The 111609-nt window shown below is 65.1% G+C and carries 107 protein-coding genes and 2 riboswitches (2 of these 109 running past the window's edge); of the genes, 52 read left to right on the top strand and 55 right to left on the bottom strand.

What is annotated here, in order from left to right; translation table 11 throughout:
• The 5 genes from F3K02_RS16395 to F3K02_RS16375 form a co-directional block, all read left to right on the top strand.
• Window positions 1-949 carry the 3' portion of a restriction endonuclease subunit S gene (locus F3K02_RS16395; protein ID WP_177136698.1) on the top strand. The gene continues 167 nt to the left of window position 1, outside the view, so 949 of the gene's 1116 nt are visible here — the last part of the coding sequence; its start codon lies off the left edge, out of view; it ends in the stop codon at window positions 947-949.
• Window positions 950-951: 2 nt separating this feature from the next.
• On the top strand, window positions 952-2703 hold the full coding sequence (locus F3K02_RS16390) for a DUF262 domain-containing protein (protein ID WP_177136697.1): 1752 nt from the start codon (window positions 952-954) through the stop codon (window positions 2701-2703).
• Complete coding sequence (locus F3K02_RS16385) at window positions 2700-6104, top strand: DEAD/DEAH box helicase family protein (protein WP_177136696.1); 3405 nt, start codon at window positions 2700-2702, stop codon at window positions 6102-6104. The genes F3K02_RS16390 and F3K02_RS16385 overlap by 4 nt, the downstream gene beginning before the upstream one ends.
• A gap of 83 nt (window positions 6105-6187) precedes the next feature.
• Window positions 6188-7372: a hypothetical protein gene (locus tag F3K02_RS16380; RefSeq protein ID WP_177136695.1), complete on the top strand. Its 1185-nt coding sequence runs from the start codon at window positions 6188-6190 to the stop codon at window positions 7370-7372.
• A gap of 64 nt (window positions 7373-7436) precedes the next feature.
• Complete coding sequence (locus F3K02_RS16375; protein ID WP_177136694.1) at window positions 7437-9623, top strand: hypothetical protein; 2187 nt, start codon at window positions 7437-7439, stop codon at window positions 9621-9623.
• Window positions 9624-9923: 300 nt separating this feature from the next.
• Here the strand turns inward: F3K02_RS16375 and F3K02_RS16370 are convergent, their stop codons facing one another.
• The 3 genes from F3K02_RS16370 to F3K02_RS16360 all read right to left on the bottom strand — a co-directional run bounded on the left by F3K02_RS16370 (window position 9924) and on the right by F3K02_RS16360 (window position 11966).
• A complete protein-coding gene (locus tag F3K02_RS16370; RefSeq protein WP_177136693.1) occupies window positions 9924-10310 on the bottom strand; it encodes a hypothetical protein in 387 nt (128 codons plus the stop codon).
• Between the two features lie 190 nt (window positions 10311-10500).
• Complete coding sequence (locus F3K02_RS16365; protein ID WP_177136692.1) at window positions 10501-11649, bottom strand: HigA family addiction module antitoxin; 1149 nt, start codon at window positions 11647-11649, stop codon at window positions 10501-10503.
• The gene (locus tag F3K02_RS16360; protein WP_177136691.1) at window positions 11646-11966 is read right to left on the bottom strand and encodes a hypothetical protein; all 321 of its coding nucleotides are present in this window, start codon (window positions 11964-11966) and stop codon (window positions 11646-11648) included. Before F3K02_RS16360 ends, F3K02_RS16365 begins: the two co-directional genes overlap by 4 nt.
• Window positions 11967-12071: 105 nt before the next feature.
• On the opposite strand from F3K02_RS16360, the gene F3K02_RS16355 reads away from it, so the two are divergent.
• The 12 genes from F3K02_RS16355 to F3K02_RS16305 all read left to right on the top strand — a co-directional run bounded on the left by F3K02_RS16355 (window position 12072) and on the right by F3K02_RS16305 (window position 23785).
• On the top strand, window positions 12072-12350 hold the full coding sequence (locus tag F3K02_RS16355; protein WP_177136690.1) for a hypothetical protein: 279 nt from the start codon (window positions 12072-12074) through the stop codon (window positions 12348-12350).
• Between the two features lie 77 nt (window positions 12351-12427).
• Window positions 12428-12748 (top strand): E2/UBC family protein, encoded by a 321-nt coding sequence (locus tag F3K02_RS16350; RefSeq protein WP_177136689.1) that lies wholly within the window; start codon window positions 12428-12430, stop codon window positions 12746-12748.
• Window positions 12749-12751: 3 nt separating this feature from the next.
• A complete protein-coding gene (locus tag F3K02_RS16345) occupies window positions 12752-14080 on the top strand; it encodes a HesA/MoeB/ThiF family protein (RefSeq protein WP_177136688.1) in 1329 nt (442 codons plus the stop codon).
• Window positions 14077-15576 (top strand): phosphotransferase, encoded by a 1500-nt coding sequence (locus tag F3K02_RS16340; protein WP_177136687.1) that lies wholly within the window; start codon window positions 14077-14079, stop codon window positions 15574-15576. Before F3K02_RS16345 ends, F3K02_RS16340 begins: the two co-directional genes overlap by 4 nt.
• Window positions 15573-16094 carry a ubiquitination-like system serine protease family protein gene (locus F3K02_RS16335; RefSeq protein WP_177136686.1) on the top strand — a complete coding sequence of 174 codons (522 nt, stop codon included), beginning with the start codon at window positions 15573-15575 and terminating at the stop codon, window positions 16092-16094. Before F3K02_RS16340 ends, F3K02_RS16335 begins: the two co-directional genes overlap by 4 nt.
• Window positions 16095-16149: 55 nt before the next feature.
• Window positions 16150-16329 (top strand): DUF6988 family protein, encoded by a 180-nt coding sequence (locus tag F3K02_RS28000; RefSeq protein ID WP_425485615.1) that lies wholly within the window; start codon window positions 16150-16152, stop codon window positions 16327-16329.
• A 500-nt stretch (window positions 16330-16829) separates the two neighbouring features.
• The gene (locus tag F3K02_RS16330; RefSeq protein ID WP_177136685.1) at window positions 16830-17594 is read left to right on the top strand and encodes a hypothetical protein; all 765 of its coding nucleotides are present in this window, start codon (window positions 16830-16832) and stop codon (window positions 17592-17594) included.
• On the top strand, window positions 17591-19576 hold the full coding sequence (locus F3K02_RS16325; RefSeq protein WP_177136684.1) for a hypothetical protein: 1986 nt from the start codon (window positions 17591-17593) through the stop codon (window positions 19574-19576). Before F3K02_RS16330 ends, F3K02_RS16325 begins: the two co-directional genes overlap by 4 nt.
• A complete protein-coding gene (locus F3K02_RS16320) occupies window positions 19573-20535 on the top strand; it encodes a TniB family NTP-binding protein (RefSeq protein WP_177136683.1) in 963 nt (320 codons plus the stop codon). The genes F3K02_RS16325 and F3K02_RS16320 overlap by 4 nt, the downstream gene beginning before the upstream one ends.
• Before the next feature lie 12 nt (window positions 20536-20547).
• Complete coding sequence (locus F3K02_RS16315; RefSeq protein ID WP_177136682.1) at window positions 20548-22368, top strand: TniQ family protein; 1821 nt, start codon at window positions 20548-20550, stop codon at window positions 22366-22368.
• A gap of 38 nt (window positions 22369-22406) precedes the next feature.
• The gene (locus F3K02_RS16310) at window positions 22407-23210 is read left to right on the top strand and encodes a metallophosphoesterase (protein ID WP_177136681.1); all 804 of its coding nucleotides are present in this window, start codon (window positions 22407-22409) and stop codon (window positions 23208-23210) included.
• A 50-nt stretch (window positions 23211-23260) separates the two neighbouring features.
• A complete protein-coding gene (locus F3K02_RS16305; RefSeq protein ID WP_177136795.1) occupies window positions 23261-23785 on the top strand; it encodes an HAD domain-containing protein in 525 nt (174 codons plus the stop codon).
• 22 nt (window positions 23786-23807) lie between these two features.
• Here the strand turns inward: F3K02_RS16305 and F3K02_RS16300 are convergent, their stop codons facing one another.
• From F3K02_RS16300 to F3K02_RS16285, 4 genes are all read right to left on the bottom strand, one after another.
• Window positions 23808-24767 carry an SOS response-associated peptidase family protein gene (locus F3K02_RS16300; RefSeq protein ID WP_177136680.1) on the bottom strand — a complete coding sequence of 320 codons (960 nt, stop codon included), beginning with the start codon at window positions 24765-24767 and terminating at the stop codon, window positions 23808-23810.
• 298 nt (window positions 24768-25065) lie between these two features.
• A complete protein-coding gene (locus tag F3K02_RS16295) occupies window positions 25066-26637 on the bottom strand; it encodes a HipA domain-containing protein (protein WP_246309530.1) in 1572 nt (523 codons plus the stop codon).
• A complete protein-coding gene (locus F3K02_RS27315; protein ID WP_218179479.1) occupies window positions 26630-27037 on the bottom strand; it encodes a helix-turn-helix domain-containing protein in 408 nt (135 codons plus the stop codon). The genes F3K02_RS16295 and F3K02_RS27315 overlap by 8 nt, the downstream gene beginning before the upstream one ends.
• Before the next feature lie 337 nt (window positions 27038-27374).
• Window positions 27375-28223 (bottom strand): hypothetical protein, encoded by an 849-nt coding sequence (locus F3K02_RS16285; protein ID WP_177136679.1) that lies wholly within the window; start codon window positions 28221-28223, stop codon window positions 27375-27377.
• Between the two features lie 1034 nt (window positions 28224-29257).
• On the opposite strand from F3K02_RS16285, the gene F3K02_RS16280 reads away from it, so the two are divergent.
• A complete protein-coding gene (locus F3K02_RS16280; protein WP_246309528.1) occupies window positions 29258-30091 on the top strand; it encodes a protein NO VEIN domain-containing protein in 834 nt (277 codons plus the stop codon).
• A 72-nt stretch (window positions 30092-30163) separates the two neighbouring features.
• Here the strand turns inward: F3K02_RS16280 and F3K02_RS16275 are convergent, their stop codons facing one another.
• The 3 genes from F3K02_RS16275 to F3K02_RS16265 form a co-directional block, all read right to left on the bottom strand.
• Window positions 30164-30574 (bottom strand): hypothetical protein, encoded by a 411-nt coding sequence (locus F3K02_RS16275; protein WP_177136678.1) that lies wholly within the window; start codon window positions 30572-30574, stop codon window positions 30164-30166.
• A 127-nt stretch (window positions 30575-30701) separates the two neighbouring features.
• Entirely contained in the window at window positions 30702-30995 is a 294-nt protein-coding gene (locus tag F3K02_RS16270; protein WP_177136677.1) for an acylphosphatase, read from the bottom strand.
• Window positions 30992-31768: a bestrophin-like domain gene (locus tag F3K02_RS16265; RefSeq protein WP_177136676.1), complete on the bottom strand. Its 777-nt coding sequence runs from the start codon at window positions 31766-31768 to the stop codon at window positions 30992-30994. The genes F3K02_RS16270 and F3K02_RS16265 overlap by 4 nt, the downstream gene beginning before the upstream one ends.
• Before the next feature lie 146 nt (window positions 31769-31914).
• Between F3K02_RS16265 and F3K02_RS16260 the strand changes: the two genes are divergently transcribed.
• Window positions 31915-32274 (top strand): thioredoxin domain-containing protein, encoded by a 360-nt coding sequence (locus F3K02_RS16260; RefSeq protein ID WP_177136675.1) that lies wholly within the window; start codon window positions 31915-31917, stop codon window positions 32272-32274.
• On the opposite strand, the gene F3K02_RS16255 is transcribed toward F3K02_RS16260, so the two are convergent.
• Entirely contained in the window at window positions 32271-32480 is a 210-nt protein-coding gene (locus tag F3K02_RS16255) for a heavy-metal-associated domain-containing protein (RefSeq protein ID WP_177136674.1), read from the bottom strand. The two genes, F3K02_RS16260 and F3K02_RS16255, sit on opposite strands and share 4 nt — an antisense overlap.
• Before the next feature lie 330 nt (window positions 32481-32810).
• Between F3K02_RS16255 and F3K02_RS16250 the strand changes: the two genes are divergently transcribed.
• On the top strand, window positions 32811-33113 hold the full coding sequence (locus tag F3K02_RS16250; protein ID WP_177136673.1) for an RNA recognition motif domain-containing protein: 303 nt from the start codon (window positions 32811-32813) through the stop codon (window positions 33111-33113).
• A 72-nt stretch (window positions 33114-33185) separates the two neighbouring features.
• On the opposite strand, the gene F3K02_RS16245 is transcribed toward F3K02_RS16250, so the two are convergent.
• From F3K02_RS16245 to F3K02_RS16230, 4 genes are read right to left on the bottom strand one after another with little or no spacing between them, the layout of a single operon-like run.
• On the bottom strand, window positions 33186-34244 hold the full coding sequence (locus F3K02_RS16245; RefSeq protein ID WP_177136672.1) for a bifunctional nicotinamide-nucleotide adenylyltransferase/Nudix hydroxylase: 1059 nt from the start codon (window positions 34242-34244) through the stop codon (window positions 33186-33188).
• Between the two features lie 5 nt (window positions 34245-34249).
• Window positions 34250-35950 carry an NAD+ synthase gene (locus tag F3K02_RS16240; protein WP_177136671.1) on the bottom strand — a complete coding sequence of 567 codons (1701 nt, stop codon included), beginning with the start codon at window positions 35948-35950 and terminating at the stop codon, window positions 34250-34252.
• Window positions 35947-37149, bottom strand: a complete 1203-nt coding sequence (gene pncB / locus F3K02_RS16235; RefSeq protein WP_177136670.1) for a nicotinate phosphoribosyltransferase — start codon at window positions 37147-37149, stop codon at window positions 35947-35949. The genes F3K02_RS16240 and pncB overlap by 4 nt, the downstream gene beginning before the upstream one ends.
• Before the next feature lie 13 nt (window positions 37150-37162).
• Complete coding sequence (locus tag F3K02_RS16230) at window positions 37163-38026, bottom strand: cysteine hydrolase family protein (RefSeq protein WP_177136669.1); 864 nt, start codon at window positions 38024-38026, stop codon at window positions 37163-37165.
• A gap of 112 nt (window positions 38027-38138) precedes the next feature.
• On the opposite strand from F3K02_RS16230, the gene F3K02_RS16225 reads away from it, so the two are divergent.
• Together F3K02_RS16225 and F3K02_RS16220 are read left to right on the top strand one after the other, a co-directional pair.
• Window positions 38139-38858 carry an NUDIX hydrolase gene (locus F3K02_RS16225; RefSeq protein ID WP_177136668.1) on the top strand — a complete coding sequence of 240 codons (720 nt, stop codon included), beginning with the start codon at window positions 38139-38141 and terminating at the stop codon, window positions 38856-38858.
• 129 nt (window positions 38859-38987) lie between these two features.
• Window positions 38988-42005, top strand: a complete 3018-nt coding sequence (locus F3K02_RS16220) for a calcium-binding protein (protein ID WP_177136667.1) — start codon at window positions 38988-38990, stop codon at window positions 42003-42005.
• A gap of 2 nt (window positions 42006-42007) precedes the next feature.
• On the opposite strand, the gene F3K02_RS16215 is transcribed toward F3K02_RS16220, so the two are convergent.
• Complete coding sequence (locus tag F3K02_RS16215) at window positions 42008-43306, bottom strand: O-acetylhomoserine aminocarboxypropyltransferase/cysteine synthase family protein (protein ID WP_177136666.1); 1299 nt, start codon at window positions 43304-43306, stop codon at window positions 42008-42010.
• A gap of 4 nt (window positions 43307-43310) precedes the next feature.
• Window positions 43311-43778: a CoA-binding protein gene (locus F3K02_RS16210; RefSeq protein WP_177136665.1), complete on the bottom strand. Its 468-nt coding sequence runs from the start codon at window positions 43776-43778 to the stop codon at window positions 43311-43313.
• A 20-nt stretch (window positions 43779-43798) separates the two neighbouring features.
• Here F3K02_RS16210 and F3K02_RS16205 point away from each other — a divergent pair, with 20 nt between their 5' ends.
• Together F3K02_RS16205 and F3K02_RS16200 are read left to right on the top strand one after the other, a co-directional pair.
• Window positions 43799-44035: an ATP-binding protein gene (locus F3K02_RS16205; RefSeq protein WP_177136664.1), complete on the top strand. Its 237-nt coding sequence runs from the start codon at window positions 43799-43801 to the stop codon at window positions 44033-44035.
• Window positions 44036-44159: 124 nt separating this feature from the next.
• Window positions 44160-44825 carry a nitroreductase family protein gene (locus tag F3K02_RS16200; RefSeq protein ID WP_177136663.1) on the top strand — a complete coding sequence of 222 codons (666 nt, stop codon included), beginning with the start codon at window positions 44160-44162 and terminating at the stop codon, window positions 44823-44825.
• 52 nt (window positions 44826-44877) lie between these two features.
• Here the strand turns inward: F3K02_RS16200 and F3K02_RS16195 are convergent, their stop codons facing one another.
• Window positions 44878-45297 carry a MarR family winged helix-turn-helix transcriptional regulator gene (locus F3K02_RS16195; RefSeq protein ID WP_177136662.1) on the bottom strand — a complete coding sequence of 140 codons (420 nt, stop codon included), beginning with the start codon at window positions 45295-45297 and terminating at the stop codon, window positions 44878-44880.
• Between the two features lie 156 nt (window positions 45298-45453).
• On the opposite strand from F3K02_RS16195, the gene F3K02_RS16190 reads away from it, so the two are divergent.
• From F3K02_RS16190 to F3K02_RS16175, 4 genes are all read left to right on the top strand, one after another.
• Complete coding sequence (locus tag F3K02_RS16190) at window positions 45454-47364, top strand: FAD-dependent monooxygenase (RefSeq protein WP_177136661.1); 1911 nt, start codon at window positions 45454-45456, stop codon at window positions 47362-47364.
• Window positions 47365-47478: 114 nt separating this feature from the next.
• Window positions 47479-47826: an NIPSNAP family protein gene (locus F3K02_RS16185; RefSeq protein ID WP_177136792.1), complete on the top strand. Its 348-nt coding sequence runs from the start codon at window positions 47479-47481 to the stop codon at window positions 47824-47826.
• Entirely contained in the window at window positions 47823-48167 is a 345-nt protein-coding gene (locus F3K02_RS16180; protein WP_177136660.1) for an antibiotic biosynthesis monooxygenase, read from the top strand. Before F3K02_RS16185 ends, F3K02_RS16180 begins: the two co-directional genes overlap by 4 nt.
• 5 nt (window positions 48168-48172) lie before the next feature.
• The gene (locus F3K02_RS16175) at window positions 48173-48865 is read left to right on the top strand and encodes an ArsR/SmtB family transcription factor (RefSeq protein WP_177136659.1); all 693 of its coding nucleotides are present in this window, start codon (window positions 48173-48175) and stop codon (window positions 48863-48865) included.
• A 21-nt stretch (window positions 48866-48886) separates the two neighbouring features.
• On the opposite strand, the gene F3K02_RS16170 is transcribed toward F3K02_RS16175, so the two are convergent.
• The gene (locus F3K02_RS16170; RefSeq protein WP_177136658.1) at window positions 48887-49819 is read right to left on the bottom strand and encodes a LysR family transcriptional regulator; all 933 of its coding nucleotides are present in this window, start codon (window positions 49817-49819) and stop codon (window positions 48887-48889) included.
• A gap of 99 nt (window positions 49820-49918) precedes the next feature.
• On the opposite strand from F3K02_RS16170, the gene F3K02_RS16165 reads away from it, so the two are divergent.
• Window positions 49919-50248 (top strand): nuclear transport factor 2 family protein, encoded by a 330-nt coding sequence (locus tag F3K02_RS16165; protein ID WP_177136657.1) that lies wholly within the window; start codon window positions 49919-49921, stop codon window positions 50246-50248.
• On the top strand, window positions 50245-51027 hold the full coding sequence (locus F3K02_RS16160) for an SDR family oxidoreductase (protein ID WP_177136656.1): 783 nt from the start codon (window positions 50245-50247) through the stop codon (window positions 51025-51027). The genes F3K02_RS16165 and F3K02_RS16160 overlap by 4 nt, the downstream gene beginning before the upstream one ends.
• A 44-nt stretch (window positions 51028-51071) precedes the next feature.
• On the opposite strand, the gene F3K02_RS16155 is transcribed toward F3K02_RS16160, so the two are convergent.
• Together F3K02_RS16155 and F3K02_RS16150 are read right to left on the bottom strand one after the other, a co-directional pair.
• Window positions 51072-51947 (bottom strand): alpha/beta fold hydrolase, encoded by an 876-nt coding sequence (locus F3K02_RS16155; RefSeq protein WP_177136655.1) that lies wholly within the window; start codon window positions 51945-51947, stop codon window positions 51072-51074.
• A 94-nt stretch (window positions 51948-52041) separates the two neighbouring features.
• Window positions 52042-52647: a glutathione S-transferase family protein gene (locus tag F3K02_RS16150; protein ID WP_177136654.1), complete on the bottom strand. Its 606-nt coding sequence runs from the start codon at window positions 52645-52647 to the stop codon at window positions 52042-52044.
• Window positions 52648-52760: 113 nt separating this feature from the next.
• On the opposite strand from F3K02_RS16150, the gene F3K02_RS16145 reads away from it, so the two are divergent.
• The 3 genes from F3K02_RS16145 (at window position 52761) to F3K02_RS16135 (ending at window position 55698) form a co-directional block, all read left to right on the top strand.
• Window positions 52761-53729: a helix-turn-helix transcriptional regulator gene (locus F3K02_RS16145; RefSeq protein ID WP_177136653.1), complete on the top strand. Its 969-nt coding sequence runs from the start codon at window positions 52761-52763 to the stop codon at window positions 53727-53729.
• Window positions 53730-53943: 214 nt separating this feature from the next.
• Window positions 53944-54777 (top strand): hypothetical protein, encoded by an 834-nt coding sequence (locus F3K02_RS16140; protein ID WP_177136652.1) that lies wholly within the window; start codon window positions 53944-53946, stop codon window positions 54775-54777.
• 543 nt (window positions 54778-55320) lie between these two features.
• Window positions 55321-55698 (top strand): DUF2513 domain-containing protein, encoded by a 378-nt coding sequence (locus F3K02_RS16135; RefSeq protein WP_177136651.1) that lies wholly within the window; start codon window positions 55321-55323, stop codon window positions 55696-55698.
• Window positions 55699-55797: 99 nt separating this feature from the next.
• Here F3K02_RS16135 and atzF read toward each other — a convergent pair whose 3' ends face one another.
• From atzF to F3K02_RS16090, 9 genes are all read right to left on the bottom strand, one after another.
• Entirely contained in the window at window positions 55798-57621 is a 1824-nt protein-coding gene (gene atzF / locus F3K02_RS16130) for an allophanate hydrolase (RefSeq protein WP_177136650.1), read from the bottom strand.
• A gap of 32 nt (window positions 57622-57653) precedes the next feature.
• Window positions 57654-61274, bottom strand: coding sequence for an urea carboxylase (gene uca / locus F3K02_RS16125; RefSeq protein ID WP_177136649.1), 3621 nt, complete (start codon window positions 61272-61274; stop codon window positions 57654-57656).
• A gap of 80 nt (window positions 61275-61354) precedes the next feature.
• Window positions 61355-62017 (bottom strand): urea amidolyase associated protein UAAP2, encoded by a 663-nt coding sequence (locus tag F3K02_RS16120; RefSeq protein WP_177136648.1) that lies wholly within the window; start codon window positions 62015-62017, stop codon window positions 61355-61357.
• 11 nt (window positions 62018-62028) lie between these two features.
• On the bottom strand, window positions 62029-62727 hold the full coding sequence (locus F3K02_RS16115; RefSeq protein WP_425485614.1) for an urea amidolyase associated protein UAAP1: 699 nt from the start codon (window positions 62725-62727) through the stop codon (window positions 62029-62031).
• Window positions 62728-62877: 150 nt separating this feature from the next.
• Window positions 62878-63732 carry an ABC transporter ATP-binding protein gene (locus F3K02_RS16110; protein WP_177136646.1) on the bottom strand — a complete coding sequence of 285 codons (855 nt, stop codon included), beginning with the start codon at window positions 63730-63732 and terminating at the stop codon, window positions 62878-62880.
• A gap of 4 nt (window positions 63733-63736) precedes the next feature.
• On the bottom strand, window positions 63737-64615 hold the full coding sequence (locus F3K02_RS16105) for an ABC transporter permease (protein ID WP_177136645.1): 879 nt from the start codon (window positions 64613-64615) through the stop codon (window positions 63737-63739).
• A 57-nt stretch (window positions 64616-64672) separates the two neighbouring features.
• Window positions 64673-64794, bottom strand: a riboswitch (guanidine-I (ykkC/yxkD leader).
• A gap of 91 nt (window positions 64795-64885) precedes the next feature.
• A complete protein-coding gene (locus tag F3K02_RS16100) occupies window positions 64886-65212 on the bottom strand; it encodes a hypothetical protein (protein ID WP_177136644.1) in 327 nt (108 codons plus the stop codon).
• A gap of 78 nt (window positions 65213-65290) precedes the next feature.
• Window positions 65291-65914 (bottom strand): DUF6198 family protein, encoded by a 624-nt coding sequence (locus tag F3K02_RS16095; protein ID WP_177136643.1) that lies wholly within the window; start codon window positions 65912-65914, stop codon window positions 65291-65293.
• A gap of 70 nt (window positions 65915-65984) precedes the next feature.
• Window positions 65985-66950: a helix-turn-helix domain-containing protein gene (locus tag F3K02_RS16090; RefSeq protein ID WP_177136642.1), complete on the bottom strand. Its 966-nt coding sequence runs from the start codon at window positions 66948-66950 to the stop codon at window positions 65985-65987.
• Between the two features lie 131 nt (window positions 66951-67081).
• On the opposite strand from F3K02_RS16090, the gene tynA reads away from it, so the two are divergent.
• Window positions 67082-69355 (top strand): primary-amine oxidase, encoded by a 2274-nt coding sequence (gene tynA / locus F3K02_RS16085; RefSeq protein WP_177136641.1) that lies wholly within the window; start codon window positions 67082-67084, stop codon window positions 69353-69355.
• Between the two features lie 140 nt (window positions 69356-69495).
• A complete protein-coding gene (locus F3K02_RS16080; protein ID WP_177136640.1) occupies window positions 69496-70047 on the top strand; it encodes a glycine zipper 2TM domain-containing protein in 552 nt (183 codons plus the stop codon).
• A 35-nt stretch (window positions 70048-70082) separates the two neighbouring features.
• Here the strand turns inward: F3K02_RS16080 and F3K02_RS16075 are convergent, their stop codons facing one another.
• The 9 genes from F3K02_RS16075 to F3K02_RS16035 all read right to left on the bottom strand — a co-directional run bounded on the left by F3K02_RS16075 (window position 70083) and on the right by F3K02_RS16035 (window position 77809).
• On the bottom strand, window positions 70083-70877 hold the full coding sequence (locus F3K02_RS16075; protein ID WP_177136639.1) for an MBL fold metallo-hydrolase: 795 nt from the start codon (window positions 70875-70877) through the stop codon (window positions 70083-70085).
• Window positions 70874-71674: a hypothetical protein gene (locus F3K02_RS16070; protein WP_177136638.1), complete on the bottom strand. Its 801-nt coding sequence runs from the start codon at window positions 71672-71674 to the stop codon at window positions 70874-70876. Before F3K02_RS16070 ends, F3K02_RS16075 begins: the two co-directional genes overlap by 4 nt.
• The gene (locus F3K02_RS16065; protein ID WP_177136637.1) at window positions 71671-72342 is read right to left on the bottom strand and encodes a cysteine hydrolase family protein; all 672 of its coding nucleotides are present in this window, start codon (window positions 72340-72342) and stop codon (window positions 71671-71673) included. The genes F3K02_RS16070 and F3K02_RS16065 overlap by 4 nt, the downstream gene beginning before the upstream one ends.
• A complete protein-coding gene (locus F3K02_RS16060) occupies window positions 72339-73133 on the bottom strand; it encodes a creatininase (protein WP_177136636.1) in 795 nt (264 codons plus the stop codon). Before F3K02_RS16060 ends, F3K02_RS16065 begins: the two co-directional genes overlap by 4 nt.
• 13 nt (window positions 73134-73146) lie before the next feature.
• On the bottom strand, window positions 73147-74064 hold the full coding sequence (locus tag F3K02_RS16055; protein WP_177136635.1) for a DMT family transporter: 918 nt from the start codon (window positions 74062-74064) through the stop codon (window positions 73147-73149).
• Window positions 74061-74822: an SDR family NAD(P)-dependent oxidoreductase gene (locus tag F3K02_RS16050; protein ID WP_177136634.1), complete on the bottom strand. Its 762-nt coding sequence runs from the start codon at window positions 74820-74822 to the stop codon at window positions 74061-74063. The genes F3K02_RS16055 and F3K02_RS16050 overlap by 4 nt, the downstream gene beginning before the upstream one ends.
• Window positions 74823-74883: 61 nt before the next feature.
• Window positions 74884-75663 carry an SDR family NAD(P)-dependent oxidoreductase gene (locus tag F3K02_RS16045; protein WP_343067097.1) on the bottom strand — a complete coding sequence of 260 codons (780 nt, stop codon included), beginning with the start codon at window positions 75661-75663 and terminating at the stop codon, window positions 74884-74886.
• Between the two features lie 2 nt (window positions 75664-75665).
• The gene (locus F3K02_RS16040) at window positions 75666-76679 is read right to left on the bottom strand and encodes a fatty acid desaturase (protein WP_177136632.1); all 1014 of its coding nucleotides are present in this window, start codon (window positions 76677-76679) and stop codon (window positions 75666-75668) included.
• An 89-nt stretch (window positions 76680-76768) separates the two neighbouring features.
• Entirely contained in the window at window positions 76769-77809 is a 1041-nt protein-coding gene (locus F3K02_RS16035) for an ABC transporter substrate-binding protein (protein ID WP_177136631.1), read from the bottom strand.
• Window positions 77810-77861: 52 nt separating this feature from the next.
• Window positions 77862-77962, bottom strand: a riboswitch (guanidine-I (ykkC/yxkD leader).
• A 192-nt stretch (window positions 77963-78154) separates the two neighbouring features.
• Here F3K02_RS16035 and F3K02_RS16030 point away from each other — a divergent pair.
• From F3K02_RS16030 to F3K02_RS16005, 6 genes are all read left to right on the top strand, one after another.
• Window positions 78155-78508 carry a zinc ribbon domain-containing protein YjdM gene (locus F3K02_RS16030; protein WP_177136630.1) on the top strand — a complete coding sequence of 118 codons (354 nt, stop codon included), beginning with the start codon at window positions 78155-78157 and terminating at the stop codon, window positions 78506-78508.
• A gap of 61 nt (window positions 78509-78569) precedes the next feature.
• Window positions 78570-79202, top strand: coding sequence for an exonuclease domain-containing protein (locus F3K02_RS16025; RefSeq protein ID WP_177136629.1), 633 nt, complete (start codon window positions 78570-78572; stop codon window positions 79200-79202).
• 308 nt (window positions 79203-79510) lie between these two features.
• Window positions 79511-81214, top strand: coding sequence for a 2-isopropylmalate synthase (gene leuA, locus F3K02_RS16020; protein ID WP_177136628.1), 1704 nt, complete (start codon window positions 79511-79513; stop codon window positions 81212-81214).
• Between the two features lie 55 nt (window positions 81215-81269).
• The gene (locus tag F3K02_RS16015) at window positions 81270-81740 is read left to right on the top strand and encodes a C40 family peptidase (protein WP_177136627.1); all 471 of its coding nucleotides are present in this window, start codon (window positions 81270-81272) and stop codon (window positions 81738-81740) included.
• Between the two features lie 37 nt (window positions 81741-81777).
• On the top strand, window positions 81778-82884 hold the full coding sequence (locus F3K02_RS16010) for a 3-deoxy-7-phosphoheptulonate synthase (protein ID WP_177136626.1): 1107 nt from the start codon (window positions 81778-81780) through the stop codon (window positions 82882-82884).
• A gap of 165 nt (window positions 82885-83049) precedes the next feature.
• The gene (locus tag F3K02_RS16005; protein WP_177136625.1) at window positions 83050-83853 is read left to right on the top strand and encodes an SDR family NAD(P)-dependent oxidoreductase; all 804 of its coding nucleotides are present in this window, start codon (window positions 83050-83052) and stop codon (window positions 83851-83853) included.
• Window positions 83854-83894: 41 nt separating this feature from the next.
• On the opposite strand, the gene infA is transcribed toward F3K02_RS16005, so the two are convergent.
• Complete coding sequence (gene infA, locus F3K02_RS16000; protein ID WP_056265133.1) at window positions 83895-84149, bottom strand: translation initiation factor IF-1; 255 nt, start codon at window positions 84147-84149, stop codon at window positions 83895-83897.
• Between the two features lie 16 nt (window positions 84150-84165).
• Complete coding sequence (locus F3K02_RS15995) at window positions 84166-84477, bottom strand: hypothetical protein (RefSeq protein ID WP_246309526.1); 312 nt, start codon at window positions 84475-84477, stop codon at window positions 84166-84168.
• A gap of 472 nt (window positions 84478-84949) precedes the next feature.
• Between F3K02_RS15995 and F3K02_RS15990 the strand changes: the two genes are divergently transcribed.
• Together F3K02_RS15990 and F3K02_RS15985 are read left to right on the top strand one after the other, a co-directional pair.
• Window positions 84950-85384, top strand: a complete 435-nt coding sequence (locus tag F3K02_RS15990) for an antitoxin PaaA2 family protein (RefSeq protein WP_177136624.1) — start codon at window positions 84950-84952, stop codon at window positions 85382-85384.
• On the top strand, window positions 85381-85689 hold the full coding sequence (locus F3K02_RS15985; RefSeq protein ID WP_177136623.1) for a type II toxin-antitoxin system RelE/ParE family toxin: 309 nt from the start codon (window positions 85381-85383) through the stop codon (window positions 85687-85689). The genes F3K02_RS15990 and F3K02_RS15985 overlap by 4 nt, the downstream gene beginning before the upstream one ends.
• Before the next feature lie 21 nt (window positions 85690-85710).
• Here F3K02_RS15985 and F3K02_RS15980 read toward each other — a convergent pair whose 3' ends face one another.
• From F3K02_RS15980 to minC, 4 genes are all read right to left on the bottom strand, one after another.
• Window positions 85711-87411: an ABC1 kinase family protein gene (locus F3K02_RS15980; protein ID WP_177136622.1), complete on the bottom strand. Its 1701-nt coding sequence runs from the start codon at window positions 87409-87411 to the stop codon at window positions 85711-85713.
• A gap of 110 nt (window positions 87412-87521) precedes the next feature.
• On the bottom strand, window positions 87522-87782 hold the full coding sequence (gene minE, locus F3K02_RS15975; protein WP_177136621.1) for a cell division topological specificity factor MinE: 261 nt from the start codon (window positions 87780-87782) through the stop codon (window positions 87522-87524).
• A 2-nt stretch (window positions 87783-87784) separates the two neighbouring features.
• Complete coding sequence (gene minD, locus F3K02_RS15970; RefSeq protein ID WP_177136620.1) at window positions 87785-88600, bottom strand: septum site-determining protein MinD; 816 nt, start codon at window positions 88598-88600, stop codon at window positions 87785-87787.
• A gap of 51 nt (window positions 88601-88651) precedes the next feature.
• Entirely contained in the window at window positions 88652-89446 is a 795-nt protein-coding gene (gene minC / locus F3K02_RS15965; protein WP_177136619.1) for a septum site-determining protein MinC, read from the bottom strand.
• A gap of 235 nt (window positions 89447-89681) precedes the next feature.
• Here minC and F3K02_RS15960 point away from each other — a divergent pair, with 235 nt between their 5' ends.
• Window positions 89682-90653 (top strand): prenyltransferase, encoded by a 972-nt coding sequence (locus tag F3K02_RS15960; protein ID WP_218179478.1) that lies wholly within the window; start codon window positions 89682-89684, stop codon window positions 90651-90653.
• A 712-nt stretch (window positions 90654-91365) separates the two neighbouring features.
• Here the strand turns inward: F3K02_RS15960 and F3K02_RS15955 are convergent.
• The 6 genes from F3K02_RS15955 to F3K02_RS15930 all read right to left on the bottom strand — a co-directional run bounded on the left by F3K02_RS15955 (window position 91366) and on the right by F3K02_RS15930 (window position 98117).
• Window positions 91366-94044 (bottom strand): bifunctional acetate--CoA ligase family protein/GNAT family N-acetyltransferase, encoded by a 2679-nt coding sequence (locus F3K02_RS15955; RefSeq protein ID WP_177136618.1) that lies wholly within the window; start codon window positions 94042-94044, stop codon window positions 91366-91368.
• 38 nt (window positions 94045-94082) lie between these two features.
• Window positions 94083-95009, bottom strand: coding sequence for a histone deacetylase family protein (locus F3K02_RS15950; RefSeq protein WP_177136617.1), 927 nt, complete (start codon window positions 95007-95009; stop codon window positions 94083-94085).
• A 279-nt stretch (window positions 95010-95288) separates the two neighbouring features.
• Window positions 95289-96503, bottom strand: a complete 1215-nt coding sequence (ubiM, locus tag F3K02_RS15945) for a 5-demethoxyubiquinol-8 5-hydroxylase UbiM (RefSeq protein ID WP_177136616.1) — start codon at window positions 96501-96503, stop codon at window positions 95289-95291.
• Window positions 96504-96605: 102 nt separating this feature from the next.
• Window positions 96606-97238, bottom strand: a complete 633-nt coding sequence (locus F3K02_RS15940; RefSeq protein ID WP_177136615.1) for a Spy/CpxP family protein refolding chaperone — start codon at window positions 97236-97238, stop codon at window positions 96606-96608.
• A gap of 161 nt (window positions 97239-97399) precedes the next feature.
• On the bottom strand, window positions 97400-97834 hold the full coding sequence (gene cueR, locus F3K02_RS15935) for a Cu(I)-responsive transcriptional regulator (protein ID WP_177136614.1): 435 nt from the start codon (window positions 97832-97834) through the stop codon (window positions 97400-97402).
• A gap of 85 nt (window positions 97835-97919) precedes the next feature.
• Window positions 97920-98117, bottom strand: coding sequence for a heavy-metal-associated domain-containing protein (locus F3K02_RS15930; RefSeq protein ID WP_177136613.1), 198 nt, complete (start codon window positions 98115-98117; stop codon window positions 97920-97922).
• Window positions 98118-98254: 137 nt separating this feature from the next.
• Here F3K02_RS15930 and F3K02_RS15925 point away from each other — a divergent pair, with 137 nt between their 5' ends.
• From F3K02_RS15925 to F3K02_RS15910, 4 genes are all read left to right on the top strand, one after another.
• A complete protein-coding gene (locus tag F3K02_RS15925; RefSeq protein WP_218179477.1) occupies window positions 98255-100642 on the top strand; it encodes a heavy metal translocating P-type ATPase in 2388 nt (795 codons plus the stop codon).
• A 168-nt stretch (window positions 100643-100810) separates the two neighbouring features.
• The gene (locus tag F3K02_RS15920) at window positions 100811-101407 is read left to right on the top strand and encodes a hemerythrin domain-containing protein (RefSeq protein WP_177136612.1); all 597 of its coding nucleotides are present in this window, start codon (window positions 100811-100813) and stop codon (window positions 101405-101407) included.
• A gap of 179 nt (window positions 101408-101586) precedes the next feature.
• Window positions 101587-102174, top strand: a complete 588-nt coding sequence (locus F3K02_RS15915) for a hypothetical protein (RefSeq protein WP_177136611.1) — start codon at window positions 101587-101589, stop codon at window positions 102172-102174.
• A gap of 56 nt (window positions 102175-102230) precedes the next feature.
• A complete protein-coding gene (locus F3K02_RS15910; RefSeq protein ID WP_177136610.1) occupies window positions 102231-103475 on the top strand; it encodes a YbfB/YjiJ family MFS transporter in 1245 nt (414 codons plus the stop codon).
• Between the two features lie 49 nt (window positions 103476-103524).
• On the opposite strand, the gene F3K02_RS15905 is transcribed toward F3K02_RS15910, so the two are convergent.
• Together F3K02_RS15905 and gstA are read right to left on the bottom strand one after the other, a co-directional pair.
• Entirely contained in the window at window positions 103525-103983 is a 459-nt protein-coding gene (locus F3K02_RS15905; protein WP_177136609.1) for a GNAT family N-acetyltransferase, read from the bottom strand.
• A 90-nt stretch (window positions 103984-104073) separates the two neighbouring features.
• On the bottom strand, window positions 104074-104685 hold the full coding sequence (gene gstA / locus F3K02_RS15900) for a glutathione transferase GstA (protein ID WP_177136608.1): 612 nt from the start codon (window positions 104683-104685) through the stop codon (window positions 104074-104076).
• Between the two features lie 226 nt (window positions 104686-104911).
• On the opposite strand from gstA, the gene speB reads away from it, so the two are divergent.
• Both speB and F3K02_RS15890 read left to right on the top strand, forming a co-directional pair.
• Window positions 104912-105835: an agmatinase gene (gene speB / locus F3K02_RS15895; RefSeq protein ID WP_177136607.1), complete on the top strand. Its 924-nt coding sequence runs from the start codon at window positions 104912-104914 to the stop codon at window positions 105833-105835.
• Window positions 105836-105979: 144 nt separating this feature from the next.
• The gene (locus tag F3K02_RS15890; protein WP_425485607.1) at window positions 105980-107293 is read left to right on the top strand and encodes an NAD(P)/FAD-dependent oxidoreductase; all 1314 of its coding nucleotides are present in this window, start codon (window positions 105980-105982) and stop codon (window positions 107291-107293) included.
• A gap of 21 nt (window positions 107294-107314) precedes the next feature.
• Here the strand turns inward: F3K02_RS15890 and F3K02_RS15885 are convergent, their stop codons facing one another.
• The gene (locus F3K02_RS15885; protein ID WP_177136606.1) at window positions 107315-108739 is read right to left on the bottom strand and encodes a beta/gamma crystallin-related protein; all 1425 of its coding nucleotides are present in this window, start codon (window positions 108737-108739) and stop codon (window positions 107315-107317) included.
• An 89-nt stretch (window positions 108740-108828) separates the two neighbouring features.
• A complete protein-coding gene (locus F3K02_RS15880; RefSeq protein ID WP_177136605.1) occupies window positions 108829-109056 on the bottom strand; it encodes a hypothetical protein in 228 nt (75 codons plus the stop codon).
• 301 nt (window positions 109057-109357) lie between these two features.
• On the opposite strand from F3K02_RS15880, the gene F3K02_RS15875 reads away from it, so the two are divergent.
• Window positions 109358-110788 carry a sensor histidine kinase gene (locus F3K02_RS15875; protein ID WP_177136604.1) on the top strand — a complete coding sequence of 477 codons (1431 nt, stop codon included), beginning with the start codon at window positions 109358-109360 and terminating at the stop codon, window positions 110786-110788.
• Window positions 110785-111609 carry the 5' portion of a sigma-54-dependent transcriptional regulator gene (locus F3K02_RS15870; RefSeq protein ID WP_177136603.1) on the top strand. It continues 588 nt past the right edge of the window, so 825 of the gene's 1413 nt are visible here — the first part of the coding sequence; the start codon lies at window positions 110785-110787; the stop codon falls past the right edge of the window. Before F3K02_RS15875 ends, F3K02_RS15870 begins: the two co-directional genes overlap by 4 nt.

Here is a 111609-nt window from a genome sequence, read left to right as displayed (position 1 = left end):
TTCATCCATTGGCGCTCGCTGCGGCAAGTGTTTCTATGTCGATGGGAAATGGTCCAGCCTTGCCAACACGCAGGTAATTCGCCCTGACCCAGAAAAGGCAGATTGCAGGTTCCTTTGGCACCAGCTTAACGATGAGTCGCGCTGGCCAAGGTCCGGCACTGGTCAACCATTTATCAAGCCAAGTGATGTAAAGAGGCACTTGGTCCATCTTCCATCACTCGACGAACAACGCCGTATCGCCGATATCCTTGACAAAGCCGACACCCTGCGAACAAAGCGCCGCGAGTCCTTAGTCCAACTCGACCGGCTCACCCAGTCGATTTTTGTGGAAATGTTTGGAGACCCAGTTGCGAATCCAAAGCAATACCCAACATTTCCGCTGTCGGCATTAGTCGAACCTGAACGCGGGATTACGTACGGCATTGTTCAGCGAGGTGAAGACTGCGAAGAAGGCATCCCCGTACTTCGAATCCGGGACCTAGCCGACGAAGAGATTGACATTGCCAAACTGAAGAGGACTTCGCCGGAAGTGTCCGCCCAGTACCGACGCACCATTCTTCGAGGGGGGGAGATTGCCATCTCAATTCGTGGCACCGTTGGCCGGTGTTGCATAGTTACAAGTGCACTTGCGGGGGGCAACGTTTCACGAGAAATCGCCTTGGTGCCGCTGCAGTCTAGAGTCTCTCCAGTTTTCGTGCAGCAGGTAATTCGCTCTACGTCGGTCCAAAGACTAATCGCCGACGACGTAAAGGGGGTAGCACAGAGTGGTATTAATTTAGAGGATTTGCGGCAGTTGCGTGTAGTTCAACCGCCTGCCGAAGAGATAGAAGCTTTTGAAGCCCGCGCTGCTGTTGTCGCCAGACTCTTGCGCGATGTCAGAAGTGGAATAGCCAAGTTGACCCAACTGACGACCACACTCCAACACCGAGCCTTTCAGGGAGCGCTCTGACGATGCAGCAACAGAACATCCCCATCGGCACACTGGTCGACATGTACAAGCGAGGCGAGCTGCGCTTGCCGGAAATCCAGCGCCACTACGTCTGGCGAGCCACCAGGGTGCGTGACCTGCTGGATTCGTTGTACCGCGGCTACCCCAGTGGCTCCATCCTGATGTGGGAGACCGATGAGCCGGTGCCCACGCGCGACTTCGCCATTGCGCAGGACACCAATGCCTTCGCCGGCCGCAAGTTGCTGCTGGACGGCCAACAGCGCCTCACTTCATTGACGGCGGTGCTGAGCGGCACGCCGGTGCAGGTGCGCGGGCGCAAGCGTCCCATCGACATCCTGTTCAACCTGGACCACCCTGAGGGTCCGCCAACCTATGACACTGAGGTGACTGGCGACGAGGACTCGCCAACCGCCGCTGATGACGAGCTGACCGACGATGCGGAAGATGGTGACGAGGGCGCTGGAACCGAAGACGGTGAAGTTGGCGACAACGCCCTGCAAGCCAAGCTGAACCGCCGTACCTTCGTGGTGGCCAGCAAGAACCTGGCGGCTTTGCCCAACTGGGTGTCCGTGACCGAGGTGTTCGGCACCGCAAACGATGCGCAGATGCTCAAGAAGGCTGGCATCACTTCCTTCGACGACCCGCGCTTCCAGCAGTACTCCGACCGGCTGAAGAAGCTGCGAGCCATCAAGGACTACCCCTACGCGGTGCACGTGCTGGAACGCAGCATGAGCTACGAGGAGGTGACCGAAATCTTCGTGCGGGTGAACTCACTGGGCGCGAAGCTGAAGTCGTCTGACCTGGCGCTGGCGCAGATGACCTCGCGTTGGCCCAACATGCTGAAGGAACTGGAGGCGTTCCAGGAGGAGTGTGAGAAGAGCTACTTCACCATCGACCTGGGCCACTTGGTGCGCGCCATCGTGGTGTTCGCCACCCAGCAGTGCCTGTTCCGCAGCGTGGCCAGCACGCCGGTGAACAAGCTCAAGGCCGGCTGGGTCGAGGCCCAGGAGGGGCTGCGCTTTGCAATCAACTTTTTGCGCAGCAACGCCGGCATAGAGGATGAGTCACTGCTGTCCTCCCCGATGTTCTTCCACGCCATTGCGGCCGTGAGCCGCAAAAAGGACAACAAGCTCAGTGCTGACGAGCAACGACGGCTGCTCCACTGGTTACTGGTGGCCAATGCGAGGGGGCGCTATTCGCGCGGCTCTACCGAGACCCTGCTCAACGAAGACCTTGCCATCATCTTCCGCAGCGGTAACGTGGCGGCACTGATGGAGCCAGTGAAGCGGCAGTTTGGGCGATTGCATGTGGAAGCCGGTGACCTGGCCGGCCGCGGCGTGAGCAGCCCGCTGTTCTCACTGGCCTACCTAGCGCTGAAGGCGGCGGGCGCCAAGGACTGGTATAGCGGTCTGGGCCTGTCGCTGACGCACCAGGGCAAGCTTCATTTCATTCAGTGGCACCACGTGATTCCAAAGTCTCTGCTCAAAGAAAAGTATGAGACTGGCGAAATCAATGAAATTGCCAACATGGCTTTCATCACAGGCCAGACCAACCGGCGCATCAGCAACAAGGAAGCTTCTCAGTATCTAAAGGATGTCATTGCCAAGCAGGGGGTGGAAGCATTGGAAAGCCAGTGTGTACCGACCAACCCGGCGCTGTGGTCAACCGAGGCCTACCGTGACTTCCTCAAAATGCGGCGAGAGGCGCTGGCGCAAAGAATGAACGCGTTCATCAGGGAGAAATCAGCTACATGAGCAACTTTGCCTTCCTTCAGTCCGAATGGTCCCAGCTTTTTGAAGCCGCCACCAAGGCTGAAGGACTGGCGAACGCCGATGCCCGCGCTGCCTGCTTCTACACCCGCCGAACCCTTGAGTTGACGGTCGCGTGGATGTACGCACACGACACCTCACTGCGCCACCCGTACCAAGACAACCTGAGCGCCTTCATCCACGAACCGAGCTTCAAGGCCACGGTCGGAGACGCGTTGTTCACCAAGGCCAGACTCATCAAGGACCTGGGCAACTTGGCGGTCCACAGCACGCGCAAGGTAGCCACGACCGACGCGGTCAACGCCATCCGGGAACTGTTCCATTTCTGCTACTGGCTCGCTCGCACCTACGGTCGCACCCAGCGTCCAGCGCCTGGATTGGGCTTCTCCGTCACGTTGCTGCCAGCGGCCACTGGTGTCGCCCTCCAATCTGCAGAGCAGCTCCAGAAGCTGGAAAGTAGCTTGAAGGAGCGCGACGACAAACTGGCCGCTGCCCTAAAAGACAAGGCGGCCCTGTCGGAAGAACTAAAGAAGCTCCAGGAAGAGGTGGCGGCCGCCAAAAAGGCGAGTGCGGCGGTACCCGACACACACGACTACTCCGAAGCGGCCACGCGCAAGGCATTCATCGACGTACTGCTCAAGGAGGCCGGCTGGAACCTCAACCCAGCTGTGAACTTCGAGGTGGAAGTCATCGGCATGCCCAACAACGAGGGCAAGGGCTTTGTGGACTACGTACTCTGGGGCGACGACGGTAAGCCCCTAGCCCTGATTGAAGCCAAGCGAACCACCAAGAGCCCCAGTGTGGGCCAACAGCAGGCCAAGCTCTATGCCGACTGCCTGGAAAACATGTTTGGCCAGCGCCCGCTCATCTTCTACTCCAACGGCTATGAGCACTGGTTCTGGAACGACCACGCGTACCCGCCCCGGTCAGTGCAGGGCTTCTACAAGAAGGACGAACTAGAACTCGCCATTCAACGGCGAAGCAGCCGCAAGGCCCTGGCAGAAGCTGTCATCGACCAGACCATCGTTGAGCGCTACTACCAGACGCGCGCCGTCCGACGGGTGGGGCACACGTTTGAGGTGGACCATCAGCGGCGGTCTCTGCTGGTCATGGCCACGGGTTCCGGCAAGACCCGCACCGTGATTTCTCTGGTGGATGTGTTGATGCGTTGCAACTGGGCAAAGCGGGTGCTGTTTCTGGCCGACCGGGTGGCCCTCGTCAACCAGGCGGTCAATGCGTTCAAGAAGCACCTGCCGGACGCATCACCCGTCAATCTGGTCACCGACAAAAACACCGAGGGCCGGGTATTCGTCTCCACCTACCCGACCATGATGGGGTTGATTGACGATGTCGGAAATGGCCAGCGACGCTTTGGCGTGGGCCATTTCGACCTCATCATCATCGACGAAGCGCACCGCTCGGTCTATCAGAAGTACGGCACCATCTTTCAGTACTTCGACTCATTGCTGGTCGGACTGACCGCCACTCCCAAGGACGAGATTGACCACAACACTTACGGTCTATTTGGTTTGGAGGATGGGGTACCCACGGATGCGTACAGCCTAGACGAAGCAGTGGCCGACGGGCATCTGGTGCCCCCGGTGGCCATCTCCGTGCCACTCAAGATTCAGCGAGACGGACTCCGCTACGACGAGCTCAGTGAAGAGGAGAAAGAGCGCTGGGATGAGCTCGATTGGGATGAGGAAGGCAACACCCCCACCGAAGTGAACGCAGAAGCCGTCAACAAGTGGTTCTTCAACGAAGATACCGTTGACAAGGTGCTGGCCACGCTTATGACCCACGGCCAGAAGGTGGCCGGGGGCGACCGCTTGGGCAAGACCATCGTCTTTGCCAAGAACAATGACCACGCTGACTTCATCGCCAAACGGTTTGATGCCAACTATCCCCACCACAACGGGCACTTCGCTCGCGTAGTGACCTACAAGACCGAATACGCGCAAAGTCTCATCGACGATTTCTCCCAAAAGGAGCGGGCGCCGCACATCGCCATATCGGTGGACATGCTGGACACGGGAATTGATGTGCCAGAGGTGGTCAATCTCGTGTTCTTCAAAGTCGTGCGCTCCAAAACCAAGTTCTGGCAGATGGTTGGCCGGGGAACGCGTTTGTGCACGGACCTGTTTGGCCCGGGCCAGGACAAGAAAAATTTCTTCATCTTCGACTTCTGCCAAAACCTGGAATTCTTCAGTCAGAACCCAGACCTCCGAGAGGGGGCCGCCCAGCCCCCGCTGAGCGCGCGCTTGTTCAGGGCGCGGTTGACCTTGATTGGTGAGCTGGATGGGCAGTTGGCCGCGCAACTCCTCGCCGGAGAACCGCAGCCTGCCCCCTATGGAGGACACCTGACCTTGGCAGAGCTGCGGTCAGAGACGGCGTCGCTGCTGCATCAGGCCGTTGCAGCCATGCGGTTGGACAACTTCGTGGTGAGGCCTGAACGGCAACTGGTTGAACGCTTCGCACAAAACAGCACCTGGGCAACACTGACCCCGGAAGACGTCATTGCGTTGAGTAGCCGTGTGGCCTTATTGCCCTCCGAGCTGGTTGACGATGATGAAGAAGCCAAACGATTTGACATGCTTGTGCTGCGTACCCAGCTATCAATATTGAAGGCGGAAACCGAGTTCGTAGGGCTAAAAAGCAAGCTGCAAGCTATCGCCAGCGCGTTGGAAGAGCAAACAGCCATCCCCGCCATCAAAGCCGAGTACGTGCTCATCCAGTCAGTGGTGAGTGATGAATGGTGGGAAGGCGTCACCGTACCCATGCTCGAGACCGTACGGAGGCGTTTGCGGGCCCTTGTGAAGCTGCTGCCTAAAAGTCAGAAGAAGGTGGTCTATACCGACTTCGAGGACGAGCTGGGAGAGCTGTCGCCAGTGGACCTGCCGCATGTGACCGTCGGACTGAACATGGCGAGGTTCAAGGAAAAGGCTCGGCATTTCCTCAAAGCCCATGAATCCCACCTCTCGCTGCAGCGCCTGCGCCGCAACCAGCCGCTGACCCCCTCTGACCTGGTCGAGTTCGAGAAGATGCTGCTCGACGCTGGGGGCTCGAAGGCCCTCATCGATGAGGCATGCGTGCAGAGCCAAGGCCTGGGCCTGTTCGTACGCTCCCTGGTGGGCCTTGACCGCGAAGCGGCGATGCAAGCTTTCAGCGAACTGCTGCAAGGCGGCACCGCAACCCCCTCCCAGATTGAGTTCATCGAACTCATCGTGCAAGAGCTGACCCAGAACGGCGTGATGCATGCAGAGCGGCTCTTTCAGTCGCCCTTTACGGATGTGAACGCGCAGGGCCCGCTGGGGATTTTTCCGCCGGCGAAGGTGACCACGATGGTCCAAGTGCTTGAGGATATACGCGGGCGGGCGGTGGCTTGACCAATCCCATTTCTAAAAATATCAAAAAGCAAATCCCCGCATCTGTGTTGCATGTTGCAAGGTCATTAGAGTCTCAACATTAAATGCTTACCTTCCCAGCCATCGCATTCCCCAGACCGCTCGAAGAGTTTCTTCAAGAAGTACGGCAATCTCCCGGTCAAGCAATGAAGATGCCTATCCAACTCCGCTGGGGGGGAGGACTCGGTGCAAACGTTCAAGCGATGCAAGTTATCGCGACATGGGCTCGCGGTGAAGCGGCTGGCAGAGACCTCCGACTCCCGGCCGCTTTTGCAACTCAGGAAAACACTCGCGAACGATTTGCAACGACTCTCCCAGGAATGGCTGCTCTGTACTTCGCGCAATCCATTCATTGTGACGGCGAGCCGTTCAGTCGATTCAAGGCGTTGGCGGGTATCAAGCCAAAAATTGATGCTATGCAATCTGGTGCCTACCGTGACACTTTGCGAGGTCAAGGTGCAGCATTGTGCTGTTTCATAGGTGCCAAAAATGAATTTCTCACCCCTCTCTATGCCCGCCCCAGCGCTGGAGAAGTTCGTGAAGTTACTGATTTTCGGATATTGCTACCGAGGATTCTGACTCAATTGGGGGTCCGAGAAGATGCAATGAACGAGGGACAGCTCGATTACCTGAGCGGGCTTCTCTATCAGCTATTCCTAAACTCGGATGAACATGGGTCATTCGACATCTCTGGCGAGCGCTACGAGCTCGGAATTCGAGGAATTGCTGTACGACTCTTGTCCGTTTCAGACGTCGCGGCTCTGACCACACTAGCTGGGGACGACTCCGCCCTTAAGACCTACCTCCTGAAGCAGGCCTTCCGCGGCAAAGGAAAAGAGCGCGAGATAATTGCGGGAGAACACTTGCCTTTTGAGCCAATGCAACTATTGGAAATTTCAGTTTTCGACACTGGGCCGGGACTCGCATTGCGTTGGCTATCAAAGAGCATTGGACGCAGAAGTTACACGGAGATACCTCATGAGGAAGAGCTTGAAGCAGTGAAGACGTGCTTTCAAAAACACGCAACTTCGAAGGCGAGCCAATTCAAGGGGCAAGGACTGTCCATGGCGCTTATGGCACTAAAGCGCTTGAATGCTTTTATGACGCTCCGTACTGGACGCCTAAGCCTATATCAAGACCTGTCGCGTACTGATACTGCAGAGTTCGCACCAAGGAATCGATTCTCAAATCTGAGGCGCCCTGCAGAGATTGCCGGCACCAGTTACTCCATCTGCTTAAGGGTGAAGTGAAATGCTAGGCCCTACTGGATTATTTTGTTTTCGCCATTGTGTTCGCGCTGGGCAACCTGACGAATTGCACTACGCTTTCGCCTATAAACCACCTGGCCCCATGACCCGCGGGTCGCTTGATGAGTTGATGCTTGCAATGTGCAAGGGGCCCCACCTTCCCGATGCCGTTGTCGTGGTGGGACTCGCTGAGGACACTATTGTTAACTTGCTCCTTGAGCTAAGAGCGGACACTTCACTTGTGGCTCAACAACGTCTTCAAGGTCGAATTCCTTTACTTTTTGCAAAATTCAACTTAACGACGGGAGTGGTCCGTGCCACGCTCCTCGACAAGACCTTCAAAACTCGGATGACTGAATTCAAGTCGGTCGTCGAGGATGGGGTCAGAGACTGGATTCATTCAGGCCTCCAAGCTGTTTTCGACCCGAAGGAAGTAGTGCTGCGAGCCCCGCCGGGATATGCCTATCAAAAGCCCTCTGGCGGGCGGTCCGAGCTGTTTCTCAAGCCGGACCTAGCGCTGAAATCGTCAGCAATAGTCGGGTTCGTCGGGTTGGCGCTGTTTCACAAGTTGTTCTCAGGCCGAATAAGACGGTTTGCTGCGTTACAGACGGTATTTGTGGACACCATGGCTATCTCCCCGATAGCTTATGGATTGCGCGAACTCTTGGAACTCTGTGGCTACAAACAACCTTTCCACATCGAAAGCTTTCACTCATACGGTGGGTTTGATGAGGTGCGTCGTCCTTTTAAGGGAACGTCACTTTGTTTGATATCGGCATCTACTTCGATGTCGCTTCACGAGCAATGGATAACCAAAAAGGAAGTTGCAGTTGATGACGTAGTCACACTCCTAACACTCAGCTCCGCGAAAATCTTCAAGGATGGTGCCCTTTTGGCTATTGATGCCCCTGGCTATAGGTCTTCAGCGGGGCCTGCACAGCTAAGTATCCGTATCAAAGGTGAAACATTCCTACCAGAACAGGAATCTTCAAAAAAAGTCTTGCTTACGGATGCCCACCATCGAAGTGATGATGAAGTTGCGCATTTTTGTACGTTTGCGGGAAAACAAGTATTTGACGTTTTCCGGCGGCCCCCGCGCGGAAATTCGAAACCCCGAGCCTTGTATGTAGATGGCGCAATGCTCACTCTTCAGCCTGAGTTCTTGAGTTGGCTCGATGCTCGCCTAGTTCAATCGGTCAAGGCTGCGACTCGAGTTATTGTGTACCAAGACGATTCACCGTCCATGGATATGGCAACCTATGTCCTCGAATTTTGTAGAACAAAGCTGAGGTTGGAAGACCTAAAATTGATATCAACGAGTGCCCTGCCCACCGCAGACTTGGACAAAGATTCAGGTGTTGTAGTTTGCGCTGCCGTGGTTGGAAAGGGGTCACAACTACTTGAGATAAGCCGGGGTTTGCGTGACAAACATGAAGGGCCACGTCTCTACATCGTGGGGTATCAAGTATCTGAAACGCGCAGCGAACTTTTGGCATTGGATGCCAACCTTAAGCACTCCAAATCCGTTCCTTATGAAGTGGCAAAGTTTGGCCAGGCCGCTATTGGTACCCAGCTAGGCGCATCCTTTGCCTCTGAGGTGGGGACGTACTATCCGCCTTCTGTGGACCTTTCCAGCATGCCCAAGCTGCTCGCGATGAGAGCCAAGATTCTTGGTACTACATTGGCAGCCAACAAAATGGTCTTTCTCCCGCACGGTGAAAGAGTCGATAGCGAAATGCGGTTGCGCGCTGGTTTTGCATACTGGCCAAACAGCTATGCGCCACAACCCTGTCATCCGGAGGTGATTGCCACTGTCGCCGTCTTACTACAACGAGCCCGCGAACACGAAAAGCTCTCAGAAGAGCGTCGACTATCCTCTGCGAGTTTTCGGCATGTGGTCCTCGCACCTGAGAACTTCACAAGATTCAATGACGGCGTTTTGCAGGCCGCATTGCTTCGATGTGCCTATCCCTCGGAACTGGACTACCGCGGAGACCATGCGGCGAGCGACTTCATGAAGTCGGTCATCCTCAGGGCGCTCAGTAGGGCGACACAGGAATCGGGGGAGGCCACCTTGGAGTTCCTACTCGCACTTGCTCAGCATCGCTTGCTACTCTCAGAACCTCACCTCAAGGAAGTACATGCGGTTATCGCGGAGCAGGGAGGTCGCCCAGCCGCCCTTCAGCGCGCCATCGACTTTATCTCTCGTTTGAAAGCCTCAACTCTCACCCCAAAAAGCAAGATGCCTTTTTAGGCCTTTTCCCGCTACAACGCAGACCACAACGAGTTGACAAAGGGAGGGTTTCTACGGGTGGAAGGCCCTCTTGCACCTTCAAAAACTATTGAGGAGGACCGCATGCTTCAAAACCGCGTTGACCCATGGGGGAAGCTGTGTGCTGTATCCGAGCGAGGGACACTGATGGGCAACCGAGGTGTCCTGCACAATGCCGACCAAAAAGTAGTCAAACAATGGGCCCACGAGCGTTGGTTGACGTGCCTTTTGCAGTTTGAGGGAATACGGCGCGCGAAGCCCTTTTCGACGTTGAACAACTACTCAGAGCTGTTTTTTCTGGATGAAGCCACTGCGTTTTCTGCGGGTCATCGTCCCTGCCATTTCTGTCAAAGAAAACGAAGCGCCGCCTTCAAAGCCGCATGGACCGCCGCCAACGTACCCGCAGAAACTTTTGTCCCAATGCCAACTATCGATGCCGCGCTTCACGAGGAACGCGCCCATCAAAATGGGACCAAAGTGAGCTTCAACGCCCCGGTTCGCGAACTCCCAATCGGTTCCATGTTTGCGGTAGACGGTGCGGCTTTTTTGGTTGCTGACCGCGGCCACCTTCAGTGGTCGTTTAAGGGCTACGGAGCGCCAACGGTGTTTGCCCCCGAGCTCATCGCTGAAGTGCTCACCCCCCGGTCTATCGTCAACGCTTTCAGGCATGGCTTTACTCCACTCGTGCACGCCTCCGTGGAATAGTGGTCCGTCCGCTGGGGGGGACGCACAGCCCCAATGTTGAAAGACCAAACCGTCAGCCTCGCCGCTCCTTTGCTTGCACTTGCACATCCTTGAGCAAGTCGAACAACCTTAGCCCCTTGGACAGGGCTTCGCGAGATTCCTCTGGTCCATGCCCTTAAGTATCGCTATGTGCTACAGCCTGAATGCCCCAGCCATCAGTCACACCAGTACTCAAAACACATTGCCGAATCTTGACTTGGTGCTTGCGCAAGAAGTCGTGACGATTCAGTTTGCGTTGAAGTTGTCCGACCACCAATCCCGGATGGACCCGTACGCTTCGGGAGAACGCCAAGACTCGCTCTTCTGAAAAATACGGAGAGAACTTGGCAATAAAGTGACTGAGTTCATCTTGCGGTGTGCAGAAGTCTGCAGCAGCTGCATTTGCGACGATTTCAATCCCGGGGAGAGTTCCGTTGTCCTCACCAACGCTCAGGTCAAGAATGTATTCTTTCTTCCCGTCGCCGTTGAGGACATGTTCGAGCTCATGACGTAGCACAAACCAGAAGTTGTCGATACGGTCATATCTCAGCGTCATCCCGACAACGGGAGTGTCCTCAATCCACATGCAGGCGCCATCAATCTTCGAAGATGAAATCGGCTCGACGAACACCAAAACCACACCACATGATTCGAGCAGCGGAGCGACTTTGGATGCGTCCTCCGGCTCCATTCGGAGCGGCTTCATTGAGTCCAATGCTGCTTGAAGTTTCTTAGGAGAAAACGTCGTCACGGTCTTCGTCTTTGCCAGCGAGAGAACTCTGAACAACCAAGCTGTCTGCTCAATGGTGGGGGCTCGTGTCGAATGCGTCTTCTTTGCGGCGTGAGGCAGAACAGGCTCCTCGGACAAGCTTCTGATGCCGAAGAAGCGAAAGACTTGCTGTTCAAGTTCTGAATAGTCATCCGACCAATCCACCCAGCCCTTGCGAACCATCTCGCGCACGGGGAACCTTTCGTAAAGGCTCGCTTTGCGCTTGATGCTCTCGGGGGAGCTCCGAATTTTGGATAGCTGATACGAGGTCTCCAGCGCCATCCAATATTCCGGCGAGCTACCTAAAGCAGCACTCAGCCCGATAGCAGTTTCGGGTGTGATTGCTCGCTTGCCGCCAATGAGTTCGCTAATGAGTCGGGGCGGTCTTCCCAGGATGTCGGCCAGCTCTTGCTGGCTCCACTTGTGAGCGGCAAGTTCTTCCTTCAGGATGTCCCCCGGAGGGCATACCGCCGCAGGCGTTCGTGCTTGCTCGGTCGGCATGTAGTAGTTGCTCATTTGAGTCTCCTGACCGGTTGCTTAACCTGGATGATTTCGAGAATGGCGACCTCTCGCCTTGGCTTGGGTCCCAGAAGGTGGAGGACAAGCCTCATGCCATCGCACAGAAAGATGGACTGGAAGTCAGTGCCCCGGTCGGGTACGGGGCGCGTGTCGAGAGCGCGAGACTGGAGGATGTCCCGCTCGTTCAAGCTGGCGCGGAGTTGCTGAATGCGCCGGCGGTACATGGTCACGACCTCGGCAGGAAACCCTGCGTCGAAGCGCGGGTCGGTCTCGAGGCGGTCCAAGGTACTGCCGTGCTGGAAGTAGACCTTCATCGCCCGAAGTGTACCGGCCGCAGAGTTCAGATTACAACATTACACTTGGTGTAATGACACGAAATCTGAATCATGGTATGCTGCAGGCAAAGGAGGTGCCAAACCATGGCCCAAGACACGAACGCCGGCGATGCCGGCAAGCACGACAAGAAGTACTTCTTCTTCGTCAACGACGAGAAATTCGAAACCGACGAAGAGGTCGTGACCGGCGCGTACATCAAGTCGCGCATCGCGAACCTGCCTCCGGGGTCGGGACTGGAGATGGAGGGTCAGGGAAACGACCCCAACAAGGTCATCGGCGACGGCGACTCCGTGTCGCTCAAACTGGGTCATGGTCACGGGCCGCGGCGCTTCACCACGGTGCCGCCCGCCAACTTCGGGTGAACGAGATGGAGGCCGTTGTCATAGGTCCCCTCGAGGTTCACCTGCAGCGCCTGCGCGCCCGACACCCTGATGCGAGCATGCAGGACCTGCCGGGCAGCGGCTCTGTCATCACCGTTCCGAACATCAGCCTGCCGCCCGGGTGGAGCAAGTCATCCACTGCTGTCCACTTCTGGGCGCAGCCGGGCTACCCATACTCCAGGCTGGACTGCTTCTGGGTGGACCCGGACCTGCGCCTCGCGTCGGGGGTGACGCCGCACGCCAGTGGCTTCGGCAACGGGCCGGCGGTTCTCAACGGCAACGTTTGGTTTTCCTGGCACACGGACCACTGGAACGCTGGCCGCGACGACTTCAACACCTGGATGGCCTCCATCCGCGAGCGCCTGAACAAGGCCATGTAACTCATGCTCAAGCTCAAGCTGGACCAAGTCACCCCGCTGCAGCAAGCCGCAGCAAGTGCTGCGACAGAGACATGCTTCGCGGGCTTGGTGCTACCGGGCGGCACCCGGAACGGTGAGCGCGATTCCTTGGTTGCTGACCTGCGGCCCGTTCCCGACGACGCCTACCTCGTGCGAACCGCCACCGCGGCGACACTCAAGCCGGAGTTCTGCTCACACCTGGCCAATCAGGCAAAGCACCACAGCGCCGGGGTGCTGCTTGCGCACACCCACATCGGCAACCAGCCTCTGGACGGCTTTTCCATGGTCGACGACGGTGGAGAACCGCCTTTGGCCGCTTACTTCAACCGCCGGTTGCCCGGCCGCGCCAACCTCACCGCAGTCATCACTTCGCATCAGGTACATGCTCGCACAATGGGGCCAGGCTTGGTCCAACCCGTCACCCTTGTCGGGACAGAACTCGCAATGCCCGCCAGGCCAAGTTCACGCGCTGCCGGCACATTCGACCGACAGGTGCGCGCATTTGGTGAAAGCGGACAACTCGCCCTGAGCATGCTGACCGTTGCCATCGTGGGCCTCGGTGGCACTGGGTCTGTTGTGGCACAACAGCTTGCACACCTTGGTATCACCCGCTTTGTTCTCATGGACCCGGACCATGTGGAGTTAACGAATCTGAACCGCTTGGTGGGTGCTGCCGCTTCGGACATCGGCCGCCCGAAGGTTGATGTCGCCGCGGAGCACATCAAACGCATAAACGCCACAGCTCAATGCCAAACGCTGCAAGGTGACGTAACCCATCCCGATGTTGCCGCCACGCTGACCGCTGTAGATTTCATCTTCGGCTGCACGGATTCGATGGCCAGCCGGGCGGTTATGAATCAGCTGGCCTACCAGTACTTCATCCCATGCATCGACATGGGCGTCGCTATCGGCGCCGAGGGCGGCATCGTCACGTACATCGGCGGTCGCGTGCAGATGCTCAGCCCTGGCCTGGCGTGCCTTGTCTGCACCGACAAGCTGGATTCCGAGCAAGTGCGCCGGGAGATGATGACGCCCGAGGAGCGCAGCAAGGACCGGTACATCGTCGGCGAGCAAGTGCCACAGCCTGCCGTCATCTCGCTGAACTCACAGGTCTCCTCGGCCGCAGTCACGATGTTCCTATCTGCCGTGACCGGCATGCCAGCCAGAGCGCGGATGCTCACCTTTGATGCGATGCGGGGCACGGTGCGACCGGTTGCGGCAGACCCACGCCCGCACTGCATCGTCTGCTCGCATGAAGGTGCTCTGGGCCAAGGCGCGCGTTGGTCGTTGCCCACACGCGGAGATGCGCGATGAAGCCGTTGCAGCGCCCCAATCTGCTTTGGTTCGGTCGTGCGCCCCGTAAGGAGCACGAGACGGAGATTGCCGGGCGGGAGATGAAACTCCAGTTGGTGACCTTGCAGCCGCCGCAAATGCGCTATGCCCGTGCCGCGGTTTTCTGGGCTGCGGACACCGAGTTCGACGCGACCCTGGATGTGCTCGAGCGCCACCTTGTTGCCTGCATTGACGAGGGCCTGCTCGTCTATGTAGTTGTTTCCGACGACGTGGCCCAAGTCACCCATGTGACCCAGGCCATCGATGCCTTGGTGCCCAAGCATGCGAGTGCGCGCAATGTCATCGTCCGCAATGACGAGGTGTCCTCCCACGAACTGGCTAACGAGGCCTTGATGCACGACCCCGGACCGGTTGCAAACCAAAGCCTGACTTTCCAGGGCGACATCAACAATTTGACTCCGCAACCCAAGCTGCTGCTACAGCGTGCGTTCAACGACAGCTCCATCCTCAAGCTAACGCCCATCAAAGCCGGCTACTCTGGGGCAAGCACGTTCATCGGTCACGCCACCATCAACGCGTCACCGCCGCTTCCCGAGCCGATGCCGTTCTTTATCAAGCTTGGCGACTCCGCCAAGCTGCTGGACGAGCTAACGCGCTTTCGCAAGCACGCGGAGCACTACATCACATGGAACCTCAGGCCGAATTTCGTCATGGAGAGGTCCATCTATGGCGTCTCTGAGGGCGTGCTGGTCGGCACGTTCGTGGAAGGCTCCAAGTCGCTGGCCGAGTGCGCCCAGGCCGGGGGTGGCGAGAAGTACATCGCTGCCTTGTTCGACGAGACCCTGACGGGGTGGCGCAAGCGCGCCGAACCGCACAAGGGCAGTAACTCGGTCGTCGCAGCCTTGGCGGCGTATGACCGGCACGCCAGCATTCCGAGCCATCGCGTTAAGCAGGCGCAGCTGCTCTTCGGCGGGGAGGTCCGGCCTCCAACGACCCTGTGGCGCCGCCTCATCAGCGCGCCGCGCCAGAGTTGGCTGGAGTGCGTCATGCACGGCGACATGCACGGGGACAACGTCCGTGTACGCAAAGACGACGCAATCGTCATCGACTTCGCTCAGGCGGACAAGGGGCCGGCTTGTGCAGACGCTGCCAGCCTTGAGGTTTGGTTTGCCTTCCAGGCTGATGGCCTTGATGTCAAGCAGTGGCAATCTTGGATAGAAAACCTCTACCATCCGTACACCATCGACTCAATGCTGGACGGCGCTGCCGCCGACCAGGGCTGTTGGATTCATGTGTGCTTGAGCAAGATTCGGCGTATCGGGCGCAGCTGCGTCCTTGGGCACGACGAGTACAAGCGCGTACTAGCAGTCTTCCTGCTGCGCCATGCGAGTTTCGAAGCGAACACAAGCGATACCGACGCGGATGAATTTCGCAGGTGCTTTGCGTACTGGTTGGCCAATCGGCTGGTCATGAGTTTCGCCACGGTGGCGAAGACCCCACAGGTAGAAACTGCATGAAAAAGAGGGCAAGCTGTCTTGCGTTCAAGGCGCAAGTTGAACAGCGACATGAGGCGAACCCACTGCTGAAGCTGCCAGGTGATGCTGCCCTGGTGAACCGGGGCGTGCTCCGCTCTCTGGTGATGGCGTGCCCTGACGGTTGCGGCGAGTTGCTCACTATCAACTTGGATGCACGTGCGGGGAAGGCCTGGCGCGTGTACGGCACTCAGGAAGAGCTCTCTCTATTCCCCTCTGTGTGGAGAGAGACGGGCTGCAAGAGTCATTTCATCCTATGGCGGTCAAAGATTTACTGGTGCGACTGGGGCGACGAGCTCGACACGCCGATGGAGGAGGTCGTGCAGCTGGTGCGCAACCACCTCTCGAGCGAGCTAGTGCCCTATGTGAGCATTGCAGACGCGCTGCAGCTTGTCCCTTGGGCGGTGCTGTCCGCATGCAACCGACTGGTGCGCCAAGGCGATGCGCAAGAAGGCAAGAGTAAGCAGCGAGGCTACTTCAGGCGCGCAGATTCAGCCAACTAGAAGTGGGGAAATCAGACGGCTTGGTACGTGGATGAAAAAGTGGTCGTGATGGGGACTGACACAACTCCCACTGAAGCAAGCTTCAAACGGCATCCTGATGATGGCAACCCAGATGTTGTGCATCTTGTCCGGCGTCCCTGGAAACCAGAACCAATGGCGAAAACTCATCGACGAGTTTTCAGATTGTTTTCATCCCATAAACTGGCCGATTGCCACATCAAATCAAAGACTTTAAATTTAGAGTTCACATTTCTTTATTTAAAGTCATTCCGCACTCCAATCTAAAATTACCCAAATCAATCAATTCAAGAAGTCAGATTGAATAAATTGGATTGACCTCATCCAATTGATTGAATTACCTTCCGCCTCCCTGATACATATATTGGATTGGAGAGCAGGATGTTGAGCAGATAACCACGATTGACAAGCTGAAGACTGCATTGTGTGACATAAATATTCGCGTAAGCATGCGCTCGCTTACACAGAATCAGTTCACTATGCGGTCAACGCAGCTGGTGCAATCGCCAGTCAACCACCAAAGTCGACCCCCGTCGATTTTCACGATGACGTCCTGAGCCTCAGGCACGTCTCTCCACCACGTCAAGTGCAATCCATGCAGCAGCCCGCGGGCTCCGCTGTGCATCTAAAGTCGCGCCACTTTAGACAGCCACCTCCGATTGCTAGACGTATTCACAGGCATTTTTAGGTCTGTGATTGCAATTGGAGGAAATCTTTATGAAGCGCACTTTCGCGCGGCGCCCCCTGCGGCGCCTGTTGGACACGGGGATTCGCGACGTTGCGTCGACCTACGGCAAGCGGTCGTTCGCATCGTATTCAGACAAAGCGGGGGGACTGGTGGCCCCAGAAAGCCACGCTGAGCTCATCGTCGCCCACTTGCTCAGCATCGACCCCTCGGTCTCGTCGTTCAAGACGCAGCCGTTCACGGTGGATATCGTGGACCGGCGCATCTTGCGAACCCGCGAAGAACTGTCAGAAGCGCGGTTGCGGCACCGTTTTCGTGATGGCGATGTGTTCTACACCCCCGACTTCGAAACCACGCTCGTGAACCGCAACTCGGAAGCCCTTGAGGTCAAGCTGGAGACCTTTGAAGGCGATGGCCACTACCGGGTGAAGCTGGAGGAGGCCGCCAGTGTGCTGCACGGATTCGGCTATCGGCTGCGCAAACTGGTGATGCCTGCCAACCGGACCCATCCTGTCTACGCGAACGCCCGGGTGCTCAGGCATGTTTTTCAACGAAGTGACCTGATGCTCGCCAAGGACACTGTTGAGGTGGTGGATGCGGCACACGAGGCAGGCGCTGTGGCGCTGGGGGACTACGGCATTGCACTCGGGGTACCAGCCAACGCCATGCCACTGCTCATCGTCCGTGGATATCTCGCGGCTGAACTTCTCGAGGCGCCCATCAACTGGGCCATGCCTGCCAGGCCCGCCTACGGTGACCTGGGACATCTGCGGTTGATTGGAGGGCTTGAGCGATGAAGCACCTGTTGCGAAACGACCGCCTGGTCATGCGCGGCGATGACATGCGCTATGTGGTCACCGACGCTGTTGCCGTGGCCGGCCGCATCCGATTGTTTGACGAGCTCTCGGAGAAGGAGGTGTTCCTCAAGCTGGACGACGTTCGAAAAGGCATCGCCAGCGGTGAGTGGGTTCACGAGCGCCCGGGTCACACGCTTCCAAAGACCAGTCCGCAGGTTCAGAAGGACCCTGAACTGGCGAAAAAAACCCAGTACGCGCTGAGCATAGTTCAGGAAATCAGACGCCTGGTCAAAACAGCTTCCATCACCATTCGTCAGGCCACCGAGCGCGTGCGCGCAAACCGAAAAAGTGGACAAGCCCCGGGCACGTTTCCCTCCGACGCCACCATCTACCGTTTGCTCGAACGCGAACGAAACGACCTTCCGCTCTACACCGGTGACAAGAACAAAGGCAATCGGCTCCCAAGGCGTTGCCAGAAGGTTCGGCAGTTGGTCGTCTCCATGGCCAAAGCGCACTTCCTGCAAGCCGACTCGCGGTGGACGCTGCGCGACCTGGTCTTGAACGTCAACGCCGTGGCCGTGGTCGAAAGCTTCATCCCCAGCGACGACAGCATCAGCAGAACGTACGTACGCGACGTCGTCGTTGAAGAGTTTGGTCCGGAACTTGACATCGAGCGGATGGACCCCAGGACCGCAAATTCCCTCAAGTCGGTGGTCAAGGCCCCCATCACAACCTCTCACCTTCTGGAGCGGGTGGAACAAGACGCCTTGCACCTGCCCTGGCGAATCGTCACCGCGGATGGCGTCAGCCACAGCATCTACTGGCTGCACGCCATCGACTGCTACAGCGGCATGCCCGTGGGCTGGAAGCTCGTGGTGGGCTCGCCGAATGTCACCAACACGCTGCAGTGCATCGAGTCCATCCTCTATTCCAAGGCTGACAAATTCAAGGCCCTGAGGCTCTCGACCGAGAAGGACTGTTTCGGCACGCCCATGCTCCTTGTGGTCGACAACGGCCCCGAGAACAAGGGAGAACGCATCTGCAAGCTCTCACATCTGTTCATTGACGTGATGCATTGCAAAGCCCACACGCCTCAAGAGAAGCCCTACATCGAGCGCCTGAATCGCTCGCTGAAGGAAGCGCTGCAGACCTTGCCGGGGTGTACACGGTTCGACGATGTCGACGGTGAGCGTGACCCGGAAAAATTGAACGACCTGCCCATGACGCTTGAAGAAATCGAGCGCTGGATAGTGCGCTGGTACCTGGAAGACTGGGCCAATCACAAGCTCAAACGATTGCTCATGACCACCTTCACCGACCCCGAGGCCCGTGGCAGGACGCCCTGGACGCGCTGGCACCACGCAACCCATGTACGGGGACAGTCGGTCGCTTTGCCCCCTTCACGCCAAGATTGGAAAAAAACCATGTATCAATATGAAAGTCGCACGCTCTCACGCAAGACCGGTATCACGTACCGAGGTTTTTCGTTCATCGGCAAGTCCATGCCACGACTGCTCAGCCTTGTGGGTGAAAACCCAGTGGACGTGCTCATCGACCCCGATGATTTCCGCCACCTGTTTGTTCTGGGCCCTGGAGAAGAGCTCTTAGAGCTGGTCAACGCCGCAGTCAGTGAGACCACGCCCGCGTACAGCTTTGACCAAGCCACGCAAGTTCTCAAGGACGCCTGTGAGAACGACAAGGTCGGCGAAGCCGAACGCTTGAAGTTCAGGCACGACGTGTTCACCCGCTCAGCCCACACGCCGCCCAAGCCGGTCAAGGGCGCCAGCAAGACCAACAAACCAGCGACATCCAAGGAAACATCGGCCAAGGCCAAGCATTCTGAGGCCGTCAACCGCGCCAAGAAAGCACCATTGACCACAAACGCTTCCACCAACGCTGCTGCCCAAGACACGGCGACCGCGGACTTCTCCGATGTCGAACTCTTGCCCGTCATTGACCGCCGTTCGGGGGATGCCGGATGACCCACGCTGCTCAACAACTTCGCCGCCGGGTCGAAGCCTCCGAACTGCAACACCTCGAGTTCGCGAGTCTGCATGCGGCGTTCAAAAAGCGCATTGACGACACGCTCGCGGGATTTTCTCCGCGCATCGTCTGGCTCGTGGGCCCGTCACGGGTGGGCAAGACGATGCTGGGCAAGTCGCTCACGCGGCTGTATCCCGAAACCCGAGAAAACGGGCGCCGCATCGTTCCAGTGGTTCGTGTCCCCCTGCTGCCCAACATCTCGCCCAAGCTGCTGCCGCTCAGTGTTCTGGATGCCCTGGGTGCGCCCCAGCCGCAGCGGGGCCTGGCATCAGGTGCCATGGTCAATCGCATGGCCGACCAACTCCGGCTGGCGGGCACTCGGGTTCTCATCTTTGAAGAGGCCAGTCACCTGGTCGAAGCAGGCTCCAAGGTCACACCCCGCGCTGCGGGGGATTGGTTCAAGTCGGTGCACGACGAAATGAACCTGACAGTTTTTCTGTTCGGGGTTCCCAAGCTCCAACGGATTTTTGAAGCCAACGAACAGTTGCGACTGCGGGCCTTGGCCTGCAAAGAGTTCCGCCCCTATCGCTGGCAAGTGGAGGACGAACGCCGGGCCTTTGCGACCTGCGTGCTCACCTACGCCAAGCTGTTCGAAGAGGCGGGCTGGCCCATCGACATGACGCGCGAACAGCTCATCGGCCATTGTTACCTGCTCAGCGGTGGCCTCATCGGCATCGTTGCGGTGTTCATGCAGGAGCTGGCGGCAAAGACCGAGGACATCCCCCCGGGACCGCTGAGCCTGGCCGACTGCCAGGAGGTGGCCATTTCCATCGAAGCAGCAGGTCACCCCAATCACCCAGCGTTCGTCAACGACCGCATCACGTCCATCGAGTTCGACCAGGCCCACGGGTATGTGCTCGAGTCGAACGCCATGGGCGCACGCCGCCTGCTCAACTGAAAAAGATTCTCCATGGAACTGACCATCACTTTCCCTCCCCATAACGATGAGGACCCATTCGGCTTCTACCGCCGCCTCGCTTGTGCAAACGCTCTCTGGAACTGGAAGGAGCTCGCACACGCGGCAGGTGTTTCCCCGTCACGCACCGGCCTGCTTTCTCAACCCGAGCACATGGCCGAGGCCCTCAAACTGGACCACGGGTGGACACAGCAGCTGGCTGCGCGCGAAGCGACGGCCAGAAGCTGGCGCAGCCTTCACCGTTTCGGCCACGACGCGGTATGTCCCGAATGCCTCCAAACCTCTGCCCATCTGCGTGCCATCTGGGAGCACAGCTACGTGATTGCATGCCCCCACCATGGCAAACAACTCGTCGACCGTTGCCCCGCCTGCGGCGACTATTTGTCACACAACCGGGAGCGAATCGAGCTGTGCCAATGTGGACATGATTTGTGCAGCGTTGAGGCAGAACGGGCCACGCCGGCACAGCTGTGGCTGGCCAGCTTGCTGAGCACAGCGGGGGCGACGTCCGGAGGCATTGAACCGGGCATTTCGGGTGCGGACGTAAGCGACCTCGTGCTGTTGGTTCGGACCCTGTGCCAGCAATACGATGCTTCGGTCTCTGGCCCAAGGCGTAACACCGCTGCTCCGCGCTCGGTTCAGGACGCGGTCAACTTCTTGCGCCCCTTAGATGTGCTGTTGTTGGACTGGCCTCACCGCTTTGAAGCCCACGTCGCAGAGCGCATTGCCGCGGGCAGCCCCGAGGCGAGAACGCTAAATGCGCTGCTCGGACGTTGGTACCAGCAACTCAAGGGTGCCACCGCAAACGGGCCGTTGCAGGTGTTCCTCAAAGTGGTCATCGAAGTGGCGGCGCGGGACTTCAACGGCATCGTCGACCATCTGGTCGCAGCTGAGCTGGGCGTGGATTCTCACTTGCCGGTGGCCGAGGCCGCCAAACGTTTGGGCGTTGGCCGTGACACCCTGGTGCAACACCTCAAAGCCGGCAAAGCCAACTACCGGACGCGGCGCCTGGGCACTCGCGGCCTTTGCTACGAGATGCCGCAGGAGGAAGTACAAAGGTTGAAGGAAGAACGCGACCGGTGGATGTCCATTGAATCCGCGGCCACACATCTGGGCATCGGTCCCTCCATTCTTGCGCGGATGGGGGAGGCAGGTCTCGTCGTGGTCGACGTCAACTGGCGCACGGACCTCATCAAAGGAGGGGCCGTGCTTGTCGAGTCGCTGGCGACCTTTGAGGCCAGTGCACGTGGGCACGTGAAGAAGGTGAAGACCTCGGAAAGCACCATCGCCATCAAAGAACTGACCAGTCGGCGTATCGGCGACAAGAAGGCCATCGAATCTGTGCTGCGCGCCATCTCCAATGGCGAGCTGTGCGCGGTAGCCGCTGGCGAAAAGCTCGGAAGCCTTCGATACAAGGTGTCCGAGGTCAAGCGGTACTTCGGTCGTCCGGTGCTCGACGCTGGCCTGTCTGTGAATCAGTTGGCCAAGCTCACGGGCTGGAAATGGGAGAGTGTTCGCCACTGGATTGACGAAGGCCTGTTGGGGTCTCACGAAATCATGCTGCGTGGGCAGGCGTGCAAGGTCGTGATGCCGGAACAATTGCTGGCCTTCAGTCAGTCCTATGTGCCGCTATCCACGCTGGCCCACTCGCTGGAAAGCAAGTCCTCGGCACTGTTGGAACGCCTGGGGGGCATTCAACTATTGGGAGGCAAGCGGCTGCCCAGCGGAGCTGTTCGCGGGGCGCTGGTTCGACTCTCGGACCTTGCGCAGGCCGCACTGCTGCCGGGACTTCGAGAGAAAGCAGTTGCGGCTTGACCATTCGATTCACTGGCGCTTTCGGAAGGAACTTCACCATGAAACTTCAGCTTGCTTCAGACCTGCATCTTGAACACCTGGCGCGCTCGTTCCCAGGCGAGACGTTGATTCGTCCGGCGCACCAGGCTGATGTGCTCGTCCTCGCGGGAGACGTTGCACAAGCGTCGAACGCCATCGCCCTGTTCGGAAACTGGCCGGTCCCGGTGCTTTATGTGCTGGGAAATCACGAGGCGTACGGAGGGTGCATCGAGTCTGTCATTGACGAACTTCGGGCAGCGTCGAGAGGCACCTCAGTGCGGTTTTTGGAGCGGGATGTCGTTGATTTTGGCGGTGTTCGATTTCTGGGCTGTACGCTCTGGACTGATTACCGGCTGCGTAGCAATCGGACTCAACGCCAACTGATGGAGCACGCCGGACTGCGCATTAACGACCACCGACTCATCCGGACAAGGAATGGCGAACTGTTTTCGCCGGAGCATGCGTTGAGAGACCACGAAATCTCTAGAGCGTGGTTGGAGCGAGAACTGTCACAAGACTACGACGGCAAAACAGTTGTCGTCACTCACCACGCGCCCCATCCTCTCTCTGTCCATCCTCGGTATGCAGGTGACCCGACAAACGCCGCCTTTGCGAGCGACCTGACCGAGCTTCTGCACAAGGCGGACGCCTGGTTGCACGGTCACGTCCACGACTCGTTCAACTACAAGGTTGCAGGATGCCGAGTCGTCGCGAACCCCCGGGGCTACGCCCGGAACATTTCAGCGGCACCGGACGTGGGTTCTCTGCAGTTTGAAAACATGGCGTTTGAGCATGCGTGTGTCGTCGACATCGATGCAACGTGAAAGATTCCGTATTCACGCCGGTCCATGAAAAGCATTCAAGTGAGGTGAACATGAAAACACTGCGTGGTCGGGGCGGTGTGGTGCTCTATCTGGATTTTGATGGCGTGCTCCATCATGAGGATGTCTGGTGGCATCCGCGCCGCGGCGCCTACGTCAACACGCCGGGGTATCAGCTGTTTGAGCACATGCCCTTGCTCGAGAACGTGCTCACATCGTTCCCTGATGTGCGTATTGTTTTGTCGACGTCATGGGTTCGAGTGCGGCGGTACAGCCGTGCGGTCAAGCGACTGAGCCCAGGCCTGCAAGTGCGGGTCATTGGGGCGACTTTTCACACGAGGATGAATCGAAATGACTTTGAAGCGCTCCCTCGGGGCGTGCAAATTCTTAGCGATGTGGCCCGCAGAAAGCCGATTCATTGGGTGGCCCTCGACGACGATGCAGAGGGCTGGGTACCTGAGTACCGGGACCACTTGATTCACTGCGACAGCGTTCTTGGACTCAGTGCGCCGGGTGTCCTCGATGCGCTGAAGGCCCGGCTATTGCATTTCCAGCTTGCGTCGACCAACCGTGCATGAGCCCACGTCGGACGGGCTGGCGTCAGCTCACGAGGGTGTGGCTGTACGTCACCGGTTGACGGTCGTCGAGCAGCCGGTACACACCCATCAGGTCTTTGGGGTCCGGGTTGAGCCAAGCGTCCAGGTTCTCAGGACGCAAGGGGATGACGCACCGGTCGTGCCCCGCCGCCAAGACCTCTGGTGGAGGTTCGTCGGTGATGAGCGCAAAGGACAGCAAGTCGGGTTGGCCTGGCGCACTCCACCTGGACCATAAACATGCCAGCAGCATGTCTTCCGGCGGGTTCGTGCGGAAGGCGACGACCGCGGACTTCGGCGACTCGCCGGGGTGCAGTGCTCGGCCTTCGGCCATGTGCCTCGGCACGTTCTCGAAGAACGCCGCGGCCACCACCACCCCGTGCGTGTGCCCAAACTGACCACGCCAGAACGCATCGAGGTTGTCCCGCCTGGCGTTGTAGGTGCCCGGGAATCGGGTGTCGTAGTCCGCAGGTTTTCCGGCAGGCCTGCAGCCATAACGCATCGGAAGAACCTGGCGACGGCCGTCGAGCCACACCATCACCGGTGCATAGGTCCCCGGAAAAATGCGTTCTTCAGCGGCGAGCAGGTCGCTGTTGTCGAGCTGGGCCAGGCGCTCTGTGATGCTTGCAATTTTGTTGGTGGCGACGCGCTTGTTCTCTGCCGCGGTTTTCGTCGGCTTGCGGCTGAGCGCCAGCTCAGCGGTCTCCAGCCGCTCTTGTTGCTTGGCCAGCTCTTCCTGGAGGCCGGCGCGCAGCCTGGCGTGGTGCTGCTCGACCAGTTGCCAGATGCGTTGTTCATCGGCTCCCGGTGCGTCCTTGAACGCCGCATCCATCCCTCCGAGGACGGATACCTTCTCCCCCTGAGCGCGCAGCCAGTACAGCTCGAAAAATTCTTTGACCGACACGTCGGCCCCATACAGACGGACGTACTTCTTGTAGTCCGCCCAGACCCTCGCGGAATAGCACACGGTGTCTCTCGTTCAGCTTGTGGCGACGGGGCTATTTTCGTGCGACTCGGGCCGTGCGTGGAGCCCCCGCTTGGCTACAGGCAGTGAAATCTTCCATCTGCCAATGTCTGATTTTTTCTAGAACGGTGCGCCGGGGACACTCGCATGTCTGAAATTCTTGGGCACCCGACCTTTCTTGTCTGATTTTTTGAGCTGCGCGGATGCCAGGGTGCTTGGATGCCTTGCCTGTTTGCACCGCCCCCAACTCCAGACGGTGTTTTTTTGCCGAGCTGCGCTCGCATCCATAGGTTGAGAATCGTCACCGCTTTGCGGGACGGCCTTGCCTGACCTGTCCCACCATGCCGGCGATGACGATGTGCCGGATGGCGCGCAACAGGCGCACCTCTCCAGCCTGAACGGCGGGTTGGGGGGCCAGAGGGTGACCGGCCCCCAGCCGCGCCACCGTATCTGCGTAATCCTTGGCAAGGGATTCAAGTACGTTGTCGGCTGCCGGCTCGATGCGGTCGAGCATTTCATCCAGAAGACGTCGAGCTGTTGCAGCCCCAAGGCCTAGCGCCGCGCCTGCATCGAGAAGGCCTGCGTAAGTAACTTGGTCGAACCTGTTTGCGCCCGGAATGGTTGTGGCCAAGCCAGTCCTGGGCCAGATAGCTTTTTGGTCCGCGAATGCCTGTGTGTCGTACACAGCCGTGCAGAGCATGTCGTAGCCAGGGGCGAGCTCGATGCCCGATGACGTGACAAGAAAGGACAGGTTCTTCAGGTGCGAGTCGCCGTTGCCCAGCAACGTGTTGAAGACAATCCACTGGTAGAGCTTGTGCCGGGCCTTTGCCTTCGAGCGGGTCATGTCGACTGCTTCAGTCAATGTGTCCAGTCGGGCCAGGTCGTATTTCAGGACTCGGGAGCGATTGAGCAACTGGCAAGTGTCGATGACGTGCAGTCGCGATACGCTGGGCGTGTGCTTGTTCTGTAGGCGGTCAAACCGTGTGATGAGGTAGACGGGCTCGGGCACATAGAGCCGGAACACCGCGGGCACGTCAAGCTTGAGCACCTGGGCGAGCCTCATCGAGAAGTACTCGTTGGCCACCGAGTGCGGGTACGCAGCCGCGACCGAGTCTGGCTTGAGTATGTGTGTGGACGGCGTGGCGGGCAAAGGCTCAAAGAGCGTTGGCTCAAGCTCGCCCTTTTCGTTGCAATGCGCGACCACGACCATCTTGTGCTGGGCACCGGCCAAGGACATGCGCTTCGGAGACCCTTGCGTGAGGGGAGCCGCGGGAAGGTTCTGGATGCGGGCGCTGAGTTCTTCGGGCGTGAGCTCTTGCAAGCCATCCTCTGCAGGCGGAAGCCCCAGCGGGTGCAGGATGAGCGAGCCGGCCGATTCCGCCCCGTAGTGGCGCAAGAGACCAAACACATCCTCAAACGCCAGCTTGGCTTCTTTTGCGAGCGACTTGCGCAGTTCCTCCTCGGGCAAAAGGTTGTCGAAGAACCATTGCACCGGGCGGGTTGACGACCCGTCGACATAGGCCTCTTCACGCAGTCCAAGGCTAGGAGACAGCGCAAAAGCCCCGCCCTTTGAGACCCAGCTCACGTTGTACTGGAAGACCCAGACATCGTTCACGTCGAAGAGCCACCCTACCAGGTCGGCATCGATGCGAAGCTCAAGGGCGCGAGGGCGCTCACCCCTGTTCAGACTCGCCTGCAAGCTGTCTACCAGCGCAGGGCTGTGTTTGGAGAGACTGGTCTGCCGCTTGAGAAAGTCGATGAGTTCGAGACAAGCGGTCTTCTCACGCTCGTACTCCACCGCCGTGTCGTCGACCGGCGCCCTGGGTTGCATCACTGCGGCCTTCGCCGCCGCGGCACGAGCCTCGTCAGCCATGGCTCTTGGCCTGCGCGGAAGTTTCAGAAGCCGCGGGCTCGTGCCCGTGTAGCGCGCGCCCAGCAATGGACTGCGCAACGGACTGTGCCCACGCTTCGGAGCCGTTGCGACCAAGGATGGCCATCAAGCTCTGCCAGACAGTGCGTTTTTTCGGGCCCTTAGGAAGTGCATCGAGGCTGAGGTTGTCAGGGATTTCGAGGTTCACCCTGATGCCCGCTTCCTGGAGTACCTGGAGCACCTTGCCGAGCTGGATGGTGGGCTTGCCCCTCTCAACATCGAGCACGAACACCGGCCCGACACCGGCGGAGCCGGCCAAGTCATCGGAGCGAACGCCTTGGGTCTTTCGGACAAGGCGCAAGACGGCGCCAATCTGAGCTGCGGAGTCGACCGGGATATGCATGGAGATTATCTATGTTAACGAATAGATAATGCACCAGCTTCAACACAGCGTCAATGCTTTCTATGTCTATGCATAGATTTTATGCCCATTTCGTTTGCCAGAGACAATATCTACTCGTTACCATAGATTATGTTCAAAAAGACCCTTGGAAAGAAAGAAATCTATGCGAATGCACGGTTAAATTGAATTGGCCTTCGCTTGAAAATCCGAGGAGGCTTTGAAGTGCCGTCGATTTTCTGAGCCAGTCTGACGTAGAAATTGGAGAACGCCACGACTGCGCTTGTCTCAAGATGCCACCCTTATGCACTCGCGCCCCCATCAAACGTTGGTGGCGAAATCACAATCTCTCGCTCGGCGACTTCCAGCGGAGCAAAGCTTCCAAGGCACTTGGACCACTGACCATGGCCCGGGCTTGAGTCACCCGGTCGAAAAGCGTGTCTCGCTCGCCAGCCTCCATGTGTTCCGCGGCACGCAAGACATCCTCGAAATAGGCCTCCACCTTGCGTGCCTGGTCCCACGCGGCAATGGCTGCGATGAGCTCCTGTTGTGCCGCCTGGTGGGCCTTTTGCTGGCGCTCGCGCTCGCGTTCTTCGCGCCATTGCCGCTGTTGCTCTTCCCAGAGCCTCCGCTGCCCTTGCTCTTGAATGCGCGCCGTCTCGATTTGCTCGGTCAGTTCAGGTACCGAGGCCTCAAGCGCAGCCACCATCTTGGGCACGTCCAACAGCTCACTCACCGGGGTCTCTTGCCATCGCTTGAACCATTTCACCCGCGACGAACTGGGGTAGTAGGCTTGGAGACACAAACGCCCGGAGGGAAGCTCTTTGGTCGTTTTCCAGTGTTGTGGCCCGGTGAACCGGCGACGTTGCTCCGCTGTCAAGTCACGTACGGGGAAATAGGTTCCGTTGGCATAGACGGATTCAACGTCTTCCGTCATCTCATAGAACGTCAACCCGATGGGCATAGCCCCGATGTACAAAACCGTAGGCCTGTCAGGTGCCCAGACTGGCTGGTGATATTGGTTCTTTTTTGGCACTTCGCGCACATTCACCTCCATCCGTCCCATGTGAGGGTGCAGCGAACCGAGTGCGACTCGGTGCCCCTTTGCCGTCAAGGCGGAAAATAGAGCGTTGGCTACGCCAAGGACCCTGTCCAGCTGCGCTTCGGAGGTGACGACGTCAACGAGCATCCGCTTGAATGGTCGCAGCAACCCCGTGTCCGTGTCGCGTGATTTCAGGAAGAATGGCTTGACGTCTTTTACAAGCAGGTGAACGGTGCTCCCAGAGGGCTTCGCCCGGGGTCGTCCACGTTTTGCCCGCTCGCCCGGGGGGCCTTCTTGGGCGCGGGCTTTGGCTTCAATCTTTTTCGCCGTTTGTTCAACCGTCCCAACGTTTGCCCCCGGGCGCCAACTTGAAACATCCCCATGCCGAACCGGAGGGAGGGCAGGGCGCTCAGGAGCCCTACCCAACTCGACCTGCGTCCAGTAGCCTTGTGCGGGCCTTGGAACGCGAAGTTCTGTGCATACCCGGGCCATATAGCTGGATGAAACGCCAAAATCTTCCGCAACCCTGAGCATGGGCTTTGCCCACACAAGGCTGTAAAGCTCTTCACGCGAAACAGGGTCTGCTTCGCGACCCGTCCCCTTGTGCGCTGACTTTGCGTCAGTGGGCTCATCTTGCATGTCATCCCCCATGGCTGAAACAGCACGCGACACCACGTCGGCGCGCAGTTCATGCGGTCAAAGGGTAAGCCAAAACCCAGCCAGCAGCGTTGCACACGCTCAAGCTGGCACTCGCAGGAGAAGTCACGCCAGGCGGGCAGAATGTGCCAGCATTGACGCAGGCTGCTGACTTTGCGATGGCCCTGCTTGGAGATTCAATACCCACGAAATATGGTGAGCGACCACAGGCGGAGTGCGAAAATGCGCTCCTGCAGTGCTGCGTTCGTTGACCAGCGAGTCCTCGCCGCTCCGTTGCTGTCGAGGCGGGGCATCACGATGGGTGACCGTATGCAATGACAACGACCGGGGTGGTGCCGATGCGGCTTTTCGGGGAAATTTCTCGCCTTATGCGGCAAGCCTTCTCAGCTTATGGTTCGAAGAGCCCGGCAAAGCCTTGATTCATAAGGGGGGCGTTTCTTGCCTTATGGGTCTCTCTACAACCATGGGAATCGAAAATTCAGTATTCGATTCCCATGCAGTTTGATACTCAAGACGGTACCTGAATGGACTGGACCCAAGTTGAGGTAGAAGCGATCGTCGCCGATTACCTCAAAATGCTCAGCCTTGAGCTAGCTGGTCAAGCTTTCAGCAAGACCGCCCATCGAAGGGCACTCCAGCAAAGACTCAATGGGCGGTCAGACGGTTCCATTGAATTCAAACACGGCAATATCAGTGCCGTGATGATTGACCTCGGGTTCCCCTATATCCGTGGATATCAACCACGGGCCAACTACCAAGGGCTGTTGCGCGATGTGGCCGAGCAGCAGGTAGATCAATTCACCACTCTTGACTCGCTGGCCCTGGCAGCCGTGCAACAACCCGCTGTCCAGCCTGAAATCTTCGACTTCACAAAGGTTGAGGCAGACGCGCCTATCCGGCGACACACCGCTTCGGATGCCACTCCACATCGGACATATGCGCCCGTCAAACGTGACTATCTGGCGCGCGAGTCACGCAATGCATCTCTGGGCTTGGCTGGCGAAGAGTTCATTGCGCAATACGAGCATTGGCGACTTACGCAGCTTGGAAAGTCTGTCCTGGCTGATCGCGTTGAGCATGTGTCAAGAACCAAGGGGGATGGGCTTGGCTACGACGTGCTGTCCTTTGATGTGAACGGTCGCGAGCGTTTCATCGAGGTGAAGACCACCACTTTCGGGAAGGAAACGCCCTTCTTTGTCTCAAGCAATGAGCTGGACTTTTCACGTGATGCAAGCACTCAGTTCACGCTCTGTCGGCTGTTTGAGTTCCGAAAATCGCCCCGTTTGTTTTCGTTGCGCGGATCGCTCGACCAACACTGTGTGCTGGACCCCATCAGTTACCGAGCCAGCTTTTCGTAGCGATGTAGAAGACATCGGCATTGGAACCAATGCCAGCCAAAGGGCCTCGGTATCCCCGGGTTTATCCGCACGTCATGCGGCGTTCAAGTGGTTGTGCCACTGATACGCATTGACGCGGGGCTTGTTCCTGAAAGCGTCGTCGGGACGACGGCACTCCTCTGGAGCCACGAAGAACACCGTCCAATCGCCATAGTAAGCGCCCTCGAAGTGGATCATGTCCTCCACCACCTCCAGATCGACGGCGAGATGCCCTGAGTTGCAGCAGATACGCGCGTCTTGCCCATTCACAAATTGCAGGTGGATGTACGCCATGTATGTGGTGTGGCAATAGTTCAGTGGGCCGAGCACAGGTCCGGCGAAACCCCAATCGTCCATGTCTTCTTTGCGGCTGTTCCGACCATGGAAAAGACCGAGATACATGCCGGGCTGCGTCGGTCGCGCGCCGTACTGAAGGCGTTGCGGGGTTGTGTTTGTCGGGCTCATAGCGTTCCTCATGCGGTGAGGAACGGAGACTATTCAAAAGATCCTCACCTGACACCCAGGGCATTGCCTGGGGTGACACAAACCAGACCGCAGTCCAGGATGGGAGCGCAGAACGCCTCTTGCCAACCTACACCGTCTCCCGCTGCTCAAACCCGTCGAGCACCTCCCCGCTCTCGACCTCGGTCACCTCCACCCCGTTCACCCGCGCCAGCTCCGGTCCGCGTTGTGCCCAGTTGATCAGCGCTTGCACCGCATCGACCGGGCCAGTGGCCAGCGCCTCCACACTGCCGTCCAGCCGGTTGCGCACCCAGCCGCTCAGGCTCAGTGCATTGGCCTGCTGCGCCATGTTCCAGCGGTAGCCCACGCCCTGCACGCGGCCGGTGATGCGCAGGTGGCGGGTGATGGGGGTGGTGTCGGTCATGGGGAAGGCTGGGCCATTTGCGCGATGGGTGCGGGCGAGACGAAGGACGGGGTCTGGAAAGGGTTGCCCTGCATGAGCACGATGGCGGCGGTGGGCGCGGCGGCCACGGCAAACAGCACAATGGCCACGGTGGCGGCGCGCAGTTGCTCGACGTGCACGATGGCGATAGACACCATGGTGAGCAGGCCGAGGAAGGCCATGCCCATCCACTTGAGCGGGTTGACATGCATCTGGCTCAGGGCGATGCGCTGGTCGCGGTCGTTACGCAGGTGGACGACGGCGCCCAGCATGAGGCTGTGCACGCTGGCGCTGGCGGCGTGCGCCATGGCGGGGCTGGCGACGAGGCTGAGCAGGTGGTCGGCGCTCTGTTGCGCGGCGGGGCTGCTGCTGCGGTGGGCGAGCTGCTGCCATTCAGAGGCGGTGGCGGCGGCGTGTTCGCTCACCGCGGCGCGCAGCGCAGCCTGCGGCACCTCGGGCAGGCCGCGCGCGAGCGCATCGAGCGTGCGCAGGCTGTCGGCTTCGCGGTAGACGGCGCTCATGGCGCGGTCGTGGGCGCTCCAGGTGTCGTTGGCGATGAAGGCCAACGTGAGGCCGAACAACACGCCCAGGATGTTGAGGAAGGGCGGGACGACGCCGCTGAGCGTCAGCATGCCCGCGCGCCAGCGCGGCGCGGCGAGCACGCGCAGCAACAGCAGGGCGGCAACGGCGGTGCCGATCAGGGCGACAGCGGCGTAGGCGTAATGGTCGTAGATGGCGAGGCGGGTGGGTTCCATAGGCCAATCATGCGCGAGTGGCCAAGGCCCTTCAAGCGCGGCGCGGTGCACATGACGCTGACCCGCAGCTGGAACGCGGCCCGATCCGATTGGGGCGCGGGTATGCTCCCCGCTCGTTTCAATGATTGTGCTCGGGGGTCTGGATCGTGTGGGCTGTTTGTCTTTGTGCGGATTGGTGCAGTGCCTGCCGGGCTTGGCGTCCGGTGATGGCGGAGCTGGCCGCGCGGCATCCGGAACTGCAGTGGCGCTGGCTGGACGTGGAGGACGAGGCGGAGCTCATGGACTCGGTCGGGATCGACATCGAGACCTTTCCCACGGTGCTGCTGTGCCGTGAGGACCGGGCGCTCTTCATGGGCGCGATCCCGCCGCAGGCGGAGGCCCTGTTGCTGTTGATGGACCGGCTGGGTGGGGTGGGGGCAGCGCCTGCAGGCATCGGTGGCCCGGCGGCGGCGCTGGCGGCGCATCTGTGGGGCCGGCAGGACGGGCCGGAGATGTGTGCGGTCTAAACCGGCTGCGCCTCAAAGCCGGCTTCCTGCAACTTGGCCGCGATGTCGTCGGCCGAAATCATGGCGGTGTGGCTGACCCAGGCCGTGTGTTCGGCGAGGTTGACGTCGGCCTGGTTGACGCAGGGCAGGTCTTGCAGTTCGAACATGACGGCGTCGGCGTCATCTTGCGTCTGCAGGGTGGGGATGTGGAAGGTGGTTTCGGGCATCCGGGTCTCTTTCAAACTGATTGCAATATAAATTTGCATTTATATTTACTATTAAATATAATACCGGCTTGGACTGTGTTCGGTGGCATCCGCCAACCCACACCGCCCAGCCGGTGGCACCTCAGGCCCCGGTCAGCGCCGACGCCATTCGGTCGCGATGTTCTGTTGAGCTGCAGACAACCCCACCATTCAGCTTCGCGCAGGTTCGCAACGGCTCAGGCCTTGTGCATCTTCGCAAAACCCGTTCCTGCGGTGTCCCTCGGACGCCGCTCATTCATGCGCTGTCGGGCTCGGCCTGGCTGGAGCGCAATTTCTTTGAAAGGCTCTGTCATGAGCACCAAACTTTACGTGGGCAACCTGCCTTATTCCATCGACGACGCCATCCTGCGCAACAACTTCACGGAGTTTGGCGGCGTGACGTCGGCCAAGGTCATGATGGACCGCGACACGGGTCGCTCCAAGGGCTTCGGCTTTGTGGAAATGTCCACCAGCGAACAGGCCGAGGCCGCGATCCAGAGCCTGAACGGCATGTCGGTTGACGGCCGCTCGATCGTGGTGAACATCTCGCGCCCGAAAGAGCCGAGCACCGGCGGCTACGGCGGTGGTGACCGCGGCTCGCGCGGCGGCTACTGAGCACTTGTCGCTCTGATTCTGAAAACCGGCCTTCTGGCCGGTTTTTTTTCGTCTGCGCCGGGCGCAAGCGGGTCACGTTCCGGTGAGGCCCAGGAAGCTGTCGAGGATGTGGAAGTGGTCGTCGTGGAAGCGGTCTTCCATGGCCGCGAGCTCGCCGATCGGCACCCAGCTGGCGGACATCGCGTCGTCGCTGCCGCTCACCTCGGGCAGGCGGCGCGCGCCCAGGTCGAAGTGGTGGGCGTGGGTGATGACGCGGCCGCGCTGGCTGCGGTCCGGGTGGTCGAACACGCGCACGCCTTTGAGCGCATGCGCGATGTCGCCGGGCAGCAGGTGCAGGCCGGTTTCTTCCTGCAGCTCGCGCAGGGCCGACTGGTAGACCGTCTCGCGCTGCTCCAGAAAGCCCCCGGGCAGCGCGTACAGGCCCTTGCCGGGCGCACGGCCGCGCACGATGAGCAGCACATGGCCCGCGCATTCGATCAGCGCGTCCACCGTGACGAACACGGGCGGGTAGGGTGCGCTGGCCCAGAGTGCGTGCTCGGCGCGCAGGCTGGCCCATTCGGCCGCTAGTTCGCGGTAGCAGGGCAGCTGCGCCCAGGCGCGCAGAAAGCCGAGCGTGGACGGCGGCGCCTGGCTGACCAGGGCCGCGAGTGCGGGCTCCAGCGGTTCACCAGCGGCACCGAAGAAGGCGTCGCGCAGGGTGCTGGAATGCATGTCGCCCTGGCTGCCCACGTCGTCGAGCAGCCAGCCGGGGAAGTCGCTCAGGTACTCGCTGGTGGCGTCCTTGCGGTGGCCCACGAGCACGGTCTGGCCCGCGGGCAATTCGCCCAGTTGCGCCCGCACGCCCTCGCGCACCGCAGCGACCCAGCGCTGGCCATCGAAGTAGTCGCGCACGGGCACGAAGCCCACGCGCCCGGCCTCTTCGGCTGTCAGCGCCAGGCGGATCATCTCGACGCGCTCTTCCCACGTGAATGGGTTCTTGGGCGTGCGCGCCTGGAACGCCGAGCCGATGAAGATGACCACGCGAGGCGCGAGCAGCAGTGCGCGGCGGATGACCGCGAGCTGACCGAGGTGCAGCCCCTGGAAGCGGCCGATGCAGATGGCGCCGGTGTAGGTGTGTGTTGATGCGTTCATGGAACTCAAAAATGTTGGGCGGCGATGGGCATCTGGCGCCCCGAGCCAAAGGCGCGGGCACGCACGCGGATGATGGGTGGTGCCTGACGGCGTTTGTACTCGCTGCGGGCGACCAGGCGGCGGATGCGGTCCACCAGCGCCGCACCATCGGGCTGTTGCACGAGTTGGGCGACGTAGGCTTCGACCTGTTCGCGTTCCTCGTGGGCCAGGCCGTGGCCTTCGATCAGGTGCTTGAGCACCTCGTCGAGCACCTCGTAGGGCGGCAGGCTGTCGGTGTCCTTCTGGTCGGGCGCGAGCTCGGCGGAGGGCGGCTTTTCGAGGATGGCGCGCGGGATGACTTCGCGGTCCGCGGCCTGATTGAGATGGCGCGCGAGGGCGAACACCTCGGTCTTGTACAGATCACCGATGAGGCCGAGACCACCGTTGGTGTCGCCATACAGCGTGCAATAGCCGACCGACATCTCCGACTTGTTGCCGGTGGTGAGCAGCAGGTGTCCCCAGGTGTTGGAATATTCCATGAGGATGGTGCCGCGGATGCGTGCCTGCAGGTTCTCCAGCGCCAGGCCTTGCAGCGGTGCGCCGAAGGCGGTTTCGAAACCGGCGCTGTAGCCCTGCACGAGATCGGCAATCGGGTGGCGAAACAGGCGCACACCGAGACCGTCGCACAGGGTTTGCGAGTCGTCCACCGAACCCGCCGAGGAGTACACCGAGGGCATGGTGATGGCGGTCACGCGATCCGGGCCGAAGGCTTCGGCCGCGAGCGCGAGGGTGATGGCCGAGTCGATGCCACCGGAGGAGCCGACCACCGCCTGCGTGAAGCCGCAGCGGCGCGCGTAGTCGCGCAGGCCGAGCACGATCTGCTGGCGGTAAAAAGCCATGGTGGGCAGGCCTTCGCAGGGCACGGCGGGCAGGGACTCGCCATCGGCGGCCTTGAAGCCGTGGGCGTCGATCCGCAGCGTGGTCACGTCTTCTTCAAAGCGGCGCGCTTCGAACACCACGCCCGCCTTCGGCTCGACGGCGAAGGACGCGCCGTCGTAGACCAGCTGGTCGTGACCACCGACCTGGTTAACGTACAGGATGGGCAGGCTGTTGCGGCGGCTGGCGGCGGCGAAGATCTGGTGACGCTGCTCGCGCTTGCCGATGTGGGACGGGCTGGCGTTGATGGAGATCACCACGTCGGGTGCGGCGTCGCGCAGGCGGTCGAACGGGTTGACGGCGTAGGCGCTGCCGTCGTCGTTCCAGCCGTCTTCGCAGATCAGGAAACCGACCTGCTCGGTGCCGATGCGCAGCACCTTGGCCACGTCGGGGCCGGGCTCGAAATGGCGGCGCTCATTGAAGATGTTGTAGGTGGGCAGCAGCTGCTTGGCGTATTCGAGCAGCACCTCGCCACCGCGCAGCACGCGCAAGACATTGCGCAGCGGCTTGCCCGGGCCGGCGTGCGCCGCGGGCAGGCCCACCACCCAGTGCATCGTGGGCATCTGGCGCGAGGCCTGGAGCAGGGCTTCGAAGCCCACGGACACCCGCGCCATGAAGTGGGGTTCGTCGAGCAGGTCGCCGGGGTAGTAGCCGGTGAGCGAGAGCTCGGAGAAGACGACGAGGTCGGCCGCATCGTCGCGGGCGCGTTGTGCGGCGGCGATCATCTTGCGCACGTTGCCATCCATGTCGCCGATGGTGACGTTGAGCTGGGCCAGGGTGACCTTGATCATGAGTCCTCCGCAAGGATGGGCACGTTGAACACCTGGCGCAGGTAGGCAAGAAAGGTCTGGTCGTCGCACAGGGTCTTGCCCGGCGAGTCGGAGAGTTTGGCCACGGGCTGGCCGTTGGCGCTGGTGAGCTTCATGACGATGTTGAGCGGCGTGAGTCCCACGTCGTTGGTGAGGTGGGTGCCGATGCCAAAGCCCAGGTTGGTGCGGTTGCCCAGCGCGTGGTAGAGCGCGAGGGCTTTGTTGATGGTGAGGCCGTCGGAGAACACGAGGCGCTTGGTGTGCGGGTCGATGCGGAGCTTCTGGTAGTGATCCAACGCCTTGTTTGCCCACACCAGCGGGTCGCCCGAGTCGTGGCGCAGGCCGTCGAAGAGCTTGGCGAAATAGAGGTCGAAGTCCGAGAGGAAGGCGTCCATGCCAACCACGTCGGTGAGCGCGATGCCGAGGTCGCCCCGGTACTCCTGCACCCAGTCTTCGAGCGCGGCCTTCTGGAAGTCGCGCAGGCGCACGCCCAGCGCCTGGTAGGTCTGCAGGTATTCGTGGGCCATGGTGCCGATGGGCACGAGGCCGAGATCGCGCGCGAGCAGCACGTTGGACGTGCCCTTGAAGAACTGCGGCGCCTGGGCCTGGAACGCGGCCACGACCTCGCGCTGCCAGCTGCGCGAGAAGCGGCGGCGCACGCCGAAGTCGAACAGCTCGAAGGGGTGGCGCAACGGCGCTTCGTTGCCCAGGGCGCGCAGCTGGTCGAGCTTGGCGTGCAGTAGCAAACGCCCTTCGGCTTCGGCGGCGGCACGGTCGAAGCGGCGGAAGTAGAGCTCGTTGACGATGGCGAGCACGAAGATCTCGAACGCCATCACGTGCACCTGAGGGCCGCGCGCGACGATGCGCAGCTGGTCACCTTCGGCGCGCGCTTCGATGAAGTTGCGCTGGAAACGGAAGATGCGCAGGAAGTCGACGAAGTCGCTCTTGATGTAGCGCAGGCCGCCGATGTAGGCCAGCTCGTCTTCGCGGAAGCTGAGCGCGCACAGGGCATCGAGCTCGGCGTTCACCTGCGGCAGCAGCTCGGCCAGCGGGTAGGTGGGCTGGTTGCGGCAGACGAAGCTGTACTCGGCCTGCGTCTGCGGAAAGCGGTGCAGCATGGTCTGCCACATCGTGTACTTGTAGAGGTCGGTGTCCAGCAGGCTGGTGATGACGGGTTCCATGGAGACTCCTGACTCAGGCATTCGCCTGAAGAAGGGGAAGGACTTCGGCGCAGGTGGCGCTGCGGGCACCCTGGCGCTGCATGTCGTCGAGGAAAGCCTGCGCCTGTGCTTCGAAGCCGGCTACCGGACTCATGGCGTCAGTGACCAGCAGCAGTTTGCCCAGCTGGCGCGAGGGCAGGTATTGCGCGATGTGCTCGGTGGTGGCCTTGACGCAGTGGCTGCTGGCTTCGCCCGCGATGACGATGAGATCGGCCTCGTCCAGCTGCGCGATGAGATCGCGGTTGAGCTGCGTGTCGGGGTCGGAGGCGTCGGGCACCTCCGCCTGCATGGCGCTGTAGTGCTCGGTCCACGGGTTCGTTCCCTTGATGATCTTCTGCACCACGCCCAGGCGCTGGTCTTCCCAGCGGTTGTAGGCGGCCTTGACGGCGGGGTGCACGTTGTGGCCCCAGCTGCCGATCTCGCAGTGCACCGGCCACACCATGAGCGTGTATCGGCCAGCCTGCTCCAGCGCGTCAAGGTAGGCCTGGGTGCGGGGCAGCGCGGCGGGGTCGCGTGGTGCGTAGCTGCCGGCGCGCACCTGCGCGGCGGTGATGGCGGTGAAGGGGCTCACGGCCTCGCCCGCGCCGGTCTGCCAGAAGGTGGGGTGGGCGATGTCGTAGCGCTGGTGCGAGTCGAGCGTGACGACAATGCTGGAGAGGCCGGTGCCGCCCGCGTCGATCAGCGCGGCCAGGCGCAGCATGTCGGCGTGTGCGCCGCTGACCGGCAGCGCGGGCGCGGCCAGCGTGTTGCGCCCCGGGTCGGGCGCGCGCCAGGCCTCGGGCAGGTCGCAGAAGTCGTTCTGCGGGTCGATGATCAACAGGGCGATGGGGCGGGTCATGGCGTGCTCCTGGGTCGATGGCAGGGTAAACGAATCGGCTGTTTTGTTTTTGAGTTGTACTGTACAACTTATATGGGTTGTATAGTACAACTCAATCAAACGGTGTCAAGACATGTCTTCTTCTCGTGTGGTTTTCAAGACAACGGCTTTCGAGCGGCCGCTGGTCACGGTCGATGTGGTCATCTTCACGGTGATGGCCGAGCAGCTGTGTGTGTTGCTGGTGCGACGCCCCGAAAGCGACGGCGAGCCCTACCCGGCGCGCTGGGCGCTGCCCGGCGGCTTTGTCGATGTGGACCGCGACGCCTCGCTGCTGGCCTGCGCCGAACGCAAGCTGCGCGACAAGACCGGCGTGGCCGCGCCCTACCTGGAGCAACTGGGCAGCTGGGGTGACGCGAAGCGCGACCCGCGCGGCTGGTCCAGCACGCACGCTTACTTTGCGCTGATCCCGCAACCCGAGGCGGTCGACGCCAGCGCCACCACCACCACCGAGTGGGTGCCCTGCGACCAGGCCGCGCGCCGGCGCCTGGCCTTTGACCACAACACCATCCTGAGCACCGCCATCGAGCGCCTGCGCAGCAAGGTGGAATACACCTCGCTGCCCGCTTTTCTGCTGCCCGAGCCGTTCACGCTGCCACAGCTGCAACGGGTGTACGAGGTGGTGCTAGGCCGGCCGCTGGACAAGAGCGCGTTCCGCAAGCGCATGCTGGACGCAGCCTACCTCGAAGAGGTTGGCATGGTGACCGGCGACCACGGCCGGGCCGCCATGGGCTACCGCCTGCGCGAACGCGATCAGGCCACGGTGTTCCCGCGCACGTTCAAATCGGGCGAGTGAGCGGCGTCAGGCAGCCACCGCGCAATACAGCGCCTGGTCGATCTCCGGCCATGCTCGGACGCAGGACAGGTCACGAGTGGATGCTATGCTTATTCAAAAGTAACCATCTGCAACAGGGAGGATATCCACATGGATGAGAACGCAACCACGTACTGGTCGATTCAAGCTGATCAATTGGTGATGGCGCCCCCATTGGGCCCCCACCAGGTCGTTCTGACCTATGTGGACAACTGGGTGGATCCGCTATCGGGCATGTATCTGGGCGGCGGCTTTGTACTCAGGGTTTTGGGATCGAACGCTGCTCAGTTCCTGACACCGGGTCAGATTGGGTCCATCACCTTTGCAGACGGCACCACCTGGAACGAAACCGAGTTCCCGCAAATGGCCACGGCGTTCATGCAAACCATGCCCGGACAGACGTTTGTGGGTGGCTCCTGGGGTGCCGACTACCTGCAGGGCGGCTCGGGCAACGAGACCTTGTTGGGCAACGACGGCAACGATGTGCTTGACGGCGGCGCCGGCAACGACTGGCTCGACGGTGGCTATGGCTCCGACACCTATGTGCTCAAGGCCGGAGGTGGCTCCGACACGGTCATCGACTTTGCCGGCTACCAGGACAACAACCGCATCGTCGTCGCACCCGGCATCGGCCCGGATCAGGTGGCCCTGTTCTGGAGCGAGGGTGGCCCTGACCCGCTGACGGGTCAGTACATCCCCAGTGGTTTCGTGCTGCGCCTGCTGGGCTCGAACGACGAGCTGCGCTTCCAGCCCGATGGCATCAACGAGGTGCTGTTCAGCGACGGCAGCACCTGGAGCGCAGCCGATTTCCCGCAACTGGCCACGGCGTTCATGCCAGCCATGCCCGGACAAGATTTCCTGGGAGGCTCCTGGCAGGCCGACTACCTGCAGGGTGCAGGTGGGAATGAAACCATCGTGGGCAACGACGGCAACGATGTGCTTGACGGCGGTGCCGGCAACGACTGGCTCGACGGTGGTTATGGCTCCGACACCTATGTGCTCAAGGCGGGTGGTGGCTCCGACACCGTTCTGGACTTTGCCAACTACCAGGACAACAACCGCATCGTCGTCGCGCCGGGCATCAGCCCAGACCAGGTGGCCCTGTTCTGGAGCGAGGGTGGACCCGATCCGCTGACGGGGCAGTACATCCCCAGTGGCTTTGTGCTGCGCCTGCTGGGCTCGAATGATGAGATTCGCTTCCAGCCCGATGCGGTCCAGGAGGTGCTGTTCGGCAATGGCACGGTCTGGAATTCGGCGCAGTTCCCGCAGCTGTCCATGGCGTTCATGCAAGCCATGCCCGGACAAGATTTCCTGGGTGGCTCCTGGCAGGCCGACTACCTGCAGGGTGGCTCCGGCAACGAGACCTTGTTGGGCACCGACGGCAACGATGTGCTTGACGGCGGCGCCGGCAACGACTGGCTCGACGGCGGCTACGGTTCCGACACCTATGTGCTCAAGGCCGGTGGTGGCTCCGACACCGTTCTGGACTTTGCCAACTATCAGGACAACAACCGCATTGTCGTCGCGCCGGGCATCAGCCCAGACCAAGTGGAACTGTATGTCCAGGACCACCACGTCGACCCCATCACCGGTCAGACTGTGTTCCAGCTGCAGACGGTGCTGCGCCTGTCCGGCACGCAGGACGAGATCCGTTTCCTGGACGACACGATCCAGTCCATCGTGTTTGCCGACGGCACCCGGTGGGGACGGGAAATCATCCAGGCAGCAGCACTCAGGCCCAACAGCGGCCCGACCGGCGAAGTGCTGGTGCAGGGCGAGGCTGAAGCGGGGCAGACCCTGCTGGCCTCGCACACCCTGGCCGATGCCGACGGCATGGGCACCGTGCACTACCAGTGGCGGGTCGACGGCAACGCCATCGAGGGCGCTACCGAAGACCACTACACGCTGAGAGCCACCGACGTGAGTCAGACCGTCGATGTGGAGGTGCGCTATGTCGACGGCTATGGAGCGCTGGAAGCCGTGACCAGCGCGTCAACGGCTCCGGTGGCCCCCACCAACCTGAACTGGACCGGCAGTGCCGGCGCCGACATCTTCATCGGGAGCCTGGGACATGACACCCTCAACGGCCAGGCAGGCAACGACACGCTGACCGGCCGCAGCGGCAACGACGTGCTGATCGGTGGTGCAGGTGTGGACCGCCTCGATGGCGGCGATGGTTCAGACCTGTATCTGGTGTCCATCGCATCGGAGCACACCGCAGCCGAGTTTGCGGACTCGGGCACACAAGGCGTGGACGAGGTCCGTTTCGCAGCAACGGCCAGCAGCACGCTCACACTCTACGCGGGTGATGCGGGAGTGGAGCGTGTCGTCATCGGTACCGGCATCGGCGCGGAGGCCATCAGCAGCGGCACGCTGAGCCTGCATGTGAACGCTGCCGCCGTCGGCAATGGATTGACGATGGTGGGCAACGCTGGGAACAACCGACTCACCGGCACGGCCTTTGCCGATACGCTGGACGGCTGCCTGGGCATCGACACCCTGGTGGGCGGCGCCGGCAACGATACCTACTGGGTGAACCACGCTTCGGATGTGGTGAGCGAAGGCACCGGCGCTGGCACGGATACCGTCATGGCCACCGTCGGATTCACCTTGAGCGGGAATGTTGAACGCCTGACGCTGCTGGGCACCGCTGCGCTGAACGGCAACGGCAACACGCTGGACAACTGGTTGATCGGCAACGAGGGGGCCAACCTGCTCTCCGGCCTGACCGGCAACGACGTGCTGGACGGTGGAGCGGGAGCAGACAAGCTGAACGGGGGTCGGGGGAACGACGTCCTCACCGGCGGAGCCGGCAACGACGTGTTCCGCTTTGCCGACACCTTGGGCTCCACCAACGTCGACACGGTCACCGACTGGGCTGTGGGTGACCGCTTCGAGCTAGAAAACGCCATCTTCACCAGGCTCACCTCCACCGGCGCTTTGGCGAGCACCCGTTTCGCCGCCAATGACATGGGACGCGCCATGGATGCCAACGACCACGTGGTCTACAACACCACCACCGGCGCCCTGAGCTACGACGCCGACGGCAGCGGCGCTGGTGCCGCGGTGCAGATCGCCACGCTGGTGGGGATTCCAACCCTGTCAGCTGCGGACTTCACCATCACCTGACCTCAGGTTCCGGGCCTTAAGGCGGTGGCCCGCGCCAGCGCCTGATCGATGTCCCACAGGATGTCGTCGATGTGCTCCAGTCCGACCGAGATGCGCACCATGTCGGGCGGCACGCCGGCCGCGAGCTGCTGGGCCGCGTCGAGCTGGCGGTGGGTGGTGCTGGCGGGGTGGCTGATGAGGGTGCGCGTGTCGCCGATGTTGACGAGGTGGCTCATGAACTGCGCGCTTTCGATGAACTTCACGCCTTGGTCGAGCCCACCTTTCACGCCGAACGCGAGCAGGCCCGAGGCGCCGCGCATCTGCTTTTTCATCAGCGCGTGTTGCGGGTGGTCAGGCAGGCCGGGGTAGTTGACCCAGCCCACGCGCGGGTCGTCTTTCAGGTACTGCGCGACGGCGAGCGCGTTGCTGCAGTGGCGCTCCATGCGCAGCGGCAGCGTCTCCACGCCCTGCAGGATCTGCCAAGCGCTGGTGGGCGAGAGTGCGGCGCCGAAGACGCGCAGACCTTCCATGCGGCAGCGCATGGTGAAGCCGAAGTCGCCAAAGGTCTCGTAGAACTTCACGCCATGGTAGCCGGGCGAAGGCTCGGTCATGCCGGGGAATTTGCCGTTGTCCCACGGGAATTTGCCGCCTTCAACGACCACGCCGCCGAGCGTGGTGCCGTGGCCGGCGAGGTATTTGGTGGCGCTGTGCACCACGATGTCGGCGCCGTGTTGCAGCGGGTTGCAGAGGAAGGGGCTGGGCACGGTGTTGTCCACCATCAGCGGCAGGCCGTGCGCGTGGGCCACGTCGGCCACGGCCGCGATGTCGAGCACGACCATGCTCGGGTTGCCCAGCGTTTCGGCGAACACGGCGCGCGTGTTCGGGCGGAGGGCGGCGGCGAAAGCGTCGGGGTCCGTCGCGTCCACGAAGCTGGTCTCGATGCCGAACTTCTTGAGGTTGACCGCGAGCATGGTCACGCTGCCGCCATACAGCGCGCCGGCCGCGACCACGTGGTCACCCGCCTGCAGCAGCGTGGTGAGCGCGAGCGCTTCGGCCGCCATGCCGCTGGCGGTGGCCACCGCCGCGCGCCCGCCCTCCAGCGCCGCCACGCGTTCTTCGAGCGCGGCGACGGTGGGGTTGGAGAGGCGCGAGTAGACGTTGCCGAAAGTCTGCAGGTTGAACAGGCTGGCCGCGTGTTCGGCGCTGTCGAAAACGAAGCTGGTCGTCTGGTAGATCGGCAGGGCGCGCGCGCCGGTGGCGGCGTCGGGGATCTGGCCGGCGTGGATGGCCAGGGTTTCGGGCTGGAAGCTGCGGTCGGCCATGGTGTCAGCCCTGCTTGGGTCGGTGGGCCGAGATGACCTGGGTGTTCACCCCGGCCCAGTTGAGCCCGCCGAAGAGGCGCGCGTGTTCGATCTTGACGCAGCGGTCCCACACCGAATCGAGCCCGCCTTCGGTGGCGATGCGATCGGCCTCTTCGCTCATCAGGCCAAGCTGTTGCCACAGTGTTTTGGCGCCGATGGCGACGGCGCTGCGCGCCACGGCCGGGATTTCTTCGGCCTTTCGGAACACATCGACCATGTCGACCGGGAAGGGAATGTCTTCCAGCCGCGGATAGCTCTTTTCGCCCAGGATTTCCGGGTAGCGCGGGTTCACCGGCACGATGCGGTAGCCGTGCTCCTGCAGGTACTTGGCGGCGAAGTGGCTGGGGCGGTGCCATTCGGCCGAGAGGCCGACCACGGCGATGGTGCGGTCGCGCGCGAGGATGCGGCGCAGGGTGGGGATGTCGTCTTGCATGGTGCACACACAATAACGGCATGGCGACCGAACGCAAGGCCCTGCCTGTCATCAACCCGACGCGCTGCACCGGCTGCGGCTGGTGCGTGGGCGTGTGCCCGCCGCACGTGCTCTCGCTGGAGACGGCCCCGAACTGGCAGAAGAAGAGCACGCTGCACGACGCCGCGGGCTGCACCGGGTGCGCAAAGTGCGTGGTGAAGTGCCCCTTCGACGCCATCACGATGGTGCGTATACCCGATCCAGCCGATTCGCGCTGAGCGCCCGCCACTCGGGGCGGCGCAGCGCCGTCTCCTGCGCGACAGCCGACCTCATTTGCTGCAATGCAGCAAGATGGCCCATCCGCCCACGCTGTGTGGGCGCCACCCCCATCGGAGAAAACCCATGAGCGATCTGTCGTCACCCATCCACGCCCCCGTCCTGCTCGACAAACTGCAGTGGCGCTACGCCACCAAAAGAATGGACGCCACCCGGGCCGTGCCGAAAGACAAGGTGGACCGCATCGTCGAAGCCGCGCGCCTGGCGCCCACCTCCAGCGGCCTGCAGCCCTACGAGATCATCATCGTCACCAGCAAGGCCGTGCGTGAGCAGATCCAGCCCATCGCCTGGAACCAGGCGCAGATCACCGATGGCTCGCACCTGCTGGTGTTCGCTGCCTGGGACAACTACACGCCCGAGCGCATCAACCACATGTTCGACCTGACGAACGAACAGCGCGGCAACACCAACGAAGGCTGGGAAAACTACCGCCAGATGCTGCTGAAGAGCTACCCCCAGCGCGACGCCGAGGTGAACTTCCAGCACGCCGCCCGCCAGGCCTACATCGGCCTGGGCGCCGCGCTGATCGCCGCCGCGTTTGAAGAGGTGGACAGCACGCCGATGGAAGGCTTCGACCCGGCCAAGCTGGACGAGATCTTGAAGCTGCGCGAACGCGGCCTGCGCAGCGTCGCGATCCTGCCGCTGGGTTACCGCGCCGACGAAGGCGACTGGCTGGTGAACCTGAAGAAAGTGCGCCGCCCGCTGGAGCAGTTCGCGACCGAAGTGAAGTGAAGTGATGTGATCTGACCGCGCCGCTGGCCACGGCGCGGCCGGCTCGGTGCGGCTACTGGCCCACGGCCTGCCGGGCCAGCTTGAGAAAACGCGCGCGGTCGGCGTCGCCCAGCGACGGCAGGATGTCGTCCTGCAGGTTCCGCACGACCGGGACCAGCGCCTTGAAGATGCGTTGCCCTTCGGGGGTCAGCGACAGTTCGCGCGCCCGGCGGTCCCGCTCGCTGACGACGCGACGCACCCACCCCTTCTGTTCCAGACGCTCGATGACGCCGCCGATGGTGGCGCGGTCGTAGGCAATCATTTCGGCCACCCGCGCCTGGTCCGTGCCGGGCTGGTTGTGGATCGCGTCGAGCGCCGCAAACTGGATCGGTGTCAGATCAAAACCCGCCGCCTGCGTGCGCTGCACGAAGACCAGAGTGGACTGCTGGTGCAGGCGGCGGATCAGGTGCCCCGCCATGTCGAGTGAGTCCATCCTCTCGCTCCGTTTCAAATTTCTGGTTCACATCGGGTGCGCCGGTTGGCTCCCATTGATAAGTATACGTACCGTATTGACAAGGAATAGTAAGCATAGATATCATTTGCACACACACCGAATTTCATGGTGCGCTTCAAACCCAGGAGACAAGCAATGCAGTTCTACAAAGATGGCTTCCGCGGTGGTAGTCCCGACGTCAAGCAGGCCGCACCAGGCCGCCGCAACCGCGGCGTCAACGAACCCCTCCCGGAAAAGGTCGACGTGCTGATCGCCGGCACCGGCCCGGCGGGCCTTTGCCTCGCCGCCCAGCTCGCGCAGTTCCCGGATATCGAGACCATGATCGTCGAGCGCATGCCCACCAACATCATCAAGGGCAAGGCCGACGGCATCAACACGCGCACCATGGAAATGTTCCAGGCCTTCGGTTTCGCCGACAAGGTCAAGCGCGAGACCTACTGGGTGAACCAGACCAACTTCTGGATGCCCGACCCCGTCAACCCGCAGCACATCAAGCGCGTCGGCCGGGTGCAGGACGTGGCCGACGACAGCTCGGAAATGCCGCACATCCTGATCAACCAGGCGCGGCTGCACGAGCTGTTCCTCGAAGTGATGAAGAACTCGGCCTCGCGCCTGGAGCCCGACTACAGCTGGGAGATCGTGAGCCTGACGGTGGACCCGACGACCGACGACCACCCGGTGACGGTGACGCTCAAGGACGCCAGCGGTGTGAACTGGTGGGCCACGCGCACGGTGCGGGCGAACTACGTCGTCGGCTGCGACGGCGCCCATTCGGCGGTGCGCAAAGCCATCGGCGGCGAACTGCACGGCGACGCCGCGCACCAGGCCTGGGGCGTGATGGACATCCTGGCCAACACCGACTTCCCCGACGTGCGCCAGAAGTGCCTGATCTCGTCGGCCAGCGAGGGCAACGTGCTGATCCTGCCGCGCGAGGGCGGCTACGTGTTCCGCATGTACGTGGAGCTCGACAAGCTCAAGGACGGCGAGAAAGCCGCGAGCCGCAAGTTCACGCAGGACGACATGATCGCGGCGGCCAACCGCATCATCAAACCCTACTCGATCGACGTGAAGGAAGTGGTCTGGTGGTCGATCTACGACATCGGCCACAGCCTCACCGACAAGTTCGACGACGTGCCCGAAGGCAGCGACCGCGCGCCGCGCGTGTTCACCGCCGGCGACGCCTGCCACACGCATTCGCCCAAGGCCGGGCAGGGCATGAACGTGTCCATGCAGGACACCTTCAACCTCGGCTGGAAGCTGGTGCACGTGCTGCAGGGCCGGGCCGACCCCAGCCTGCTGCGCAGCTACAGCAAGGAGCGCCTGACCGAAGCCAAGCGCCTGGTCGAGACCGACCACGAGTGGTCGCGCATCATGTCCGCGCCCACCACCCAGGCCGAGCGCGACGGCACGGAAGAGCCGCGCATCATCCGCCAGTTCAAGGCCAACCTCGAATTCACCGGCGGCACCGCGGTGAAGTACGACACCTCAACCCTGTTCGCACCGCCGACGCACCAGGCGCTCGCCCAAGGCGAAGAGATCGGCCGCCGCTTCCACTCGGCGCCCGTGGTGCGCCTGTCCGACGCCAAACAGATGCAGCTCGGTCATGCCGCCGAGGCCGACGCGCGCTGGCGCATCTACGCCTTCGCCGGCCAGGCCGACAGCTCCAACCTGGGCTCGGCGATCCACAAGCTCGCGGACTGGCTGGAGACCGATGCGAAGTCCCCGGTGGTCAAGCACACCCGAAAGGGCGAAGACATCGACGCGGTGATCGACGTGCGCGCCGTGTTCCAGCAGACCTTCGACCAGCTCGCCTACGAGCACATGCCCTCGCTGTTCAAGCCCCGGACCGGCCAGCTCGGCCTGCAGGACCACGAGAAGATCTTCTGCGTCGACCACAAAGGCGCGGGCGACATCTACGACATGCGCGGGATTGACCGCGAGAAGGGCTGCCTGATCGTCGTCCGCCCCGACCAGTACATCGCCAATGTGTTGCCGCTGGACGGGTTTGACGAACTGTCGGCGTTCTTTGCCGGGGTGCTGCGCTGAGGTAACGGGTTCTGGGTCTGGGCTGAGCACCCCGCACACTTCGGCGCAGACCGAAGCATGCGGGGGCCGGCCGGCCGCACAGTGGACACCTGTTCCACACCCGTGCCCGACGCCATGGCCGCCACCTCCATCACCTGCTTCATCCGCTACCAGATCGACCCGTTCCAGCGCGAGGCCTTCCGCCGCTATGCCGAGGCCTGGGGCCGCATCATTCCCCGCTGCGGCGGCGAGCTGCTCGGCTACTTCCTGCCGCACGAAGGCAGCAATGACATCGCCTGGGGCCTGATCGGCTTCGACAACCTCGCGGCCTACGAGCGCTACCGCGCCGTGCTGCGCAGCGACGCCGAAGGCCGTGCCAACTTCGAGATGGCGCAGGCGCAGCGCTTCATCCTTCGCGAAGAACGCACCTGGCTCGAAGACGTGGCCGGCACGGTCCACCAGCCCCGGCAGGTGGCGCCGTGATCGCGGTCATCTTTGAGGTCGAGCCGCACGAAGGCGCCGCGCCGGATTACCTCGACATCGCGGCGGCCCTGCTGCCCGAACTGCAGGCCACCGACGGCTTTGTGTCGGTGGAGCGGTTTGAAAGCCTCGCCCAGCCGGGCCGCTACCTCTCGCTGAGCTTCTGGCGTGACGAGGCCGCGGTGCGCGCGTGGCGCTGCCAGGCGCACCACAGGGCCGCGCAGCAACAGGGGCGCAGCGCCGTGTTCGCGGGCTACCGGCTGCGCGTGGCCACCGTGTTGCGCGACTACGGCCTGCTCGACCGCACGCAGGCACCCGCTGACTCGCGGGCTGCGCTACTCTGAGGGCCATGACTCGCACCCCGCACGAACCCCGCCTCGCCCGCGTGGCCGCCATGGTGGCCGACCCGGCGCGCTCGCGCATGCTCGCCTACCTGCTCAGCGGCGAATGCGCCAGCGCCAGCGAGCTGGCCAAGGCTGCGTCCGTGACGCCCGCCACCGCGAGCGGCCACCTGACCCAGCTGCTCGAAGCGCGCTTCGTGGTCTGCGAACCGCGCGGGCGCCACCGCTACTACCGCCTCGCCGACGCCGACGTGGCCCGCGCCTTGGAAGCCCTGGCCGTGGTGGCCGAACGCGGCGACCACGAGCAGCAATGGGCCTCGTCGCCCGAACGGGCTCGGCTGCGCGAAGCGCGCTGCTGCTACGGGCACCTGGCGGGGCGGCTGGGCACCCGGCTGTTCGACGGCCTGATGGCGGCCGATGGACTGCAGCCGGCGAGCAGCGGCTACACGCTCACGGACAGCGGCCGCGCGTGGCTGCTGAGGCTGGGTTTCGAGGCGCCCGAGCCCGGCAAGAAACGGCGCTACGCCTACCCGTGCCTCGACTGGTCCGAGCGGCGCGACCACCTCGCGGGCGAACTGGCCGACCGGCTGTACCAGCATCTGGTGGCGCAGGGCTGGGTGCGGCGGGGGACGGGAAGGGATGTGGCGGTGACGCCGGTGGGGCAGAGGGCTTTGGTGCCGCTGCTGGCACCAATACCTTGAGGTGCCACTGGCGGTGCCTGGTCACGCGGATCCCTTGGACCGTGGTGCCGGCTTGGCAAGGTCACGGTCCAGCAGGCACTCGATGAAAGCGCCCAGGATCGCAGCTTGGTGGTGCCGGTTCGAGTAATAGACGAACAGGCCCGGGCGCGTGATCGACCAGTCGGCCAGCACCTGCACGAGCTGTCCCTGGGCGAGGTACTCATCGACGCGCTCGCGGTCAAAGGCATAGGCAATGCCCAAGCCCTGCAATGCGGCGGCGACGCCGATGTCCGAGTGGTTGGTGACCAGTGGCCCGGACGCCGCCACCTCGATCCGCCGGCCCCTTTTCTCGAACTCCCACTGGTAGGCCCGGCCGTCGGTCTGCAGCCGCCAGTTGATGCAGGCGTGGTGATGCAGGTCGGCAGGTGATTGGGGCAGGCCGCGCCGCGCCAGGTAGTCCGGCGACGCCACCGCGACCATCTTCACGTCCGGCGTCAGGCGCACGGCGATCATGTCTTTCTCCAGCCGCCCGCCCACCCGGATGCCCGCATCGAAGCGGCCCGCGACGATGTCGCTCAGCCCGTCGTCGACCACGATGTCAAGCGTCACGTCCGGGAATGCGCGATGGAACCGGCCCAGCCGCGGCGCAATGATCTGCCGGGCCGCCATGCCCAGCGTGTTGATGCGCAGCGTTCCGCTCATCTGCCCCGCAGCCGCGCTGGCCTCGGCAACGGCGTCGGCCATCGCCCGGAACAGCGGTTCGATGCGGGCGTACAGCTGATCACCCGTGGCGGTCGGCGCCACGCTGCGCGTGGTGCGGTTCAGCAGCCGCGCACCCAGCCGGGCTTCGAGCTGGCGGATGGTCTGGCTCAGCGCCGAAGGCGACAGACCCAGATGCTCGGCGGCACGGGCAAAGCTGCTCCGCTCGACCACGGCGGCAAAGGCCTTCAGTTCGGCGTAGTCGGAGCCGCGCATTATGAATCCTTTGCTTAATAACGAATTCAAATTCTAGGTGATTCACTAATCTCTTCGGTGGTCGCATCCTTGGGCCTTCACCCACCAGGAGTCTTCACCATGACCGCTCTGAAACTTCCCGAACCCATCGCAGCCTACTTCTCGGCCGATCAGCAGAACCCCGATGCGCTGGTCCGTTGCTTCACGGCGCAAGCCACCGTGAAGGACGAAGGCCAGACCCACACCGGCCTGGACGCCATCCAGGCGTGGAAGGCTGCAGCATCGACCCAGTACGCCTACACGACGGAGCCTTTCGCCCTCGATCAGGACAACGGACATCACATCGTCAGCAGCCGGGTCGCTGGCAACTTCCCCGGCAGCCCGGTGAACCTGCGGTACCGCTTTCGACTGGAGCGCGGCCTGATCGCATCGCTGGAGATCACAGCATGAGCTTCGATCTCCAGCTTCAAGACATGCGCGCGCTGGTCTCGGGCGGCACCAAGGGCGTGGGCGCCGCCGTGGTGCGCGGTCTGCACGCGGCGGGCGTGCAGGTGATGACCACGGCGCGCTCCCTGCCCGCGACGGCCATCGACGGCGTGACTTACGTGGCGGCCGATCTCACCACGGCGCAAGGGGTGGCGGACGTGGCGCAGTCGGTCCTCGGCCAATGGGGCGGCGTGGACATCCTGGTCAACGTGCTGGGTGGCTCCAGCGCGCCGGGCGGCGGCTTCGCGGCCCTGGACGATGCGCACTGGTTCAACGAACTGAACCAGAACCTGATGCCGGCCGTGCGGCTGGACCGCGCGCTGTTGCCCGCCATGCTGGCCCAGGGTTCCGGCGTCATTGTTCACGTCAGCTCCATTCAACGTTTGCTGCCGCTTCCTGAATCGACGACCGCCTACGCCTCGGCCAAGGCGGCCCTGTCCACGTACAGCAAGGCGCTGTCGAAAGAGGTGACGCCCAAGGGCGTTCGCGTGCTGAGCGTCGCGCCCGGCTGGATCGAGACGGAAGCTGTCGTGGCGCTGGCCGAGCGGCTGGCCAGCCAGGCCGGGACGGACTACGAGGGCGGCCAGCGGATCATCATGCAGTCGCTGGGTGGCATCCCGCTCGGACGGCCCGCCAAGCCGGAAGAGGTCGCCGATCTGATCACCTTCCTGGTGTCCCCGCGCGCGGGCTCCATCTCGGGATCAGAGCACCTGATCGACGGTGGCACGGTTCCGACGGTCTAGGGCGCGGTCATCGCGGCCCCGCATCAAGGCTTGCACGGCGGCGCCTACGCCGCGTGGGCGCGAAGCCAGGCCACGATGTCGGCGGTCACCTCATCGCGGTTGCTCTCATTCAGGATTTCGTGGCGGGCGCCCGGGTAGAGCTTCACCGTCACATCGACCAGGCCCGCATCGCGGTAGCGCTGGCCCAGCAACTGGATCAGCGCGCCGCCACCCGCCAGAGGGTCGGCATCGCCGGAAGCGATCAGCACAGGCAGGTCGCTGCGGATGCCCGCCAGCAGCGCGGGATCGGCCACCCGGGGCGCGGGCGCGAACAAGGCAGGGATCACATCGGCCGGCACGTCCCACCCGCACCAGGGATCTGCCACGTAGGCATCCACCTCGGCGGCGTCGCGAGAGAGCCATTCGTATCCCGTGCGGTGCTCAAAACCTGCATTGAATGCCACCAGCCCGGCGGGCGCGTCTGCGGGCGCATTGGCCATGCCGGCGGCCAGCATGTCGAGCGCGGTTGAACCGGACAGCACCACGCCCGACCATGTCGATGCGTGATCGAGGATGGCCGCCTGCGCGGCAAACGATCCCATCGAATGCGCAAACAGAAACACCGGCAGGCCGCCGTGCTGCGTACGCAGCGCGGCGCCGAACTGGGCCACATCGGCAATCAGGCCACCGAACCCGGCCGCACCGAATTCACCCAGTCGCCCGTTGGCGGTGCGCCCGTGCCCACGGTGGTCGACCGCGTGGACCACGAAGCCGGCCGCGTTGAGCGCCCGGGCAAAGCGGTCGTAGCGTTCACCGTGCTCGGCCAGCCCGTGGGCGATCTGCACCACGCCGGTGGGTGGGCCGGCCACGTCGGCCCAGGTGTAGGTCGCGACCTGGGTGCTGTCTGCGTCGGAGAGGAAGGAGGAGGTTGAGGTGCTCATCGCTTCATTCTCACCCCGCAGACGTTCAGCCCGACCTAGTGAAAACGGCAGCACGCGCCGCCCGGATCGACCTCCGTGCTGACCGCACTTCGGGTCAGGCGTCGATCTGCATCGCCGGGCGTGCCTGCACCTTCTGCAGCCAGGCGTTCGTGGTCGGGTGCCCGGCCACCGGTGCACCCAGGTAGACGCTGTAGCCGATCACCGACGCCACGATCAGGTCGGCCAGCGTGTACGCATCGCCGAGCAACCAGGGCTTCTGGTTCAGGCGCCCGTCGAGCACGGTGAGCAGCTCGTCAAGGGCTTTGCGCGCTGCGGTTCCGTGCGCGTCGTCGGGCGTGCCCATGTCTTTCGCGGCCTGCATTCGCACCAGCTGCGCGCCGTAGGTCACGTAGGACCAGGTGCTCCATGACATGGCCTGAAGGTGTTCCGGCGTGCCGCCGGCCGGCCACAGGCCGCTCTGCACGCCATAGGTGTGGCCCAGCCACAGCTCGATGGCCAGCGCCTCGAACATCGGCGCGCCGTCCACCGTCAAGGTGGGCACCTTGCCATTGGGGTTCAGGGCCAGGAAGTCGGGCCGGCGCTGCTCGCCGGTGGTGATGTCGACCTTGACACGCTCGTGCGGCACGCCGAGTTCGGCGAGGGCGCAGGCGACCGGGGTGGCGCTGGACATGGGGTGCCAGTAGAGAACGATTTGGGGCATGTTGGGCTCCTTTGAGATGTGGGTGGCGGGCTCGACACCGTGCCGAACCCGTGGCCACAATGTCGCGCCCATTGCGGACAGTTCCGGCCCTCAATAAACGATAGAGTGCGAACATGCTTTCATCGTCCTCGCGCCTGCTGCGCGTCCTGTCGCTGCTGCAAACGCGCAGCCACTGGGCAGGCCCCGAGCTGGCCGAGCGGCTGGAGGTGCACCCGCGCACGCTGCGGCGCGACATCGACCGGCTGCGCCAGCTCGGCTACCCCATTCACGCCAGCAGCGGCGTGGCGGGCGGCTATGCGTTTCGCGCGGGGCAGTCGCTGCCGCCGCTGCTGCTGGACGACGAAGAGGCGCTGGCGGTGGCCATTGCCCTGCAGATCGCCGCGGCCGGCACCGTGAGCGGTGTGGAAGAAAGCTCGCTGCGCGCGCTGGTGAAACTGGAACAGGTGATGCCCACCCGCCTGCGCCGCCGCACGCACGCGCTGCGCTCGGCCATCGTGCCGGTGCAGCGCATGGGGCCGACCATTGATGCGGGCGTGCTGGCCACCCTGGCCACGGCCTGCCGCGACCAGCTGCAGGTGGGCTTCAGCTACCGCGACCTGCGCGGCCAGGCCAGCGTGCGCCAAGTGCAGCCGCACGGGCTGGTGCACACCGGCAACCACTGGTACCTCGTGGCCTGGGACCCGGCGCGCGACGACTGGCGCACCTTCCGCATCGACCGCGTGCAGGGCACACCCGGCACCGGCACGCACTTCGCACCGCGCCCGCCGCCCGCGGGCGACCTGCGCGCCTACGTTACCGGGGCCATGGCCGGCGTGCACCAGCAGGGCGACCAGGCGCGCGTGGTGCTGCACCAGCCGCGCGAGGTGATGGCGAAGACCATTCCCCCATCGGCCGCCACGCTGGAAGCGATTGACGACGCGCACTGCCTCATGCTCTGCGGCGCGGGCCAGCTGGACTCGCTGGTCTACTGGCTCATGGCGCTGGACGTGGACTTTGATGTGCTGGAGCCGCCCGTGCTCAAGGAGCGGCTGCGCCGGGCGAGTGAGCGCGTGGGGCGGAGCTTGGCGCGGGGTGGCGGGTGATGGTGAGGAAAAGAAGAGGTCGGTGGCCTGCTCTGGGTGTTGAACCGATGCGGCGAAAGGAGCAGGGTTCACAAGAAGGCTGCTCTCACTTGTGACGATAGTTGCATGAGCAGTCCAGAATTGGATCAAAAGGCGATCAATATCTGCTCATACGAAACCCTTTTCATGCAACCCCTTGCGCAGGCAGAGAATGTCATGCAAAATACACCCACTCATGACAGTCCACTACACGAATCGCCCAGAACTCACCATGATCGGTGGGCAGCTTTCGGCTGAGTACATCCTGGGGTTGAAGGCCGAGTTGGATCGGCTGCGCAAGCAGTGGGCCGAGTTGCCGGCGATCATCGACAAGCGCCAGAAGCTGTATGAAGCGGCCCTCCTGTTCGCGCCGGAGGGGTTCGATCCCGATGCGTCGGTTGAACCCATTGATGCCGGAGCTCAGGATGGCGAGGGTGTTGAAGAAGACGAGGAACCGAAGGCGGGGACGAGTGATGCTGGCTTCTCGATCGAAGTTGGGGGACCGGCTGACTTCGCTCTTTCCCCTACGGAGCATCACTCCTCGAAAACCACTTGGATATCGGCCGTGCGGGAAGTCTTAAAGCTGGTGGAGAAGGGCATACCTCACAAGGAGTTGTTGGTGCTCATCCGCCAAACACACCCGGAACTCCCCGTGTCGAACGGCGAGAAGGGGTTCTACAACGCGGTGTTCCGGCTGACCGAGCGAAAGGAACTGGTCAAGCAAGGCGGGCTTTTATATGCCACATCGGTTGTCCAAACGATGGAGGCGCGGGGTGAAAAGCTGCCTGAAGCCCCTGAGCACCAAGTTCGCCGGGGCAGTTCCGGCGAGATCGTGCTTGAAGTCTTGAAGGCATACCCGAATGGGCTCACTGGCCCGGAACTGCGCAAGGTGGTGTCGCAAATGCCGAACGCAGCCAAGAGTCTTCGGGAACACGGTCAGTACATATACAACATCCTGGCCACGCTTATGGGCACGGGTGCGGTAGTGAAGAACGGGGCCATCTACCAGCTCGCAAAGGAGGAGCCGTGAAGAGTGGTCCCGAAAAGGCGAAAACCCGGGTGGAGCCGGGTTTTCTGTTCCAACTTTGTCCGGGAAGGACGTGCAGCATGTGCACTTTGGTCATGCGGAGGGGAAAGATGCTTCAAAGAACCAACTCATCACCTGAGACCGCAATCACCTGACATTGGGATCAGGTGTGCGGATTGTAAGGCGGGCAGGCTTCGGCCTGTCCGTTTTTCCTCGGATGACCTTCAGGTCAGTGCTGTCGGCGCCACATCTGGTGGTGCTGATCCACGGCGCGGGCGCTTAGCCCGATACAGCCACCAACAAGTTCGCATTTTTTGAAGGTGCCCAACATGGCAACAAAGACTCCCCCGCGTAATGAAACCACCTCCGCCCGTGCCGCGACTGCGGCCAGTAAGGTGCTGTCCAACCCGAAGAGCAGCGCAGCGGCCAAGACCGCTGCTGCATCTGCCCTGACCCAGCGCGTTCCTTCCAAGAAGAATTAACTCTGCTGATTTGATCGACGCCGGGGGCTTAGTCCTTCGGCGTCTTTTTCGAGAAGGACAGAATATGAAAAGAGATTGGGACACCATGCGTTCGGTGTTGCTCGAAGTCGAGGCGCTATCACGAGAGGCTGCATCTAAGTTCGACTACTTCGCGCCATGGCATAGCGATGACCCGGAAGCCGTCCGGGCGGTGCATGCCCTGATGTTGGAGGAACACGGCTATCTTGGTGGCACTCGCTACCACACCCTGAGCGACGGCCAATACCTGAAGAATCCGGTGCTGACAATGACTGGCGCGGACCTCTTGGATTCGATACGCGAGCAAGGCGTTTGGAACAAGATGAAGTCCATCGCCAAGGAAAAGGGTGTCGGCCTAGCGTTCGATTCCATCGGTGGCCTCGCCAAGCTGGCTATCGGCCAGATGCTGGCCCCGACCGGCTGACGATCGAGCAGGTCGATAAATCTGCCCCTGCGAAGGTCTATTTGGATAACGGCAATACGCGGCATTGCGGTCGCTCGCGCCAAGAACGGGCATCGAAGCTCAGCCTTTCTGCGCCAACCAAGCTCGCCAGCTGCCCAGCGCCGTGATGTCGGTGCCGCCCTCTGCACCCAGCGCCTCGCACACGAAGCCACTGACCCACGAGCCATCCGCGAGCTTCACCTTGCCGATGCCCAGCGGCGCGGGGATGCCGTCGACGAAGCTGCCGAAGTGCTGGGCGGGCAGTTCCCAGACTTCCATCTCGATGGCGGCGCCGCCTTCGGCCACACGCACCATGCCGGGCCGCTGCACCGGGCCACCGGCGAGCGCGTAGAACCTGTATTCCGCCGCGGACTTCACCGCGCCCAGCAGCCGCGCGCCGCGCTGCGTGAGCTGCCAGTTGAGCGGCAGGCCGCTGAGGTGCGCGCCGCAGACCGCAACTTTCACCGTGCCGGCGCCGAGCGCGCTCTTGGGCACTTCGCCGATGGCGGGCGTGTCGGCCAGCAGCGCTGCGGTCGCGCCCAATGACAAGGCCTGTGCGCGGTGGAAGCGGTCGGCCAGGCGCAGCAGGGGAACGTCCTTGTGCGCCGGCGCGCCGAGCGTCACGCCCCAGGGAAGGCCGGCCGCGTCGCCGCTGGTCAACATGCCGGCGGGCACGGCGACGGCGCTGTAGTCCAGCAGGTTCATGAAGTTGGTGTAGTAGCCGAGGTTCGAATTCAGGCGGATCGGGTCGGCCTGCATCTCGGCGATCCGGTAGATCGTGCCAGCGGTGGGCGTGAGCAGGCAGTCAATGTCTTTCCACACGGCGTCGCATACGCGCTTGAGCGCCTTCAGCCGGTAGCTGGCCGCGAACGCATCGGCGGCGGTCTTGCCGCGCCCGCCTTCGATGATGGTGCGCACGGGCGGGAACACGGCTTCGGGTTGTGCGTCGATGAAGTCCTTGATGGCGACGTAGCGCTCGGCGACCCAGGGGCCTTCGTAGAGCAGGCGCGCGGCTTCGAGGAAGGGGGTGAGGTCCACCTCGACCGCGGTGCCGCCGAGGGCCTTCAGGCGTTCGATGGATGCTTCGAACAATCCGTGCGCGGCGGTGTTGCCGAAGAAGGCCAGGTCCTGCGCGCGCGGTACGCCGAAGCGGAACGGGCCGGCCGAGAAGTCCACGCCGAAGGGTTCGGCCTTCCGGCTGAAAGCGTCGGCTTCGTCGGGCACCGCGGCCACGGCCAGCACGGCCTGCGCGTCGGCGGCGGTGAGCGCGAAGATGGACACGGTGTCCACCGTCCTGCAGGCCGGCACCACCCCGGTGGCCGAGAGCAGGCCGATGGTGGGTTTGAGGCCCACGAGGTTGTTGAAGCTGGCGGGCACGCGGCCCGAGCCGGCGGTGTCGGTGCCCAATGAAAAACTCACCCAGCCTTTGGCCACGCTCACGGCCGAGCCGGAGCTGGACCCGCCCGAGACGAAGGCGGGGTTGAAGGCGTTCTGGCACGCGCCGTAGGGCGAGCGGGTGCCGTTGAGGCCGGTGGCGAACTGGTCGAGGTTGGTCTTGCCCAGCGGCACCGCGCCCGCCGCCAGCAGTTGCTGGATCAGGAAGGCGCTCTCGCCCGGGGTGTAGGCGAACTGTGGGCAGCCCGCGGTAGTGGGGATGTGCGCGAGGTCGATGTTGTCCTTGAGCGCGAAGGGCACGCCGTAGAGCGGCAGGCTCGCCGGGTCCACGCCGTCGAGCCGCGCGAGGAAGGGTTCGATCTCGGCGTCGGTGAGGCGGTGGATGAAGGCGTGGTGGGTGTCGCTGGCGCAGCGACGTTTGGCTTCGGCGATCACGGCACGCACGGTGACGCCGCTGGCGTAGGCGGCCTGCAGGTTCGCGATGTCGAAAGAGAGGGTGCTCAGGTTCATGTTGGGCTCCTTGAATGTTTTTTGAATGGCAGTCAGATGGCTTCGTCGATCAGCACGAGCACGTTCTGCCCCGCGGCCACCGAGCCGCCCTGGGCGCACATGAGCCGGTGCACGGTGGCGCTGGCGGGCGCGAGCAGGTTGAACTCCATCTTCATGGACTCGATCACCATCAACACGTCGCCGGCCTGCACCTGCTGGCCCTCGCTCACCGCAACCTTCCACACGTTGCCGGGCACGCTGGTGGCGATCAGGCGGCCGCCTTCGGGCAGGTCGATCTCGCTGTCGGGGCCGGCCGCTTCCACGTCGGCCTCGCTCGCCACCTCGGCCAGGCCGGCGGCGGCCCAGCGCTCGCGCTCGGCTTCAAACGCCACCTGCTGCGTGGCCTTGAAGGCGGCGATGCTGGCGGCGTTGTCGGCCAGGAAATGGCGGTAGTCCTTCAGGCTGAAGCTGCCCGCTTCGGTGCGCAGTGCGTAGCCGCCGTGCGGGAAGTCGGCGCGGATGCGCAGCAGCTCGTCCTGGCTCACGGGATAAAAGCGGATCTGGTCGAAGAAGCGCAGCAGCCAGGGCTGCTCGAACACCGAGCCGGGCTCGCCGTGGCGCCAGCGGTTCCACATCTGCAGCGTGCGGCCCACGAACTGGTAACCGCCGGGGCCTTCCATGCCGTAGACGCAGAGGTAGGCGCCGCCGATGCCCACGGCGTTCTCCGGCGTCCAGGTGCGCGCGGGGTTGTACTTGGTGGTCACGAGGCGCTGGCGCGGGTCCAGCGGCGTGGCCACCGGCGCGCCCAGGTACACGTCGCCCAGGCCGAGCACGAGGTAGGGCGCCTCGAACACGATCTTGAACACCTCGTCGATGCTGTCGAGCCCGTTGATGCGGCGGATGAACTCGATGTTGCTCGGGCACCAGGGCGCGTCGGGCCGCACCGATTGCATGTACTTCTCGATGGCCAGCTTTGTCTGTGGGTCGTCCCACGACAGCGGCAGGTGCACGGTGCGGCTGGGCACCACCATGTCGTCCACCGGCGGCAGCGCGGCCTCGGTGGCGATCAGCACTTGCAGCAGCGCGTCGCGGGCGATCAGCGCCGGGTCGAAATGCACCTGCAGCGAGCGGATGCCGGGCGTCATGTCGATGATGCCCGGCAGCTGGCCCGCGGCCTGCAGGTCCTTCAGCGCCGTCATCAGCACGTGCACGCGCAGGCGCAGTTCGATGTCCAGCACCAGCGGGCCGAACTCCAGCAGCACGTAGCGGTCGCCGGCCTGGCGCACCAGCATGGCGGGCACGTCTTCGCGCGCCGGGTCTTCAAAGATCACGGGTGTGGTGTGGGCCGCTGCGTCGTCGCTCGGCGTCGCGGGCAGCGCGCCGGCCAGGGAAGACAGCGCAGCCTCCACCGCCGCTTCGCGTTCGCCCGCCTGCGCCAGTGAGAGCCGGTGGAAGCGCACCGTGTCGCCCGGGCGCAGCTGGCCCAGCTTCCACAGCTCGGCGTTCACCACCACGGCCGGGCAGACGAAGCCACCGAGGCTGGGGCCGTCGGGCCCGAGGATCACGGGCATGTCGCCGGTGAAGTCGATCGCGCCGATGGCGTAGGCGTTGTCGTGGATGTTCGACGGGTGCAACCCCGCCTCGCCGCCGTCGGCCCGCGCCCACTGGGGCCGGGGGCCGATCAGGCGCACGCCCGTGCGGCTGCTGTTGTGGTGCACCTTCCAGTCGGTGGCGAAGAAGGTGGCGATGTCGTCGGGCTGGAAGAAGTCGGGCGCGCCGTGGGGGCCGTAGAGCACGCCCACGTCCCAGTGGTGACCGTAGGTGGGGATCAGCGCGGCGGGTGTGGCCGCCGCCACCGGCGTGGCCGTGCCCGCGAGGTGCAGCACATCGCCCGCGCGCAGGTGCCGCCCTGCATGGCCGCCGAACTGGCCGAGCGTGAAGGTGCTGCGGCTGCCCAGGTAGGCCGGCACGTCCAGCCCGCCGGCCACGGCCAGCGCGAGGCGCACGCCGGCTTCGGTGCGGCCCACGGTCAGCGTGCTGCCCGCGTTCACAAGAAGCGCCTGCCACATCGCCACCGGCTGGCCGTCCAGCGTGAGCTTCACCGGCGCGCCGGTCACTGCGACCACGGCGTCGGTGTTGAAGCGCAGCGTGGGGCCGGCGAGCGTGATCTCCAGCGCGGCGGCGTCGGGCGCATTGCCCACCAGCTGGTTCGCGAGGCGGTGCGCGTAGGCGTCCATCGGGCCGCTGGGCGGCACGCCCACGTCCCAGTAGCCGGTGCGGCCCGGCCAGTCCTGCACACTGGTCTGCACGCCCGGCTCCAGCACCTCGATGGTCGCGGGCCGGTACTCGAAGCTGTTGAGGAAGCGCGTGACCTGCCGGCCTTCGCGGAACACCGCGCTGCGCACCACCTGGCGCAGGTAGCCCAGGTTGGTTTCGATGCCGGCCAGGCGCGTCGCGTCCAGCGCGGCTTCCATCTTCAGCAGCGCCTGTTCGCGCGTGTCGGCGGTGACGATGAGCTTGGCCAGCATCGGGTCGTACCAGGCGGGCACCTCGGTGCCGCGTTCGACCCAGCCGTCCACGCGCGCGTCGGCAGGGAACACCACCTCGGTGAGCAGGCCCGCGCAGGGCTGGAAGTTACGCGCCGGGTCTTCGGCGTAGAGCCGCACCTGGATCGACGCGCCGCGCAGCACCGGTTGCAGCGTGGCCAGCGGCGGCAGGTCGCCCGCGGCGAGCTGCAGCATCCAGGCCACGAGGTCCACGCCGCTCACCTGCTCGGTCACGCCGTGCTCCACCTGCAGGCGCGTGTTCACCTCCAGAAAGTAGAAGGCGCCGGTGGCCGCGTCGTAGACGAACTCCACCGTGCCGGCCGAGCGGTAGTCCACCGCCTGCGCCAGCCGCACGGCGGTGGCGTGCAGCTCGCTGCGTTGCGCGTCGCTCAGGCCCGGCGCCGGGGTTTCTTCGATCACCTTCTGGTTGCGCCGCTGCACCGAGCAATCGCGCTCGCCCAGCGCGATCACGCCGCCCGCGCCGTCGCCAAACACCTGCACCTCGATGTGGCGCGCCTGCTCCACGTACTTTTCCAGGAACAGGCCGGCGTCCTTGAAGTTGGCCTGCGCGAGGCGGCCCACGTTCTCGAACGCGTCGGCGAGTTCGGCGGCGTTCCACACCAGCCGCATGCCGATGCCGCCGCCGCCCGCCGTGCTCTTGAGCATCACCGGGAAGCCGATGCGCTGTGCCTCGGTCTGTGCCTGCGCGAGGTCGCCGAGCAGCCCCGAGCCCGGCAACAGCGGAACGCCGCGCGCCTGCGCCAGATCACGCGCCGTGTGCTTCAAACCAAAGGCGCGCATCTGTGCCGGCGTAGGGCCGATGAAGGCGATGCCCGCGGCCTCGCAGGCTTCGGCGAAACCCGGGTTTTCCGACAGGAAACCGTAGCCGGGGTGGATGGCCTGCGCGCCGCAGTCTTGCGCGATCTGCAGGATGCGGTCGGCGCGCAGGTAGCTCTCTGCCGCGGGCGCCGGGCCGAGCAGGTAGGCCTCGTCGGCTTCGCGCACATGGCGCGCCTGCGCGTCGGCTTCGGAATACACGGCCACGCTCTGCACGCCCAGTGCTTTGAGCGTGCGGATGATGCGGCAGGCGATGGCGCCGCGGTTGGCAATCAGGACCTTGCTGAACATGGAGTCTCCGGGGCAGGCCGTCCTGCAAATGGGGCTGGAAGCTGCGGGCCGTCCCGCAGCAGCGGTTCACACAAGATCGTTCAGACCGGGTCCCACACGATGAGCTGGATGGGGGTGGGGTTGTACGCGTTGCAGGGGTTGTTCAGCTGCGGGCAGTTGCTGATCAGCACCCACACGTCCATCTCGGCGCGCATCTCCACGTACTTGCCCGGGCCGGACACGCCGTCGTCGAACTTCAGGTCGCCGCTGTCCGTCACCGGCACGTTCATGAAGAAGTTGATGTTGGGCACCAGGTCGCGCTTGGTCAGGCCCATGTCGGCGCGCTGCAGGGCGATCAGGTAGTTGTCGCGGCAGCTGTGCATGTACTTTTTCTGCAGCGCGTAGCGCACGGTGTTGCTCTCGGCCGCGCAGGCGCCGCCGAGCGTGTCGTGGCGGCCGCAGGTGTCGGCCACGATGGTGAGCATGGGCCGGCCGTCGTTGCTGCGGATGACGGAGCCGGTGGTCAGGTAGATGCCACCTTGGTGGACCATGGTGTCGGTCGCGCTGTAGTGCTCGGCCAGGTCGTCGCGGTTGTAGAAGATCACGTCGGCGGCCTGGTTGCCTTCGAGGTCGACGATGCGCAGGGTCTGGCCTTTGTTGACGGCGAACAGGATGGGCTCGCCCGCGGGGTGGCGCTGGTTCAGCACGGCGTGGGCCGGGTCCAGCTGGCTCTCCAAGATGCGGATGTCGGTGGCGGTGTTCATCGTGGGTCTCCTCACAGGTACAACATGTCGCTGTTGTGCAAAGCGCGCGCGTTTTCCGGTCGGAAGGCGCGGCAGAAGTCTTGTGCCGGCGCCGCGCCGCAACGCCAGGCCACGAGCCCCACCTTCTTCGGCGCGTAGACCGGCGACGGGTCCAGCGCATGCGGCGCGCTGGACACGGCCAGGATCACGTCCATGTCGAAGCGCAGTTCCACAAAATCGCCCGACTTCGCGTGGTCGGCCGCGAAGCCGAAGCGACCCTGCGCATCCACGCTCACCTTGCTGAACAGGTTCACCGGCGCGATCAGGTCGCGCCGAGTCAGACCGTATTTGCCGATCTCGATCAGCAGGCCGTCCTTGCCGGAGCGGTACATGGCGTTGCGGGCCTGCTCGTAGCGCTGCTCGCCGTATTTCTTAGCCATCAGCTCGTTGTCGAGCAGGGCGCCCAGCGGGTCGTGCCAGCCCAGGCTGTCGGCCGTGACGCTGGCCATGCTGCGGCCCATGTCGCTCATGAGTACATGGCCCCGGGTGTAGTGCGCGGTGTGCTGCGCCTTCAGGCTGTCGGGCATGTTGTAGCGCTCCAGCTTCTCTTGCGCGCTGTAGAGCACCAGGCTCAGGTTGGCGCCCGCATCCAGCGCCACGAAGCGGATTCCGCTGCCGCGTGGCATGCGCCAGCTCCAGTGGCTGCCGCCGGGCAGCACCTCGCTCCACATCACTTTGTCGGTGTCCACGCCAGCCAGCGCGGGCGCGGGGAAACGTTGCCAGAAGGCGGGCGCGTCCACCGGCGCGGCCTGCGGCGGGTTGGGCAAGACGGTGGTCAGCGGGTCGGGGATGTCATTGAGGTTCATGGGGTCTCCAGGGGTTCAGGCGGGCTCGCTCACCGCGCCGCTCAGGCGCTGCAGCTGTTCCAGGTCGGTCTTCATGCCCGAGGTCTCGCGGATGCGTTCCAGGATGTCGCGCTTCAAGCGCACGAACTCGGGCGCGAACTTGAGGTCTTGCGTGCGCTGGTCGCCAAAGGGCACCTCGTAGATCGTGTCGATGCGGCCCGGGCGCGGCGCCATCAGCACCACGCGGCTGCCGAGGTAGAGCGCTTCCTCCACGTCGTGCGTCACGAAAACGATGGTGGCTTTCTCCAGCCGGTGCACGTAGCGGATCAGGTCGTGCATCACCTCGCGCGTCTGCGCGTCCAGCGCGCCGAAGGGCTCGTCCATCAGCACGATGTCGGGCCGGCCCATGAGCGCGCGCGCGATCGCCACGCGCTGCTGCATGCCGCCCGAAAGCTGGTTGGGCCAGGCGCCGGCCGAAGCCTGCAGGCCCATCAGGCGCAGCAGCGCGTCGGCCCGGCCCGAGGCGGCTTCCACGTCGCTGGAGCTGCGGTCTTGCGTGTGCGCCGCGAGCTGGCGGCAGAACTTGATGTTCTCCATCACCGTCATCCAGGGGTAGAGGCTGTAGTGCTGGAACACCATGGCGCGGTCGATGCCCGGGCCGGACACGGGCCGGTTGTCCACCAGCAGCTCACCGCTGGTCTGTGTTTCGAGCCCGCCGATGGTGCGCAGCAGCGTGCTCTTGCCGCAGCCCGACGCGCCCACGAAGGTGACGAACTCGTTGGCGCCGATGTCCAGGTCCACGTTCTCCAGCGCGTGTGTGGGCGCGCCGTCGAATTGTTTGGTGAGGCCGCGGATGGAGATCTTGGGCAGGGTGGTGATGGGAGTGTTCATCGCTTCAGCCTTTCAGATAGAGCCAGGGGAAGGCGCGGCGGTGCAGCCAGCGGAACAGCTGGTCCGTCACCAGCCCGATGAGGCCGATGACGATGATTCCGGCGAAGATGGTGTCGGTCTGCAGGAAGCGCTGCGCGCGCAGGATGGCGTAGCCCAGGCCCGAGTTCGCGGCCACCAGCTCGGCGACGACCAGGTAGGTCCAGGCCCAGCCCATGGTGATGCGCAGCGTGTCGAGCAGCGCCGGCTTGGCGCTGGGCAGGATCACCTTTTCAATCAGTTCGCGGCGGTTCGCGCCCATGGTCTGCGCCGCCTCCACCTGCGCGGCCGGCACGCGGCGCACGTCTTCCGCCACCATCAGCACCATCTGGAAAAAGGTGCCGATGAAGATGATCGCGATCTTGGAACCCTCGTCGATGCCCACCCACAGCATCACCAGCGGAATGAAGGCCACCGCGGGCATGTAGCGGATCAGGTCGGTCAGCGGCTCCAGCAGCGCCTGCACCGAGCGGAACGAACCGATCAGCAGTCCCAGCGGCAGCGCGATCACCGCCGAGAGCACGAAGCCCGCCACCACGCGGTAGACGCTGATGCCCATGTCTTCCAGCAGGCCGGTCTCGGTGGCCCATTCCCAGGTCTTGGTCAGCACCGCCGTGGGCGAAGGCAGGAAGGTCGGGTCCATGCCGCCCCAGGCGGCGAGCGCGGCCCACATCAGCAGCGGGGTGATCAGGCCGGTGAGCGCCAACGCCCAGTAGGCGCGGCGCGAAATGCCGGCGCGCACCGTCCAGAAGCCGGTGCGCCGTGGCGGGCGTGCAGAAACAACGGCGCCGAGCGCTCCGGCGCGGGCCGGTGGCGGAATGGGTGCGGGCGGAGGAAGCTGGGACATGCGGGGCTCCTGACGGGGGACAAACAGCGAGAGAGGCTCGTGCGCAAGCAGCGAAGCATCTCCCGGGCTTTTGTCCCTCCGTGGAGCCACACGATCGTGGCCGACTGCTCTCGGACCAGACAGCTCAGACGGCTTCTCAAGTGAAGTGGTCTGGGCCCGGAACCCTAGCGGTCTTCAAGGCAGCGAATCACCGTTTTGGTGCACTCGCCTCTCTGGGTTTCTTGGTTAGCAGGTTTGGTGCCAGGGGCCGGCAGAGCATCGAAATGCCCATTACTTGAGTTCCGGACAGATCACCCGCCGAGCGGCGAACACGATCGCAGCGGATAGATCGTCCCCGAAGAACGCTGCGAGGTTGGCCTGGGTGGCGTCGAAATCGGCCTTGCCGATCCGGACCCAGGTACACACCTCTTCGCCCCAGCGGGCGTGTTCGCCCGGTGGCGCGTCGCGGACGGCCTCCATGGCCTCTGTGGTTTTCACCTGGCTCTTGAGCAAGGCGTTGAACTGTTCGATCTGCTCGGGTGTGGCGCTGTGGGCCGAGGCGGCGAACATACCGTGAAGGAGACCGATCGACAGGAGACGGGCAAGGCGAGATGGCATGGTGGCACTCCCTGGATATGGAATCAACGCCACAGTGTGCCTTGGCACCGCGGTCTGGTCGATGCGGTGTGGCACCGCTCACACCCCCAGGTACCGCCCCGGCCGGTGGTTGAGCGCGAGGATGGCGCCGATGGCCACCGCGCCCACCACCGACTGCGCCACCTGCATGGGCGGCAGCACCCAGAACGCCGCGAGCACGACGACCAGATCGACACACATCTGCACCTTGCCGGCGCTGAAACCTTTGGCCTGTTGCAGCCATTGCGCGAGGATGTTGACGCCGCCCACGCTGGCCTGGTGGCGCAGCAGGGCGAGCAGCCCGAAGCCGATCAGAAAGCCACCGAGCACCGAGGCGACCCAGGGGTTGAGCAGCTCGAAGCGCACCACCTTGGGCGCCAGCGTGGTGCAGGCGGACACGAGGGCGACGGCGCCGAAGCTCTTGAAGGTGAACGCCGGGCCGAGCCGGTACCAGGAGAGCACGAAAATCGGCAGGCTGAACAGGAAGAAGAACAGGCCGAAGGGCAGGCCGCTGGCGTAGCTGGCGAGGAAGGCCACGCCCGCCACGCCACCGGTCAGCAGGCCAGCGTGGCCAAACATGGTCATGCCGAGTGCGACGAAAAGCGAGCCGGCGATGAGCGCGTGGGTGTCGTCGAACCAGGAGTGGGAGGCGGGGGCGGGCGCAAGGGGTGTGGTGGGGGTCATGGTGTCGGCACAAGCATGGGGCGTGCCGTGGCGGCGGTTCGGCCGTGTGGCCTCCCGGCGCGCCCCACCCTCAGGCCGTCAGAGGTTCCCTGGCCGCCGCCGCGCTGCGCGTTGCCGACGGCAGCTCGCCGAACAGGGCCTTGTAGTCGCTCGCGAAGCGCGAGGGGTGCCAGAAGCCCCAGCGCGCCGCCACGTCGCCCACGGGCGCCGCCCGGTTCTGGCGCAGTTCGCTGCGCACCTGGTTGAGGCGCATGGCGCGCAAGTAGGTGACGGGGCTGATCTGCATGACCTCCTCAAACGCGTACTGCAGCGCGCGTCGCGAGCTGCCGATGGCCTGGCAGAGGTCGGGCACGGCGATCACTTCGTGGGCGTGCGCCTGCATGTACTGGCGCGCGCGGGCGACGATGCGGCGGCGGCTGGCGGCCGAGGCGGGCAGCGCACCCGTCGGATCGCCCGAGCGCAGGTTGGCGAGCAGGGCGTCGCAGAGCGAGAGCGCGAGCATGCGGCGCGAGGCAGGGTGGGCGCTGAGCTCGCTCGGGTTTTGCGCGAGCCGCAGGGCGGCGTTGAGCAGCAGACCGTATTCGGTGCGGGCGGCGCTCGTGGGCTTGAGCAACAGGGGCACCGGGGGCAACTCAGCCTCGGAGCCGTCCACCTGGGCCACCAGCTCGCGCAGCGCCGCCAGGTCGACCGAGAGCGCGAGGATCTGCATGTCGGCGCTGGCCACGAGATCGAACTCGCCTTGAGAAGACACGCCGATGAGCTGTTCGCCCTGCAGGCGGTGGCCACCGAACCAGCCGGGCGATTGCCCGGCGCGCACGAGGGCGACGGAGACGCGGTTGGCGCAGACGCGGCCGGCCTGCATGACGGTCTGGTTGGCCCGTTCGGCAAACACCTGCACCGGGCCCACGCGCAGTTCGTCCACCTCGCCCTCGAAGCGCCCGGCCGAGAGCTGTTCGTAGCGCTGGTCCCAGTCGGGCAGGCTGGCGGCCTGCTCGCCGGCGTCGCGTGCACGTTTGTGGGAGTGATCGAAGTTCATGCCGGGCCGCGATGCAAGTTGTGCGCCATTGTTGAACCGGGCGCAGATTTGCCAAATACGGATAACCCCTCGGTACCGGGTCGCCCTAAGGTGCGGGCCTTGTCTGACCCCGCTTCACGAGGAACCCCGCCATGACCACCCGCTCCCTTCCCCTGGCACTGAGTGCCGTCGCCCTGGCCGCCGCCGCGCTGTGGTCGCCCCAGGCGCTGGCGCACGGCGCTGCCGCCAAGATGGTGCCGCTGAAAAAGGCCGCCAAAGACTTCAACGCCACGGTGCAGTGGGACAGCTATGCCCAGGTGTTCACGCTCTCGCGCAACAGCACCCTGGTGCGCGTGAAGCCGGGCGCGAAGACGGCGCAGGTGAACGGCGCGCCGCTGCGGCTGGGCGTGCCGGTGGTGCTGCGCAAGGGCACGCCGTATGTGGCGGCCGACTTTTTCCAGCAGGTGTTCCAGTCGGGCCTGGACAAGACCTTCGTGGTCGAGCGCAAGCCCAACCCGCTGAACCCGCTGACGGCGGACGAGATCCAGGCGACGCTGGAGGTGCTGAAGGCCTCGGGCCAGTTCAAGCCCGGCCACCGCTTCACCGAGATCGTGCTCAAGGCACCACCGAAAGACCAGGTGTGGGCACACGCACTGGAAGGCATGCCGGTGCAGGCGCCGCGCCAGGCGGCGTTCGTGATCCTCGACGGCCGCAAGCTGATCGAGGGCACGGTGGACCTGGCCTCGAAGAAGCTCTTGCAGTGGCAGCCCGTGGAGGGCGCACACGGCATGGTGCTGATCGACGATTTCGGTGCGGTGCAGGCGGCCATCGAGGCCAGCCCGGAATACGCCAAGGCGCTGGCGCAACGGGGCATCAACGACGTGAAGAAGGTGGTGGCCACGCCGCTGACCGTGGGCTACTTCGACGGCAAGGACGGGCTGCAGCAGCAGGCGCGCCTGCTCAAGGTGGTGAGCTACCTCGACGTGGGCGACAACAACTACTGGGCACACCCGATCGAGAACCTGGTGGCGGTGGTGGACCTGGAGCAGAAGAAGGTGATCAAGATCGAGGACGCGGGCGTGATCCCGGTGCCGATGAAGCCCACGCCCTACGACGGCAGCGACCGCAAGGCCAGCGCACCGCACAAGCCGCTGCACATCACCGAGCCCGAGGGCAAGAACTACACCATCAGCGGCAACACGCTGACCTGGCGCAACTGGGCGTTCCACATCGGCCTGAACTCGCGCACCGGCCTCACGCTCTCCACCGTGACCTACAACGACAAGGGCACACCGCGCAAGGTGCTCTACGAGGGCACGCTGGGCGGCATGATCGTGCCCTACGGTGACCCGGACGTGGGCTGGTATTTCAAGGCCTACCTCGACTCGGGCGAGTACGGCATGGGCACGCTCACCTCGCCCATCGAGGCCGGCAAGGACGCGCCGCAGAACGCGGTCTACCTCGACGCAACCATCGCCGATTTCACCGGCGCACCGATGACGATCCCCAACGCGATCGCCGTGTTCGAGCGCTACGCCGGCCCCGAGTACAAGCACCAGGAAATGGGCAAGCCCAACATCAGCGCCGAGCGTCGCGAGCTGGTGGTGCGCTGGATCAGCACGGTGGGCAACTACGACTACATGTTCGACTGGGTGTTCGCCGAGAACGGCACCATCGGCATCAACGCGGGTGCCACCGGCATCGAGGCGGTGAAGGGTGTGAAGAGCCGCACCATGGCCGATCCCAGCGCCGCCGAAGACACGAAATACGGCACGCTGCTGGACCACAACATCGTGGGCACCACACACCAGCACATCTACAACTTCCGCCTCGACCTGGACGTGGACGGCGAACAGAACTCGCTCACCGAGGTGGATCCGGTGGTGGCGCCCAACACCGCGGGCGGACCCCGCACCAGCACCATGCAGACCACGCTACGCACGGTGGCGACCGAGAAGCAGGCGGCGCAGAAGTTCGACCCGTCCACGATCCGGCTGCTGAGCAACGGCAGCAAGACCAACAAGGTGGGCAACCCGGTGTCGTACCAGCTGATCCCCTACGCGGGCGGCACACACCCGGTGGCCAAGGGCGCCAACTTCGGCAAGGACGAGTGGATCTACAACCGCCTGAACTTCATGGACAAGCAGATCTGGGTGACGCGCTACAACGAGGACGAAAAATTCCCCGAGGGCAAGTTCCCCAACCGCTCCAGCAAGGACACCGGGCTGGGCCAGTTCAGCGCCGACGACCAGGCCATCGTGAACGCCGACAACGTGGTCTGGCTGACCACGGGCACCACGCACGTGGCGCGCGCCGAAGAGTGGCCGATCATGCCGACCGAGTGGGTCAACGTGCTGCTCAAGCCCTGGAACTTCTTCAGCGAGACCCCGACGCTGGGGCTGGTGCCGACCCCGAAGGCGAAGTAAACGTCTCCCTCAACCCACCCGACAGGCCCTTCGCGGGCCTGTCGACATTGGGTGACACGCTGCAGCATTTGGACACCTTTGCGCATCGTGCGTTGACACAACCGCCCTACATTGCGCTCCACACAAGAAGGAGTGTTCGCATGGACAAATCAATGATGAAGGGCATCGCCGTGGGCGGCATCGCCATGGTGGTGCTCGGGGCCAGCGGCTTCACCGGCTACCAGGCGCTGACACAGCCGACGTTCGCCGACGTGGTCGCGGCGAAAGAGGTGATGGAAACCGTGGTGACGCCACGGGAGCGCTGCGAGAACGTGCAGGTGCGGCGGCAGGCGCCGGTGAAGGACCAGCACCGCGTCGCGGGTTCGTTGATCGGCGGTGTGGCGGGTGGCCTGCTGGGCAGCAACATCGGCGGCGGCAACGGCAAGAAGCTGGCGACCGTGGCCGGGGCGGTGGCCGGGGGCTACGCGGGTAACCAGGTGCAAAAGAACCTGCAGGAGAACGACGTGGTCACGACGACCGAGCGCCGCTGCAGGACGGTGAAGCTCAAGTCGCAGAGGCTGGTCGGGTACGACGTGACCTACCGGCTCGAAGGCCAGGAGGGCAAGGTGCGCACCTCCTTCCAGCCGGGCGCCACGCTGCCGGTGAAGGACGGGCAGGTGGTGATCACGCCGCCGACCGGGATGCGTTCGTAAGTCCGGGTAGTCGGCGCCGGGGCCCGGTGGCCGGGCTACCCGCCAGCGGTCCCGTCGAGGCCTTCCAGCTTGCCCAGATACGCCCGCACCAGCTCGCGCAGCCGCGCCCGCCCGAAGCTCGGGTCGTGGCCCGCGTGCACCACGCTCACCGGCAGGCCCAGCAAGCGTTCCATGGTGCGCGCGTAGGCGGCGCGGTCGGAGTGGTGCAGGTCGTCGATGAGCGGGCCGTCGTAGATCGCGTCGCCGGAAAACAGCGTGCCGCTCCTGGCTTCCCACAGGCCGATGCTGCCGGGCGAGTGGCCGGGCAGGTGCAGCACCTCGAAGTGGCGGTTGCCGAGGTCGATGGTGTCGCCTTCTTCCAGCCGGCGCGTGACAGTGGCCTGTTTGATCTCCCAGGCCGAAAGATCGTAGTCGGGCGTGGGCAGGGCGGTGAGCGCGGGACCGCCGGTTTGATAGCCGGGCACTTCGATGTTGACTTCATTGAGGTCGAAGTCGGCCAGCGTGCCGTCGGGGTTGGCGTGGGTGAGCGCGTCCGCCTCCAGCCGGTGGCACCAGCATTCGGCGAACTCGTGGTGGCTGCCCACGTGGTCCAGGTGCACGTGGGTGGCGAGCGCGGCCACGCGCTGGCCGAAGAGGTGCCGCGAGGCGGCGTGCAGGCTGCTGACGCCGAGGCCGGTGTCGACCATGAGGTCGAGCCCGCGCCCGCGGATGTGCCAGATGTTGCAGCGGAGGAAAGGGATGACGTGCGGCTCGGTGATGAGGGTGATGCCCTCGCCGAGGTCGCGGAACTGGAACCAGTCGCCGTCGATGGGTTTGAGTGGGGTGGTCATGGGCGTTCGTGCATTTCGGCGATGGCCTCATTCCGCGTGTCGTCGACCCACTCCAGCACCTGCCACCCGCCCGCCAGCGGGCCGCGTTCCACACGGGCGCGCGCGGCGTCCACGCGGTGCAGGGCACAGGGCAGTACCTGGCCTTCCAGCGCGGGCTGGGTCGCGCGCTCCAGCGTCCACACGCCGTGCTCCTTCCTGCCGAACGCGATCTCGAAATCGAGCAGGGCACCGGCTTGCGTCGGGTGGCGCCGGATCAGATCGCCCAGGGTTTCACCGGGCACCAGATCGGCCGGCCAGGCGGCCACGCGCGGGCGCAGGTGCATGCAGTAGACGCCCGCCACCAGCAGGCGCTCGGCGGTGGGCTGACCGTCTGCGTCGAGCCGCGCGAGCGCGATGCGCCGGCCGAGCGAGCCGGGCAGGCGTTCCCACACTTCGAGGTAGAGGCCGTGGATGCCGGTTTCGATCACGCGCGCCGGGGTCTCGAACACCATGTGGCCGGCGTCGGGTGTGCTGCGCGGGGGCTGGAAGTCGATGACGCGCTGCCAGGTGCAGACCTCGGGCAGCGCCGCGTCGGGCCGGGTGATGGCGGTGGTGCCGGCGAAGCCTTGTGTCTGGGCGCGGCCTTCGGGGGTGTCACGCGGCGCATCGGGCGGCACGCGCAAATCGCCATGCCACAGGCCGGTCTGCAGCCAGCGCACCCAGGTGCTGGTGTCGCGGCCCTCGGGCGTTTCGAGCAGGGTGCGCGCCCACACGCCGTGGTACGCGGCGGGCACACCGGGGTGGTCGGGGGTGTTCATGCGGTGATTTTCGCGTGGAGAGCTTGCATCGCCCGCACGCAATCATCGGTGCCCATCACCGAACCGAAGATGCCACCTTCGACCCCGATCATGGCGAGCGCGGGCGCGTGCAGCTCGGGCTGGCTGGCGGCGGTGGCATCGCCCACGGTGGTGCAGCTGTAGCCGCGGTCCACCGCTTCGCGCAGCGTGGAGTGCACGCAGACTTCGGTGGTCACGCCGCAGAGGATGAGCTGGCCGATGCCAAAGGCGGCCAGCAGGGCACCCAGCGTGGTCTGGTGGAAGGCGCCGTAGCCCGGTTTGTCGATCACATGCTCGCTGACCAGCGGGCGCAGCGCGGGCACGAAGTCGTGGCCCTGTTCACCGCGCACCAGCAGGCGGCCCAGCGGGCCGTGGCTGCCGATGGGCGCGCCGGCCGCCACGCTGCGCGCCAGCTTGGCGGGCGGGCAGTCCGAGAGGTCGGGCAGATGCCCTTCGCGCGTGTGCACCACCAGCAGGCCCGCTGCGCGCGCGGCGGCCAGCAGGCGCTGCACCTGCGGCACCACGGCCTGCATGGGCGCGATGTCGATGCCGGCCTGGTGGGCGTAGCCTCCGGGGCTGCAGAAGTCGCGCTGCATGTCGATCACGAGCAGCGCGGTGGTGGCGGGGTCGAAGGTGGTCGGGGCGTTCATGGCGCGGGGCGGGTGAATCCGGTGGTGATGGCTTCGGCCATGCGGCGCGCCACCTCGTCGGCCAGCAGCTGGCCCTTGGCGGCGTCGGAGCCCTTGGCCGAGGACAGCACGCCCGAAGGCGGCACCCAGTCGGTGCGCGGCGGGTACATGTCGTAGGGCGGGAAGTCGGCCGGACCGTCATCGGGCAGCAGGTCCATGCGCACCAGGTTGGGGTGGTGGTGCAGCATCATGGACGTTTCCAGCACGGCGGCGTGCTCCAGCGCGAAGCCGGGGAAACCGTCGGGGAACACGTCGCCCAGGGTCTCGGGCGTCATGAAATCCCAGTACTCCAGGCGCATCACCTGCAGCGCGCAGGCCGGGTCGGCGGCCCTGGCGTCGCGCAGGCCGAGGTCGATGCCCTCGATCAGGAACCACTGGTTCTCGTAGTGGCCGTTCACGATCACGAGTTTCGTCAGGCTGTGACGCGCGAACTCGCGCACCGCGTCGCGCACCTGGCCGATCAGCGTGGCGGCGTCCACGCTGGTGGTGCCGCAGAAATGTTGCCCGCCGCCGCACTTGGGCTGCGACTTGTAGCCGTAGCTCAGCGTGGGCGCGACCAGCCCGCCCACGCGCGCCGCGGTGTCGGCGGCGACGGCGCTGGCGAGCAGACCGTCGGTGCCCAGCGGCAGGTGCGGGCCGTGCTGTTCGAGCGCGCCCACGGGCAGCAGCACGGGCGGGTGCTCGCGCTGGATGCGGGCCTGGTAGTCCAACCATGAGAGCTGGTTCATCCACACGGTGTTGTTGCGGTTCATCTCGGGTTCCTGTTCATGCGGGGGTGTTGCTCGGGCTGGCGTTCGGAGGCGTTTCGGCGCCGCTGCTGCCCAGCGCTTCCACCAGGGCCGCGGTTGCAATGAGCGCGCCACCCGCCCAGCCCATGGGCGTGAGGCTTTCGCCGCCGAACCACAGCGCGGTGAGCACGGCCACCACCAGTTCGGCCAGCAGGATCACGCCGGCACGGCTGCTCTCCAGGTGCGTCACGCCGAACTGCCAGGTGGCGGTGGCCAGCAGCAGCCAGCCAAAGCCGTAGCCCAGGATGCCGAGCCACACGCCCGCGCCCATGGCCGGCGCGCTGTGGCCCAGTGCGCTGGTGGCGGCGAGCGAAATCACACCGCAGCCGACAAACACGGACAGCGTCTTGGTGCGCATGGGCACGGCCTGCGCGGCGCGCGCGAGGATGTTGTTGGCCGCGAAGGCGAAGCCGGCCGAGAGCGCGAGGAAGTCCACGAAGCCGAGCGACAGGCTCAGCGCGCCCGGCCCGCCGAGCACCATCCACAGGCCCACGATGGCGGCCACCACCGCGGCCCAGCGCAGGGGCGGAATGCGCTCCTTCAGGAACAGCCGGCCACCCAGCACCGACCACACGGGCGAGAGGTAGAACAGGAACATCACCCGCACCACGTCGCCCATCATCAGCGCGTTGACGAACGAGGTGTTGGCCCAGCCGCCCACCAGCGCCAGCGCGAGCACATAGCCCCACTGCGCCCGCCAGGCCGCGCGGTCGCGCCAGATGAAGGGCAGCGCGCACAGGCCCACCAGCCCATACGACAGCAGCGACACCACCGGCCCGCTCAGGCCCTGCGCGATGAACCATTTCAGCGGCATCCACGACAGGCCCCAGAGCGAGGCGGAGAACAGCAGCACGCCGGTGGCGACGCGGTCTGACGGTTGCTTCAGAAGGTTCATGGCATGACGGAGCCGCCGTTGGGACCGAGCACCTGGCCGCAGTAGAAACGCGAGAGGTCGGACGCGAGGAACAGTGCCGTGGCGGCGATCTCTTCCGGCGCACCCAGGCGGTGCTGCGGAATGGCGAGTTCTTTCTCCACCCACTCGGCGCTCATGTGTTCGAGCGACACCATGGCGGTGGCCACCGGCCCGGGCGCGATGGCGTTGACGCGGATCTGGTGTGGCGCGAACTCGCGCGCCAGCGAGCGCGTGAGGCCGATCACGCCGGCCTTGGCGGTGCAGTAGGGCGCGTAGCGCTCGCGCCCGAGGATGCCGAGGTCGGACGCGATGTTGACGACGGCGCCGCTGCCGCGCGCCACCATGCCGGGCAGCACCGCGCGGCACATCAGGAAAACCGACTTGAGGTCGGTGCCGAGCATGCGGTCCCAGTCGGCTTCGGTGGTGTCGAGAAAGGCCTTCTCCTGGATGATGCCGGCGTTGTTGACCAGAATGTGCAGGGCGCCGCAGGCGGCGATGGCCTCGTCCACCAGGCGCTGCACCGCGCTGGCGTCGCTCACGTCGGCATCGAGGGCGATGGCCTGGCCGCCGGCGGCCTCGATGGTTTGCACCAGCGAGGCCGCTTCGGCGTCCTGCCCCCGGTGGTTGACCACCACGCGCGCACCGGCTTGCGCAAACAGCAGCGCGGTGGCGCGGCCGATGCCGGTGGCGGCGCCGGTGATCAGCGCGGTCTGGCCTTGCAAAGACACTGAAAAGCTCATTCGACAACCTCCGTACTTCGCACTGCGGTGCGAGCTGGCTTGGGGCGGCCCGGCGCAGCGCTCATGCCATCACCTCGCCGTGGCTGGCCACCAGGCACTGGCCGGTGAGCGGGGTGGCGCCTTCGCTGGCGAGGAAGAGGAACACGCCGGCGAGCTCGTCGGGCGTGAGCATCTTCGGCACGGCCTGGCGCGCGAGGATCTCGCGCTCCACCTCGGCCTCGCTGCGCCCGCTCTCGGTGGCCATCGCGGTCAGCGAACGCATCGCCGCCTCGGTGCGCACCCAGCCGGGGCAGACCGCGTTGACGCGGATGCCGCGCGGCCCCAGCTCCAGCGCGAGCGAGCGCGTGAGGCCCACGACCGCGTGTTTGCTCGCGCTGTAGGCCGAGAAACCGGCCACGCCGATGCGGCCCCAGATGGACGACTGGTTGATCACGCTCGCACCGCGCGGCAGCAGTGGCAGCAGTGCCTGCGTGAGCCGCACCATGCTGCTCACGTTGTTGTCGAGCAGGCCGGTCCAGCGCGCCATGAACCCCGCTTCGGCGTCGGCCAGTGGCGTGGGGTACTCGGTGCCGGCGTTGTTGACCAACACGTCGAGCTGGCCAAAGCGCTCCTGCACTTGGGCCGCCACGGCCGCCACGGCGGCATCGCTGCCGAGATCGCACACGGCGCTGTGCACCTGGCTGCTGTGCAGCGATTCCACCAGGGCGTCCAGCGGCGCGGCCGCGCGGTCGAGCAACATCAGCCGCGCACCTTGCGCGAGGAAGGCACGCGACAGCGCGCTGCCGATACCACCGGCCGCGCCGGTGATCAGCACGGTCTTGCCCTGCAGGCCGTAGTTCACGGTCACACCGCCGTCAAAAAGGACACACCCACGGCCCCGATGAAGCCGTCCGCGCGGTGTGGCGCCCCGGGCGGCAGCACCGCACCGTAGTCGCTCGCGAGCACGCGGGTCACGCGGTGGCGGTGGTAGGCGCGCAGCAGTTCGCCCACCGTGACCACCTGGGCATTGCCCGCGGGGTACAGCTCGCGGTGCAGGCGCGGCAGCTGGTACCAGGGTGCAACCGAGCGCTCGTGGTGTGCGTTGTGGAAACCGAAGTTGAGCCAGACCAGGTTGAGCCACTTCGCATCGAGTCCGACCACGTCGCTGTAGGTGTTGGCCTGCTCGTAGGCGCGGTCGCGCAGCTTGTCTTGCGGGATGGGCTTGTCGTCGAGGATGGGGTAGGCGTCGTAGGTGTGCTGGAAGCAGTCGGCAAAACGCAGCAGGTGCACGAACAGCAGGTAGGCCAGCGCGTAGAGCGCCAGCGCCTTGAGCGACCACCAGGCCAGCAGCGCCCAGGCGGCGAGCCGGATCATGGCGACACCGATCACGCGGCCACGCGCTGCTTTCTTGCGTTCACCCAGGAAGGGCAGCGCGATCACGAAGCCGCGCATGACGAACTCCACCGCAGGGATGTGCAGCCATTCGAGCGCCAGCACCATCCGCCGCACCAGCGGGTGGGCGCGCAGGAAACCCTGCAGGTCGAAGGTGATGACGTCGGCGCGTTCGACGTGGTGGCGCATGTGTTTGCGGCGCAGGTCGGCGAAGCTGGCGTAGGCGCTGCCGTTGATCCAGCTCATGAACTGGCCCCAGCGCTCGTTGGCCTGCGGCGTGCGGAAGATGGCGTGGTGGGCGAACTCGTGGATGAAGTAGGCCGACCAGGTGAGCGTGAGCGCGACCAGCAGCACGCCCAGCGCGTTGAGCGCCCAGTGGCTCTGGCCCAGCAGGGCGATGCCGAGCGGCCAGCCGAGCACGGTGAAGGCCAGCGCGGCGGTGTTGGGCCAGACGCCGTCGGCGTGGCGAAAAAGGGCTTGTTTCATGGCGGGAACTCCATGCAGAAAACGCGGGGTGGCCAGCGCTCCGCACGCCGGTGCCTTCGGCACGGGCGGCGGAGATCTCTGAGCGGGATTTACTTGGCCAGCGCCTTGACGAGCGAGGCGTCGAAGGTGGCTTCGGTGGCCGGGGCGGCCTTGATCTGGCCCTTGGCCACGAGCAGCTGGCCGATGATCTCGCCGCTGGCGTAGTACGAGGTGGTTTCCTTGGCCTTCACGAAGGCCTTGGGCATTTCGGCCAGCGGGATGTTGTAGACGCCGCTCATCTGTTCCTTGGCTTCCTTGGCCGAGACGCCCATGAACTTGCCGATGATCTTGGCGGCCTCATCGGGCTTGGCCTTCATGTAGGCCATGCCGTCGAGGTAGGCCTTCATGACGCCGGTGATCTCGGTCGGCTTGGCCTTGATGACCTTGTCGTCGAACACCAGCACGTCAGCGATCAGACCGGGCGCGTCCTTGGACGAGAAAACCACCTTGAACTTCTTGCCGCCGCCCTGGCCAAGGATCTGCGACAGGCTGGGTTCGTAGGTCACGCCAATGGGCAGTGCGCCCGAGGCCATGGCCGCGGGCACCGCTTCGGGCGTCATGCTCACGGGGCTGATGTCCTTCTCGCTCAGGTTCACCGTCTTGAGGGCGTAGGAGAGCAGAAAGTCGCTCGGCGAGAGCGGGTTGTAGCCGATCTTCTTGCCCTTGAAATCCGCCACCTTGGCGATGCTGCTGTCGGCCACGATGGCGTCGCCGCCGTTGGAGTAGTCGATGGGCATCACCACCTTCATGGCACGACCCGCCGCCACCTGACCGACCACCTGGTCGTAGGTCAGCATGCCGCCGTCGACCGCGCCCGATGCGATGGCCGCGGGGATCAGCGCCGGGTCGTTGAAGACCTGCAGCGAGACCTTGAGGTTGTGCTTCTTGAACAGGTCCAGCGATTCGGCCACGTAGAAGGGCCCGTAGCCGATCCAGACCACGGTGGCCAGTTTCATGTTGACGGGCGCAGCCATCGCCGCGGCGGTGGCGAGCGAGAGCGCGGCACCCAGCGCAGGCTTGAACAGCTTGCCGAGCACGGAAGAGGACGTGGTGGAACCTGCGGGAGAGGAGAAGAGACCAGCCAGTTTCATGATGAAGCTCCGTTTGATGAGGGATGGGCGCAGGAGAACCGATCTGACGTCGTTCTCCCGGGCTTTTATCCCTCCGTGGAGCCTGCGATGAGGCCGGTCCACTCTCGGACCAGACCCCGCGGTGAAGCGGACGGAACCCTAGTGGACCTACGCACGAGCCGCTGCCCCTGTGTGCAGACCGCTCTCCATGCTGATACCCCCGGATGCATGGATCGTGCCAGCACCGCTGGCCCGTTTTTGCACCAAATCGCGGCACACCGCACCCCACACACCGACCTCAGCCCTGAATTTGGTGCATGGGGCGGGGCCTAGAATCCCCTGCACCACCGCATACCCGTGCTCACCATGCCCCACACCATTCCCGCCTGCCCGCAATGCGGTCTTGAAAACACCTACCCCGACGGCGACCACTTTGTCTGCCCGGACTGCGCCTTCGAGTGGCCGCAGACGGCAGCGGGCGCCGAAGACGAGGCCGCCGGCGACGGCACCGTGAAAGACGCCAACGGCAACCCGCTGGCCGACGGCGACTCGGTGATCCTGGTCAAGGACCTGAAGGTCAAGGGCTCGTCCACCGTGCTCAAGAAGGGCAGCAAGATCAAGGGCATCCGCCTGGTGGACGGCAACGACGGCCACAACGTGGATTGCAAGACCGAGCTGGGGCCGATGCTGCTGAAGTCGGAGTTTTTGAAGAAGGCATGAGCGCAGCGCCGGGCCGTTCCCAAGCCAGCTCGCACCGCAGCCCGCAGGGCGAAGGACTCCAGTGAATCGTATCGCCGTCATCGACTTCGAAACCACCGGCATCTCGCCCGGCCAGGGCGACCGCGCCACCGAGGTGGCCATCGTGCTGCTGGAGCGCGGCCAGGTAGTGGACCGCTTCCAGAGCCTGATGAACGCGGGCGTGCACATCCCGGCCTTCATCACGCAGCTCACCGGCATCACCAACGCCATGGTGGCGGGCGCGCCGCCGGCCGAGGCCGTGATGGCGGATGCCGCCCGCTTCGTGGGGGAGGTGCCGATGGTGGCGCACAACGCGTCTTTCGACCGCCGCTACTGGATCGCCGAGCTCGCACGCGCCGGTGTGCCGGCACCGCAGCCTTTTGCCTGCACCGTGCTGCTCTCGCGCCGTCTCTATCCCGAGGCGCCGAGCCACAAACTGGGCAGCCTGGTGGACTGGTTCCAGCTGCCCCGGACCGGCCGTGCCCACCGCGCGCTGGCCGACGCCGAAATGGCGGCGGAGCTGCTGCAACGCATCCAGCGCGACCTGCGCACACGCCACGGTGTGGCCGAACCGGACCACGCGTACCTGATGGGCCTGCAGCGCTGCACCAAGGCGGCCGTGGCCAAGCTGCTGGCCCGTCACGCCGTGCCACAGGGTGTCTTGAGCGCCCCCTGACCTCCTTCGCGCGCAGCGAAGCAGATCCCGCGAGAGCGGAGCGCGAACCCCGCCGCCCATCAGCCGGTAGGCCAACGCCGAAAGGCCCGTGCTACGATTTGCGGCCATGCAACGCCGCACACTCCCGTCCACCCTATCGCTAAGCCTAGTGCTCGGCCGGGGTCTGCCTGCGTTCGCCTCTCTCGTTGCCTGAAGCGCAACACCCGACTTCCCCCTGACCCCGGCCCACGAACCAGCCTCCATCACATGGAGGGCTGCAGGGGATGTCGCCTGTGTTTTTTCAGATCCCCCGATTCGTGGAGCCGCTCATGATTGCCCAACCCGCCCGCAAGTACCAGGCCTTTGCCCCCGTCGAGTTGCACGACCGCACCTGGCCGTCCCAGTCCCTCACCCACGCCCCCGTCTGGCTGTCCACCGACCTGCGCGACGGCAACCAGGCGCTGTTCGAGCCCATGAACGTCGAGCGCAAGCTGCAGCTCTTTCAGGAGCTGGTGCGCATCGGCTTCAAGGAGATCGAGGTGGGTTTTCCGGCGGCCTCGCAGACCGACCACGATTTCGTGCGCCGCCTCATCGACGAAGACCTCGTGCCCGATGACGTGACGCTGATGGTGATGACGCAGTCGCGCGCCGATCTCATTGAGCGCACGGTGGACGCCATGCGCGGTGCGCCGCGCGCCATCGTGCACCTCTACAACGCCACCGCCAGGGTCTGGCGCCGCGTGGTGTTCGGCATGAACGTGACGCAGGTGATGGCCCTGGTTCAGGACCACGTGTCGCTCCTGAAGCGCCTCACCGACGCCCGGCCCGAGACGCGCTGGACCCTGCAGTACTCGCCCGAGACCTTCAGCGCCACCGAACTGGAGGTGTCGCTCAGGGCCTGCCAGACGGCCATCGCCACCTGGGGCGCGGGGCCGGGGCGCGAGGTGATCATCAACCTGCCCAGCACGGTGGAAAACGCCACGCCCAACGTGTTCGCCGACCAGATCGAGTGGATGCACCGCCGCCTGAGCCCGCGCGAGCACATCGTGCTTTCGGTGCACCCGCACAACGACCGCGGCACCGGCGTGGCCGCGGCCGAGCTGGCGATGCTGGCCGGGGCGCAGCGCGTGGAAGGCTGCCTGTTCGGCAACGGCGAACGCTGCGGCAACCTCGACCTCGTCACGGTCGCGCTCAACCTCTACACCCAGGGCATCCACCCGGGCCTGGACTTCTCCGACATCAACGGCGTGGCGCGCGTGGCAGAGGCCTGCACGGGCCTGCCCATCCACCCACGCCATCCCTACGCGGGCGACCTCGTGTTCACCTCGTTCTCCGGCTCGCACCAGGACGCGATCAAGAAGGGTTTCGCGGCGCACGATCCCGAGGGCCTGTGGCAGATCCCCTACCTGCCCATCGACCCGGCCGATCTCGGTCGCACCTACGACAGCGTGATCCGCGTCAACAGCCAGTCGGGCAAGGGCGGCATCGCTTTCCTGCTGGAGCGCGAGCGTGGCGTGGTGATGCCACGGCGCATGCAGGTGGAGTTCAGCGCCGCCGTGCAGCGCCACACCGACGCCAGCGAAACCGAGATGAGCGGCCCGGCGCTGTGGGCGCTGTTCCAGACCACCTACCTCGACCCGGGCACCGCGTTGTCCGCGGTGGCGCAGGCCATCACCTGCCACGCGCACCGCCTGTCGGAGGACGGCCAGGGCATCGAGCTGGACGTCACGATCGAAGGCGTGCGGCAGACGCTGCAAGGGCAGGGCAACGGCCCGATTGCCGCGACCGTCGATGCGCTGGGCCTGCCGCTGGAGGTGCACGGCTACGAAGAGCGGGCCACCGGCGCGGGCGCCCAGGCGCAGGCCCTGGCCATCGTGGAGGCCGGGCTCGCCGGCACGCCCGGCGCGACCTTCGGCGTGGGCCTGGACAGCAACATCGTCACCGCCTCGGTACGGGCCGTGCTGAGCGTGGCCAACCGCCTGGTGGCACCGCCCCGGACGGCGCCTGCGGTGGCCGCCACTGCCGAAGGCTGATCCGATCGGGCTGCGCGGATGGGCGGCAACGGCCCATCCGTTACCCTTGGCACCCATGCGCCGTGTCCTGCCCATCCTCGCCCTGACCGCCACCCTGCTGATCGCCGGCTGCGGCAGCACGCCCCCGCCGCGCGGGCCAGCGTACCGCGCGTTGTCGGCCGAGCAGTCGAGCGACATCGCGATCCACGCGCTGGGGCTGGTGGGCACGCCCTACCGCTACGGCGGCAACACGCCCGAGAGCGGCTTCGACTGCAGTGGCCTGATCGGCTACGTGTACAAGAGCCGCGCTGGCGTGGCGCCGCCTCGCACGGTGGCGCAGCTGTCGGGCTTCGGCCAGCCGGTGAGCACCCGCGAGCTGCGCACCGGCGACCTCGTGATCTTTGGTTCCGGTCGGCCGTTCCACGCCGGCATCTACGTCGGCGAAGGCCGCTTCGTGCACGCACCGTCCACCGGCGGCACGGTGCGGCTAGACCGGCTGGACAACCGCTACTGGGCGCGCCAGAGCACCGCCTTCCGCCGCCCTTGAAGGGCGGCCCTTGGTGGCCGCGCGACAATACCGGGCTATGACCCACGCCCACCGCACCACCACCCCGCTGTCCACCCAGGACACCACCCGCATCGACGACCTGCGCATCGGCGCGGTGCGCCCGCTCATCACGCCCGCCCTGCTGCAGGAATGGCTGCCCACGCCGCCCGAGGCATTGGCGCTGGTCGAGAGCAGCCGCGCCGCGCTCTCGCGCGTGCTGAACGGGCAGGACGACCGGCTGATCGTGGTGGTCGGGCCGTGCTCCATCCACGACCACGGGCAGGCCATGGAATACGCCCGTTTGCTGAAAAAACAGGTGGACGCGCTGAACAGAGATCTGCTCATCGTCATGCGCGTGTATTTTGAGAAGCCGCGCACCACCGTGGGCTGGAAGGGCTACATCAACGACCCACACCTGGACGGCAGCTTTGCCATCAACGAAGGCCTGGAGCTGGCACGCCAGCTGCTGCTGGACGTGCTGGCGCTGGGCCTGCCGGTGGGCACCGAATTTCTCGACCTGCTGAGCCCGCAGTTCATCAGCGATCTGGTGAGCTGGGGCGCGATTGGCGCGCGCACGACCGAAAGCCAGAGCCATCGCCAGCTCGCCAGCGGCCTCTCGTGCCCGGTGGGCTTCAAGAACGGCACCGACGGCGGCATCAAGGTGGCGAGCGACGCCATCCAGGCCGCACAAGCGCCGCACGCCTTCATGGGCATGACCAAGATGGGCCAGGCCGCGATCTTCGAAACGCGTGGCAACGCGGATTGCCACGTCATCCTGCGTGGTGGCAAAGCGACCAACTACAGCGCCGCCGATGTGGATGCCGCCTGCGCTCTGCTCAAGACCGCGGGCCTGCGCGAGCAGGTGATGATCGACGTCTCGCACGCCAACAGCAGCAAGCAGCACCGCCGGCAGATCGACGTGTCCGCCGACGTGGCGCAGCAGATCGCCGCGGGCGACGCGCGCATCACCGGTGTGATGATCGAAAGCCACCTGAACGAAGGCCGCCAGGACATCGTGCCCGGCCAGCCGCTGCAGCACGGCGTGAGCGTGACCGACGCCTGCATCAGTTTCGAACAGACCGTGCCGGTGTTGCAGGGTCTGGCCGAAGCGGTGCGGGCACGGCGCTCAAAAACCAGCCGCTGACCCACCGCCACCTCGGCGAGCAGGCCGTCCAGGCTGGCTCGCGGTCCGTGGCACTGTCAACTTTTACAGGGATTTGTTCCCGCTCCTGTGCCGGGTGTCTAGAGTGCGCCAGTCGCTGGCTTTGGCTGGCGTCTCATTCACCCACAACAGCATTCAGGAGGTTTCATGTCCCCATTCAATCTGACCGGCCGCAAGGCCCTGGTGACCGGCGGTGCCCGGGGCCTGGGCGCCGGCATGGCCGTGGCACTGGCCGCGGCCGGGGCATCCGTGATGATTGGCGACGTGCTCGAAGAGCAGGGCCAGGCGACCGCGCGGGCCCTGGCCGCCACGGGCGCCCAGGCCGCGTTTGTGCACCTGGATGTGACCGACGAAGCCCACTGGCTCGCGGCGATCAGCGCCACGCACTCGGCGTTCGGGGGGTTTGACATCCTGATCAACAACGCCGGCATCGAGTTCACCGCGCTGGTGACGGAGATCGATCCCGACGCACTGCGCCGCATGCTCGACGTGAACATCGTCGGCACCGCGATCGGCATGAAACAGGCTTTCCGCGCCATGCGCCCGGGTGGTCTGGCCGGGCAGGGCGGCGTGGTGGTCAACGTGTCGTCGGTGGCGGCCACCATCGCGTTTCCCGCCATTGCGGGCTACTCGGCCACCAAATCCGCCGTGGACCGGCTCACGCGCGTGGGCGCCATGGAGGCGGGCAAGCTGGGCTACGGGGTGCGTGTGAACAGCATCTACCCCGGCCTCGTGCCCACCGACATGGGCATGAAGCTCGCCAGCGACGTGGTGGGTGCCGGCTTGTTCGAATCCCCCGATGCCGCTGTGAGGGCCATCGTGGAGCAGACGCCACTGGGGCGCCTGGGCACGGTAAGCGACATGGCCGACGCGGTGGTCTTCCTGTGCTCCGACGCTTCGCGCTTCATCACGGGTGCGGGTCTGCCCGTGGACGGTGGCATGGGCATGTGAGGTCGGATCGGGCGCGAGCCCGGTCAACCCCGGTGCTCAACTCAGCGTGGCTTGCGCGGCACCATCGGGCCGCGGCCTTCGATGTGGCGGAAATTGATCCGGCCCTTGGTCAGGTCGTAGGGCGAGAGTTCGAGAGAAACCCGGTCACCCGCCAAGATGCGGATGTGGTTCTTTTTCATCTTGCCGGCGGAGTAGGCAATCAGCTGGTGACCGTTGTCCAGCGTCACGCGAAAGCGCGTGTCGGGCAACACCTCGTTAACGATGCCCATCATGTCGATCAGTTCTTCCTTGGCCATGTGAGGCTCCTTTGCTTCAAATACAAATCTGGGGAGAAGGCACCGTCGCTGCCACGGTGGCCGGGCGCACGCGAATGCGCAACGCGTCGTTCACCCAGTCGATGCCTTGCGCCACGGCGTAATGCGCCGCTGCGTCGTGTGTGGGGAAATCATCGTGGAAGCGCATGACACGGTCGGTACAGGCGCTGCCCGAGCCGCTGGCGATGGACACCTGGGCGGCAAAACGGCCGCACGGCAGCGGCCGAGGGCAAGCCGCGATGCGGTACTTGCCCAGAGTGAGAGGAGACAGTCTCTTCGTTGTTGTGGTCGTGGAAATCGTATGAATCATCAAAAACATCAAAGGGCGGAACGCCGCGGTCTTATGGACCGCACAGCAGGAAAACGCCCGAAAAACACATTGGCAGCCCCAAGCGCCGGGGTGCCCGACTGAATCACCCGGCGCCGGCACGGTGTCGGGAACACCAGCCAGAACCAGAGCACGCGCCACGGCAGGGGCATCGGCAACAGCAGGGAGAAGATTGCGACGGCGCCGACCTGGAAAAGGTGCGGGGCTGGCACGGCTCGCGATGGAGGGGCTGGACCAGCGGCCCCTCTGCCGGGGGCGGTGCGTCAAGGTCATCAAACCCGGACGCGGCTGGTCGCCCAAGGCGAACCAGTTAATGTACCACGATGTGGAAAAACGTGCATGCGTGCTTCTGGTGGTCGCGATCCAGTTGACCCACCGCATCGGAAAGGCACGACATTTGATCTTTGCATGATCAACATATAAACTGCACTTTATTAATATTACTCATGCTCCCATGAACACGCTGACCCAGATCCAGTTCCAGGCTGCTTTTGCACACGGCGCAGTGAAGTCTGTCGAGATTGAGCCCGTGGGAGCGCGCTTTGCAGTCAAGCTGCTCACGCTGACTGGTCAGGCCACGCTGGTGCAAGCCCGTAGCACCGAGCCCCGCCTGTTTGGCAGCGTGGACAGCGCGCTGAAACTGCTGCACAAGCTGGGCGTGCGCCGCATCGTGCTGGACCGGCTGGACCAGTGGCACCCCGAACAAGCCGAACTGGCGCGACGCAGCAGGCCTGACCGCGCCGAAGCCATGACCCGCGCCGCCGAATACGACCGCTGGGTGCGAGCCAAAGTGCAGACCAGCCGCGACGACCCGCGCTCCGCCATCAGCGAGCCCGACTGGGAGCGCATCCGCAGCGACAAACTCGCTGCCCAGCGGCAGACCTCATGAGCTGCGCCGTCTGGCGCATCCTCCGACGACCCGAGTACCGGGAAGATCTCGACGCCATCGAAGCCTGGATTGCTCGCGACAACCCGCGCGCGGCCATCGACATGTGGTTGTTGATCGACAGCCAGGTGGACCAGCTCGCCGATCCCAACTTTCCCCGCCGCACCAGCAGCCGCGTCCCGGGTGCGCACGAACTGGTGGCGCATCAAAACTACATCGTGTACTTCGATCAGGACGAGACCAACTGCACGATCACCGTGCGGGCGGTGGTGCATGTGGCGCGGCAGTTTCCGCTCAGCCCAACATGACCCCGCGGCTCGACGAGCTGTTCACTCCTCCCCCACATCCCGCCCCTTGCTGCTGCGCCAGATCGCCCGCACCAGCCACAGCCCGCCGACGAACGCACTGGCAAAGCCGAGGAAACCGAAGGCGGGCAGACCGAACAGGGTGGGGCCACCTTTGACGGTCATGACAATGGAGGAACCGATGATGAGCGCGGCGATCACCAGCGCCATGGTGAGGCGGTTGGCGGCGCGGTCGATCTGGTCGCCCACGCGCTTGAGGTGCGCCAGCTCGATGCCCACGTGCACCTTGCCACGGCGCGCGTTGCGCAGCAGGCGCGAGACGTCGTGTGGCAGCTGTTCGGCCACGGCGAGCGTGCGGCGCAGGGTCTGCCAGGCGCGGTTGGCCACGACCTTGGGCTGGTAGCGCGCGCGCACCACCTGCTTGAGCAGCGGCAGGGCTTCGGTGGTCATGTGGAACTCGGGGTCGAGGCCACGGCCCATGCCTTCGAGCGTGATGAAGGCCTTGATCAGCAGGGCCATGTCGGAGGGCAGGCCGAGGTGGTGTTCGCGCAGGATGGTGGTGACGTCGGCGAGCATCTCGCCAAGATTCAGCTGGGCCAACGGCACGCCGTGGTACTGGTCGACGAAGGTTTCGATCTCGGTTTCGAGCAGGCTGAGATTGACGCCGTGCTCGTCGCCGGTCCAGTCGAGCAGCACATCGGCCACGGTCTGGGGGTTTCGCTCCACCAGGCCCAGCAGCAGGTTCAGGAGTTCTTCGCGTCGGCGCACCGAGAGGCGCCCGACCATGCCGAAGTCGATGAAGGCGATGCGGTTGTCTTCAAGGTAGATGACGTTGCCAGGGTGCGGGTCGGCGTGGAAAAGGCCGTCTTCGACGATCTGCTTGAGCACGGCCTGTGCGCCGCGTTTCGCCAGCAGGCTGCGGTCCAGCCCCAGGGCGTCGAGCTGGTCGAGTTGATTGCCGGCGGTGCCATGCACGTAGTCCTGCACGTTGACGCGCTCTTTCGTGTGCGCCCAGTGCACCTTGGGCACCACGATCCAGGGCAACGAAGCGAGGTTGGCGGCGATGCGTTCGGCGTTGCGGCATTCGCTGGCCAGATCGAGTTCGCGCTTGAGGGAGCGGGCCAGTTCGCGCACCAGTTGCTGCGGGCGGTAGGGTTTCAGCGCCGGGATTTCGGCTTCGGCGATGGCGGCCAGCCGGGCCAGCAGGCGCAGGTCGGCCTCGATGGTTTCGGTGATGCCGGGGCGGCGGATCTTGACGACCACTTCGGTGCCATCGTGCAGCTGGGCGCGGTGCACCTGGGCAATGGAGGCGGCGGCGAGCGGTTCGGTGTCGAACCGGGCAAAAAGGGTTTCAGGCTCGCCGCCGAGGTCTTCGCGCAGCTGCGGCAGCAGGATATCCAGTGGCACCGCAGGCACCTGGCTGTGGAGCTTCTCGAACTCCGCGATGAATTCGGGGCCGAACAGGTCGGCGCGGCCGGCCAGGATCTGGCCGAGCTTGACGAAGGTGGGGCCGAGCTCTTCGAGCGTGAGGCGCAGCTGCACCGGCGGTTCGAGCCGCGCCAGATCGGCCGCGTGTTCCCACTTGAGCACGTGACCCGCGCGCTCCAGACGGTCGGCCAGGCCCAGGCGGCGCACGCTGTCGCCGAAGCCGTGGCGGATGAGCACGCCCAGAATGGTGTTCAGGCGGCCCATGTCTCGGGCTGCGCCCAGGGTTTCGATCAGCATGGGCCCATCATAAAGACCCCCTGCCGCGCTGCGCGCGTCCCCCCTGGAAGGGGGGCGACACCTGAGGCCCGGCAAAGCCGGTTCCTCGGTGTCTCTGGATGGGCGCTGCTCTATTTCCGGTCAGGCAGCTCGATCTTGACTTCGAGCACTTCCAGGTTGTCCTGGCGCTCCAGCATGACCTTGATGTCGTCCGGATTGATCTTGATGTACTTGCCGATCACGGCCACCAGCTCGCGCTGCAGCGCGGGCAGGTAATCGGGCTCGGCGGCGTTGCGGCCGCTGCGCTCATGCGCCAGGATGATCTGCAGCCGCTCCTTGGCGACGCTGGCGGTCTTCTTTTTTTCGCCCAGAAAGAAGGAAAGGAAGGACATGCTCACTTCCTTCCGAACACGCGCTTGAAGAAGCCCGCCTTTTCGGCTTCGACGAAACGAAGCGGTTTCTCGGCACCGAGAAAACGGTCGATCACGTCGCTGTAGGCCTCGGCCACGTCGGTGCCCTTCAAGTGGATCGCCGGCATGCCCTGGTTGGACGCGGTCAGCACGTTTTCGCTCTCGGGGATGACGCCGATCAGCTTGATGCGCAGGATGTCCTGGATGTCTTCCAGGCTGAGCATCTGGCCGTCGGCCACGCGCGTCGGGTTGTAGCGCGTGATCAGCAGGTGTTCCTTGATCGGATCCTTGCCCTCGATGGCGCGTTTGGTCTTGCTGCCGAGCATGCCGAGGATGCGGTCGGAGTCGCGCACGCTGGAGACTTCGGGGTTGGTCACGATCAGCGCCTCGTCGGCGAAGTGCATGGCCATGAGCGCGCCGGTCTCGATGCCGGCGGGCGAATCGCAGACGATGTATTCAAAGCCCATGGCGGACAGGTCGTTCAGCACCTTTTCAACGCCGTCCTGCGTGAGCGCGTCCTTGTCCCGCGTCTGGCTGGCGGCGAGCACGAACAGGTTGTCGCACTGCTTGTCCTTGATCAGCGCCTGGTTCAGGTTGGCTTCACCGTGGATGACATTGATCAGGTCGTAGACCACACGGCGTTCGCAGCCCATGATCAGGTCGAGGTTGCGCAGACCGACGTCGAAGTCGATGACGGCGGTCTTGTGGCCGCGCAGGGCGAGGCCGGAGGCGAAGCTGGCGCTGGTGGTGGTCTTGCCCACGCCGCCCTTGCCGGAAGTGATGACAACGATTTGGGTCATGTGGAGGTTCCTGTGAAGGTGGGGAAGTGGCTGAAAGGCTGTTGGCAGCCGTCAGGCAGACAGGGGATCGATGATCAGTTTGTCTTCGCCGTCGGGACCGGGCATGAGGCGCACCTGGGCGGCCTTGCCCCGCACTTCGGGGGGCAGATCGGTCTCGCTGGTGCGGTAGATGCCGGCGATGGAGATGAGTTCGGGGTCCATGGACAGCGCGAAGATGCGCGCGTCGGCGTTGCCACGGGCACCGGCGATGGCTTTGCCGCGCAGCGGTGCGTAGACGTGGATGTGGCCGTCGGCGATGACTTCGGCGCCGGGGTTGACCATGGCCATGACGACCAGATCGCGCCCGCGGGCGTAGACCTGCTGACCGGAGCGCAGCGGTTTGTCGATCACCATCGCACCCGGTGCCACCGGGGGTGGCACAGCGGCGACCGGAGCGGGCGTTTCGGGCTGGACCGGCGCCCGGCTCGGGGCGGGCTGGGGCGCGGAGCTGCGTTGGACCAGAGCGTCGGGCGCCGAAATGAGGCCCGCGGCCAGGGCGGCGGCGGTCTGGGCATCGCTGCCGCCGCGCACGGCGATGGGCTGCAGGCGGTACTGGCGCAGGAGGTCGGCGAGTGCGGCGAAGTCGAGCGCGGTTTCGAGACCGGCCGCCTCGGTGCCCTGCAGGGGCGAGAGGTCGATGACCAGCGGGTCCTGGTCAAAAAAATCGGGCATGTCGCCGAATCGCTGGGCCAGTTCTTCGCTCAGGCGGGCGAGGTCGGCGGATTTGAGCAGCAAGGCGACCAGGGGCAGGTTGGCGCTCTTGATCTCGAAGGTGGCGGGCGCGTTGGCAGCGAGGGCAACGGACATGAAGGGCAGGCTCGGTGGCTGGAGAGAAAAACGAGGTCCCAGCGGATGTGCAGAGGGTGAAGCCGCACAGCAAGACCCGGGCCCACTGCGCGCCGAGCATCTTACCAGCCGGGGGGTGTGCGTTGGTGCCCAGGTGTGTGCCGGTGTGAGGGGCTGTAAACCGCGTGCCCAGCCGTTCGTCGGTTTGCTCGATGGCAACGCACAAACCGACGTGTCCCGGCATACTGAAACCCGTATGAAAAACACCCCCATTTCCCCTGAGAAACCGGCCTCCGGTACGCCGGTTTCAGCCTGGGCCCGTGTCTCGCTGGTGTGGCGCATGACGCGGCCGGCTTTCCTGCTGCTGACCGTGGTGGCCTGCGTGCTGGGCACCGCCACGGCAGCGGCCTGCGGCTGTGGTGTGGATCTGCCGCTGGCGCTGGGCGCCATGGCGCTGGCGGTGCTGGCGCACGCGGCGGGCAATGTGTTGAACGACCTGCACGACGCCCGCAACGGTGCCGATGCGGCCAACACGGACGGCATCTTCCCCTTCACCGGCGGTTCGAGGCTGATCCAGACCGGCGCGGTGAGCGAACAGCAGACCGCCGAGCTGGCCAAGGCGTTGCTGGTGTTTCTGGTGCCGGCGGGTCTGCTGCTGGCGGTGAAGGCCGGCGGCGGGGTGTTGCTGCTGGGCATGGCCGGGCTGCTGCTGGCCTGGGCGTATTCCGCGCCGCCGCTCAAGCTGGTGTCGCGCGGTCTGGGCGAACTGACGGTGGCGCTGGTCTGGTTTCTCGTGGTGGTGGGCGCGGACTATGTGCAACGGCGGCAGTTTTTCGTGATCCCGGCCAGCGCAGCGGCGGGTTTTGCGCTGATGGTGGGGGCCTTGCTGCTGATCAATGGTTTTCCGGACGCCGCGGCCGATGCCCGCGTGGGCAAACGCACCCTGGTGGTGCGGCTGGGCCCGGTGGCGGCGGGCGCGCTGTACGGCTTGCTGGTGCTGGGTGCCCATGCGTGGCTGGCGGCCAGCGTGTGGCTGCTGATTCCGCCGATGCCGGCGCTCTGGGGACTGGTCTCGCTGCCGTTTTCGCTGGCGGCCCTGGCCTGGCTGCTGACCCATCTGCACCGGCCACAGCAGCTGAAGCCAGCCCTGGCCCTCACCGTGGTGGCGACGCTGCTGCACGGTCTGGGCATGGCCTGGGGCTTTGCGCAGATGGCGCGCCTGCACTGAAACCCCGGTTTTTGGCGGTTTCACAGGGGTTTTTTGCACAACCCTGTGTGTAACTTTCTAATAAGCACCATGTTATCCACAGCATGGTGGAAAAACGCCAACTTATCCCCGTTTCGGTTCAGCAGCAACAGGGCCGTCTTCACACGCTTGTACTGGCGCCAAGTCCTTGATCGGCCAGCAAAAAAGCCGCTTGTCCACAAAAAAGAGGCTGCTCTACTACTCCTACTAATTTGAAATAAAGCTATAGAAGAATAGGAACAGCCGGGGAAACGCCGTCCGGTGTCCGGACGACCCAGTCCAAAAAAGTGACACCGGTCGGTGTTGGAAAACCGGTTCCGTCGTTTTGGGTCAACAGGGTGTTCCGACAGCGAAACCCGCGGGAACTGCGGCCAAAGATGGTCTGTCGGCGCCTGTTGCTCACAAGCCTGTGTGTAACTTTTGAATAAGCCTCGTGTTATCCACAACAATGTGGTCAGGTGCCGGGTTATCCCCTTTTCTGTTCGATCGCAACAGGGACGCCTTCACAGGCTTGTACGGTTATCAAGTCCTTGATGGCATTGAGGAAAAAGCGCTTGTCCACACAAAACCGCTCGCTCTACTACTCCTACTAATTTGAAATAAAGATATAGAAGAATAAGAACAGCCAAAAAAAACCGCCCGGAGGACCGGGCGGTGATGTCAAAAAAACGCTGCGCCGAAGGCGCGCAGCTTTTCAGAGCGTGTGTGTGACGAGTTTGAAGTCCGGGTCTTCGGGAAACGGCTTGATGCTGTAACCGAGGCCCTTCATGAGGCGCAACATGCCCGGGTTGTTGGCCAGCACCAGGCCCTCGATCTCGGCCAGGCCCTTGTCGCGCGCTTCTTCCATGATGCTGAGCATGAGACGCGAGCCCAGGCCCTTGCCGTTGAAGTCATCGGCCACCACCAGCGAAAACTCGCAACTGGCCTTGTCGGGGTTGGTGATGTAGCGCGAGACGCCCACGATGCGCTCGGTTTCCACGATTTCGCCATCGGCGTCGGTCTTGCGGGTGCGGTGGATGGCCACCAGTGCCATCTCGCGGTCGTAGTCGATCAGGGTCAGGCGCGACAGCATCGATGGCGGCAGTTCCTTGAGTGAGGACACGAAGCGGAAATAGCGGCTCTCGGGCGACAGGTTCTGCACCAGGTCCTGCAGCATCTGGGCGTCGTCGGGGTGGATCGGGCGGATGGTGTATTCACCGCCGCCGCGCAGCGGCCAGATCTGCTCGTAGCGGGCCGGGTAGGGCAGGATGGCCAGGTGGGCGTAGTTGCGCGCCGTGGCGGGTGCGCTGTCGATCACGATGCGGGCGTCCACCGCCACGGCGCCCGATTCGTCCACGATGATGGGGTTGATGTCCATCTCGCGCAGCTGGGGCAGCTCACAGACCATTTCCGAGACGCGCAGCAGCACGTGTTCCAGCGCGTCCATGTCGACCGCAGATGCACCGCGCCATTCGCCCAGGGTCTCGGCGACGCGGGAGCGGTCGATCAGACGGCGCGCCAGGAACTGGTTGAGCGGGGGCAGCTCCATGGCGCGGTCGTCGATCAGCTCGATCATGGTGCCGCCGGCACCGAAGGCGATCACCGGGCCAAACGGATCGTCGGTCACGAGGCCGATGCAGATCTCTCGGCCACGCTTGTTGCGCGCCATTTTCTGGATCGTGACGCCGTTGATGCGTGCGCCGGGCTGGGCCTTGGTGACGGCCTGGATCATGGTGTTGTAGATGTCGCGCACGCCGACCGCGTTGAGCACGTTGAGCGCGACGCCGTTGACGTCGCTCTTGTGGCTGATATCGGGCGAGTCGATCTTCAGCGCCACCGGGTAACCCAGCTGGGTGGCGATCATCATGGCTTCATTGGCGCTGCGCGCCAGGATGGTCTGAGTCACCGGGATGTGGAAGGCCGAGAGCAGGGCCTTGGATTCCATTTCGGTGAGGATCTTGCGGCGCTCGGTGAGCACGTTCTCGATCAGCAGGCGCGCGCCCTCGATGTCGGGCTGGGCCAGGGTGGACAGGGGCGGGGGCGTCTGCTGCAGCAGTTGCTGGTTCTGGTAAAAGCTGGCGATGTTGCCGAAGGCGCCCACGGCGGCTTCGGGCGTGCGGAAGCTGGGGATGTTGGCGGTGGCGAGCACGGCGCGCGCTTCGCCCACCGAGGCATCGCCCATCCAGCAGCAGAGCAGCGGTTTGCCCAGTCGGGGTTTGAGTTCGGCCATGGCGCGTGCCACGTCGGCCGCGTCGATACCGGACTTGGGTGAATGCACCACCAGGATGCCGTCCACCGTCTTGTCGTGGCCGGCGGCGTCTATGGCGGCCCGGTAGTGTTCGGCCGTGGCTTCTTCGGACAGGTCGATCAGGTCGTTGAGCGACGCCAGGGCGGGCAGCAGGGGTTTGAGGCTGGCGATGGTGTCGGGTGCGAGCTTGCCCAGTTCCAGCGAGATCTCGCTCACCCAGTCGGCCGCCAGCACGCCGGGGCCACCGCCGTTGGTGACGACGGCCAGGCGCTTGCCCACCGGGCGGTAGCGCGAGGCCAGGCATTTGGAGGCCGAAAACAGCTCGACAAACGAGCGCACGCGCACCGCTCCGGCGCGGCGCAGGGCAGCGTCGAACACGTCGTCGCTGCCGACGATGGCGCCGCTGTGGGTCTGCGCGGCTTCGTTGCCCGCCTGCTTGCGCCCGGCCTTGAGCACGATCACCGGCTTGGCGTTGGCAGCAGCGCGCAGTGCGCTCATGAAACGGCGCGCGCTGGAGATGCCTTCCATGTAGACGACGATGCTGTGGGTTTGTGCATCGGAGGCGAGGAAATCGAGCACCTGGGCGATGTCGACCGAGGTGTTGGGGCCGAGTGAAACCACGGTGGAGAAGCCCACGGCGTTCTGGCTCGCCCAGTCCAGGATGGACGCCGTGAGCGCACCCGATTGCGAGACCAGCGCGAGCGGGCCGACGGCCGCGAGCGGGCCCACCACGCTGGCATTGAGGCCGGCGCGCGGGCGCTGGAAGCCCAGGCTGTTGGGGCCGAGCAGGTGCATGCCGTGGCGGCGCGCGACGCGGTGCATGTCGCCCGCCATGTCGGCCGAGGTGCCGCTGCCGACCACCAGCGCTGCCTTGCACTTGATGCGCCCGGCCACTTCCAGCGCGGCGATCGCCTCGGCCGGGGGCAGGGCGATGATGGCCAGGTCGGCCCGGGTCTGGGCCAGATCGGCCAGGGTGCCGGTGGTGTGGATGTCGAGGAAGACCAGGTTGCCGCTGAAGCGCTGGGCGGTCAGCGCGTTGATCAACGACCGCGCTTGCGGTATCTGGCTGTCGGGGTCGTCGGTTTTGCCGGCAAAGACGGCGATGGTTTCAGGCAGGAAGAGCGGGGTGAGGTAGTGTTTGTCCATGAGGGACTCAGGTTGCTGAAGATTCGGATGGTTCGTGTTCAGTCGGCGCCGATCAGCACACGCACATGGGCCGCGACGCTGCGGGCGAGGGGGCTCAAAACGTAGCCGCCCTCCAGGCAGGAAATCACGCGCCCCTGGCAGTGTTTGCCGGCCAGTTTCATGAGTTGTTGGGTGACCCAGGCGTAATCGGCTTCCACGAGGCCGAGGTTGCCCATGTCGTCTTCCCGGTGGGCGTCGAAGCCGGCCGAGATGTAGATCAGCTGCGGCGCGAAGGCGTCGAGCGCGGGAATCCAGTGGTCGGTGACCGCGGCGCGGAAGGCGTCGCTGCCGGAGCGGCTGGGCAGACCGACGTTGACCATGTTCGGGCCGACGGCGTTCTCGCCGTTGAAGGGATAAAGGCCCTTCTCGAAGATGGAGCACATCAGCACGCGCTCGTCACCGCGGAAGATGTCTTCGCTGCCGTTGCCGTGGTGCACGTCGAAGTCGATCAGGGCGACGCGCTGCAGGCCGTGCACATCGAGCGCGTGGCGCATGCCGACGGCGATGTTGTTGAAGAAACAGAAACCCATGGCCGCCGAGCGCTCGGCGTGGTGGCCGGGCGGGCGCACGCTGCAGAAAGCGGTGGTGGTGCTGCCCGCCAGCACCAGGTCGGTCGCCTGCACGGCGGCGCCTGCGGCGCGCAGGGCGGCCGAGAGCGTGTGGGGGCACATGTTGGTGTCCGGGTCCACCGGGTGCAGGCCTTCCTTGGGCGAGGCTTCGAAGATTTCGCGCACGTAGAGCGAGGCGTGTGCGCGACCCAGCTGTTCCTCGGTGGCCATCGGCGCGTCGTACGGGATCATGTAGTCCAGCAGACCCTTGACCAGCAGGTGGTCGTTGATGGCGCCCAGGCGCTCGGGGCATTCGGGGTGGTGGGCACCCATGTCGTGGCGGGCACAGTCGGCGTGCGTGATGTAGGCGGACAGCATGGTCTTGTGGTCTCCTCGGGCGGTTGAGAGCGGCCGGGCCTCTGCGTGCCCGTACGGATTGACATGTATCAATCTAGACCCGAATGCTGACAAGCATCTTGACGCACCGCAACAAGACCTTGCCGGAGCAAACACCTCAGACGCAGAACGCGGCGCGACCGGAGCGCGTGCCTGCCACCCAGGATGCGGTGGAACCGACTTTTCCGGGCCACTCGCGTTGCCCCTTGGGGGGCTGAGGGCTGCGGCCTGCAAGGCACTCGAAGCGGCGCGGGGGGACCCTCAATGCAAGCCGGTCAGGGACGCCGCCACCGCGCGCTTGAAGGGCGTGAAACGTTCACCCAGGCCGACCATGGCCTGGCGCAACAGGCGGGCCGGCGTCTCTTCGCGGGTGTAAAGCGTGGCCAGGGCGTGGGTGGCCATGTAGAGACCGCGGCTGGCGCCCTGGTGGGTGCGCTGGTAGCGCTGCAGCAGGACGGGCGAGGCGATGTCCTGCCCTTTTTGATGCGCCTGGATCAGTGCTTTCGACAGGCTGTCGATGCTGCGCAGGCCGAGGTTGAAGCCGTGGGCTGTGACCGGGTGCATGCCGACGGCGGCGTCGCCGACGACGGCAAAGCGCTGCGCCACCAGGCGGCGCGCCCAGACGCCCACCAGCGGGTAGGCGTGGCGCGTGCTGCTGAGCCGCATGGCGCCCAGCTGGTGGCCGAAGCGCTGCGCCATGGCGGCGTTGAACGCGTCTTCGGGCAGGTCCATCAGGGGCTGGAGTTCCTGGCTGGGCAGGGTGAGCACGACCGATGAGCGCGGCAATCCACTCACCGGGTCGGGGTTCATGGGCAGCAGGGCGAGCGTCTGGCCATGATCGAACCATTCCCAGGCGGTCTCGTGGTGAGGCTGCTCGTGCGTCATGTTGCAGACCAGCATGGTGCGACCGTAGTCGTGCATGTCGGCCGGGATGCCCATGGCGCGGCGGGTGCTGGAATGGCGGCTGTCGGCGGCCACCACGAGCTGGGCGCTCAGGCGTTGGCCGCTGGCAAGCGTGAGGTGGGCGCCGCTGGCGTCGGTGTGGATCTGTGTGACCTGTTCGTCGCAGCGCAGCTCCGGCGGCCGGCCGCTGGCGTCTTCGGGTGCCAGGGCCGCCTCGAAGGCGGCGCGGCGGATGTGGTGGTTGGCGACGAGGAAGCCGAGCTCCGTCTTTGGGCTCAGCTGGTGGCTGATGCGCATGCGCTGCTGGCCGGGGCCGGCGCCGCCGTCGAGCACGAGTGCGTCGCGCAACGGCGCGATGTGGGCTTCCTCCAGCAGGGGCCAGATGCCGAGCTGGCGCAGCAACTCGGCGCTGTGCTGGGTGAGGGCGATTTCGCGGCCATCGAAAGCGGGCTGTTGCAGCGCGTCGCGGGTGTGCTGTTCGATCAGGCCGATGCGCAGTCCGCTGCCACGCAGCGCCCGGGCCAGGCTCAGGCCGGCCGGGCCGGCGCCGATGATGATGAGGTCAAAGTCCATGGCGGGGCAGCTTATCGGGTGGCTGGGTGGTGGGGCTTGACTCAGGTCAAGCCCATGAAAAAGCCCCGACGGGCGGGGCTTGGGAAAGGGTGCGGGTCGGGTTCAGCTGCGCGGCTGCGCCGGGGCATCGCAGCCGGCACCGCCACCCATGCCACCCATGCGGTGGTGACCGCCGTGGTGGTGTTTGCCCATCATGCCGCGTTCACCCTGCATGCCGGCGCGCTGGAAACCGCCGTGGCGCTGGCTGTCAAACACCTTCTGCTGCTCAGGTGTGAGCGCGGCGTAGAAGCTCTTGGTGGCGTCGATGCGCTTGTCCATCCGGGCATCGCGTTCGGCTTTCAGGGCCTGCATCTTGTCGAGGCGCTGCGGCGTGGTCAGTTTGGCCCAGTCTTCACGGCTCACGTCGCGACCCATGCGCGGCTCCGGTGTGGTGCGGGCCACAAAGGCGTTCCACGCGGCTTCCTGGGCCGGCGTGATCTTCAGGGTTGCCTTGAGCTGGGCCTGGCGCTCGGCCATGCGTTTTTGCATGCGTTCCATGCGATAGGCCCGCTTCTGGGTCAGATCGGCGTTGCCCGGTGTGGCGTCCGGGCCGGCTTGAGCGCGTTGGGCCATGTGCTGGGCACGCATGTCTTGCGACGGGGCACCCATGCCCTGGGCAATGGCGGTGGCGGAAACGCCGACAAAGGCGGTGGCGAGGGCGGCGGCGATGAGGGTGCGTTGGCTGAACAATTTCATGAATCACTCCGGAGGTTGAAGAAGAACTTTCCAGAATGGGCGGGCGGGCTGCCTGCTTCCGGAATGGCTTCAGTGTGAGCAGCGGCTGTTTCTGCTCTGTGCCGGAGTGATGCCGATTTGTAAAGATTTGTTCCGCTAAAGCCTGGATGGCTTGCGGCAGATCAAGGATGGGCCAAGTCGTCGAGGATCGGGCAGTCTGGCCGGTCGTTGCCGGGGCAATGGCACAGCAGTTCGTCCAGCGTGCGCTGCATGGCCTGCAGCGCTTCGATGCGCTGGCCCAGCTCGTCGCGGTGCTTCTGAGCGATGCGTTTGACGCTGGCGCTGCTGCGGCGCCGGTTGTGCCACAGGCTCACGAGTTCGGTGATGGCGTCGAGGCCGAAACCCATGTCGCGCGAGCGGCGGATGAAGCGCAGGGTGTGCACGTCGGCCAGGCTGTACTGGCGGTAGTTGCTGTCGGTGCGCGCCACCGCGCCCAGCAGGCCGAGCGCTTCGTAGTGGCGCAGCATCTTGGGCGAGATGCCGCTCAGGCTGGCCGCGGTGCCGATGTTGACCGGCCAGGCGCCCACGTGGTCCAGCGCGCTGTGGGCTGTGCTCATCGGATCCGGCGCCGGGCCGCCCCAAGCCGGATCAGCCCCCTCGGGGGGCAACGACCCGCGCAGCGGTGGCGTGTGGGGGCTCATCTCATGCAGCGACGGTGTAGCCTTCTTCGCTGATGGCCGCGGCCACCGCGTCGCGCGGCTGTTCGGTCTGGACTTCCACCAGGTTCTGGCTGCGGTCGATGCGCACCTCGGCCTGGGGATCCAGGGTCTTGATGGCGGTGGTGACGGCTTTTTCGCAGTGGCCGCAGGTCATGCCTTGCACGGTGAAAAGTTGGTTCATGGTGTGGCTCCAGATGAAAGTGGGGGAAGAAGACCGCATCTTCAGGCTTGACACGGTGTCAAGGTCAAGTCCCCAGGCGATGAACGATACACCTTGTCGCTTGACCTTCCCATGGGGGTAAAGCTTATCCTTGACCCATGAATACCTTGACCGCAGTGGCCGACCCCGGCGTCGTGCCCGAATCTCCCGAGCTTTGCCAGATCGACCTGGGCATTGGCGGCATGACCTGTGCTTCCTGCGTCTCGCGCGTGGAGAAGGTGCTGAAGAAACAGCCTGGCGTGAGCGGTGCGAGCGTGAACCTGGCCACCGAGTCGGCGCGCGTCATGCTCTCCGGCCCCGACGACGCCGAAACCCTGGCGCGCATCAAGCGCGCGGTGCGCGACGCCGGCTACGAACCACGGTCCATGGCCGCCATGGACGAGGACAGCAACGAACGCTGGCACGGCATCCCGACCGACTTCCTGCCCGTGCTCGCGGGCCTGCTGCTCTCGGCCCCGCTGGCCCTGCCCATGGTCGGCGACCTGTTCGGCAAACACTGGATGCTGCCTTCGTGGATGCAGTTCCTGCTCGCCACGCCGGTGCAGTTCTGGCTTGGCGCGCGTTTTTACAAAGCCGGCTGGCATGCGCTGAAGGCGCTCACCGGCAACATGGAGCTGCTGGTGGCCATCGGCACGACCGCCGGCTGGATGCTGTCTACCTGGCTCTGGTGGAGCGCCGAACCGGGCGAGATGGTGCACCTGTATTACGAAGGCTCGGCGGTGGTGATCACGCTGGTGCTGCTGGGCAAGTGGCTGGAAGCGCGCGCCAAGCGCCAGACCACCAGCGCCATCCGCGCGCTGCACGCGCTGCGGCCCGAGTGGGCGCACCTGCTGCCCGACGGCATCAAACGCACCGAAGAGACCGACGTGCCGGTGGACGAACTGCTGCCCGGCGACCTGATCACCGTGCGACCGGGCGAACGTTTCCCGGCCGACGGCACGGTGGCGCAGGGCAGCACGCAGGCCGATGAATCCATGCTCACCGGTGAAGCCATGCCGGTGCCCAAGGCGGTGGGCGATGGCGTGACCGGCGGCGCGCTCAACGGCGAGGGCGCGGTGCAGGTGAGCGTGCGCGCGGTGGGCGCGCAGAGCGTGCTGGCGCACATCATCGCGCTGGTGCAGGACGCCCAGGCGGGCAAGGCGCCGGTGCAGCGCCTGGTGGACCAGGTGGCCGCGGTGTTTGTGCCGGTGGTGCTGGTGATCGCGCTGATCACGCTGGGCGGCTGGCTGTACGTGGGCGTGCCGGTGGAAGAGGCCTTGCTGCACGCGGTGTCGGTGCTGGTGATCGCCTGCCCTTGTGCACTGGGTCTGGCCACGCCCGCGGCCATCATGGCCGGTACCGGGGTGGCGGCGCAACACGGCATTTTGATCAAGGACGCGCAGGCGCTGGAGATCGCGCACCGCGTGGACACCGTGGCGTTCGACAAGACCGGCACGCTGACGGTGGGCCATCCGCGGCTGCGGCTGATCGAGGCGGCCGCGGGTGTGGACGAGCTGGCGGTGCTGCAGGCGGCGAGCGCGCTGCAGGCGCAAAGCGCGCATCCGCTGGCGCGCGCCGTGCTGGAGGCTGCGGCCACGCGTGGGCTGACGGTGGCCGCCGATGCGGCGCAGGATGTGCAGGCGGTCTCGGGCCGCGGCAGCCTCGGCACCGTGCAGGGCGCGAAGCTGGCGTTGGGCAGCCTGCGCTGGATGGACGAGCTGGGTGCGGCCATGGGCCCGCTGGCGGCGCGTGCGCAGACGCTGCAGGACGAGGGCGCCACGGTGTCGGTGCTGGCAGCGCAGGGAGAGGCCGATCAGTGGGCGCCGCTGGCCCTGCTGGCCTTCGCCGACGAAGCCAAGCCCGGCGCGGCCGCCGCGCTGGCCGGGTTGCGCGCCCAGGGCCTGCGGCTCTTCATGGTCTCGGGCGACAACCGCGGCGCCGCGCTGGCCATGGCCCACACGCTGGGCCTGCGGCCCGACGAAGGTGAGGTGATTGCCGAGGTGTTGCCGGGCGACAAGGCGGCGGTGGTGCAGCGCCTGAAACTGGGCGAACGCGAACCACCGCCGGGCCTGGTGGCGCTGGCGGCGGTGGAGGGTGGCACACCGCCCGCTACGGGAACAACGGGTTCAAAGGAAAGCCTGCACACCGTGGCGATGGTCGGCGATGGCGTGAACGACGCACCGGCGCTCGCGGCGGCCGATGTCGGCATGGCCATGAGCCACAGCCAGGGCGGCAGTTCCGACGTGGCGATGCACGCCGCCGGCATCACGCTCATGCGCGGCGACCCGATGCTGGTGGCCGCCGCGCTCGACATCTCGCGCCGCACCGTGAGCAAGATCCGGCAGAACCTGTTCTGGGCCTTCGCCTACAACGCCGCCGGCATCCCGCTGGCCGCGCTGGGTTACCTGAGCCCGGTGCTGGCGGGCGCGGCGATGGCCCTGAGCTCGGTGAGCGTCGTCAGCAACGCGCTCTTGCTCAAGCGCTGGAAGCCGCCGGTGCAGCGCTGAAACCCCGCGTGCCCGGCCGCTCAACCGTCGTCTGTGTTTCGGGGACGTCGCAACTTGGCGGGCAGGGTTGATGTGCATCAAGCTGGTGCGCGCCGTGTTCGGTGATAGTCTCGGGTTGAGTTAACCGACCGATGGGTCGGTTTTTTGACCCCTGAGGAGACCAGCACCATGAACCACGAAGCCCTGCGGGTCATCCGCGACGAACACGCCTCCCTGGCAGCGATGTTGCAATCGCTCATGCAGATGGTCCGGCGCGGTCCCGATCCCGAGGGGACGGGCCAGTCCGAGCTGTTTTTTGACGTGTTGCGGGCGATGCTGTTCTACATCGACGAGTTTCCCGAGAAGCACCACCATCCCAAGGAGTCGGACCTGCTGTTCCCCCGCGTGGCGCGCGTGGCACCGCACACCATGGCCGCCATCGACCAGCTGGAGCGCGACCACATGCAGGGCGAGCTTCGGGTGCGCGAACTCATGCACCTGCTGATGGCCTGGGAGCTGCTGGGCGACACCCGGCGCCAGGCGTTCGAAGACGAGGTGACCCGCTATGTGGATTTCTACCTCGAGCACATGCGGCTCGAAGAGTCGGTGATCCTGCCGGAAGCCGAAAAGAGCCTGACCGACGCCGACTGGCACGCGCTCAACGCCGCGTTCGCCACCAACCAGGATCCCCTGAACAGCCGCGTGCCGCGCGACCCGCAGTTCGACCGCCTGTTCACCCGCATCGTCATGCGCGCGCCCGCGCCGGTGGGTCTGGGTCAGGGCTGATCGCCGCCCTCCGGGGCGTGGTGGCGGCTCCGCCGCTGGTGAAAGAAGTTCGCGGTGGTCTGATGGTTGAGGATGAACACCAAAGTGGTGTTTGCGTGATCAGAGTCAATGCCTGCCGCGGTCCGTGCGGGGATGCTGGGAACTGTTCAGGACCAGTTCCCACTTGATGTGGGCCCGCCATGTCACATCCCATCTCTCTTTCCCGTTCCGGCGAACGCCACGAGCTCTCGCGGCCATTGCACACCCTGGTGCAGTTGCTCCAGCGGGTGCCCGACACCCGGGAGCCGAGCGGACACGCCGCTTTTTTCGACACCCTGCGGGCGGTGCTGATCGACGTGTGTGCCGCCGCCCCCGAGCCGTGGCCGGGCGCCGATGCGCTGGTCATGCTGTCTGTTGCCCAACTGGAGCGTCAGCTCCTGAAAAATGAGCCGCTGGTGTTCGATCTGCTGCAGCTGCTGCAGGCCCACGGCTTTCTGGAGGGTGAGCGTCGCACCCAGCTGACGGTGACGCTGCGGCGGCTGTTGGGCCAGCACTTGCGCCTGTTCTGGCAGGCGTCCGATGCGCCGGTGCGGGCCATCGCGGCGGTCCGCAGCCAGGGGGTCGCCGCGGTCGATATCAACCAACTCAACCTGCCCTGGACGCTGCGGCCGGGGCCGCGTGGCTCTGAACACCGGGCCGCGGCCAACGAGCCCGATGCCCACCCGGACAGGCATCGCCCGTCCGCGCGGCAGGACGGCGCTGAATCCGCCTGGTTGCCCGCGGCCTGAGCCGGCGCAGCGGCCTCCCGGCTGCTCGGGCGCGCTCTGGCCCACAATGGCCGGCGATGTCCCTCCCCTTGCCCGCTTCCCCGGCGCCCGACGCGCCCGACCACACGCCCTACCTGCGCCTGGCCCTGGCGCTCTCGCTGGGCGCGGCGGTGTCGTTGGGCATCACGCGCTTTGCCTACGGCCTGCTGTTGCCGCCCATGCGCGACGACCTGGGCTGGAGCTACACCTTGGCCGGCGCCATGAACACCGCCAACGCCGTGGGTTACCTCATCGGTGCCCTGGCCATGTCGTGGCTGCTCAAACGCCTGTCGCCCATGCGCGTGCTGCTGGCGGGCTCGGTGCTGGCCACGCTGTTCATGGCCGCCAGCGGCTTTTTCACCGACGCCACGGCGCTGCTGCTGCAGCGGTGTCTGGCGGGTGTGGCCAGCGCCCTGGTGTTCAGCACCGGTGGCCTGCTGGCCGCTCGGCTGGGCGCACGCCAACCGCATCGAAGTGGGTTCCTGCTCGGGCTGTATTACGGCGGCACCGGGCTGGGCATCGTGGTTTCCGCGTTCGGCGTGCCCTGGCTGCTGGAGCGGGCGGCTGACCAGCCCCATGGCTGGGCCTGGGCGTGGTGGGGCCTGGCGCTGTTGTGCGCGCTGGCGACGGCGCTGCTGGCCTGGCCCGCGCGCGTGCTCGCGGCCAGCGAAGCCGCCCGCCCGGCCGTGGCCGCTTCCACCGGGCAAGCCGCAGGCCCGCTCGCCAGCCGCGTGTTCCGCATGCGCGACTTCGCTTATGCGCTGGCGGGCTATGCCGGTTTTGGCGTTGGCTACATCGGCTACATGACCTTCGTGATCGCGCTGCTGCGTGAGCAAGGCAGCAGCCCCGGCGCGATCACCCTGTTTTATGCGCTGCTCGGGGTGGCGGTGGTGGCCTCGTCGCGCATCTGGGCCGGCCTGCTCGACCGCCACAAGAGCGGCCAGGCGCTGGCGCGGCTCAACGCCCTGCTCGGCGTGGCCGCCATCCTGCCCGCGCTCACCACCGCCTGGCCGCTCGTGATCGCCTCGGGCCTGCTGTTTGGCGGCGTGTTCCTCTCGGTGGTGGCGTCCACGACGGCGCTGGTGCGGCACAACCTGCCACCCGCGCAATGGGCCGCCGGCATCAGCGCCTTCACCGTCATCTTCGCCGCCGGCCAGATCGTCGGCCCCACCGTGGTCGGCCTCATCGCCGACGGTCCGGGCGGGCTGGCGCGCGGGCTGGTGTTTTCAGCGCTGGCGCTGTGGGTGGGGGCAGTACTGGCGCTGCGGCAGCGGGCATTGTGAGCGCTGCCTGAGCGCTCGGGCGTCATCGCGCTGGGCGTTGGCTGCAGCGTCAGCAAGTGACGCGCTTGCTGTACGCGAGGAACACGTCGTCGCGTACCCAGCCGAGGGATTCATACACCGACTGTGCGGTGTGGTTGTTGCGGGCGGTGGTGAGGTCCATGCGCGCTTTGCCGTGGGCCGCAGCGAGTCGTGCGGCGGCTTGCAGCAGGCATTTTCCTGCCCCTGTGCGCCGGGAGGTTGGCGCCACGAAGAGGTCGTACAGTGTGCAAATGGGCTGGGCCTCCACCGAACAGAAGCTGGGATAGAGCTGGCAGAAGCCAATGGCTTGCCCGGCTGTGTCGAGGGCCAGCAAGACGACGGACTCACCGTTCTGTAGACGCTCAGCGATAAAGCGCCGGGCCAGAGCCAGATCGGGTGCTTGTTCGTAGAACTGGCGGTAGGCGTCGAACAACGGGGCAATGGCGTCGAGGTCGTTCAGGCTTGCAACGCGGGTTGGGATGTCGCTCATGGGGGTACCGCTGGCGTGTATTCAACAATACAGCACGACCACCCATGGAAATGGGTCTCCGCAGAGTCCCCACGGGGGCGCGTGCAACGTTTACTTGATCAAGCCTTCGGCCTTCATCGCGGCCTGCACCGCCGGGCGGGCCGCCACGCGCTCGCGGTAGGCGGCGAGGTTGGCCAGGCCGCTCACGTCCAGGCCCAGCGGCTTGATCCAGTTGGTGACGGTGAAGAGGTAGCCGTCGGCCACGGTGAACTGGTCACCCATCAGGTATTGCTGGCCGGCGAGTTGGCCGTCCACCCAGATCAGGCGCTGCAGCAGGCGGTCCTTGAAAATCTGTTTGGCCTCGGCGGGCTGGGCGGGGTTGAACAGGGGGCTGAAGCCGCCCTTGTGCAGTTCGGTGCCGATGAAGTTGAGCCACGACTGCAACTGGTAGCGGGCCAGGGTGCCGTTGGCGGGCGCGAGATTCTTCTCGGGCGCCTGGTCGGCGATGTACTGCACGATGGCCGGGCCTTCGCGCAGGGTCTCGCCGCTGTCGAGCGCGAGGAAGGGCACGTAGCCCAGCGGGTTGACGAGGTAGTAGTCGCTGCCGTCGGGCAGCTTGTGCGTCTTGGTGGGCGCGGCGACGGCTTCGAAGGCGAGGCCGGCTTCGTGCAGGGCGATGTGGGGCGAGAGCGAACAGGCGCCGGGGGAGTAATAAAGCTTCATGGGGTGGTTGCCTCGGGTGGTTCCGGGTGTGGGAGAGGGTGGGTCGGGGCGTGGGCACCGGGTGGCGGGATGCTAGCGGACGGGCGGGTGTTTTGCTGGGCGCGAGGGCTTTGGCGTCGCATGGCCCGGTGGACGGTGGGTTGGCGCTTCAAATGGACTCATGAGGCTTGTGAATCGTTGGTATCTTGAGGTTCCAATTTCGAGCTTTGCCACACCAAGGACCGCCATGGCCACGGGACAGTTTGCCTACGCCAACAACACCAACCGCTTTCTGGCCGCGCCCGCACTGAGCGATCAGGCGTTTGCCGTGGCGGGCGTGCCGTTCGACGGCGTGGTGACGAACCGGCCGGGGGCACGTTTCGGCCCGCAGGCGATCCGCGCGGCGAGCCTGATGCTGTGCGATGGCATCCACCCGGTGTTTGACGTGTCGCCGCTGGGCCAGCTGGGCGATGCGCTGGACATGCGTCTGCCCAACGCCTCGCCGCTGCCCGAGGTGCGCCGCGCCATCGAGGCGCAGGCGGCGGCGCTGATGGCGAAACACCACGGCGTGTTCCTCGGCGGCGACCATTCGGTGACGCTCCCGCTGCTGCGCGCGGCGAAGGCGCAATACGGCAACGGCGAGCCGCTGGCCTGTGTGCATTTCGACGCGCACTGCGACACCTGGAGCGATCACTTTGGCGAACCCTCGGGCCATGGCACCTGGACCTATGAAGCGCTGCAGGAGGGGTTGATCAGCCCGGCGCACACGGTGCAGATCGGCATCCGCTCCAGCGGCGAGCGCGCCGCGCGCGAGTACGTGGCCGACCAGGGCGGGCAGATCTTCACCGCGCGCGCGTTGCGCGGTCTGGACGGTTCGGGGTTGCGGCCCGCGATCGACGCGATCCGCGCCCGCATCGGCCAGCGGCCCTGTTACCTGACGCTGGACATTGACGTGCTGGACCCGGCGTTTGCGCCCGGCACCGGCACGCCCGAGCCCGGTGGGCTGACGAGTTCGCAGGTGCTGACCTTCATCGAGGAGCTGGCCGGGCTGAACTGGATCGGCATGGACTGCGTGGAGGTGGCCCCGGCCTACGACCACGCCGAGCTGACCAGCCACGCCGCGGCCTGTTTCGTCTGGACCTACCTGTGTGGCCAGATCGCGAAGAAATGAAGCACCCCCTGCGCCGCTTCGCGTCTTCCCCCTCCAGGGGGACCACACCAGCAGCCCGACAAAGCCGGTTCTGCGGTGTGTGCTGCAGGGCGCGTTTTCCCTCCCGACGCACCGGGAACTGACCGACTCACCACTAAGAAGCCCATGATGTTCTCGCGCTCCTTGCTGGGCTCCGACACCCAGCTCAACCAGCAGAGTTATTACGAAGCCAGCGTGGTCCGGCCGCTGCCGAATGCCCCCTTGCACGGTGCGGTGCAGGCCGACGTGGTGGTGGTGGGCGCGGGCTTTGCCGGCCTGAGCGCGGCGCTGGAGCTGGCGCAGCAGGGCCTGAGCGTGGTGGTGCTGGAGGCCGACCGCGTGGGCAGCGGCGCGAGCGGGCGCAACGGCGGTCAGGCCATCGTGGGTTATGCCAGCGGGCAGGGGCCGTTTGAAGCGCAGCTGGGGGAGGCCGATGCGCAATGTGCCTGGGACATGTCGGTCGAGGCGGTGGACCTGATCGAGCAGCGGGCCCTGGCACTCGGCATCGACTGCGACTGGCAGCGCGGCTACACCTATGTGGCCGAATCGGCCCGAAAGGCGCGCGCGTTGCAGGCCGAGGTGGACGACCTGCGGCGGCGCGGCGTGGACTGTGATGTGGCCACCGGCGACGATGTGCGGCGCCTCATCGACAGCCCGCGCTATGTGGCCGCGGCGTACGAACGGCGTTCGGGACATCTGCACCCGCTGAAGTACGCGCTCGGCCTGGCGCGGGTGGCGCAGGCGGCGGGTGTGCGCCTGTTTGAGAACACGCCGGTGACCGGCCTGCGGCGCGGCCCAACGCTGGTGGCCACGACCGCGCACGGGCACGTGACGGCGCGCTTTGGCGTGCTGGCGGGCAACTGCATGCTGCCCGAATACGGCCCGCAGGTGGCGCCCGAGATCACGCCGCGCGTGATGCCGGTGGGCACCTACATGGTGGGCACCGCGCCGCTGGACCCGGCCCTGTGCGAGCGCCTGATCGCGCACAAGGCGGCGGTCTGCGACAACAACTTCGTGCTCGACTATTTCCGTTTCAGCGCCGACCACCGGCTGCTGTTTGGCGGGCGCGTGAGCTACACGACCATGACGCCGCACGACCTGAAGGGCGTGATGGCGCGGCGCCTGTGCGCCGTGTTCCCGGCCTTGAAGGGCGTCCCGATCGAATACGTCTGGGGGGGCTTCGTGGACATCAGCATGAACCGCGCGCCCGACTTTGGCCGCCTGGGCGACAACCTCTATTACCTGCAGGGCTTCAGCGGCCACGGTGTGGCGCTCACCGGGCTGGCGGGCCAGCTCGTGGCCGAGGCGGTGGCCGGGCAGGCGGGCCGTTTTGATGTCTTCAGCCGCCTGCAGCACCGCCCGTTTCCCGGCGGCTCCCTGCTGCGCACGCCCAGCCTGGCGCTGGGCATGCTCTGGTACCGCTTGCGCGATGCACTTTGAGGGCCATCGGCCCTCAAAGCATCACCGTTGCTGACGCGGCTCGCCCCGTTCGTTCACCGTGATGGTGTTGCCCGGGTCCATGGCCATCTGGACGCGGTGGTCCTGGCCGCGGAAGTTGTAGGACACGTCCCAGAACGCGGGTTGCGCGCCACCGGGGGTGTTTTCGCAGCGCCGCACGTCCTGCGTGGCGGCCTGCCCATCACGACCGACGTTGGCACCGAGCGCGGCACCGGCGATCACGCCACCCACGGTGGCGATGTCCTTGCCGCTGCCGCCGCCCACCTGGTGGCCCAGGATGCCGCCGATGAGGGCGCCAGCCAGCGCACCGGGCACGTTGGCGTTGCCGCCCTGGCCCTGCACCTGTTCACGCTCGACCCAGCAGCGCTGCCCCGAGGTGGCGAGCACGGCCCGCACGGACGTGACCGGGGCTTCGAAGAGCCGCTCGTTGTTGCGGCGCCGGCTGTCGTAGATCGCCACCGGTTGCGGTGCGTAGCGGTCGTTGTCGATGCGGCCGCGGCCTTCGACGGTGCGCACGGACGAGATGCGGTCGTTCATGCCCATCGCTTCCAGCGACGGGTAGCGCCCGGGGCGCAGCACGACGCAGCGTCCACTGAACCGGGTGTCGTTGCAGACCTCCCAACGCTCACCGATCACGATCGCCGAGGTGGCGCGGTCGTTGAAGCCGGCCCGTTCCAGATTGGCGATGGCTTCTTCCGTGGTGAAGGAGCGGCCCTGGAAGCCCGCCCGTTCGAAGAAGGTGACCTGGCCGTCGTCCGCCGGTGCGGGGCCGAACGGGGGTGCATAGCGGTCGTGGCGGATGCGCACGTTGCCCGCGACGGTACGCACCGAGGTGACCTCGTTGTCCAGGCCCATCGCTTCCAGCGAAGGGTAACGTCCGGGGCGCAGCACGACGCAGCGCCCGCGGTAGCGGTTGTCGTCGCAGACCTCCCAGCGTTCACCGACCACGACCGCCGACGAGGCGCGGTCGTTGAAGCCGTAGCGGCGGAAGTTGGGGATGGCCCCGGTGGTGGTGAAGGCGCGGCCGTCGAAGCCTTCGCGCTCGTAGAACGTGACCTGGGGCGCAACCACGACCGGAACCGGCGCATAGCGGTCGTCGTCCACCCGGGCGTTGCGGGCGATGGCGCGCGCCGAGGAGAGCTCGTCGTTCAGGCCCATGTCGGCCAGCGAGGGATATTTCCCCGGACGCAGCACCACGCAGCGACCCTGGAAACTGCTGTGCTCACAAACCTCCCAGCGGTTGCCGACGATCACCACGGACGAGGTGCGGTCGTTGAAGCTGTAGCGGTCGAACCGGGTGATTTCCTGGTTGGCACGCACGGTTCGGCCAGTGAAGCCCGGGTTTTCGTAGAAGGTGGCCTGCGCGGCCACCTGGGCACTGAAGGCGATGCCGGCCACGGCCAGCAGGGTTCTTGATAGGGAAGTCATGTCGGGGTCTCCTGAAAGGTTGTCACCTGTCAGTTTGATCCCCGTTTTCAATCGGGTCTGTGCGCTGTCGCACACGCTGCCGAAAGATCCTATCCCGTGCCGCCCAGGCCGTACCACGGTGGGGTGATGTCCTGGACGTACAGGTCCGGCGGGTGTGTGGGCACACCGGGAAACGCCGATGCCGGGGTGCCGGGGGCGCGCAGGAAGCGCCGGCAGGCCGTGCCATCGGCGGGCGCGGTCCCGGTCGGGGTCCGGAGCGCCGGGGCCCGGGCGTTCAGGCCCGCCTGAAAGTGCGCCAGATGGAGAGAGCAGGACATGGAGGGGGATTTGCTTGGAAGGACGGGCCGGTGGTGCGATGGGCTTGCGCAATCGTTGTGCCAGCCGACCCTCCCTGCCCGGTGTGTGACCCATGAGACCCTTGAATTTGTTGACTTTTCGGACCGTTTCGACGCCGGTCCCGGCACCGGGACCAGGGATTGGCGGGTGGGGCAAATGCCCCGTTTGGGCCCGCCGCCGGGGGTTTTGCCCCACCCACCGCTGGGGCCTGCTGAGCGCCGGTCCGGCGCCCGCCGCCAACGGGTTTTGCGTTACGCTGCCCGGAATGGAATGGGATCCACCATGACCCGAACAAGCTTCTCTGGTGCCCGCCTGCTGGCCTCCCTGCGGGCCTTTTTCGCCCATTCGCCGCTGACCTGGACACGCCGTTTTGCCGTGCTCAGCCTGGTGTGCATCGCGCTTTCGGCCTTGACCAGCGCGACCCTGCTGTCGCGCCATGTGTCCGAGCGCATGCTCTGGCGCAACGCCGAGCTGGCGCAGGAGTTCCTCGACAGCCTGGTGCGCATGCAGGACGGCCACCGCCTGTTCCAGCAGGGCGGCAAGGCCCGGCAGTTCGAGCAGCTGTTTGGCGAGATGGCGCGCATGCCGGGGCTGGTGCACACCAATGTGTTTGATGCGCAGCGCCGGCTGGTGTGGTCCACCAACCCCGAGGCCATCGGGCGCGACGCCGGGGTCAACGCCGAACTGGACGAAGCGCTGGGCGGACGGCTGGCGCTGGAGAGCGCGCTGCTGGAGGCTTCCAGCTTCATCAAGCCGGAACACGCGTTCGTGCCCGACGACGGGCGCGATGCCATCGAGGTCTACATCCCGGTCCGGGACGCGGTCACCCACCGCGTGGTCGGTGTGGCCGAGCTCTACATGCTGCCCACGCGCCTGATCGACTCGGTGCACGAGGTGACGCGCTACGTGTGGCTGGCCTGTGCCGGCGGCGGCCTGCTGACCTACCTGGTGCTGGTCTGGATGGTGATGCAGGCCGACCGGCAGATCGCGGCCCAGCAGCGGACCATCGTGACCAACGAGTCCCTGGCCGCCGTGGGCGACATGGCGTCGGCGGTGGCGCACGGCTTGCGCAACCCGCTGGCGTCGATCCGCTCCAGCGCCGAGCTGATCGCCATGGGCCCCGAGCAGCCGCGGGAGGCGAACGACATCATGTCGGAGGTGGATCGGCTGCAGGCCTGGATCGCCAAACTGCTGGCCTACGCCCAGCAGGGCGGCCGGGCGCTCCAGCCTTTGTGTCTGCGTGACCTGCTCGACGCCGTGCTGGCCGCGCACGCGCCGCGCGCCCGGCGCCAGGGGATCGCCGTGTCGTGTGAGCTGGCCGCGGACCTGCCACAGGTTTGGGCCGACGCGCCCGCGCTGGAGCAGGTGGTGGACAACCTGGTCAGCAACGCGCTCGATGCCATGCCTTCGGGCGGTCAGCTCCGCCTGAGCGCCGCGCTGGAGAAGGGCGTGCTGAGCCTGGTGGTGGCGGACAACGGTGTGGGCATCTCGGCCGACGATCTGGAGCGCGTGTTCACGCCCTTCCACACCACCAAGCGCAGCGGCCTCGGCGTCGGCCTGCCGCTGGCGCGCCGCAGCATCGAGCGCCTGGGCGGCACACTGACGCTGGAGAGCCGGCTGGGCGAGGGCACCCGCGCCCGCATCCGCTGGCCGGTGCGCAGCCACTCCGCGACCCAACACCCGACCACCCGACCCGGAACACCGACACCATGAGCTACAGCGTTCTGATTGTGGAAGACGAGCCCGTGCTGGCCCGCAACATGCACACCTACCTGGAGCGCCACGGCATCGGTTGCCAGCTCGCGGCCAGTGGCGAAGAAGGGCTGGAACTGCTGGAGGCCGAGCGCCCGGACGTGGTCCTGCTGGACCACAACCTGCCGGGCAAGACGGGGCTGGCCGTGCTCCGCCTGATGCGCGAGCGCGAGCCGAACCTGCCGGTGGTGATGGCCACCGGGCACGGCAGCGAGCAGGTGGCGGTGGACGCGATGCGGGCCGGCGCTTATGACTACCTGATCAAGCCGGTGTCGCTGCACCAGCTCAAGCAGGTGCTGGACCGCGCGGTGCAGCAGCAGCGCCAGGCCCAGGAGCTGCGGCACCTGCGGGCGGGCAGCGCGGTGACGCTGCCCGAGGGCCAGGGCATCGCGGCGCTGGTCGGCGACTCCGCGCCCATGCAGCGCCTGCGCGGGCGCTTGCGCCAGCTGGTGGAGGCCGATGCGCAGATGACCGACGGGTTCGCCCCGGCGGTCCTGATCGGCGGCGAGACCGGCACCGGCAAGGAGCTGGTGGCGCGGGCGCTGCATTTCGAAGGGCCGCGCCGCAACGGGCCGTTCGTCGAAATCAACTGCGCCGGTCTGCCCTCCCAGCTGGTGGAGAGTGAACTGTTTGGTCACGAACGCGGGGCCTTCACCGATGCGCGCGAGCGGCGCATCGGCCTGGTGGAGGCGGCGCACGGCGGCACGCTGTTCCTGGACGAGGTGGGTGAGCTGGAGCTGGCCACCCAGGCCAAGTTGCTCAAGCTGCTGGAGGACCACCAG

It is taken from the genome of Hydrogenophaga aromaticivorans (genome assembly GCF_013387465.1).
In the GTDB taxonomy this organism is placed as follows: Bacteria; Pseudomonadota; Gammaproteobacteria; order Burkholderiales; family Burkholderiaceae_C; genus Hydrogenophaga; species Hydrogenophaga aromaticivorans.
The sequence above is the reverse complement of the archived record's forward strand: the minus strand, read 5'-3'. Positions and strand labels throughout refer to the sequence as shown.

Bases quoted from the DNA above. Each gene is read 5' to 3' on its own strand.
- F3K02_RS15930 (WP_177136613.1), bottom strand. From the start codon at position 98,117: ATGAACCAACTTTTCACCGTGCAAGGCATGACCTGCGGCCACTGCGAA.
- F3K02_RS16115 (WP_425485614.1), bottom strand. From the start codon at position 62,727: ATGTGGAGCGAGGTGCTGCCCGGCGGCAGCCACTGGAGCTGGCGCATG.
- atzF (WP_177136650.1), bottom strand. From the start codon at position 57,621: ATGAACCTGAGCACCCTCTCTTTCGACATCGCGAACCTGCAGGCCGCC.
- F3K02_RS16325 (WP_177136684.1), top strand. From the start codon at position 17,591: ATGAAGCACCTGTTGCGAAACGACCGCCTGGTCATGCGCGGCGATGAC.
- F3K02_RS16010 (WP_177136626.1), top strand. From the start codon at position 81,778: ATGACCCACGCCCACCGCACCACCACCCCGCTGTCCACCCAGGACACC.
- leuA (WP_177136628.1), top strand. From the start codon at position 79,511: ATGATTGCCCAACCCGCCCGCAAGTACCAGGCCTTTGCCCCCGTCGAG.
- F3K02_RS15910 (WP_177136610.1), top strand. From the start codon at position 102,231: ATGTCCCTCCCCTTGCCCGCTTCCCCGGCGCCCGACGCGCCCGACCAC.
- F3K02_RS16265 (WP_177136676.1), bottom strand. From the start codon at position 31,768: ATGGAACCCACCCGCCTCGCCATCTACGACCATTACGCCTACGCCGCT.
- F3K02_RS15905 (WP_177136609.1), bottom strand. From the start codon at position 103,983: ATGAGCGACATCCCAACCCGCGTTGCAAGCCTGAACGACCTCGACGCC.
- F3K02_RS16365 (WP_177136692.1), bottom strand. From the start codon at position 11,649: ATGAGCAACTACTACATGCCGACCGAGCAAGCACGAACGCCTGCGGCG.
- F3K02_RS16105 (WP_177136645.1), bottom strand. From the start codon at position 64,615: ATGTCCCAGCTTCCTCCGCCCGCACCCATTCCGCCACCGGCCCGCGCC.
- F3K02_RS16250 (WP_177136673.1), top strand. From the start codon at position 32,811: ATGAGCACCAAACTTTACGTGGGCAACCTGCCTTATTCCATCGACGAC.
- F3K02_RS15940 (WP_177136615.1), bottom strand. From the start codon at position 97,238: ATGAAATTGTTCAGCCAACGCACCCTCATCGCCGCCGCCCTCGCCACC.
- cueR (WP_177136614.1), bottom strand. From the start codon at position 97,834: ATGAGCACAGCCCACAGCGCGCTGGACCACGTGGGCGCCTGGCCGGTC.
- F3K02_RS16310 (WP_177136681.1), top strand. From the start codon at position 22,407: ATGAAACTTCAGCTTGCTTCAGACCTGCATCTTGAACACCTGGCGCGC.
- F3K02_RS16050 (WP_177136634.1), bottom strand. From the start codon at position 74,822: ATGAGCTTTTCAGTGTCTTTGCAAGGCCAGACCGCGCTGATCACCGGC.
- F3K02_RS15890 (WP_425485607.1), top strand. From the start codon at position 105,980: ATGATGTTCTCGCGCTCCTTGCTGGGCTCCGACACCCAGCTCAACCAG.
- F3K02_RS16220 (WP_177136667.1), top strand. From the start codon at position 38,988: ATGGATGAGAACGCAACCACGTACTGGTCGATTCAAGCTGATCAATTG.
- F3K02_RS16065 (WP_177136637.1), bottom strand. From the start codon at position 72,342: ATGAACGCCCCGACCACCTTCGACCCCGCCACCACCGCGCTGCTCGTG.
- F3K02_RS16285 (WP_177136679.1), bottom strand. From the start codon at position 28,223: ATGCTCGTTGACGTCGTCACCTCCGAAGCGCAGCTGGACAGGGTCCTT.
- F3K02_RS15885 (WP_177136606.1), bottom strand. From the start codon at position 108,739: ATGACTTCCCTATCAAGAACCCTGCTGGCCGTGGCCGGCATCGCCTTC.
- F3K02_RS16070 (WP_177136638.1), bottom strand. From the start codon at position 71,674: ATGAACACCCCCGACCACCCCGGTGTGCCCGCCGCGTACCACGGCGTG.
- F3K02_RS15920 (WP_177136612.1), top strand. From the start codon at position 100,811: ATGAACCACGAAGCCCTGCGGGTCATCCGCGACGAACACGCCTCCCTG.
- F3K02_RS15915 (WP_177136611.1), top strand. From the start codon at position 101,587: ATGTCACATCCCATCTCTCTTTCCCGTTCCGGCGAACGCCACGAGCTC.
- F3K02_RS16170 (WP_177136658.1), bottom strand. From the start codon at position 49,819: ATGCGCGGCTCCGACTACGCCGAACTGAAGGCCTTTGCCGCCGTGGTC.
- F3K02_RS16315 (WP_177136682.1), top strand. From the start codon at position 20,548: ATGGAACTGACCATCACTTTCCCTCCCCATAACGATGAGGACCCATTC.
- ubiM (WP_177136616.1), bottom strand. From the start codon at position 96,503: ATGGACTTTGACCTCATCATCATCGGCGCCGGCCCGGCCGGCCTGAGC.
- tynA (WP_177136641.1), top strand. From the start codon at position 67,082: ATGACCACCCGCTCCCTTCCCCTGGCACTGAGTGCCGTCGCCCTGGCC.
- F3K02_RS16150 (WP_177136654.1), bottom strand. From the start codon at position 52,647: ATGCCCCAAATCGTTCTCTACTGGCACCCCATGTCCAGCGCCACCCCG.
- F3K02_RS16320 (WP_177136683.1), top strand. From the start codon at position 19,573: ATGACCCACGCTGCTCAACAACTTCGCCGCCGGGTCGAAGCCTCCGAA.
- F3K02_RS15875 (WP_177136604.1), top strand. From the start codon at position 109,358: ATGACCCGAACAAGCTTCTCTGGTGCCCGCCTGCTGGCCTCCCTGCGG.
- minD (WP_177136620.1), bottom strand. From the start codon at position 88,600: ATGACCCAAATCGTTGTCATCACTTCCGGCAAGGGCGGCGTGGGCAAG.
- F3K02_RS16230 (WP_177136669.1), bottom strand. From the start codon at position 38,026: ATGACCCGCCCCATCGCCCTGTTGATCATCGACCCGCAGAACGACTTC.
- F3K02_RS16245 (WP_177136672.1), bottom strand. From the start codon at position 34,244: ATGAACGCATCAACACACACCTACACCGGCGCCATCTGCATCGGCCGC.
- F3K02_RS16060 (WP_177136636.1), bottom strand. From the start codon at position 73,133: ATGAACCGCAACAACACCGTGTGGATGAACCAGCTCTCATGGTTGGAC.
- gstA (WP_177136608.1), bottom strand. From the start codon at position 104,685: ATGAAGCTTTATTACTCCCCCGGCGCCTGTTCGCTCTCGCCCCACATC.
- F3K02_RS16355 (WP_177136690.1), top strand. From the start codon at position 12,072: ATGGCCCAAGACACGAACGCCGGCGATGCCGGCAAGCACGACAAGAAG.
- F3K02_RS27315 (WP_218179479.1), bottom strand. From the start codon at position 27,037: ATGCATATCCCGGTCGACTCCGCAGCTCAGATTGGCGCCGTCTTGCGC.
- F3K02_RS16345 (WP_177136688.1), top strand. From the start codon at position 12,752: ATGCTCAAGCTCAAGCTGGACCAAGTCACCCCGCTGCAGCAAGCCGCA.
- F3K02_RS16240 (WP_177136671.1), bottom strand. From the start codon at position 35,950: ATGATCAAGGTCACCCTGGCCCAGCTCAACGTCACCATCGGCGACATG.
- speB (WP_177136607.1), top strand. From the start codon at position 104,912: ATGGCCACGGGACAGTTTGCCTACGCCAACAACACCAACCGCTTTCTG.
- F3K02_RS16135 (WP_177136651.1), top strand. From the start codon at position 55,321: ATGAAAAGAGATTGGGACACCATGCGTTCGGTGTTGCTCGAAGTCGAG.
- F3K02_RS16095 (WP_177136643.1), bottom strand. From the start codon at position 65,914: ATGACCCCCACCACACCCCTTGCGCCCGCCCCCGCCTCCCACTCCTGG.
- F3K02_RS15995 (WP_246309526.1), bottom strand. From the start codon at position 84,477: ATGATTCATACGATTTCCACGACCACAACAACGAAGAGACTGTCTCCT.
- F3K02_RS16005 (WP_177136625.1), top strand. From the start codon at position 83,050: ATGTCCCCATTCAATCTGACCGGCCGCAAGGCCCTGGTGACCGGCGGT.
- F3K02_RS16255 (WP_177136674.1), bottom strand. From the start codon at position 32,480: ATGCCCGAAACCACCTTCCACATCCCCACCCTGCAGACGCAAGATGAC.
- F3K02_RS16190 (WP_177136661.1), top strand. From the start codon at position 45,454: ATGCAGTTCTACAAAGATGGCTTCCGCGGTGGTAGTCCCGACGTCAAG.
- F3K02_RS16015 (WP_177136627.1), top strand. From the start codon at position 81,270: ATGCGCCGTGTCCTGCCCATCCTCGCCCTGACCGCCACCCTGCTGATC.
- minC (WP_177136619.1), bottom strand. From the start codon at position 89,446: ATGTCCGTTGCCCTCGCTGCCAACGCGCCCGCCACCTTCGAGATCAAG.
- F3K02_RS15980 (WP_177136622.1), bottom strand. From the start codon at position 87,411: ATGCTGATCGAAACCCTGGGCGCAGCCCGAGACATGGGCCGCCTGAAC.
- F3K02_RS16110 (WP_177136646.1), bottom strand. From the start codon at position 63,732: ATGAACACTCCCATCACCACCCTGCCCAAGATCTCCATCCGCGGCCTC.
- F3K02_RS16225 (WP_177136668.1), top strand. From the start codon at position 38,139: ATGTCTTCTTCTCGTGTGGTTTTCAAGACAACGGCTTTCGAGCGGCCG.
- F3K02_RS15925 (WP_218179477.1), top strand. From the start codon at position 98,255: ATGAATACCTTGACCGCAGTGGCCGACCCCGGCGTCGTGCCCGAATCT.
- F3K02_RS16145 (WP_177136653.1), top strand. From the start codon at position 52,761: ATGCTTTCATCGTCCTCGCGCCTGCTGCGCGTCCTGTCGCTGCTGCAA.
- F3K02_RS16200 (WP_177136663.1), top strand. From the start codon at position 44,160: ATGAGCGATCTGTCGTCACCCATCCACGCCCCCGTCCTGCTCGACAAA.
- F3K02_RS16215 (WP_177136666.1), bottom strand. From the start codon at position 43,306: ATGGCCGACCGCAGCTTCCAGCCCGAAACCCTGGCCATCCACGCCGGC.
- F3K02_RS16330 (WP_177136685.1), top strand. From the start codon at position 16,830: ATGAAGCGCACTTTCGCGCGGCGCCCCCTGCGGCGCCTGTTGGACACG.
- F3K02_RS16210 (WP_177136665.1), bottom strand. From the start codon at position 43,778: ATGCAAGACGACATCCCCACCCTGCGCCGCATCCTCGCGCGCGACCGC.
- F3K02_RS16035 (WP_177136631.1), bottom strand. From the start codon at position 77,809: ATGAAACTGGCTGGTCTCTTCTCCTCTCCCGCAGGTTCCACCACGTCC.
- minE (WP_177136621.1), bottom strand. From the start codon at position 87,782: ATGTCCTTCCTTTCCTTCTTTCTGGGCGAAAAAAAGAAGACCGCCAGC.
- F3K02_RS16295 (WP_246309530.1), bottom strand. From the start codon at position 26,637: ATGGCTGACGAGGCTCGTGCCGCGGCGGCGAAGGCCGCAGTGATGCAA.
- F3K02_RS16280 (WP_246309528.1), top strand. From the start codon at position 29,258: ATGGACTGGACCCAAGTTGAGGTAGAAGCGATCGTCGCCGATTACCTC.
- F3K02_RS16040 (WP_177136632.1), bottom strand. From the start codon at position 76,679: ATGAAACAAGCCCTTTTTCGCCACGCCGACGGCGTCTGGCCCAACACC.
- F3K02_RS16030 (WP_177136630.1), top strand. From the start codon at position 78,155: ATGCCCCACACCATTCCCGCCTGCCCGCAATGCGGTCTTGAAAACACC.
- F3K02_RS16370 (WP_177136693.1), bottom strand. From the start codon at position 10,310: ATGCCTGAAAGCGTTGACGATAGACCGGGGGGTGAGCACTTCAGCGAT.
- F3K02_RS16155 (WP_177136655.1), bottom strand. From the start codon at position 51,947: ATGAGCACCTCAACCTCCTCCTTCCTCTCCGACGCAGACAGCACCCAG.
- F3K02_RS15955 (WP_177136618.1), bottom strand. From the start codon at position 94,044: ATGGACAAACACTACCTCACCCCGCTCTTCCTGCCTGAAACCATCGCC.
- F3K02_RS15985 (WP_177136623.1), top strand. From the start codon at position 85,381: ATGAGCTGCGCCGTCTGGCGCATCCTCCGACGACCCGAGTACCGGGAA.
- F3K02_RS16175 (WP_177136659.1), top strand. From the start codon at position 48,173: ATGACTCGCACCCCGCACGAACCCCGCCTCGCCCGCGTGGCCGCCATG.
- F3K02_RS16305 (WP_177136795.1), top strand. From the start codon at position 23,261: ATGAAAACACTGCGTGGTCGGGGCGGTGTGGTGCTCTATCTGGATTTT.
- F3K02_RS16390 (WP_177136697.1), top strand. From the start codon at position 952: ATGCAGCAACAGAACATCCCCATCGGCACACTGGTCGACATGTACAAG.
- F3K02_RS16100 (WP_177136644.1), bottom strand. From the start codon at position 65,212: ATGCCATCTCGCCTTGCCCGTCTCCTGTCGATCGGTCTCCTTCACGGT.
- F3K02_RS16140 (WP_177136652.1), top strand. From the start codon at position 53,944: ATGACAGTCCACTACACGAATCGCCCAGAACTCACCATGATCGGTGGG.
- F3K02_RS16205 (WP_177136664.1), top strand. From the start codon at position 43,799: ATGGCGACCGAACGCAAGGCCCTGCCTGTCATCAACCCGACGCGCTGC.
- infA (WP_056265133.1), bottom strand. From the start codon at position 84,149: ATGGCCAAGGAAGAACTGATCGACATGATGGGCATCGTTAACGAGGTG.
- F3K02_RS16335 (WP_177136686.1), top strand. From the start codon at position 15,573: ATGAAAAAGAGGGCAAGCTGTCTTGCGTTCAAGGCGCAAGTTGAACAG.
- F3K02_RS16360 (WP_177136691.1), bottom strand. From the start codon at position 11,966: ATGAAGGTCTACTTCCAGCACGGCAGTACCTTGGACCGCCTCGAGACC.
- F3K02_RS15880 (WP_177136605.1), bottom strand. From the start codon at position 109,056: ATGTCCTGCTCTCTCCATCTGGCGCACTTTCAGGCGGGCCTGAACGCC.
- F3K02_RS16165 (WP_177136657.1), top strand. From the start codon at position 49,919: ATGACCGCTCTGAAACTTCCCGAACCCATCGCAGCCTACTTCTCGGCC.
- F3K02_RS16275 (WP_177136678.1), bottom strand. From the start codon at position 30,574: ATGAGCCCGACAAACACAACCCCGCAACGCCTTCAGTACGGCGCGCGA.
- F3K02_RS16185 (WP_177136792.1), top strand. From the start codon at position 47,479: ATGGCCGCCACCTCCATCACCTGCTTCATCCGCTACCAGATCGACCCG.
- F3K02_RS16075 (WP_177136639.1), bottom strand. From the start codon at position 70,877: ATGACCACCCCACTCAAACCCATCGACGGCGACTGGTTCCAGTTCCGC.
- F3K02_RS16385 (WP_177136696.1), top strand. From the start codon at position 2,700: ATGAGCAACTTTGCCTTCCTTCAGTCCGAATGGTCCCAGCTTTTTGAA.
- F3K02_RS16055 (WP_177136635.1), bottom strand. From the start codon at position 74,064: ATGAACCTTCTGAAGCAACCGTCAGACCGCGTCGCCACCGGCGTGCTG.
- F3K02_RS16195 (WP_177136662.1), bottom strand. From the start codon at position 45,297: ATGGACTCACTCGACATGGCGGGGCACCTGATCCGCCGCCTGCACCAG.
- F3K02_RS16090 (WP_177136642.1), bottom strand. From the start codon at position 66,950: ATGAACTTCGATCACTCCCACAAACGTGCACGCGACGCCGGCGAGCAG.
- F3K02_RS15960 (WP_218179478.1), top strand. From the start codon at position 89,682: ATGAAAAACACCCCCATTTCCCCTGAGAAACCGGCCTCCGGTACGCCG.
- F3K02_RS15990 (WP_177136624.1), top strand. From the start codon at position 84,950: ATGAACACGCTGACCCAGATCCAGTTCCAGGCTGCTTTTGCACACGGC.
- F3K02_RS15950 (WP_177136617.1), bottom strand. From the start codon at position 95,009: ATGCTGTCCGCCTACATCACGCACGCCGACTGTGCCCGCCACGACATG.
- F3K02_RS16270 (WP_177136677.1), bottom strand. From the start codon at position 30,995: ATGACCGACACCACCCCCATCACCCGCCACCTGCGCATCACCGGCCGC.
- uca (WP_177136649.1), bottom strand. From the start codon at position 61,274: ATGTTCAGCAAGGTCCTGATTGCCAACCGCGGCGCCATCGCCTGCCGC.
- F3K02_RS16080 (WP_177136640.1), top strand. From the start codon at position 69,496: ATGGACAAATCAATGATGAAGGGCATCGCCGTGGGCGGCATCGCCATG.
- F3K02_RS16350 (WP_177136689.1), top strand. From the start codon at position 12,428: ATGCAGGACCTGCCGGGCAGCGGCTCTGTCATCACCGTTCCGAACATC.
- F3K02_RS16380 (WP_177136695.1), top strand. From the start codon at position 6,188: ATGCTTACCTTCCCAGCCATCGCATTCCCCAGACCGCTCGAAGAGTTT.
- F3K02_RS16340 (WP_177136687.1), top strand. From the start codon at position 14,077: ATGAAGCCGTTGCAGCGCCCCAATCTGCTTTGGTTCGGTCGTGCGCCC.
- pncB (WP_177136670.1), bottom strand. From the start codon at position 37,149: ATGGAACCCGTCATCACCAGCCTGCTGGACACCGACCTCTACAAGTAC.
- F3K02_RS16120 (WP_177136648.1), bottom strand. From the start codon at position 62,017: ATGAACACCGCCACCGACATCCGCATCTTGGAGAGCCAGCTGGACCCG.
- F3K02_RS16160 (WP_177136656.1), top strand. From the start codon at position 50,245: ATGAGCTTCGATCTCCAGCTTCAAGACATGCGCGCGCTGGTCTCGGGC.